Here is a 114,348-nt window from a genome sequence, read left to right as displayed (position 1 = left end):
ATATCGCTCGAGCGCGCGGCGGATCCGCCCCGCCTCGATGCGCACGACCGGGTCATTCTGAGCATCGAAAGAGGCGTCGCGCCCGAAAACCGCCTGCGCAATCGTATAGGCCTTGAGCTGTTCGCCGCGTCCTTCCAGCATCTCTTCGACGATATATTGCAGGAAACGCCTCCCACGCTCGGGAGCATGAAATTCGGGACTGGCGAGGATGCGATCGAGCTGCTCGCGAACGGCTGCGGGATCGTGAGGTGCGGGGCTGGTTCTTCCCTCATCCGATACCATCGAGCCCTCCCGCGACGCTACCTGTTGCCTTATACACCCGCTGATGGCTCTGGACTTCCGTAGCAATACGTAACTGAGCGGCACTCCCGGGCGCGTCTTGCGCACTGATTGAGAACTAAGTCCGGCCGCCGGCGACGCCGTTGCAATAGCGTAGCAGAGCAGGAATCAAGGCTCCTGGTCGTCCGCATTCAGCGCTTTCACCGTAACGGCCGCGACGACGCCGGTCAGCACGATGCCCGCAAAGCCGATCACCAGCGCCAATATCCGCGACGTGACATGTTTGGGGGTAAAATCGCCGTAGCCGATCGTCAGGCCGGTGACGAAAGTGAAATACATGGCTTCGTCAATGCGCCAGTTTTCGATACGCCAGATTGCAAGCCCGGATCCGACCATCAGGGAGACGATCCCTGACACGATTGGCCAGATCACACGAAGCTGCGTTGCGAGCGCGATGAAAAACAGGCGCCGCATTCGTCTATGGCTCGACTTTCGGCCAGCTCTTACCGACACCTTCCGGCCTTCCTGCAGTTGGATCAGGGCATTCGTCAGACTTACGCAGCATTATCGCCGGCAACCGAGCCTCACGTCGATCTCGCAGTTTGTTTGCCAAGCCATTATGCGGCCTCAAGACCCCCGATCGGGCAAAACATACAAAGTCGTGGCGAAGATCATGTAAACCATCAGCACCAATATGCCGACGAACCACGCTGAACGCCCGCTGTTGGTGACGAACATCGCCGTCATGGTCGCCAGCAAAACCATGACGACCACGCCCGGAGAAAACTGCAGATCCATCGGCGTCGGCCCGATGACGTAGCTCAACAGCACCAGCACGGGCGCCACGAAGAGGGCTATCTGCGAGGCGCTTCCAAGCGCTATGCCCACGCTCAGGTCGAGGCGGTTCTTGCGTGCACCGGAAAATGCCGAAGCCATTTCGGCTGCGCCGCCCACCAGTGCTACGACGATGAAACCGACAAAGGCGGGCGTCATTCCAAAAACCTTGGCAGCCTCCTGCACCGACTCGACGAAGACTTCGCTGACCAGCGCGACCAGTATCGTCACACCGGCGAGTGTGGTCAGCGCCACCCCGATCGGCCACGGGGTTTCGTCGCTCTCGGCGTGCTCGGCGGCAGCAAAAAACTCCCGATGCGTCTTGAGGGTGAACAGCAGTCCCAGCGCGTATCCGACGATAAGCAGGATGGCCAAGCCTAAGCTGAGCTTGTTGATCACTTCCATAGCCGAGGTCGAATCCATTGACGCAACCGCCGAAGGCATCAGCAGGCCGATGGTGGCGAGGAAGAGCAGGCCGGCCTGAAGCCGCGCATTGGCGCGGTTGAATTCCTGACTGTGATGTTTGAGACCGCCGAGCAAAAACGATGCCCCCAGCATGAACAAGGTGTTGGTGACGATCGCACCGGCAACCGATGATTTTACCAGCGTATATTGTCCTGCACTTAAGGCCGTCAGCGCGATGACGAGCTCCGTCAGATTGCCAAGCGTGGCATTGAGCAGTCCGCCAGCGGCGTCGCCGGTTTTCGCCGCAACGGACTCAGTCGCATGACTGAGGAGCCCGGCTAGGGGTATCACGGCAAGCACCGACAGGATGAAGAGCAGCGTATGGGCCTCGGGGGCAACGCTCGCAGCGACGAAGACCACCGGCACCGCAGCGAGCAGCCACAGCATGGGGTTGTGACGGATTTCTTTCCAGAGAAGACTCACCCCATCGCTCCCGTTCAGTTGCTTCAGCCGTTCAGCGGGTTTGCAGATCAATATGTCCAGCTCCGGAGCACGCCACGTGTTTGGCGGCTCGATCCGTTGCAGTGCTATTCCGGCAGCGCTGTTTGCCGGAAGAATGTCACGGTCGCTTCGTCCGGCGGCCCGAACCAGGTTGTGAAGAATGTCCGGAAATCCGGCCCGGCATAGGCCTGGCTGAGCGCGCGATCGACGGCAAGGCGGAAGTCCTCATCGCCGCGCGCGAGCTCAAGGCCGAGCGGTTCGTAGGTGAAATGGCGCTGCAGGACGATCAGATTGCCGGAATTGTCACTGCGGGCGGCTGCATCCATCAGGATCGGCATGTCGCCGAAGAGCACCGCCGAACTGCCATCTACGACGCGCTCGATCCCCTGCTGGTAATTGTCGACCGGCGCAGCCGTCGCAGCGAGCTGAAAAGTCTTGATCCTGTCGCTTAGCCAGCCTTCGCTCGTCGTGCCGGCAATCGAGGAGAAGGTCTTGTGCTCGAGGATCGTGCGCGCCGGTGAACCGCGCCAGACGGGACGGGTCGAAGGTTCACCATATTGCAGCACTTCCCGCAAAGCCAGCGGCGAGCTGGCGCTCAGGAGCGCGCCGGTGCCGCTCGGGAAGATCGGGATGGAAAACGAGACCTGCTGCCGGCGCGTCAATGTCACCGGCTCCGCACCGCAGACAATATCAGCCGTACCGCTCTCTATCGCTCGTGTCTTGACGTCGCCTGAAAGCGAAACCCATTCGACATCGAGCTTCGGCAGGTTCAGCTGTGCCCTCAGGCTATCGGCAATCTTGTTGCAGAGGGCGACGGCATAGCCATCCGGCCGTCCCTGTTCGCCATTGAAGGAAAAGGGCCTCGCATCCGGATCGTAGCCGAGCTTCAGCGCGCTGCTTGTTCTGACGCGATCGAGCGTCTGAGCCTGCGTGGGCGTGCTGAGGGCAAACAAAGCCGTTGCGGCGAGGACAGAGGCGGTGATACCCGCCCACCGAGCATTTTTTCGTGACATGTCTGATCCTCCTCTGTTACTCGGCCGGAAGCCGGTTCGTGCCGCTGGCGAAACGCGGGGCGATCAAGCCGTAGATGATGAAGCCGATGCCTGTGACGATCATGCCGCCGAGCACCGCATCCTTTCCGGAGGCATAGATGGCGAAGACGCTGTAGGCCATCCCGACCAGGGCGATGGTCGCATTCAGCCGGTATTTCGGCTGTGGCACGCGGGCAGCCTTCATCATGACGAACAGCGACGAAAGCGCGATGATATAGGGCAGCACGTTGGTGACGACGGCCAAATTGACCAGTGCTGAGAACTGTTCGCTCAAGGTCGGCGATATGGTCATCAAGGCAAGACATGTCTGCACGATGCCGAGAATGATCATGCCGGCCATGGGTGCCCCCATATCGTTCACCCGCGAGAATATCGATGGGAACATTCGCTCGTCGGCGGCGGTTTTCGCCGTCTGCGCGATCGTAAACTGCCATCCGAGTAGCGAGCCAAGGCAGGCCAGCACGGCAAGCGCCATGACGATGGAACCAATGGTGGAATTGAACATGGTGGCATAGGCGAGTGCGAAGGGTCCCGTGGAGGTAGCGAGATCCGCATTAGGCACGATGCCTTGAATGACCGTCGTCGACAGGATGTAGATGACGGCGGCGCCCAGCGTGCCGAACATGCAGGCGAGCGGTACGTCACGCTTGGGATTTTCGACGGCATCGGAATTCTGCGCCGCAGACTCCATGCCGAGAAAGGCCCAGAGCGTAAGCGAGATACTCGATCCCATGCCTTGCGCAAGCGTCAGGCCTTGCGGATTCCAGGCGGCAGCGAAGGTGCTGGAGCTGAACCACAGCCAGCCGAGGATCGACAGCAGGCCGACGGGAAGGATGACGCCCCAAACAGTGACCGAGCCAATTCGGCCGGTAATGCGCGGCCCGCCGAAATTGGCGGCCGTGGTCAGCCATAAAAGCACGATCAGCGCCAGGCAGGTCATGATCGGGGTCGAGGTTAGCACCGGAAAGAAGCCAGCAAGGTAGCCGACGGCCGAGATGCCGATCGCCACGTTGCCGACAGCAAGCGACAGGAAATACAGGAAGAACACCATGAAATAGCCGTCCTTCCCATAGGCATCCTCCGCATAGGCGGACATGCCTCCAGGCCGCTGGTTGAACAGTCCGGCCTGGGCGAAGCCATAGGCGATCGCCATCGAGCCGATCGCGGTCACGAGCCAGGAAAGCAGCGAGATCGCGCCGACCTGCGCCATATTGGCAGGCAGCATGATGATCCCCGACCCCATCATGTTGACGGCGACGATAAAGGTGAGCTGCACCAGGTTCATCTTTTTCTTGGTCGTGGCCTCGGCCGCAAGATGCATCGTGTTGTCGGTCATGACGTAATCCTCCCTAAAGCGCGTCGCGATCCTGCAGCTTCGCTTGGCTCACACTTTAACTCTCTGTTTTCACACATGTCGTCATCGCGAAACCGCTTTGCAGCCCTACTCGCGCACGACATATGTGTGGAACTTGATCCGCCCATCGATCCGCTCCTGGAACACGCCTTGGACCTCGTAATTGAAGCCGGGGAAGCGGTTGAAGGATTCTTCGAAGGCGAGGAAATAGTCCCGCATCGGCCGCGCCCTCTCGTCCCAGCGTTCTCCAGGCACGATCACGCCGATACCGGGCGGATAGATCAGCGCCAAGGTTGCCGAGATGCGGCCCGCGGCTTCCGTCAGCGGCACATAGTCGACATTGTTGGCGACGAGTGCCTCATAGGCCTGTTTGGGTGCGATTGCCGGTTCCGGGAAGCTTTCGGAGCGGAAGCACAGGCGCTGCAGCTCCTTGACACCCGCCTCGCGATAGAAGGAATGCATCTCCCGGCAGACCTGGCGGACGCTGTAGCCGGCGTAACGCTCGCGATTGGCCGCAAAGACGGTCGGCAGCACTTCTGGCAAGGGTGCGTCGCGATCCCACAGATTTTTGAACTTGACGAGCTTGGCGACCAGCGTGTTCAGCTTGCTCTCGTCTTCAGCCGGCGTCAGCAAAAAGAGCAGGCTGTTCAAGTCGCATTTTTCCGCCACGACCCGCTGCTCGCGCAGATAGTTGGCGACAACGGTCGCCGGAATGCCGAAGTCGCGATATTCGCCGGTCTTACGGTCGATGCCGGGTGTCAGTATCGCAAGCTTGTTGGGATCGACCATGGTGTAGCCTGGCGCGTAACCTGAATAACCGTGCCAGCTGGCCTCCGGATCGAAACGCCAGCATTGCTGCTCGCGTTTCAGCACCTCCGTCGGGACGTCTTCCCACTTGGCGGCGGCAAGGTCGCTGGTGTGCTTCGAGCGCGAAACCGTCACCCTGTCCGGCACGAAAGGATCGAAGAACCACTGCTCTTCCGGGGGCGCAGCCTTGGTTTCGTAGTGCTCCACGAAACCGCGCAGCTTCTTGCGAACCTCGATTCCGAGCTCGATGCAGCGGTCCCAGAGCATCTCGCCGGCCTTGCCCTCATGCACCTTGGCATTGACATCGAGCGAGGCGAACAACGGATAGAAGGGAGACGTCGACACATGCATCAGCAGCGATTCATTAAACCGCTTATGTTCGACAAAGCGGCGCTGGCCGCTGATATGTTCGTCGCGCTTGTGGATTTGCGATGCCTGCGAGAAGCCGGCGCCCTGCTTATGCACCGATTGCGTGGAGAACAGCCCGGGCATATCAGCCCTGAGGTCCTTAAGACGCATCGGGCTGTGACCCTCAAAGAGGGGGTGGAAGGCATTGTAGCCGATCCAGGCCTCGTCCCACAGCACGTAGTCGCAGAGATGGCCGAGCTTCTCCATCACCTGGGCGACATTGTAGATCGTGCCGTCATAGGTCGCGAGCTGGATGCAGGCCAGACGGAAAGGCCTCTCCGCCTGCGCACGGCTCTTGTCGGTGACGAGTGGATGTTCCTCTATTTTTTGCCGCAGCCAGGCCTCGTCCCAGGCCGCCCAGTCGACAGCGCCGATCATGCCGAAGGAATTGCGGGCGGTCGGCAGAAAGATCGGGATTGCGCCGGACTGTACGAGGGCACCCTGGTGCAGCGACTTGTGATTGTTGCGATCGAAGAGCACGAGATCGCCGCTACGCAACACTGCGTTCGCCACCACCTTGTTGGAGGTGCTCGTACCGTTCAGGATGAAATAGGTCCGGTCGGCGCCGAAGATGCGCGCCGCCGCTTTCTGAGCTTCGACGGCAGGCCCTTCATGGATGAGCAGATCGCCGAGATCGACATCTGCATTGCAGAGGTCGTTGCGGAAAATGCTTTCGCCGAAATATTTGAAGAAGAGCTGGCCAGCCGGCGACTTTCGATAGAACTGGCCGCCCTGGTGCCCTGGGCAATCAAAGGCGATATTGGCTTCGCCATCATAGGCCATCATGCCGCCGAAGAATGGCGGGAGCAGCGATTTGCCGTAGTTGACGGCGCTGGACACGATCTGCTTGGCATAGAAGACTGGTGTCTGCTGACCGAGGTAGACGAACCCGTCCACTTCGCCAGCCATTTCCACGACATCCATGTCCCCGATCGTCAGTGTATCGGCCATCGCCCAGATGGGCGTGCGAAAGCCGATATCCCTGACGGACCGCAGGAAACTGCGTGCCGGAAGCAGCAGGCCGCCTTCGACCGAGCCGATATAGGCACCGACGTCAGCATCCTCGGACACATCGGCTGAATAGTCGCCCCGCACTTCCACCTCGAAGCCCTGAGCGGTGATCTGCGCCACCAGCTCCTGTGCCTGGGGATTGTCGCGGTCGATGACGGCGACAATTTTCAGCAGCTTGTGGAACGGTATGGCGACCGTTGGAGACTTCACATCGCGCGGGATCATTCTGGCGCCTCCTCTGCAATGCAATCGACGAGATAGCGGCGTCCGCCGTCGCCGGGAGCGAAGCGAAGACCATGGATATCGGTTTCGAAACCGGGGAACTTGCGATCGAAATCGCGGGCGTAGAGCAGGTAATCCTGAATCGATTTCGTCGATTGGGTGATCCTCTCGCCGGGCATGATCAGCGGAATTCCCGGCGGATAGGGAACGATCATCACGGCGAGGATGCGGTTCATGAGATTGTTAATCTCGACGCTCTCGATCCTGCCTTTGACCAGCCGGTCATAGGCGTCCGCCGGACGCAATGCCATTTCGGGCAGGACAGTGTACATCTCGCGCTGCGCCTTCGGGACGTCATCTTTGCGGTAGATCGCATGGATCTGCGCGCAGAGATCTTTCAACCCCATGCCGGCATAGGCTTCCTGATGCGCGGCGGCGAGCGCGGGCAGCGCTCGCGTCAACGGCGCGTTGGCATCATAGAGATCCTTGAAATTGAGGAGCTCAGTGATCAGCGTGCTCCATTTGCCGCGGGTAATACCCATCGAGAAAAGCACGAGGAAGGAATAGAGACCGGTTTTTTCGATCTCAATGCGCCGAGACGACAGGAACTTGGTGATAACGGCAGCCGGTATGCCGTGCTCATCCATCACTCCGCTCGCCGAGAGACCCGGCGACAGGATGGTGACCTTGATCGGGTCGACCATGACATGGTTTTCGGCAAGGCCGGCAAAACCATGCCAGGCATCATCCGGCTTCAGGACCCAATCGGCACGGGTATCGCTCGGCGTCTGCCCGGCAGCCGTCGGCTCCCAGACGTCAAACCACCAGGTGCCTTCCGTCTGTTTCCTCACCGCGTTCATCGCCCGGCGGAAGCTGATCGCCTCATCAATCGTCTCCTGCACCAGGGCGCGGCCGGCTGGCTGTTCCATCATGGCGGCCGCGACATCGCAGGAGGCGATGATGCCATATTGCGGCGAGGTCGAGGTATGCATCATGAAGGCTTCGTTGAAGCGGGTGATGTCGAGACGCTTGGTCTCGGCATGCTGGATATGGATCATCGATGCCTGGGAAAGGGCGGCCAGCAGCTTGTGCGTCGAGTGCGTGGCAAACGTAATGGCGTTTTGCGATCGGGTAGGCCGGTTCGACGAGATCCCGTGAAAGCCATCGTAGAATTCGTGGAAATTGGCATAGGCGTACCAGGCTTCGTCGAAATGCAGCACCTCCACCGCGTCGCCGAGCGACGCCTTGATCGCATCGACATTGTAGCAGAGGCCATCATAGGTCGAGTTGGTGATGACCATCAGCCGGACTTTGCCGCTGGTCTGTCCGGCAAAGGGGCTGGCGGCGATCTTGCTGGCGATCGCTTCAGGCGTGAACTGATCCTTCGAGATCGGACCGATGATGCCGAGTCCATTGCGCGACGGCGTCAGATAGATTGGGGTGGCGCCCGTCATGATGAGGGAATGCAGGATTGATTTGTGGCAGTTGCGGTCGCACAGCACGAGATCGCCGCGCCCGACCATGCCGTGCCATATGATCTTGTTGGCAGTCGACGTGCCGCCGACGACGAAGAGAGTTTCGTCGGTACCGAAGATGCGCGCGGCATTGCGCTCGCCCTCGGCGATCGGCCCGACGTGATCGAGAAGCGAACCGATGCTGCCGACCGATACGGAAATATCGGATCGCAGCGTATTTTCGCCGAAGAACGTGTAGAAGAGCTGGCCCACCGGGCTCTTGCGAAAGGCGACGCCACCGCCATGGCCGGGCGTATGCCATGAATAAGCGCCTTCCAGCGTATAATCCATCAGCGCCTTGAACATCGGCGGTGGCAGCCGCTCGAGATAGTTGCGGGCGGCCTGCGCGATGGAGCGCGCCATGAATTCCGCCGAATCCTCGAACAGCCGGAAGAAGGCATTGGCATGGCGCAACACCGGCGCCGGCACGTCTTCCGCCGTCGTGTCGTCGCCGAAGAGGAAGATCGGCAGGCGGTCGTTCCTCTGCCGCTTCGCAGCGAGCACCTCTACCAGCACCTGCCAGCGCGTTGTCTTGTCTTCGGTGCCGTCGACGGAGACCAGCCAGCAGGACTCTGTGTTGAAGACATGGACGAGACGGCGGGCATCCTCATAGGAAACGCCGGAAACGATCCGGAACCCTTCCCTTTCGATGGCGGCAGCGAGATCCCGCATACCCCGTCCGGCAGCGCTCTTGCCGTCAAAATCCTCGTCGATAACGGCTATCGGAAATGCCATCTGGAATTCCATGCGTTCCTCCAGAACCGGACGTCAAAGGCTGCGGCCGCCATGCAGCCCGCGTGCATCTCAGGTTGGAGGATCGTACATTACGGGTCGTGCAGCGTCCTTGATTGCAATCAAGGTGACCCGAAGCATTTCGACGTCGCCGGGGGAACTTGGATTTTGAATAGGCTATTCGGCCCACTCCGCATCGGCGGTGAAGGCGATCGTCAGCCAGCGATTGGCGCTTTCGTCGCCGATCGCGTCCCCTATCTCGTCGCGGAGCGCGTCCCACTCCTCCACGGTCTTTGCAGGAAGCCCTTGAGGGACGATGAAATACAGTTCGATCTGCATCGCGCGGCCGACCCGGGCAACATAGGAGCGGTGGTAGAGGAAGCCGAGGCGGCGGACCGTTTCCGAGGCGACACGATCGACGTGCTCCTGGAGGTCGACAGGGGCGATCAGCAGGATCTCCGTCAACGACCTCCAAACGACGCCAATCGGAAGCGGAATAATGATGAGGCAGACCAGCGCCAGAACCGCCGGGTCCATATAGCTAGCAAGCCAGGCAGCCGGGGTCGCCTGCACGGCCATGCCAATTAGGAATGCAATGAGCAGGGCAAGCGCAATGCCGCCCGACATGATCCAGGCCTTGATGTCGAGCGAGATGAAATCGGATTTGGTGTGGGCGTTCACTCTGACGCCGAGGAAGGCCATGGCGGCGCAAACGAGCAGGGTCGCCGCAGAATAGGCGATCGCCACGCCGAAGCGCAGTTCGTGACCGCCGTTTAAGATGCTGATGATCGCGCTGATCAGCGCATAGATGCCAACCGTCATCAACAGGCAGCCGTTGAGCATCAGCACGATGGGCTCGAGATGCCAGAATCCCATGGTGAAGCGGTTCCGGATTCTGCCGGATCGAGCGTCGCTCTGCGTCGACTTCAGGATCAGGCTGGAAACCCAGAGCGCCAGTCCGGTCATCGCCGCATCAGCCAGCGAATAAACGCCGTCGAAGGCGATCGAGAAGGAGCCGGAAAAAATGCCGAAGACGACGCCAAGCGTAGCGACCACGACGGTCGCTGCAATCGATGTCCGGAGAAACCCTTGCTCGCTCAGCATCGTCGACTTCACCTCCGCTCCGCCCCTCATCCGACGTGCTTTAGCAGCTTTATCTCGATGACGAAGGCTACACCAGCCCGCCAGACTACGCATTGATCCGGATTGCGGCAGCCGGTTTTTGCTACGACAATTACGGCTTGAAGGCGGTCCGCAGAGACATCGGCTCCGGGCAGCCGGCTCGCGGGGGGAAGCTCATGACAACGTCGCAAAATGGCAAGAGCCTCGGACTTGCTGCCTGCACCGCCATCGTGGTCGGCAATATGGTGGGCTCGGGCTTTTATCTTTCACCGGCCGCTGTCGCGCCCTACGGCAACCTTGCGATTATCGTCTGGATCATCATGGGCGCCGGCGCGATTTGCCTGGGCCTGACCTTCGCGCGCCTGGCGAGCCTCGTGCCCGCTGTCGGTGGCCCCTACGCTTATACACGGCTCGCCTATGGCGATTTCGCCGGCTTTCTGATCGCCTGGGGCTATTGGATCTCGATATGGACATCGCTGCCCGTTATCGCTATTGCCTTCGCCGGCGTGATGGTGGATCTCTTCCCTACCCTTGCCAATCGCTTCGCCGCGACCGTCCTGACGCTCGGCGTAATCTGGGCGATCGTGCTCGTCAATCTTCGCGGCGTTCACGCGGCCGGTGTCTTCGCGCAGGTCACGACTTACGCTAAACTGCTGCCCTTCGGCGCCGTTGCTATCATCGGCCTTCTCTACATCGATACCTCGCATTTCGCCGAATTCAATCCGAGCGGTCAGCCGTTGCTGCAGTCCTTTGCGACACTGGCGCCTCTCACCATGTTTGCCTATCTGGGGCTGGAATCAGCGACCGTTCCAGCCGGCGACGTGGAGAATGCGGAGCGGACAATCCCGCGATCGACCGTCCTCGGCATTTCCATCGCCGCTGCCCTTTATGTGCTTGGCACAATCGTGGTGATGGGCCTCGTGCCCCGTGAACAGCTTGTTCAGTCGGTTGCGCCATTTTCCCAGGCGGCTGGGATCATGTGGGGACGGCCCGGCGAACTGGCGATCTCGCTTGCGGTTCTGGTCTCCTCGATCGGCGCGCTCAACGGCTGGACCTTGCTGATGGGGCAGGTTCCGATGGCTGCTGCCCGAGACGGGCTGTTTCCGCCGCTGTTTGCCCGGCTCTCCCCACGAGGCGTGCCGGCGTGGGGCATGATCATCTCGGCCTCGTTCGCAACGCTCCTCGTGCTCGTCCAGGCGCTCGGTTCCGAAGGCTTTGCCGCCGTCTATCGGCTGATGGTCGGGCTGAGCACCATGGCCGCCGTCGTTCCCTATGCTTTCTGCGCGCTTGCCGGAAGCCTTGTCGCGGGCATGACTGATGGGCGAATGCCGCGAGTGAGCGTGATCGAACTCATCGCGTTCCTCTTTGCGATCTTTACCCTTTACGGCTCCGGCGCCGAACCGGTGCTCTACGGCCTCGTGCTGCTGATGCTCGGCATCCCCGTCTATGTCTGGCAAAGACGCAATGCGGCTGGCGCGACAGACAAGGAGACGGCAGCGAGCGCCGTAACGCAACCGCTGCCGTCTCAGGATAAGTTTGCCTGATCGACCAGGCCCTCAGGCATGCCAGCTCAGGGTGTCGAAACGCTCGTTGATGATCGTCCCGCGGTCGCCGCGCACCATCCCGGCGATTTCGGCAAGAGAGCCGATTGCGGCCGTCTTGCCGTTTGCCCGGGCAAAATGGCAGGCAGCATCGACCTTCGGGCCCATAGAGCCGGCCGGGAAGGAGAACTGGGCGAGATCGTCAGGACGAGCGCGGTGGATCGCCTTCTGGGACGGCTTGCCCCAATCGATGCACACTGCCTCGGCATCCGTCGCCATGATCAAAAGATCGGCCTGGAGTTCTCGCGCCAGCAGTTCCGAGCACAGATCCTTGTCGATCACGGCCTCGACGCCGATCAGTTTTCGATCAGCGCCCTTTTCGTACATCGTTGGAATTCCGCCGCCGCCTGCACAGATGACGATGGTGCGCTGCTCCAGAAGCCAGCGCACGGGCCGGGTCTCGAAGATGCGCTTCGGCGCCGGCGAGGCGACAACGCGACGCCATTTTTCGCCGTCCTGCTTGAACACCCAACCCTTCTCCGTGCGGATCCGATCCGCCTCGCCCTTGTCGTAGACCGGTCCGACGAACTTGGTAGGGTTCCGGAAACCGGGATCATCGGCGTCGACTTCCACCATTGTAAGAAGCGTTGCCAGAGGTTGCTCGAACGGCAGGAGATTGCCGAGTTCCTGTTCCAGCATATAGCCGATCATGCCCTCGGTCTCGGCGCCGAGAACATCGAGCGGATAGGCCTCCTCTGGTTTGTAGGCCGCCCCCTGGAGCGCAAGCAGCCCGACCTGAGGGCCATTGCCGTGGGTTACGACGATCTCGTGTTCGGCCGCCAAGGGCGCAATCGCCTCGGCGGCGATGCGCGCGTTCCGCCTCTGTGTATCGGCGGTCATCGCTTCCCCGCGCCGGAGAAGCGCATTGCCGCCAAGCGCAATGACCACACGCATGCTAGTCTCCCAGGGTTGCTACGAGCAGGGCCTTGATCGTGTGCAGGCGGTTTTCCGCCTGTTCGAAGGCGACATTGGCTTCGGATTCGAAGACGTCGTTGGTCACTTCAAGCCCGTTGTCCATGCCGTAATCTTCGGCGATCTGCTTGCCGAGCGTCGTCTCGGTGTCATGAAATGCCGGCAGGCAATGCATGAACTTGGTCTGCGGATTGCCGGTCGCCTTCATCAGGTCCTGATTGACCTGGTAGGGGGTGAGCAGCTTGATGCGTTCGCGCCAGACGTCCTTCGGCTCGCCCATCGAAACCCAGACATCCGTATGGATGAAATCCACGTCCTTGACGGCCTCTCGCGGATCTTCGGTGACCAGCAGCCGGGCACCCGAAGCCTGCTGCAAATCCCTGGCGATCTTCATGTATTCTTCCGAGGGCCACAGTGATCTCGGCCCGCAGATACGCACATCCATGCCGAGAAGGCAGCCGACGATCAGCAGCGAATGCCCCATATTCGAGCGCGTGTCGCCGACATATGCATATTTAATTTGCGCGATCGGCTTGTCGCTATGTTCGCGCATGGTCATGACGTCGGCGATCATCTGCGTCGGATGATATTCATCGGTCAGACCGTTATAGACGGGCACGCCGGCGTATTTTGCCAGCGTCTCCACGCCCTTCTGTGCGGAGCCACGATATTCGATCGCGTCATACATGCGCCCCAGCACCCGCGCCGTGTCCTTGAAGGATTCCTTGTGCCCGATCTGCGATCCCGATGGATCGAGATAGGTTACATTGGCGCCTTGGTCAGAGCAGGCGACTTCGAAGGCGCACCTCGTTCTTGTCGAGGTTTTTTCGAAGATCAGGCAGATTTCCTTGCCCTTCAGATGCTCCTGCTCGGTGCGGGCATATTTGGCCCGTTTCAGGTCGCGGGCGAGATCGAGGAGATAGCGGAATTCTCGCGGCGTATAGTCCTGCACGGTCAGAAGCGATCGATTGCGCAGATTGAAACTCATGGTCTTGCTCCGTCGGTCTGGTTCGTGGATGGAAACGGTCAGTAAGCGGGATCGCGCCAGATCGGGCACGTCATGCAGTGCCCGCCACCGCGACCGCGTCCGAGTTCGGAGCCGCGGATGGTGATGACCTCGACGCCCGCCTTGCGCAGCAGCGTATTCGTATAGGTGTTTCGGTCGTAGGCAACGACGACGCCGGGCTCGAGCGCCACGACATTGTTGCCGTCGTCCCATTGTTCGCGTTCGGCCTGGTAGGAGTTGCCTCCGGTCTCGACGGTGCGCAGCTTCGGCAGATCAAGCGCTTCGGCGACGACATCGAGCATCGGCGCATTTTCTGGATGGATCTCGAATGTGCCGTCGTCGTCCTTGGGATGCATGCTGTAGCAACGGATCTGATCGACGACCTCGGCAAACAGTGTGACGACGTCGCGGTCGCAGAAGCTGAAAACCGTGTCGAGATGCATTGCCGCGCGGCTCTTCGGCATCAGGCAGCCGATCACTCGCTTCGCCGCGTTGCTTCTGAAAAGGGCCTGAGCCACCTGGCCGACCGCCTGATAGGTGGTGCGCTCGCCCATGCCGATCAACACCGTGCCGTTCCCGATCGGCATGACGTCGCCGCCTTCCATCGAGGCATTGGCGAATTGATGATCGGCGTCACCCCACCAGATCTGGAAATCGCCGCCCTGGAAGATCGGATGAAACTTGTAGATGGCACGCTGAATCAGTGTCTCGGCGCGTCGCGCCGGCCAGAACATCGGGTTGCAGGTCACGCCGTTATAGATCCAGCAGGAGGGATCGCGCTGGAATAGTGTGTTGGGAATGGGCGGGATGACGAAATCGCTTTCCGGCAGGGCGCTGAGCATCAACGCCTTGGCCTTGACGTCAGGTAGGTCGGAGATCGCGATGCCACCGATCATGAAAGCGGCAAGTTGCGTAGCCGGCATTTCATCGAGCCACGGACGCATTGCTTCGGCAACCTGCGAGCCAAGCACATTCGGGGTGATGCGCCGGTCCAGGATGAAATCGCGCGCCTGCTTGTTGGCGAGGGCCTGACCGAGCAGATCGTGGAGTTCGAGGACCTCCACTCCTCTTTCCTGCATCTTCAGGACGAAATCATAATGGTCCTTCTGGGCCTCATGGACCCAGAGGACATCGTCAAAAAGCAGATCATGGCAGTTTGCAGGCGTCAGGCGCTGATGAGCCAAAGATGGTCGGCAGACCATGACGGTTCTCAGTTTTCCGACCTCAGAATGAACACCGAAACCACGCATGTGGTCCTCCTTCCAGCAACGGGGATAGCGGCCGCGCCGCCGGCTCTTTGAACAGCGTTAGATTATTTTGGCCGGTCCACTCATGTCATTGATTGCAGACAAGGTGCGGTGCAGCATTCGTGACTCCGGCCCTCAGCACCCGGAATATGCCGTCGCTCAGTGAAGATCGGACCCATCGTCTGGCCGTATCTGCCATGCGCGCCAATGGGTGGGATGAACGTCCAGGATCTCGCCCGTCAAGGCATTGGCCCATCCGCGCGCCAGGCGCTGGCATGGAAAAACCAGGGCGTGGATACCATCGCCGTCGATGACTGCGAGTTCGATATCCTCTTCGAATGGAGCTTCGACGACCAACCGCCACTTCACCGAACCCTCCCCGATGGTGCACGAGCGTCGACCGGATACGGGGCTGTTCTTAGGCAGGCCGGTCGCACGTCCAGCATTGGTTCCCCAGCCGGCGCTTTGCAGGCGGCGGCGCAACGACATCATTGTTCCGCCCTTCCGTTAGACGATGAGGCCCTGTGGCTTCGGCAACATTCACTCAATATAGAAGGTCAGGTTACCGTTACGGGCGCGCGTCACCCATTCTATTTGGTTGGGCGTCAGCTTCTTGGCCTTCAATTGCTGGACGAGCCAAGGGTTGGAACGGATAGCCGCCCGGATTTCCTTCACATGTTCTTCGCTGCCAGGCGAAGGCATGGCGCCCACTTCAACCGCCGTTCGAAAGCTGACGATTGAAAACCGCTTGTCATGATAGGTTTTGATGTGCCCCGGCAGGTTCTCGGCCCAGTTCATGCGCCGGTATTCCTTGCGGGTCTGCTGGGCGTCGACAGGCGCCGCAACCAGCGCGGCGGTCGAAATGGCAATAGCAAGGGCAATCTTCTTCATCTTCCTGCTCCTCAAGTGGCCGTGAGCCCATTTGCTGCCAGAGTAGCGGAAGAATAGACCCGCGGCATTGAGCCGGATCAATGGAGGGAGCGGAGGCAAAACACAAGGAAGACTAGGGTTTTCGACCAGCAATCGGCACGGGACACCCATAGAGGCTACGCGATACTACACCGTCCCATTTCCCAAAGGTGTTAATGTCTCAAGTCATTGTGAGAGGCTAAGCCCATCAAGGGCCGACTGGTCCTCAAAGGGCGGAGGGAACCATCATGTCTATCAAGATGGAGGCGCCGCATGTCGACGAATGCGATCGCGTTGACCCGGACGTCGCGGGACGAACCTCATTCATGGAAGCTCGGATGACAGGCCGCGACCGGCCGGGAAATTTGCGTGAGGACGACAGCGGACCGTCGGTGGACTGGATCCGGCAATTCTATGAACACCTCCCGGACGCTGTGTTCTTCATTACCGACCACCACCGGATTTCGGCCTGCAACAGGGCTGCCGTGGCGTTGTTCGGTTATGAGGAAGACGAATTGCTCGGTCAGGACATCGACTTCGTCTGGTATCCGACACCGGATGTTTCGTTGAAGGGACGCTGGGCGGACCGGGGCGTGGTGCGGTCCGGCGTGGCGATCACCAGGAGCGGCGCTCAATTTCCGACGGCCCTGACGATCATCAGGGAGCAGGACAGCAAAGGACACTTCTCTGCGGTGATCTTCGAGGACTTCCGCACCGAACGCGAGACTTTGCAGCGTGTCCAGGAGCTTCAGCGGGAGCTTGCCCGCATCGCCAGAATAGTTGCGCTCGGGGAAATGACATCGACCCTGGCTCATGAACTTGCCCAGCCGCTGGCGTCGATCGCCGCATACGCGCAAGGTTGCGGGCGGCTTCTGACCAAGGATCGTCGCGGCCATGGCGAAGACCTCCGTGAAGCCCTGTCCGAGATTACGCAGCACGCCCTGTGGGCGGGAAAGATCGTGCAGAACATCAGGGAATTCGCCAAGCGTGGCGCCGACGAGAGAAAGATCGAGGCGATGCACGCGCTTATTCATGAGGCGACGGCATTCGCGCTTGCCGGATCGCAGCGAAAAGGCCTTTGCGCCGAGTTTCAGCTCGAAGCGGAGCGGGACGCTGTGCTTGCCAACCGCGTCCAGATCGCGCAGGTGCTGACCAACCTTGTTCGCAATGCCGTGGAGGCTACCGACGCTATCGCGCAGCCGCATATTGCCATCCGAACCAGAACCGACGATTTATCCCGTCTCATTGTCGACGTAACCGACAATGGCTGCGGAATTGCGATCGACATCGAAGAGGCGCTGTTTCGTCCCTTCGTGACTAGCAAACCGCGTGGCCTCGGCATGGGCCTGGCATTGTCCAAGCGCATCATCGAGGCGCATGGCGGTCGCATAAGCGCGCGCAATCGAATGGATGGCGGTTCAATCCTTTCGTTTTCCCTTCCGCTGGTGGAGACAACAACCAATGGCAAACGACCTCACGATCCATCTCGTCGATGACGAGGAGTCGCTCAGGCGATCTTTGACGTTTCTGTTGGCCTCGGCAGGTTTCGCGGTTCGCACGCATAGCTCTGCCCAAGCCTTTCTGGAACTATTGCCGCTTTCGGGACGAAGCTGCCTCGTGACGGACCTGCGCATGCCCGATGTCGATGGCATCGAACTGCTCCAGCGTCTGCGCCGTTTCAGGCTGAACGTTCCGGTCATTGTCATTACCGGTCAGGGCGACATCGCCGCCGCCGTCCGGGCGATGAAGGCGGGCGCATCCGAATTCCTTGAAAAACCCGTCGGAGACGAGGCGCTTATAGCGGCGATCAACGCGGCGGTGGGACAGAGGCGCCCGGGCGGAGCCATCGCTGATTCCGAGAGCGTTGCAGCGCGTCTTCGCCAGCTCACGGAGCGCGAACACCAGGTTCTGACCGGTGTGCTTGATGGCCTGCAGAACAAGATGATCGCCTATCATCTTGGTATCAGCGCACGTACGGTCGAAGTCCACCGCGCCAACGTGATGGCCAAAATGGGCGCACGTAATCTGGCGGAACTCATGCGGATGGCCATCACACTGGACACGGCAGCACAGCCGGTCGAAACTGCCAAGGCCCTGTCCGATCATGGAGCTTGGACGCATGCCCGTTAGGCCCGTCACCGCCTCACACAACTCTCGGGGTCTGGCTTCAGTAGCGATACTTAAGGGGTGTCTCGAATATCGGGGCAAACGGCGATTGGTTATGTTGCCAGACGATTGGGGGGCGATGCATATGCTTCAACACCACGCGGCCATGAGGCAACCGGCAGTTCCTGGCCGTCACCCTGGAACTTCTGTCGCAACAACCAAGGATCAGTCGATCAGGCTGAAGGCCAACGAGACAATCTACAGCGAAGGCGAATATGCACTCGCAATCTATCAGGTCGAAACCGGCGCGGTGCGGATTTACCGCCTGACGTCCAGCGGACAGCGATATATCCTGTCATTCTGCGGCGAGGGCGAATGGTTCGGCCTTGAAAGCGGGAAAGTTCGCACCGACTTCGCGGAAGCCGTCTGCGATGCCTCCATCAGACCTTTTCGAACCAACCAGAACGCGGTCGTCCCTGTCGACCTTCTTCACATCGCCCTGACGAACCTCGCAAAGGCGCAGCACAAGCAGCTCGTCATCACTGAGCAAAGTGCGCTGAAGCGGGTCGCGGCTTTCGTTTGTGAAATGGCCGACCGTCATCCGAAAGATCTGGAATTCGACATGATGATGTCGCGCAGCGATGTCGCCGACTATCTCGGGCTGACAGTCGAGACGGTTGCCCGCTGCTTCACGAAACTCCGCGAAAAAGGCGTCCTTTGCCTGAAAGGCAAGCTGCAGCGTGTCGTTCGCCTTCTGGATCGTGATGCGCTCATCGCGCTCACCACCTGACGCATTTCGCCCGGACGTCGGGGGCGCTTCGGGAATAAGGTTATGCAGAAGCACGGAAGCAAAAGCCGCGATGGATTGAAGCTCGATCGTTCAAAGAGGGGTTGAACAATGAGATACTTATTCGGCCGGAGATCGAATGCCGCGGTCACTACATGCGTTGCGGGTCTGCTGTGGCTGGTGACCTTTCTACTCGTCGTACAGGCGCAGGACGATCTGGTTGAGCAATTTCCTTTGGTCATCCAGTGCAAGTACAATGAAACCTACCACACCTTCTACTTGTCACGCATCTCGCAGGATGGCGTTGCAACCTATCAGGCGTCCGAACGCATCGCCGGCACGATCACGCTTGACGGCAAGGCCAAGGCGATCGGCGGCGAAGGTGGAGGCACCTGCGTCGGCAAAACCTTGGCGGAGCTTCGCGCATCCCATCAAACATATGATCTGAAACGCTAGGCTATGGAGACATCCTTGATGGGCTTCGTCAGACTCCAGGAAAGGCCGATCCCTCGATAACCACGCTTCCCTGCAGATTGAACTGTGGAATGATTGGTTGGGCACCCGGCGCCGATCGGGTCCGAGCACGACAAGATTTTCCGCTTTCATCAGCTTCGTCAGCAGCTGGTCTGCTAAGCCTTTCGCAAAATTTAAGCCTTCGTGCACCGGAAAATGCCGAAGCCATTTCGGCTGCGCCGCCCACCAGTGCGACGACGATGAAACCGACGAAGGCAGGTGTCATTCCAAAAACCTTGGCAGCCTCCTGCACCGACTCGACGAAGATCTCGCTGACCAGCGCGACCAGTATCGTTACGCCGGCCAGCGTGGACAGCGCCAGCCCAATCGGCCACGGGGTTTCGTCGGTCGCGGCATGCTCGGCGGCAGCAAAAGACTCCCGATGCGTCTTGAGAGTCAACGGCAGCCCCAGCGCGTATCCGACGATAAGCAGGATCGCCAGGCCTAAGCTGAGCTTGTTAATCACTTCCGTAGCCGAGGTCGAATCCATTGACGCAACTGAAAAGCAGCCCATATAGCTGTCGCAAATCGACGGCTCCTCAAAGCCCGGAAAATTTGCCTGCATGGGAGACAGTTTTCAGCTACGCGGCAGGCGGCGCAGCGCCTCGTCGATCAGCAGATTGGCGACCATCATGCGCCTGTTGGCATTGTCGCGGAAAGGTGCCGCGACACCATCAGGATGATTGGCCTTGGCAAAGGCGCGCCGCTTCTCGTTCAGCGTCTGTTGGGTATCGGCGGCAGCGATCGCCAGTTCGATGGCGATCTCTTCGGGGGCAATGCGGGCGAGATGGTTCGGCATGACGGGCTCCGGCTGCGGTGGGGGAGCCTCCTCGGCCGCAGGCCCGCCGCCCAGATTATCGAAATAGGCTTCGCCAATCCGCTGCGAGGCGACCGAGATGCCTTGCATGACATCGAATGCGAGGCCGGTGGCAAGCCCGGATACGCGGTGGGCAGCCGGCGCTTGCGTCTCTTCGGGCGGTTCTTCTTCCGCCCTCAGCCGCTCGAGCACTGATTGAAATACCGATTGTCCGAACAGCATGCGCCTTCCTCTCGAAGACATTAGATCCTGGCAAGATGGCGCAGGGCTTGCCGGGTTTAAATCGGTGGAGCATCTGTCGTCCGAGAACTGCGGCCCGGCGCCGGGATCTAACCGCCCTGCTTGCGGCTCTCCTCGATGATGATGTTATAGAGCAGCTTGGCGCTCGGCGGCAGGGCCCGTTCTCTCGCGGTGATCAGGCTGTAGGGCTTGACGTTGATGTCGAAATCGATCGGCAGCATGCGCACATCGGACGCCCTCGCGCCTTGGCTTGCGAGGAAATGGGCGACGTCGACGGCGACGGGGGCGATCGCATCGGTTTCGCAGACGATGGCGCAGGTGAGCAACAGCGACGAGGTGTTGACGATGTTCTCCGGCAGCGCCACATCGTGTGACAGGAAGATGTCCTCGATCGTGCGGCGCAGCAGAGTGCCCGGCGGCTGGAACACCCAGTCGTAATCCCGGACATCGATAAGGCTGCTCGTCTTCTTCCTTTTCAAGAGCGGATGGCGGTTGCGCACGATCAGGCAGGCCCGTTCGATGCCGATCTCTTTCACCTCGAACAGGCGCGGGTTGAGGTCGTCGGGAATGCGGCCGATGATGAAGTCGTGGCGGGCGGCAAGCAACTCGCGGGCGAGCACGTTGCTCGTCTCCACCTGGATGTTGATCTCGATTCCAGGATAGGCCTTGCGCACCCTGTCGATCGCCGGCACGACGAGGCTCATGGCCGGCGCCGTCACCGCGCCGATGAAGACCGAGCCGCCCTTGCCGCTCTTCAATTCGCCGATCTCGCGGCTCGCCTCGCGCAACTCCAGAAGGATCTTGCGGGCGCGTCTGGCAAGCGCCGCGCCGAAGGTCGTCAGCACCACGCCGCGGGCTACGCGCTCATAGAGCGATGTCTTGGTAATCGCCTCCATTTCCGACAGCATGCGCGATGCGGCGGGCTGTGAGATGTTGAGAACTTCTGCGGCTGCGGAAATCTGTCCACTATCTTCGATTGCGACGATAACGCGCAGGTGATTCAGCTTAAGTCCCGAACGGAGAAAGCTGTCGTCGCCAAAATTGTCGCTGTGGATATCGACGTGATCCATCAAAACGGGCTCTGAAACGATCGTCATGGTTGCAGCCTCCCCACTGCGCTCCATCAAAAGTAATACTTTTTAACGATATACCAAAATTGTTATGCACATTACCACTTATTCTATTTGACAGTTATAGGAATCCATACCAGTTTGCCGCCGTGTGCTGGTTGGCACTCAACACGTGTGAGATCGTGGAGGAGACCTACTTCGTTTCTCACCATCTGAAGTAACTATCCAATACGGAACCTGCCACAGTTTCGGGGCGGGCGATTTTTCGTCCGCTGCTCTATTAACAAGGGAGAGAGAAATGAAATCCATTATCTCATTGATGGCTGCGGCTGCCTTCGGCGTCGCTTCATTCGTTGCACCGGCGATGGCCGCGGACAAGGGCACCGTCGGCATTGCAATGCCGACCAAGGCTTCGGCTCGCTGGATCGACGACGGCAACAACATTGTCAAGCAGCTGCAGGCCGCCGGTTACGGCACCGACCTGCAGTATGGCGACGATGACATTCCGAACCAGTTGTCGCAGATCGAAAACATGGTGACCAAGGGCGTCAAGGTTCTCGTTATCGCTTCGATCGACGGCACGACGCTGTCCGACGTTCTCCAGAAGGCCCATGATGCCGGCATCAAGGTCATTGCTTATGACCGCCTGATCCGCGATTCGGCAAACGTCGACTACTACGCCACCTTCGACAACTTCCAGGTCGGCGTTCTTCAGGCCAACTCCATCGTTGACGGTCTCGGCCTCAAGGACGGCAAGGGCCCGTTCAACATCGAACTCTTCGGCGGTTCGCCGGATGATAACAACGCCTTCTTCTTCTATGATGGCGCCATGTCCGTCCTGCAGCCCTACATCGACTCGGGCAAGCTCGTCGTGAAGTCCGGCCAGACCGGCATGGACAAGGTCGGCACGCTGCGTTGGGATCCGGCAACGGCCCAGGCCCGCATGGACAACCTGCTCTCGGCCAACTACACCGACGCCAAGGTCGACGCCGTCCTGTCTCCCTATGACGGCCTCTCGATTGGCATCATCTCCTCGCTGAAGGGCGTTGGTTACGGCACTGCCAGCCAGCCGCTGCCGATCGTCACCGGCCAGGACGCTGAAATCCCGTCGGTCAAGTCGATCATCGCTGGCGAACAGTACTCGACGATCTTCAAGGACACTCGCGAACTCGCCAAGGTCACGGTTTCCATGGTCGATGCCGTCATGTCCGGCAAGGAGCCCGAGGTCAACGACACCAAGACCTACGACAACGGCGTCAAGGTCGTACCGTCCTATCTGCTGAAGCCGGTTGCCGTCGACAAGACCAACTACAAGCAGGTCCTGATCGACAGCGGTTACTACACCGAAGACAAGCTGAAGTAAGTTAAGCTGGAGGCCGGAGCCTGCGCTTGCGGGTTCCGGCCTTCGATTTTATGATTACCCACCCATTGACGGGCTGGGGACGCTGGAAATTTGACTATGGACAATACCATCCTCGAAATGCGGAGCATCACCAAGACGTTCCCGGGCGTCAAGGCGCTGGAGAACGTGAACCTCAAGGTTCGCAAGGGTGAAATTCACGCATTGGTAGGCGAAAACGGGGCCGGCAAATCGACCCTGATGAAAGTGCTATCGGGTGTTTATCCCACCGGAAGTTATGACGGCGATATCGTCTATGAAGGCGAGACGCGCCACTTCAAGGCGCTGAGGGACTCCGAAGAAATCGGCATCGTCATCATCCACCAGGAACTGGCGCTCGTGCCGTTGCTGTCGATCGGCGAAAACATCTTCCTGGGCAACGAGAATGCCAAGAATGGCGTCATCAGCTGGGATGAGACCTTCAACCGTACCAAGCAGTTGCTCAAGAAGGTCGGCCTGTCCGAATCTCCGAACACGCTGGTGACCGACATCGGTGTCGGCAAGCAGCAGCTCGTCGAGATCGCCAAGGCGCTGTCGAAGAGCGTCAAGCTGCTCATCCTCGACGAGCCGACGGCCTCGCTCAACGAAAGCGATTCCGATGCGCTGCTCATGCTGCTGATGGAGTTCCGCAAGCAGGGCATCACCTCGATCATCATTTCCCACAAGCTGAACGAAATCCGCAAGGTTGCCGACCAGATCACCGTCCTGCGCGACGGCATGACCGTCAAGACGCTCGACTGTCACGCCGACGAGATCAGCGAAGACATTATCATCCGCAACATGGTCGGCCGCGATCTCGAAGACCGCTATCCCCCCCGTTCGGTGCCGATCGGCGAAACCATTCTCGAAGTGAAGAACTGGAACGCCTATCACCAGCAGCACCGCGACCGTCAGGTCCTGCACAATATCAACATTACCGTCCGCAAGGGCGAGGTCGTCGGTATCGCCGGGCTGATGGGGGCAGGGCGCACCGAATTCGCCATGAGCCTGTTCGGCAAGTCCTATGGCCACAAGATCTCGGGCGAAGCATTGATGCACGGCAAGCCGGTCGATGTCAGCACCGTGCGCAAGGCGATCGACGCCGGTCTCGCCTATGTCACCGAAGACCGCAAGCAACTCGGCCTGGTGCTCAACGACACGATCCTGCACAATACGACCCTCGTCAATCTGAAGGCTGTGTCCAATGCCTCGGTCATCGACAGCGTCAAGGAATCGCGCGTTGCGGCCGACTATCGGTCGAAGCTGCGCATACGCTCCTCCAGCATATTCCAGGAGACGGTCAATCTTTCCGGCGGCAACCAGCAGAAGGTGGTGCTGTCGAAGTGGCTGTTCTCCGGCCCCGATGTCCTGATCCTGGACGAGCCGACGCGCGGCATCGATGTCGGCGCGAAATACGAAATCTATACTATCATCAACCAGCTTGCCGCCGATGGGAAAGGCGTTCTGATGATCTCGTCGGAAATGCCCGAACTGCTTGGCACTTGTGACCGCATCTACGTGATGAACGAAGGACGCATCGTCGCTGAACTGCCGAAGGGAGAAGCAAGCCAGGAAACCATCATGCGCGCTATCATGCGCTCAGGGGAGAAGAAACAATGACGCCGATCAATCAACCCATCGCTGAGCAGGGGCGTGTCGTCTCGATCGGGGACTACATTCGCGGCAACATCCGCGAATACGGCATGTTCATCGCACTCATCGCGATCATGGTGTTCTTCCAGTTCTCGACCGGCGGCGTTCTCTTCAGGCCGCTCAACCTGACCAACATCATCCTGCAGAACTCGTTCATCGTCATCATGGCGCTCGGCATGCTGCTCGTCATCGTCGCCGGCCATATCGATCTGTCGGTCGGCTCCGTCGTCGGCTTCATCGGCGCCATCGCCGGCGTGATGACGGTGCAGTGGCACATGAATTATGTCCTGGCAGGCGTCGTCTGCCTGGCGCTCGGCGCGCTGGTCGGCGGTCTGCAGGGCTATTTCGTCGCCTATCACAAGATCCCGTCCTTCATCGTCACACTCGCCGGCATGCTGGTTTTCCGCGGTCTGACGCTGTTCGTGATGACGGCATCGGGCACCGGCACCAGCATCGGTCCGTTCCCGCCGGAGTTCCAGCTGATCAGCATCGGCTTCCTGCCCAACCTCTTCGATATGGGCGGCATCAACTCGACCTCGATCATCCTGACCGTCGTCGGCGCCGTCACCCTGTTCTACTTGGCCTGGCGCAAGCGCCTGTCGAACGAGAAGCACGGCAATGACGTCGAGCCGATGGGCTTCTTCCTCGCCCAGAACATTATTGTCTCGCTCGCTATCCTGGGGCTCGGCTACCAACTGTCGATCTATCGCGGCTTCCCGAACGTGCTGGTCGTCATGCTCGTTCTCGTCGCCGCCTATGCCTTCATTACCCGCCGTACGACGATCGGCCGCCGCATCTACGCCATGGGCGGCAACGAGAAGGCGACGAAGCTTTCCGGTATCAATACCGAGCGGCTGACCTTCCTGACCTTCGCCAATATGGGCCTGCTTGCCGGTCTTGCCGGCCTCATCGTAGCGCTGCGCCTCAACTCGGCGACGGCCAAGGGCGGTTTCGGTCTCGAACTCGACGTCATCGCCGCCTGCTTCATCGGCGGCGCATCGGCCCAGGGCGGCGTCGGCAAGGTGACGGGTGCGGTGATCGGCGCGCTTATCATGGGTATCATGAACAACGGCATGTCGATCCACGGTCTCGGCACCGACTCGCAGCAGATGGTCAAGGGTGCGGTGCTTCTCGCCGCCGTGTTCTTCGACGTCTACAACAAGAACAAGGGCTGAGCGCCTAAGCGCAGCCCAGGCATTCGCAGTCATATGAATGATGGATTCCGGCTCCTGTGGGAGCCGGACAGGCGGAGCTTTTTCTGAGACTCGCCGAAACGAGAAGGATTGAAGTCGTGCTTATTTCCCAGATCAAGGGTGCCAACGGAGAGATCGTCGTCGCCGTGCGCGAGCAGGGCGGCGCGGCAAGGTCGGTCAAGAATGCCGGCAGTGTCTATGCGCTGGCGATGGAAGCTGCCGACGGCGGCAAGTCGCTTGCCACGATTATCGAGGCCCACGGTTACGGCGATGCCGTCGATCTCGAAAAGGCCTATGCGGAAGGCCGCTTCCTGCCGCCGATCACCCATCCCGACGCCGCCCACCTGCATCTGACCGGCACTGGCCTGACCCATCTCGGCTCCGCCGCTACCCGCGATTCGATGCACAAAAAGACCAGCGAGGCGGCCGAGGAAACGCTGACCGACTCGATGAAGATGTTCAAGATGGGCCTAGAGAACGGCAAGCCGAAATCCGGTGAAAAAGGCGTGCAGCCCGAATGGTTCTACAAGGGCAACGGCTATGGCACGGCTGCCCCCGGCGCTCCACTCGTCTCGCCCTCCTTCGCGCTCGATGGCGGCGAAGAGCCTGAAATGGCCGGCATTTACGTCATCGCCAAGGACGGCTCGCCGTTCCGCATCGGCTTTGCCCTGTCGAACGAGTTTTCGGACCACGTCACCGAACGGATGAACTATCTCTATCTGGCCCACTCCAAACTGCGCCCGGCAGCCTATGGTCCGGAAATCCGCATCGGCGCCGCACCCGACGATATCCGCGGCACTTCGCGCATCAAGCGCGGCGACAAGGTGATCTTCGAAAAGCCCTTCCTGTCGGGCGAGGCGAACATGTCGCACACCTTCGCGAACCTCGAATATCACCATTTCAAATATGGCCTCTTCCGTGTTCCCGGCGATGTCCATGTCCATATGTTCGGCACGGCGACCCTGTCCTTTGCCGACGGCATCAAGACGGAAGAGGGCGACGTCTTCGAGATCGAAGTCGCCGAATTCGGCCTGCCGCTCAGGAATCCGCTGAAGGTGGCGGCCGAAGAAGAGATCGCCGTCAAGCAGCTCTGATTTTTGAGATCCGGCTGCCTGGTGGCCGGATCGTGATGTAAACGGTAAAGGAGGCTTGTTCAGCCCATGACCATTTATCAAAACCTGATCGCCGGCGAATGGGTCGGCACGAACGCCACGAAGAACATCAATCCGTCGGATACGAACGAGGTCGTCGGCCTCTATGCCGACGGCAGCGCGGAAGATACGAGAAACGCCATCGCCGCCGCCAAGGCCGCCTTTCCGGCCTGGTCGCGCTCGGGCATCTGGGAACGCCACGTCATCCTGAAGAAGACCGGCGACGAGATCATGGCGCGCAAGGACGAGCTCGGCGCGCTGCTTGCCCGCGAAGAGGGCAAGACCTTGCCGGAAGCGACCGGCGAAGTCATCCGCGCCTCGCAGATTTTCGAATTCTTCGCTGGCGAGGCCCTTCGGCTCGCCGGCGAGGTCATCCCGTCGGTTCGCCCGAATATCGGCGTCGAGATCACCCGGGAGGCGCTCGGCGTCATCGGCATCATCACGCCGTGGAACTTCCCGATCGCCATTCCCGCCTGGAAGATCGCTCCTGCGCTTTGCTACGGCAATACCGTCGTCTTCAAGCCGGCCGAGCTGGTGCCGGCCTGCTCCTGGGCGATCGTCGATATCCTCAACAGGGCAGGGCTGCCGAAGGGCGTCCTGAACCTCGTCATGGGCAAGGGCTCGGTCGTCGGCCAGGCCATGCTCGAAAGTCCCGACGTTCACGGCATCACCTTCACCGGTTCCACCGGCACCGGCCGGCGCGTCGCCGCCGCCTCCATCGAGCATAACCGCAAGTTCCAGCTTGAGATGGGCGGCAAGAACCCGATGGTCGTGCTCGACGATGCCGACCTCAACGTCGCCGTCGAGGCAGCCGCCAATTCGGGCTTCTTCTCGACCGGCCAGCGCTGCACGGCGTCCTCGCGCCTGATCGTCACCGAAGGCATCCACGACAAGTTTGTCGCGGCGCTCACCGACAAGCTGAAGACGCTCGTCGTCGACAATGCGCTCAAGGCCGGTACCCATATCGGTCCCGTCGTCGACGAACGGCAGCTGAAGACCGATACCGACTATATCGAGATCGGCAAGAAGGAAGGCGCCAAGCTCGCCTTCGGCGGCGAGGTCATCTCGCGCGAAACACCCGGCTTCTACCTTCAGCCGACGCTGTTTACCGAAGCGACCAACCAGATGCGCATTTCGCGCGAGGAAATCTTCGGGCCTGTGGTCTCGGTGATCCGGGCGAAGGATTACGACGAGGCGCTTGCCATCGCCAATGACACGCCGTTCGGCCTTTCGGCCGGCATCGCCACGACCAGCCTGAAACATGCGACGCACTTCAAGCGCAATTCGGAAGCCGGCATGGTGATGGTCAACCTGCCGACGGCAGGCGTCGATTTTCACGTTCCGTTCGGCGGTCGCAAGGGCTCGTCCTATGGCCCGCGTGAGCAGGGCAAGTATGCGAGCGAATTCTTTACTGTGGTCAAGACGGCCTACACGCTGGCTTGAGACATATCCGATGACCCGGGCCGTACGAGGCGGCCCGGCAATCACCTGAAGGACAGAGATTATGAAGAAGAAAGCGGAATGGCCGCGCAGGCTGAGGTCGCAGGAATGGTACGGCGGCACGAGCCGCGACGTGATTTATCATCGCGGCTGGCTTAAAAACCAGGGTTATCCGCACGACCTGTTCGACGGACGGCCGGTCATCGGCATCCTCAACACCTGGTCGGATATGACCCCTTGCAACGGTCATCTGAGAGAACTCGCCGAGAAGGTGAAGGCGGGTGTCTGGGAGGCCGGTGGCTTCCCGCTCGAGGTGCCGGTGTTCTCCGCGTCCGAAAACACCTTCCGCCCGACCGCGATGATGTACCGCAACCTTGCTGCGCTGGCGGTAGAAGAGGCGATCCGCGGCCAGCCGATGGATGGCTGCGTGCTGCTCGTCGGCTGCGACAAGACCACGCCGTCGCTGCTGATGGGTGCTGCCTCCTGCGACCTGCCGTCGATCGTCGTCACCGGCGGTCCGATGCTCAACGGCTATTTCCGCGGTGAACGCGTCGGCTCCGGCACGCATCTCTGGAAGTTCTCCGAGATGGTGAAGGCCGGCGAGATGACGCAGGCCGAATTCCTCGAAGCGGAAGCGTCGATGAGCCGTTCGTCGGGCACTTGCAATACGATGGGCACGGCCTCGACGATGGCGTCGATGGCCGAGGCGCTCGGCATGGCGCTGTCAGGCAATGCCGCGATCCCCGGCGTTGATTCCCGCCGCAAGGTCATGGCGCAACTGACCGGCCGCCGTATCGTGCAGATGGTCAAGGACGACCTGAAGCCCTCCGACATCATGACCAAACAGGCCTTTGAAAACGCCATCCGCACCAATGCAGCGATCGGCGGATCGACCAATGCCGTCATCCATCTGCTCGCCATTGCAGGCCGCGTCGGCATCGATCTGACGCTCGACGACTGGGACCGCTGTGGCCGCGACGTCCCGACGATCGTTAACCTGATGCCGTCGGGCAAATACCTGATGGAAGAGTTCTTCTATGCCGGCGGCCTGCCTGTCGTGCTGAAGCGCCTCGGCGAAGCCGGCCTTCTGCACAAGGACGCGCTGACGGTCTCCGGCGAAACCGTCTGGGACGAAGTCAAGGATGTCGTCAACTGGAATGAGGAGGTCATCCTGCCCGCCGAGAAGGCGCTGACGTCCTCCGGCGGCATCGTCGTGCTGCGCGGCAACCTCGCGCCCAAGGGCGCAGTGCTGAAGCCCTCGGCGGCTTCGCCGCATCTTCTGGTGCACCGGGGCAGGGCGGTCGTGTTTGAGGACATCGACGACTACAAGGCCAAGATCAACGACGACAATCTCGACATCGACGAGAATTGCGTCATGGTGATGAAGAATTGCGGGCCCAAGGGTTATCCCGGTATGGCCGAGGTCGGCAATATGGGGCTGCCGCCGAAGGTGCTGAAGAAGGGTATTCTCGACATGGTGCGTATATCGGACGCCCGCATGTCCGGAACGGCCTATGGAACCGTCGTGCTGCACACCTCGCCGGAAGCGGCAGTCGGCGGCCCGCTGGCGGTCGTCAAGACCGGTGACATGATCGAGCTCGACGTCCCGAACCGCCGCCTGCATCTCGACATATCGGACGAGGAATTGGCGCGCCGTCTCGCCGAATGGCAGCCGAATCATGATCTGCCCAAATCCGGCTATGCCTTCCTGCACCAGCAGCATGTCGAAGGCGCCGATACCGGCGCCGATCTCGACTTCCTCAAGGGATGTCGCGGAAATGCGGTCGGCAAGGACAGCCACTGAGCGAAACGCATTCAGAGATTGGAGTCTTTGAAAAGGCGGGGGTGAGAGCCCCGCCTTTTTGTTGCTGACAAGTCGCGAACGCCTCTTTCGTCATGCTCGGGCCTATCCCGAGCATCTGCCTCCGTTCGATAGGACAGCAGATCCTCGGCACAAGGCCGAGGATGACGTCGAGTGAAGAGCTGAAGGCGGGTGAGAGCCGCCTTCCCCGTCGCACTTGTTCGATAAGGATATGGTGGCGACGATGTCAGGCGATGGATCGACAGAGCGCTGTCGTTGCCTGGCTTCAGCTCGCGCCCATCGAGCCTTCCATCGCGATAGACAGCGGCCGGCTAACCTGGCGAGTTTCATACCCACCCCGCCGACCGCATCATTGCCGCTACGGCCCGGTTTCATCGCGTACCGTTGCTGATCGCCGCTTCTAGCCAAGTTTCCGGAATGGCTGGCTATGGGCTGTGAGATGCCGCTCAGCTTTGGCTCTGGCTCTGCATCTGTCCGCCGTCCTCGACCTTCACGGTGACCGACAGCGTTTCGCCCGGTGTACCGATGCGCATGCCTGAAATCGGGGCAGCGTCGCGGTAGCAGAGGCCCGAGGCGATGCGGACATATCGTTCATCCGGGCAGATCTCGTTGGCCGGATCGAAGCCGACCCAGCCGAGGCCGGGAATATGGGCTTCGGCCCAGGCATGGGTCGCCGCCTGTTCGACCTTTTCTTCCATCATCAGATAGCCGGAGACATACCGCGCCGGCACCTGCAGGGCGCGGGCGGCGGCAACGAAGATATGCGCGTGATCCTGACAGACACCGCTCTTCTTCTCCAGCGCCTGTTCGGCCGTCGTCGCAGCGTCGCTGGTTCCTGGCCTGTAGATGACGGTCTCGTGAATGGCTGCCATCAGCGCATGCATGCGGGCGAGTTCGTTATCGCCGTTGACGGTTCTGATCAGTTCCTTCACCAGCTTGCCGCTCCTGGTGAGCGGCGTTTCGCGCAGGAAGAGCCAGAGTGGACAGAAACCGGTATGCGGCCCGGTGACGCCGTTCTGATCCATGGTTTCGACCTCGCCTTCGGCGAGAATGCGCGTCACCTGCTGCTCGCCTTCCAGCGAGACCAGGTTGACGTGGTTGCCGAACTGGTCGTCATATTCGACTTCGGGCGTCGCACCCTCGACCTTCAGCGACCAGCCGAGCACAGTCTGGCCATTGTTTGTCGGCGGTGTCAGTCTCAGCCGTTGCAGGGAGAATTTCGCCGGATCGTCGTAGCGGTATTCGGTGAGGTGGCTGATCTTCAGTCTCATATTCTGATCCGCTTAAACGTAGAACCGGTAGCCGTCGGAAATTTCCATGCCGAGCTGGTTGTTGCGCGCGACGAAATCCTCGAGGAACTCATGCAGGCCTTGATCCATGATGTCGCGGATCGCCCGGGTCTGCAGGGTGGTACGGATTGCGTCCGCCGTATCGTGGGCGGGAAGCCGTTCCCCGTAATCCTGGGCGAGATAGCCGAGATTGCTGACGATCTTCTCGTAGCAATAGGCCAGCGAGCGGGGCATCTGCACATTCAGGGTGAGGAAGTCGGCGATGTTCATTGCCCGGTACTCGCCGTCATAGGCCCAGCTATAGGCGCGGTGCGCGGAGACCGAGCGCAGGATCGATTCCCACTGCACGTTGTCGAGTGATGAGCCGACGGCCGAAACCGAGGGCAGCAGCACGTAATATTTGACGTCGAGGATGCGGCTCGTATTGTCCGCCCGCTCGATGAAAGTGCCGATGCGGGCAAAGTTATAGAGTTCGTTGCGTAGCGTCGAGCCGTGGAAGGCGCCGCGGATGAGGCCAGCGCGGCGCTTGATGACGTCGATCACCTCCGGCATGTCGGCTGCTTTCACGCGCTTTTCGAGCAAAGATTTCAGATCGATCCAGCATTCGTTGGTTGCTTCCCAGGTCTCCCGCGTCAGCGCGGTGCGCACCATGCGGGCATTGTTGCGGCCGGAGTCGATGCAAGACATGACGCTTGACGGGTTTGAGCGATCGCGCAGGAGATAATCGATCGCATCGGCATTGGTCAGCTTGGCGTGGCCCTCGTCATAGGCCTCGCGCACGCCGGCACTTTGCAGCACGCCATCCCAGTTGTCGTCGCCGGCGCTGCTGCGAGTCAACGACATGCGCAGCCCGGCGTCGATCAGGCGGGCGATATTTTCGGCGCGCTCGATGTAACGGAACATCCAGTAGAGGCCGTTTGCAGTTCTTCCGAGCATCAGTCCTCCAGTACCCAGGTGTCTTTGGTGCCGCCGCCCTGACTGGAGTTGACCACCAGCGAGCCCTGCTTCAACGCCACGCGGGTGAGACCGCCCGGAATGATCTGGACCTTGTCGGAAACGAGTACATAGGGACGAAGGTCGACATGGCGCGGCGCGATCCCTTTGTTGACGAGGATCGGCACGGTGGAGAGCGACAGGGTCGGCTGGGCGATGTAATTGTTCGGTTTGGCCTTCAGCTTTTCGGCGAAATCTGCGCGTTCCTTCTTCGATGCCGTCGGTCCCACAAGCATACCGTAGCCGCCGGAGCCGTGCACTTCCTTGACGACGAGCTCCTCCAAGTGCTCCAGCACGTATTTCAGGCTTGATGCTTCCGAGCAGCGCCAGGTCGGGACGTTTTCCAGAAGCGCCTTGCGGCCGGTATAGAATTCGACGATCTCCGGCATGTAGGAATAGATGGCCTTGTCGTCCGATATGCCGGTGCCCGGCGCATTGGCGATAGTGATATTGCCGGAGCGGTAGACATCCATGATGCCAGGAATGCCGAGGGCGGAGTCGGCCCGGAATGTAAGCGGATCGAGGAAATCGTCGTCGACACGGCGGTAGAGCACGTCGATCGCCTCGTACCCGCGCGTCGTTCTCATCTTTACCTTGCCGTCTATGACGCGCAGATCCGAGCCCTCGACGAGCTCGACGCCCATCATGTCGGCGAGGAAGGAGTGCTCGTAATAGGCCGAGTTGTAGATGCCGGGCGTCAGCACCGCAACACGCGGCTTGCCAGTGCAGCCAGGAGGCGCCAGCGAGGCGAGGCTCTGGCGCAGCAGGTAAGGATAGTCCTCGACGCGCTGCACCTTGTTCTCGTGGAAGAGTTCCGGAAACATCTGCATCATGGTTTCCCGGTTTTCCAGCATGTAGCTGACACCGGAAGGCGTGCGGGCATTGTCCTCCAGCACGTAAAACTGGTCTTCGCCTGTTCGTACGATGTCGGTGCCGACGATATGGGTGTAGACGCCGCCAGGCGGCCGGAAGCCGATCATCTCGGAAAGGAAGGCGACGTTGTTTTCGATCAGTTCACGCGGGATGCGGCCGGCGCGGATGATCTCCTGCTTGTGATAGATATCATCCAGAAAGGCGTTGAGCGCGATCACCCGCTGCTCGATGCCCTGGGCCAGCTTGCGCCATTCGCGGGCGGAGATGATGCGGGGGATGATATCGAAGGGGATGAGCTTTTCGGAACTGTCGGCATGGCCGTAAACGGCGAAGGTGATGCCGGTCTTCCGGAAGATGTTTTCCGCGTCGCGGGACTTGGCAATCAGATGCGACCGGTCTTGGCTGTTGTACCACTCGAAATATTTTTCATAAGGCGGGCGGGGGCTTTCGTCCCCGGTAATCATTTCATCAAATGCCAAAGGTGCGGCTCCCCTTTTTTGTTCATTTGAATACAACGCAAATTGCAATGCAAGAACCATGCGCAGTTCGGGGAAAAGTTTTTGCGGTGCGGGAAAGGGGTGAAAATCCGGGCATTCGGAGTGAGGTGTCGCGGCGGAGAGGGTGTTCCGTCTGCCGGGGCTGCGCAAAATGTGGGCAGGTGATGGTTTTTCGGTCAAGCGGTTTAAAGGGTGCATGCGCTTCCTCCCTCATTTCTGTGCCTGTCACAGGAATCCAGCCACCGCGCGTTTGCGCGGTGAATGACTCTGTGACGATGATGAGAGTCTCCCGCGCCCAAGGACTTGGGCGCACTGGATTCCTGTGACAGGCACAGGAATGAGGGAGATTGGGAAAGCGCCTGCGATTCTTCGCCGTGGTGGCATGGCCCCGCCTGTCGCCCGCAACATCAGCGAAATTTCACGTAAGCATCAACGCTTCGCCTTTGACTGCGGTGCCCGGGTGCCGTTATCAGCACGGCGAATCTTTCTTGCGAGCCCCCATGTCCCTCGATCGCCTTGCCCCCGCTCTCTTCGTTCTGCTCTGGTCCACGGGATGGGTGGTGGCGAAATATGCGGCGCTGCATTCCGAGCCCTTCACCTTTCTTTCGATACGCTACGCGCTGTCGGCCCTGGCATTCCTGGTGCTCTGCCTGTTGATGCGGGCGCAATGGCCGACAAGCCGGGCGACGTGGCTGCGCGCCATCTATTCCGGCTTCTTCCTGCATGGTTTCTATCTCGCCGGCCTCTGGTGGGCGATTGCCAATGGCGTGCCGGCCGGCATATCGGGGATCATCGCGGCGCTGCAGCCGCTGCTGACCGCAATGGCGGCGCCCTTTCTCGTCGGCGAGCGGTTGCAACAGACACAGAAGCTCGGCCTCGGGCTCGGTTTCATCGGTATCGCCATCGCGATTTCGCCGAAGCTCTTCGATCCGGCGACGGCCGATCTCAGCCATGCGGCGCTGCCGCTGGCGATCAACCTCATCGCCATGGGCTCCGTCACTTACGGCACGCTTTACCAAAAGAAACACTTGCAGTCGGGGGATCTCAGAAGCATCGCGACGCTGCAGTATGTCGGTGCGCTAATCCTCACCCTGCCGTTGTCGCTGATCTTCGAAAACCAGCATTTCGATGGCACCGCGCAGGCCTGTGGCGCGCTTCTCTGGTCGGTCTTCGGCCTCTCGATGGGCGGTGTCGGGCTGCTGCTTTACCTCATCCGCCGCGGACAGGTCTCGCGCGCCGCCTCGCTCATCTACCTGATGCCGCCGGCGGTGGCGTTGGAGGCCTTCGTTGCCTTCGGGGAACCGCTGACGCTGCCGTTGATCATCGGCACCGCGATCGTAGTGACGGGCGTATATATGACAAACCGTAGGGTCGTTCAGCAAGCGCAGGCGAGCGCATAGGCTGATGGCTGGGCCAAGGTCGAACAACCGGATGGCTTGAACCTCAACTGAGCGAGGTCGCCGGCGATTGCCGACGACCTCATATCTAGAGCGTCGTAGAGCGCTACTCGGCCCATCAAGCAGCAAGCGACGATCAGCTACGGGGCTGCAGCAGCGCCAAGGCAACCGTCGACGCCGCCAGGAGAGCGGTGAGCGTCAATGGTCCCGCAGCGCCGTAGTGGTCGACGATATAGCCGCCAAAAATCGCGCCGCTACTGATGGCCACTTGAAAGGAGACGACCATCAGGCTGCCCGCCGCCTCCAGAGCGTCGGCGGCCGCGCGGGAAAGATTGGTCGGCAGCACTACCGGCGCCATGCCGAAGGCAAAGCCCCAAAGCGCAACGAGCGCAAACGCGACGGCGGTATGAGCGCCCCAAAGCAACAGAGCGAGTGCGGCAAAAGCCATCAACACCGCCGTGACTGCGAGTGCTATGCGGATGCTCGCGTCGGCCATCCGGCCACCGGCAAGATTGCCGATCACCGAGGCGATGCCAAACCCGAGCAGTGCCAGGGCGATCGATCTGGCTTCAAGGAGCGTCACTTGTTCAAGGAAGGGACGCACATAAACCGATCCGGCAAAATGTCCGGTCATCAGCAAAAGGATAGCAAGCATTCCCAGTTGAACACCGCGCCGTCGTGTCAGCCGGAAAACATCAGCGAGACTGTTGCTTGTGCTTGCCGGGAGCGTCGGCAAGCTGAGCACCTGCAGCAGCATGGCAAGCGCGGCAAGCCCGGCTGTCATCGCCATGGCGCTGCGCCATCCCAGCCAATCGCTGATCAAAGCACCCATTGATGGTGCAGCTATCGTGGCGAGCGAAACGCCGAGGGTGACGATAGCCATGCCCCGACCTGTCGCGTTGGCGCCGACCAGCCTCGCCACGACCGCCACGGAAAGCGCCCAAAAGCCGCTCAACGCGATGCCCAGCCCAGCCCGGCCCAACAACAACAGCCAAAAATCGGTCGCTAAAGATGCGAGTATATTGGAGCCGACTGCCAACGCACTGAGACCGACCAGCACCACCTTGCGGTTCAGTCTGCCGATAAGAACATTGCTCAAAAGGGCCGTCACAGCTCCGACGGAAGCGGTGGCGGTGACGACCTGTCCGGCCGTTCCCTCGGAAATGCCGAGATCGCGCGCCATTGGCGTCAACAGTCCCGCCGGCAGGAACTCAGCAGATACCAGTGCAAAGCTGGTGGCCGCCATCGAAACAACCGCAAACCAAGTCGCCGCGCTCCACGCGGATGGTTCAGCCGTCTCCAGGCCAATTGCAGCCTCGTCGAATTGTGATGTTGTGTCCGTCATAGATGGATCTCCTGTGTTGGGAGATTTCATAGACGAAGTTTTCAGGATGATATGTGTCTTAAAATCCGAAATCCATGTCCGTTCGTCCGGAATTTGTGCGACGCACAATCCCCGGTGAAAGGTTGGTGACCCGCTTGAATGCACGCGCGAAAGACGCCTCGGACTCATAGCCCAATCGTGAGGCTACCTCGGCGACCGACATGCCGTTCTGCGCCAACAAATCGCGGGCAAGCTGCATACGCAGACGGGCGAGATAATGTGCCGCGCCTTCTCCCAAGATAGCGCTGAAGCGCTCGGCGAAGATCGAGCGCGACTGGCCTGCCACACCAGCGAGGCTTTCAAGGGTCCAGTTATGGCCGGGATCTCGGTGCATGGCAGCCAGCACACGACCGATCTGGGGATCGCGGATGGCAGCGAGCCAGCCGGTGGTCGAGGCTCCGCTGCAGTTGACCCAGCAACGGATAAGCCGCGCAGCGAGCAAGTCCGCCATACGCGACAAGACCGTCGCACTTCCCATCTGGGGTTGTGTCGCCTCGGCCGACATAGCGGCCAGCAGGGGGCCTACGATCGGGTCATTACCGGCTACATCGCAACCCCTGATGATTGGCGGCATCAGGGCGATTAAGGGGTTAAGCGCATGAGCGCCCAAAGTCATGGAGCCGCAGAAAAGGGTGCTGGTGGCGCCCGTTCCTTCTCGCAAGACGTCGCAGACGTTGCTGCCCAATCTTGTAATCTGACAACTCTTAAGCGAGTCGCCCTCAACATCAGGCGCGCTCGCCAACCGGTGTGCATTACCTTGCGGCAGCAGCACCAGATCGCCATCGTTCAACGCCTGCCATCCGTGGGTTTCGGTATGTATCCAGCATGGACCCTGGCTGACGAAGTGAAAACGAAGCAGCTGTTGTTGCGGAAAGGCGATGCTCCATGGATGCCTGAGCTCGCAGCGGCCATAGTTGACTCCACTCAAGCGAAAGTCTTGCAGGACTTCGCTCAGGGCATCCATTGGGATAGTGGACGGCGACAACGGCCGGGACGGATGGTCAAGCATGGAGCCAATTTAGGTCTCAAGCGTCCGGGACGCAAGCGGTCCGGCTTCGCGCGCGGTTCTTTACGGCGTCACGCTGCCCGTCGACGGCGGGTTCACAGCGCATTGATACCGCAAGGCTTCCGCCGGCGCTGCGAAGGGCTTCGATCTCGTCAAATGGGTGCGTTCAGAAACCGGAAAACGTGACCGAGTACTGCCGTCGCGGTGTTGTCGTCACTACAATGAGTAAGGCCGGGCATCCCACCAGATGCTCCGGCCTCCCAATATTCAAGGCCGAAGGTCCGGCCTTTTCTCCCTTGAATCAGTCGGCGCTCAGGCGCGTTCGCGGCGCTGGCCGCCGCCATTGCGAGAGCCCGAGCCACCGCGGCGGTTGCCGCTGTTGCCGTCGCGGCGCTGTTCGCCGCCCTGAGCCTGATGTGGCCCGCGGTCGTCTCCGTGCTTGCGGGCCGGGCGGCCGTGAGCGTGGCGGCCGTTGCCGCGGTGATGGCCGCTCGGTTCGCCATTGGCATGATGGCCATTGGGGCCGTTATGCGCAGGGCGCTGCGGCTTTGCCGGGCGGAAATCGGAGGTCGAGGCCAGATCGTTGTCGGGGCCGAAATCCGGGGCTGCTTCGCCGCGGCGCTGACCGCGGAAGTCCTCGTTACGGCCTGAGCGTTCGGGACGAGGACGGCGCTCGCGGCGCTCCTCGCCGCCGGCGCGGATTTCGCTGCCTTCGCCTTCGCGGCGCGGGCGGCGTTCCTGGCGGCTGCCGCGATGCTCCGAGCGGTTGGCATCGCCGCGGCCTTCGCCGCGACCCTGGCTGCCGCCCCGATTGCGGTTGTTGCCATTGCCGTTGCCTCGGCTCGGGCCGCCGGCGCTGATATGTGCCGGCGGTTCACCGCTGGCAACTGATATGTCGATGCCCATCAGGCGCTCGATATCTCGCAGCAGCTTGGCTTCGTCAGGGGCGCAGAAGGCGATGGCAATGCCGTCGCGGCCGGCGCGCGCCGTGCGGCCGATGCGATGGACATAGGCGTCGGGCACTTCGGGCAGGTCGTAGTTGTAGACGTGGCTGACGGCCGGGATATCGATGCCGCGGGCGGCGACGTCTGTCGCGATCAGCGTCTTGATGCTGCCCTCGCGGAAGGCCTTCAGCGCCCGCTCGCGCTGACCCTGGCTCTTGTTGCCGTGGATCGAGGCGACGGAATAGCCGATATTGTCGAGGTGCTTCATCAGCTTCTCCGCACCGTGCTTGGTGCGCAGGAAGACGATGGCGCGGCCGTCGGGATTTTCGGTCAGCGACTTGCGCAGCAGTTCGGTCTTGTCGTTCTTGCCGCCGACGAAATGGACATACTGCTCGACCTTGTCGGCAGCCTTGCCGGGAGGCGTGACTTCGACCTTGACGGGATCGACGAGATAGTCGCCGGCGAGATCGGCGATCGCCTTCGGCATGGTGGCCGAAAACAGCATGGTCTGACGCTTCTTCGGCACCAGCTTGGCGATCTTGCGCAGGTCGTGCACGAAGCCGAGGTCGAGCATCTGGTCGGCCTCGTCGAGCACGAGATAGCGCACCGTCGTCAGCGTGATGGCACGGCGATTGACGAGATCGAGCAGGCGGCCCGGGGTCGCGACCAGGATGTCGGTTCCCTTTTCGAGCTGCAGCTGCTGCTTGTTGATCGACACACCGCCGACGACGACGTTGATGCGCAGCGGCGACTTGCGGATGAACTTCTTCAGGTTCTCGGCGATCTGGTTCACCAGCTCGCGGGTCGGCGCCAGGATCAACGTCCGCGTCGTGCGGTTGTCGGGGCGGCGCTCGTCAGCGAGCAGCTTTTCGATGAGCGGCAGGCCGAAGGCGGCGGTTTTGCCGGTGCCGGTCTGGGCAAGGCCGATCAGATCGCGGCCTGAAATGAGGAGGGGAATGGCCTGTTCCTGGATCGGCGTCGGCGTTTCGATGCCGAGCTGGAACAAGGTGGCGACGATCGGCTTGGAGACACCAAGCGATTCAAAATTAGTCAAGGCATAACCTTTCGGGGCGCCACAACGACTAGCGCCGGAACGCACCATGCGATCCGGTTCATTCTGGCGTCAAGAACCCCGCGTGAAGTGGGAACTTGCAAGTTGGAAAAAGCTTTCCAGCGCTTCTGGCCGCTCTTGGGAGTGCAGCGCTCTGTCGAAATGCGCTTTTGTCCCTTCTTCCTGCGTTTCGTATTTTCGAGCAGGGGCACGCTCACGCGGCGGCCGGAAGGGTGAAAGCTGAGCCGCATTTGGGCTAGTTCACGGGAAAAGTCAAGTGCAGCGCACAAAAAGGCATTAGCCCGGGTCAGGCGACGGCATTCTGAGGACGAAACTTTCCGATGCGCTTTCGGCGCCATTGACGAGCACGGCGATGCGGTGCTCGCCGGGATAATAGCGCCGCGTCGTGATCGGCCGCATGGCATGGCGGCGCTCGATTGCGTGGCTCTGCCCCGGCGCGAGCGTGACCGTCTTGCATTTGAATACTTTGGGCGAGAGCGAGCCGTCGGCCTTCATGTGGTGAATGGCGTAGTCGATCATTAGTGAGTGCGCGGTTTCGCCTGAATTGGTCAGGCGGATTTCAAAATCCAGCCCTTCGCCGAACACCACTTCGCCGTTCTGAAGGCGCAGCTCGCATGTCAGCGCGGTTGCCGCGTCGAAACCGAAATTGGCAAGCGCCTGCGCATGGCCTTTCTTGAGCATCGTGCGAGAGGCGTGTTTCAGCAGCCGGCGGCGCTCGGCGGACGCGCCGTCGATATGGCCGGCGATAAAGGCGGCGACCAGATCTGGATGATCCTTGGCGATGTCGTTCAAGCTGTTGGCGACGGAGCGGCGCACATAATCCTCCGGATCATCCATCAGCGCGGTCAGGATCGGCAGGATCGGTGCGGGGTCTTTCACGAGTTGCGGCAGGCGCATGGCCCAAGGCAGGCGCGGCCGCGTGCCCTCGCTCGCCAGCCGGCGCACATGCTGGTCGGGATCGCCGACCCAGGTGGAAATGGTGGCGAGCGCACGTTGCTGGTCGCGATGGATGAATTGCCGGATGCCGAATTCGCCGGTGAAATGCGGCGTCAGCGCCTTGAGGAGGTCGAGGCCGAGATCGAAATGATCGGTGCCGCGGGCGGCGATGAACTGATTGACCGGCAGCAGCATCCAGCCGGAGAGTCCCGGCCCGTCGGCGGCCGGCAGGCTTGCCTTGAGGATAGAGGCTGCTTCAGGAAAATCTCCGGGAAGCGTGGCAAGCAGCGCGTCACGGATTAATGCGGAGCGCTCCATCAGTTCCAGGGCTGCGAGGCCATCGGTCGCCAGAGTTACGAAACGTTCCCGGTCGAAGGCGGGCGCATGGGCCGCAATGTGATCGGCCATATCACCGACGAGCTCTTCATGCAGCAGTTTCTTGAGCGGTTCCGGCATGCTGATCCTCCTGCGGGAGGATTGGACCAGCGCCGCCGGGAGGTCAAGCGGCGCCGGATGCGGTCTTGCTATTCCGGGCAGACTTTCACGCGGTAGGGCTCGCCCCAGCGGTCGTAACGCCATTCGAGGTGGCAATAGTGCGGCCGGTAATAGGTCCGATAGACGGGGTACGGACGGTAGACAGGGTAAGCCGGATAGACGGGGTAGGCGGGGCGGGCGGCCTCCGACAGAAGGGCGCCGCCGACGACGCCGGCCGCAAGGCCGCCAAAGAAGGCATCGCGCGGACGGGCATCGGCGGTGGTGGCAGTGGCGAGCGAGGCGCCGGCAAAGGTCAGCGCGATCAGGCCCGTCGCCATGGTCTTATGAAGAACGGACATGGTAACTTCCTTATCTAGACTGGCTTCTATAAAGCCATGGCCAGACTCCGCCCGGATCGCGGCGGAGCGATGGCCGCACAAGGGCGGCCCGCATTAAATTTTAGTCATGATTTCAACGGCCAGCCATGAGTAAAGAGCGGATTGCGGCCGGCCGCAGTTGCTGCAGTCATCCCTTCGGTTTCGTGCAGCATACGGCGCCACTCCGGTCCGTACGCCGATTGTAAAATTCCGCCTTCGAAATTTATGGTTAAAACCTTGTTAAAAGCCTTGGCGTTATAGTCTTTGTCGTTGATATTCCATTCATTGCGGGAGCGACGATTTCTTGAAATCAGCCGGGGACATTCTGGAATTGGCTTGCCGCCGGATCGCCGATCTGGACACCCCGGCCTATGTCAAGAACAGCGAGCTGCGTTATGTCGCCGTCAACGAGGCCTATGCCGATTTCCTGGGCCGAGAGATTTCCGATTTCATCGGCAGGCGCAGCCGCGAACTCTTCAACCGCCCCGAGGAAGAGGACCGCGAGGACAAGGAGCGCCGCGCGCTGGTGTTCGGCACCGAGGAAAATGCCATCTGTTTCGATGCCGCTGGCCTCGATCACGAGCGCATTCAGATCGAAAGCTTCTCGCCGTCGCCGGAGCGGATTTATGTGCTCGGCATCTTCGAAGCGCGCGAACGCAGTGCCGTTGCTCTTGGGAGGATTGCCGGCAAGCCCGGGATTGCCGGTAGCTCTAAGACTGTAAACGATTTCGGAAGTGCCGCCGATCTCGCCCAAGTGCGCGAGGCACTAGAGAACCTCGATCACCCGATCGGCATCTTTGCAGCCGACGGACGCCCGCTGGTCGTCAACGCAGCCTATCGCAACGGCGCGACGCCTGTGGCCGCCGAGGAATCGGCCTGGGGAGAGAGTGTCAATGAACTCGACGTTCTCCGCACCGTCCTCGAGGATCTGCCTGTGGCGGTCTTCGTCCGCGACGACAAGCACCGCCTGGTCTATGCCAACAAATATTATGAAACCTTCAGCGGCCGCGCCCGCTCCGAATATCTGGGAATGACCGAACACGAAATGTTCGGGCCGGAAGGTGCTGAGGCGATCTACCAGGAAAACCTGCTGGCGCTCAGGGACGGCATTTCGGTTGAGCTCGAAAGCGAGATGCCGAGCAATAGCGGCCATGTCTATCCCGTCATCTCGCGCGTCAACCGTGTCATAACGGCGGATGGGCGAACCTATGTCGTCGGCTCCTTTTCCGACATCTCGCCGCTCAAGGAACGCGAGAAGGCACTGATTGAATCGCGCAAACAGCAAGAAATACTGCATCGGGACATCGAGAGCATTCTGCGTTCGCTGCCGATCGGCGTGCTGATCCTCGATAACGACCACCGGATTCTCTACGTCAACGACGAATTTTACAGCATCTGGGAACTGCCGCTCGACGATCGCTTCGACGGCCGCCCGTTCATCGACGTCATCCGCCGCAATTACGAGCTCGGCCGCTACGACGGGACACAGACGCCGGAAGAGATCTACGCCTTCCGCAAACATCTGTTCGAAGCCGAGGAGCCCGAGCCGATCGAGCTTGGCTGGGCGGGCGGCAAATCCGTGATCTTCGACAGCCGCCGCATCTCCAACGAGCGCATTCTGCTCACCTATGCCGATATTTCTGCGGTGCGCGAACGGGAAAAGGAAATCCACGAGACGCGCGCAGCCCTCGAGCGGCTCGGCGAAATGATGCGGGATGCGACGCATGCCATGTCGCAGGGCCTTGCCATCGTCCAGGACGGCATTATCAAAATGTCCAACGAGGCGATGGCCGAGATCCTGCAGATCCCGCCGCACTATATCGAGGCCGGCCAGGGCTGGCTCGGCATGTTCGAATTCTGCGCGGCACGCGGCGATTTCCACGATGCGGCGGATGAGATCCTGCAGGAATGGCGGGCGAATATCGCAGCCAGGCAGCCAATTTCCACCGTCTTCCATGTCGGCGGCGAGCGCTGGGTGAACATGGATGCGACGGTCAGCCGGGGAGAGCATTGGGTGGCGCTGTTCACCGACGTCACCGAGCTCAAGAGCCGCGAGGAGGAACTGCGCCAGCTCCTGTCGCGCGCCGAAGCCGCCGACCGCGCCAAATCCGAATTCCTAGCCAATATGAGCCACGAGATCCGCACGCCGATGAACGGTGTGCTCGGCATGGCGGAACTGCTGGCCAAGACCAATCTCGACACGCGCCAGAAAACCTTCATCGACATCATCGTCAAGTCGGGAAATGCGCTGCTGACTATTATCAACGACATCCTCGACTTTTCGAAGATCGATGCCGGACAGATGAAACTGCGCAAAGCCGCCTTCGATATCACCGAAGCGGTGGAGGACGTGGCGACACTCCTCTCCTCGCATGCCGCCGAGAAGAACATCGAACTGCTGGTGCGGGCTGCACCGGATCTGCCGGCCGCGGTGATTGGTGACGCCGGGCGTTTCCGCCAGATCGTCACCAATCTCGTCGGCAACGCCGTCAAGTTCACCGAGCGCGGCCATGTCTTCGTCGATGTCGGCTTCGAGACGATCGCCGGCGGGGAGATCATGGCGATCATCCGCATCGAGGATACCGGTATTGGCATTCCCCGAGAAAAGCTCGAATCGGTCTTCGACAAGTTTTCGCAGGTCGACACCTCGTCGACCCGCCGGCATGAGGGAACGGGGCTCGGCCTCGCGATCACCGCCGGCCTCGTCGATCTCTTCGGCGGCTATATCAATGTCGAGAGCGAATGGGGTAAGGGCTCGGTCTTCACCGTCAACCTGCCTTTTGCGGTGGCGGCCGCCCGCCTCGAACCGAAGCCGCTGCCGATCAATGTGCAGGGCGCGCGCATCCTCGTCGTCGACGACAATGAAGTGAACCGGCGCATCCTGACCGAGCAGCTCTCGCTCTGGGGCTTTGACGGAGTGGCTGCCGAAGGTGGCGGCACCGGTCTGGCGATCCTCGAGGCAGCGGCCGATCTCGGGGTCACCGTCGACGCCGTCGTGCTCGACTATCACATGCCCGACATGAACGGCGCCGACGTCGCGCGCCGGCTGCGCGCCGATCCCCGCTTCGTCGAGCTGCCGATCATCTTCCTCACGTCGATGGATATTTCGGGCACGGAAAAGGAATTCGCCGCGCTGAACGGCCATGCGCATCTGATGAAACCGGCACGCGCCAACGTGCTGCGCAATACTGTCGTCGAGGTCGTCCGCGCCCGCCGTGTCAAACAGGCGTCGGAAGCCGATATCGCCCGGCTGCGGGCGGAAGCGGCCGTGCCGGCGCCTGCACTTGCAACTGCGCCCGAGCCGCAAAAGCGGGCGGCCGAATTCGTCGACGTGCTGGTTGCCGAAGACAATGAGGTCAACCAGATCGTCTTCACCCAGATACTGCAGTCGACGGGCCTCTCCTTCCTGGTCGTCAACAACGGGCAGGAGGCCGTCGCCGCCTGGGAAAGCCACACGCCACGCATCATCATGATGGACGTCTCGATGCCCGTCATGAACGGCCATGAAGCGACCCAGACGATCCGCGAAAGGGAAAAGGGGCAGGGCCACCGGGTGCCGATCATCGGCGTCACCGCCCATGCCCTCGAAAGCGACCGCGAAGCCTGCCTCGACGCCGGCATGGACGATTACATGTCGAAGCCGATCAGCCCGGAACTTCTGGAGGAGAAGATCCGGCAATGGCTCGGCAGGGATGAGCTGCAGCCGGAGCGCACGAGTTACTGATCTCCATCGAATGGAAGTCGTAGGGCTTACCGAGCGGTTGCCTTAATGCCGCAGAGCATTTCGCGCTTGCCGGCGAAGCCCTGGCGGCGTTCGACGGCAAAGCCGGCGGCGATGAGGTTGCGGCGCACGAAGCCGGCTGCGGCGTAAGTTGCGAAGGTGCCGCCGGCCACAGTCTTTTCGGCGACCTCACGCATCAGCTCTTCCGACCACATGTCGCCGTTGCGCGAGGGCGCGAAACCGTCGAGATACCAGGCGTCGAAGCCGGGTTTTGCCGCGGCGACGCCGTCAAGTGCCGCGCCGCAGACAACGCTGAGCCGCGTCTGGCCATCGAGATCGAGCGAGACGGTACCAGCAGGTGTTTGAGGCCAGGCTGCGGTCAGCGCCTCGCGTTCCGCATCAATCTCCGGCCAATGCGAGAGCGCCCGGCCGATCTCTTCACCGCGCATCGGATGGAGTTCGAAGGAAGTGAAATGCAGGTGCCGGCCGTCTGCGCGATGGAGCTTCCACTGCCGCCAGGTCTCGGCGAAGTTCAGGCCGGTGCCGAAGCCAAGTTCGCCGATGACAAAATCCCGCTGGCCGTGCCAACGCTCCGGCAGGCCGTTGCCGGCGAGAAAGACATGGCCGCATTCCAGACGGCCATCGGTCCGGCAATAAAAATGATCGCCAAAGGCGGTGGAATAGGGCATATCGCCGTCGCGCCATTCGAGCGGCTGCGGCGCGCCCGCGCCAATCTCATCGGGGTTCACGTCTCTCATGGAAAAAGCCGATAGTCCTCAGCCGACGTCCGGTCAATCTTCTTGCGACTTGCTGATCGTCGGCGGCGGCATCATGGGTCTCTGGGCGGCCATTCATGCCGAACGCCGCGGTATCAGCACCGTCCTCGCCGACGCCGGCAGATTGGGCGGAGGCGCGAGCGGCGGACTGCTCGGCGCGCTGATGCCGCATATGCCGGACCGGTGGTCGGAGAAAAAGCAATTCCAGTTCGATGCGCTGGTCTCGATCGAAACCGAAATTGCGGCGCTTGAAGCAGAAACCGGGCTGTCGGCCGGCTATAACAGGTCGGGGCGGCTGATCCCGTTGCCGAAACCGCATCTCAAGCGCATCGCCCGCGGCCATTCCGAAGATTCCGAGCGCCATTGGCGGACCGGCGAACGCCGCTTCCACTGGCATGTCATCGACAGGCCGCCGGTCGATGGTTGGCCTGACGCATCTGCCGGCGAAAGTGGCTTCGTGCACGATACGCTCGCCGCCCGTGTTGCGCCCCGCTCCTTGATCTCAGCGCTCATCGCATTGCTGCGGCGGGCAAAACATGTGCGCATCATGGAAAATGCTGTTGTCGCCGATCTCAATCCCGATCGCGGGACGGCCGAGATCGGCGGCGAAATCATCACGTTCGGCCGCTGCATCCTGGCCGCCGGCCATCAGTCCTTTCCCGTGCTGCAGCGGCTGACGCCGGGCTTGAAGCAGCCGCTCGGCCAGCCGGTGAAAGGGCAGGCGGCGCTGTTGAAAGCAGATGTCGACCCGGCGTTGCCGACGATCTTCCTCGATGGACTCTATGTCGTCGCGCATGAGGGGGGGCATGCGGCGGTCGGCAGCACCAGCGAGAACCGTTTCGACGCCCCCCTCTCGACCGATGCACAGCTCGACGCGTTAATCGAGGCGGCGCGGGCGATCGTGCCGGCGCTCCGCAGCGCCCCTGTCATCGAACGTTGGGCGGGGCTTCGCCCGAAAGCCATCGACCGCGATCCAATGATCGGCCGCCATCCAATCCATCCCCGACTGATCGCACTGACCGGCGGTTTCAAGGTCAGCTTCGGGCTGGCCCATCGGCTGGCGGAGGCTGCGGTTTGTATGGCAGGCGACACAGATTGCGAATTTTCGCTGCCGGAAAGCTTCGCGATATCAAGCCATATCGCTGTCGCTTCACGTTAAACGTGAATTAGATACAGCTGCGTTTCGTTATTCTGTCATGCAAATCACCTATCTGCTTGCGCATCGGCAGCGCCGGATTTTCCCGGCGCTCACTTCCTTCATGGAGGAAATTGCATGCGCTATGCCATTTGCTTCACGCCTCCGGCGAGCGACCCCTTGTCGCTCGTGGCCGCTAATTGGCTTGGCCGAAACGTGTTTTCAGGCGATATGGTGGAGCCTCCGGCCGTCCGCGGCCTCGGCATTCATGAGATCGCCTTTTATACTGCGGTGCCGCGGCGCTATGGTTTTCACGGCGTTCTGAAAGCGCCTTTTCAACTCTCCGCCGAGACGTCCGAATCGCAACTCCTGCGCGACCTCATGCGTTTTGCCGGAACATATGCTCCCTTCCAGATCCCAGGTCTCGAAATCGCCCGGCTCGGCAATTTCTACAGCCTAGTGCCGAGCGCCCCCTGTGAGCGGATCCAGTATCTGGCTTCGGCGATCGTTCAGGAGTTCGATCGTTTCCGGGCGCCGCTGAGTGAAGCCGATATCGAACGCAGCGATCCCGACGGGTTGTCGGCGGCGCAATTCGCCAATCTGCATCGTTGGGGCAATCCCTATGTGATGGAGGAGTTCCGCTTCCATATGCCGGTGACAGGCCCCATCAACACGATCGACATGCCCCGCATCGAGCCAGTGCTGGGAACGATCTTCGAGTCCGTCTTGAGGGAGCCGGTAATCGTTTCGAATGTGGCTTTGATGATCGAGGAGGGCACTGGCGGTCCCTTCCGCGTTCACTCGCTCCACCCGATGGGCAAGGTCAGCGCGCGCAGGATCGCCTGAGCAGATGTCGATCTAAGTCGTTGTGTTGAAAAGAGAAATTCTCCTATGCAGTTTCCGTCTCGACATTCCGGCTGCGGATGATACCGTTCCTTCGTCTTTTCAGAAGGTGATTTGATGGTATCCGAGACCTACCCGCGCAATCTCGTCGGCTACGGGCGTCAGACGCCCGATCCGAAGTGGCCGGGCGACGCCCGCGTCGCCGTGCAGTTCGTCATCAATTACGAGGAGGGCGGCGAAAGCTGCATCCTCGAAGGCGATCCGGCTTCCGAAAACCTGCTGTCGGAGATTGTCGGTGCGGCGGCCTGGCCGGGGCAGCGCAATCTCAACATGGAATCGATCTACGAGTATGGTTCGCGCGCCGGGTTCTGGCGGCTCTGGCGGATGTTCACGGGTCTCAAGGTGCAGGCGACCGTCTATGGCGTGACGCTGGCGATGGCGCGCAACCCCGAAGCGGTCGCGGCCATGAAGGAGGCCGGTTGGGAGATCGCCAGCCACGGTTATCGCTGGCTGGAATACAAGGATTTCCCCGAGGATCTCGAGCGCAAGCACATCCTCGAAGCCGTGCGCCTGCACACCGAACTCACCGGCGAGCGGCCTTTCGGGATGTATCAGGGAAAGCCTTCCGACAACACGCTGCGACTGGTGCAGGAAGAGGGCGGTTTCCTCTATTCCTCCGATTCCTATGCCGACGACCTGCCTTACTGGGTGAAGGGCGTCGACGGGAAACCCTTCCTGATCATCCCCTATACGCTCGAAACCAATGACATGCGTTTTGCCACACCGCAGGGTTTCAATGCCGGCGACCAGTTCTTCACCTATCTCAAGGACGCTTTCGACACGCTTTACGAGGAAGGCAAGGACGGCAGCCCGAAGATGATGTCGGTCGGCCTGCATTGCCGCCTCGTCGGGCGTCCGGGCCGGGCAGCCTCTCTGAAGCGCTTCATCGAATATGTGTTGAAGCATGACAAGGTCTGGATTCCGCGCCGCATCGAGATCGCCGAGCACTGGCACAAGAATCATCAGCCGGATGCGCTCTGATGTTGTCGCGCGAGGATTTCGTTTCCCGCTTCGGCGGCGTCTTCGAGCATTCGCCTTTCATCGCCGAACGCGCCTATGACGCCGGGGGTCTGAGGGAGCCTTTGACGGCATCAGGCGTGCATGCGGCTCTTGCCGCCGTCTTCCGTGCAGCAAGCCGGGAGGAGCGTCTCGGCGTGCTGCGTGCCCATCCCGATCTTGCCGGGCGTCTGGCGATAGCGGGCGAACTCACGGAGGACAGCCGCAAGGAGCAGGCCGGCGCCGGTCTCGATCGGTTGAGCCCGGCCGAACATGCCCGCTTCACCGAACTTAATGCAGCCTATATCGAAAAATTCGGCTTTCCCTTCATCATCGCCGTCAGAGGGCTCGACAAGGACGATATCCTTTCGGACTTCGAAAGGCGGATCGGCAATGACCTGGATGAAGAATTCGCGACCGCCACGACACAGGTCGAACGGATCGCGCTGCTGCGCCTGACATCGATGTTGCCGGAGGGCAAATGAACGAGCCTCGTGCTATCGACTATCTTAATGAAATGCAGAAGGCGGCAGCCGAAGCACTATACTTCGTGGGCGGAATGGATGAGGCGGCCTTCGCCGAGGATAATCTCACCTTCAAGGCGGTCGCCTTCTGCCACTTCACAATCGGCGCGGCTGCTTCCCGACTGCTCGTAGCCCATCCGGAATTCGCAACCGAGCATCCCACTCTGCCGTGGACGAAAATCTGCGGAACGGGCAACCGTATCCTGGAAGACGTCTTCGCCCTCGATCCCTCGGACATCTGGGATGCAACCTATCGCACGCTGCCGGAACTTCTCGTCGAGATCGACGCTATTCGTCACTGGCACGCCGAAGGTGAGTGAACTCATTGGCTGATTTTCTCGATATCCGCCCGCTTACCAGATCGGCCTTTGCTCCTTTCGGCGAAGTGATCGAAGCCGATCCAGCCTCGATGCGGCTCATCAACGGCGGCACGACCGAACGCTTCCATGCGCTGGCCACGGCGGAGGCGGCGGGCGAGGGCGCGCGCGTCATCATCAATCTCTTTCGCGGCCAGCCGCGCAGCTTCCCTTATGACGTCGACATGATGGAACGCCATCCCTTCGGCAGTCAGAGTTTCTCGCCGATCTCCGGCCGCCCATTCCTCGTCGTCGTCTCCGAGGACGATGGCGGACGTCCGGGCAGGCCGCAGGTGTTTTTCGCGCGCGGAGACCAGGGTGTAAACTACCGCCGCAATGTCTGGCATCATCCGCTGATGGCGCTCGGCCAAACCTCCGATTTCCTGGTCGTCGACCGCGACGGCCCTGGCAATAATCTGGAGGAATTCTTCTTCGACCCCCCCTATGTCATCAAAGAGCCAGCCCCATGACCGGACTGACGACACATGTGCTCGACACCGCCCTTGGCAAGCCCGCCAATGGGCTCAGGATCGATCTTTTCCAGCTCGACGGCGAGATCCGCAGACATCTGAAAACGGTGGAGACCAATGCGGACGGCCGAGTCGACGGCGGCCCGATCCTTGCGGGCGAAAATTTTCACGTAGGCATCTACGAGCTGGTCTTCCACGCCGGCGAGTATCTCAGGGCCTGCGGCACGCCGCTGCCGCATCCGGCCTTCCTGGATCTCGTGCCGATCCGCTTCGGCATCGCCGATGTCACGGCGCATTACCATGTGCCGCTCCTGCTTTCGCCTTACGGCTATTCAACCTATCGCGGCAGCTAAATGAGGTTTGCTGCGATCGCCGATATTCACGGCAACCATCTTGCACTCGAGGCGGTGCTTGCAGATATCCGAGCTCAGGGCATCGAGGACGTCGTCAATCTCGGCGATTTCTTCAGCGGGCCGCTGGAGGCAGGCCGAACGGCTGACCTGCTGACGCCTCTCGGGCTGACCTCGGTTCGGGGCAATCACGACCGCTATCTGATCGAGCAGGATCCCGCCTCTATGCATGCCTCGGATGCTGCCGCCTACCGGCAGCTGACGCCGTCCCACCTCGAGTGGCTGCGGGGTCTACCGTTCGATGCCGTATATCGCGGCGAGGCCTATCTCTGCCATGCGACGCCGAAAGACGACAATCTCTACTGGCTGGAGTCCGTTTCGCCGCAGGGGCAAGTCTTCTTGAAGCCGTTCGAAGCGATCGAGGCGGTCGCCGAAGGCATCGACCTGCCGCTGATCCTCTGCGGCCACAGCCACATTCCCCGTGCCGTCCGACTCTCGGACGGCCGGCTGATCGTCAATCCCGGCAGTGTGGGCTGCCCCGCCTATGACGATGTGCTGCCCTATTATCACAAGGTCGAAGCCGGCCATCCGCTGGCGAGCTATGCTATCCTGGAAAAGACGGCGGCCGGATGGATGTGGCAGTTCCGAACTGTCGCCTACGACCACATGGCCCAGTCGGCACTGGCCGCCGAAAGGGGCCGTGCCGACTGGGCCAGTGCGCTTGCAACGGGCTGGGTGAGATAGCCCGGACTTGCCTCCGCTGCGGTCAATCCTTTTCAGGTGCCTGAGGGGCGATCGTCTTTGCAGGAGCCGCGGCCGGTGCCGCCGGTTTTGCCGGAGTGGCAGGCGGGGTTGCCTGCTTTGCCGGCGCCGCTGCTGAAATTACCGGTTTTTGCCATCAAGATTTCGAAGGAGGGATGAGATGGCGTTGTCGTCGTCAAAGCCGGCCTCCTTCAACAATTTCGCGCTGCTGGACGGCACGGGCGGCATCGATGTTTGCGCTTTCGCGGGCCTGCTTGGCGGCTGCCTCGCGCTCGGCGATCGCCTGTTCGGAGGCGATGCGGGCTTCCTCCTCGGCGCGTTTGGCCGCCTGTTTCGCGGCGGATTTGTTGGCGATGTCGCGTTCCTGGTTGAGTTCGGCTTCGCGCTTGGTCCGCTCGATGGCTTAGCGACTGTTGGCGGGCTTCCAGACCCTTTTGGGCGATGGCGACTTCGGTATCGCGGACGATTTCGTTTCGCTCCTTCTTGCGGCCTTCGGTGATGCGGCTCAGCGCCACCAGACCCTGCGCGTCGAAGAAATTGTAGGCGTTGAAATGCTTGATGTCGGTCTGGTCGAGGCGTGTCAGCGACACGGATTCAAGCTCAAGTCCGTTCGGAGGTCGGCGCCGACGGCTTCCTGCACAGCCTTGACGAAACCCATGCGCTGTTCCTGCAGCTTCCCGTCACGCACAAGTGAGAGAACCGGCAGTGGATCATATCCGCGTCTATCGGGCGGCCGTTTGCGCCTCGCGAATACCGGCGCTGATACGGTTGATGGTGGTCCATACGAGAAGCAGGGCCACCACGGCCCAAAGCCATGAGGTCCATGCGGCAAACGTGCCGCCAACGGCGACAAAGATGCCGAGCGCGCCGAAAAGCACCGCACGGTCGCTCTTGCCCAGCGGCCCGTCATAACGCCGGCTTGCCCCAACCGTTTGACCCAGGACGCCGGCAAATTCCGTCAGTGCCGAGAGGAATATGACAGCCATGACCGGCATCAGATCGTTCGGATCGATGAGCGCAAACGGGAAGTAAAGGGCGGCATCCGACACGACGTCACCGATCTCGTTCAGATAGGCGCCCAAAATGCTCTTTTGCCCATGTTCGCGCGCGAGCATGCCGTCAATGGCATTGAGGCCCATGCGCAGTAGAAACCATACAGGCACCAGCAGGAACCAATGCGGGAGGGGCGCGACGCTCAGGAAAAGCCCAAGTGCAACCGAGACGGCGGCAGCAACTGAAGTCACCTGATTGGCGGTAACACCTCGTGCCGCAAGCGAGCGCACCAGGGGGCGAAGAATATTCTGAAACCGGGACTTCAATTGATAAACAGACATGGTACCTCAGTGGAATTTCGCGGCAATTGAACAGTCTATCCCGGCTGGGTCCGTGCGGATCATCGTAGCTGTGGGAAAGCCCGCACTTCAAATCGGCTCACCCAAAGGACTTATCATTTGCAGCTAGACTTTTGCAATGAAAGCAACTCACTGTTGCCGGCAATAGATGCAACCTATCCACTGATCAGAATTGGAGACGACCGTGCTGCAGACTACCGACAGCGAGCAACCGTCCTCGACGACCAGACCCATGCATGAATCCGAATTCGCATCGCATGACGGGACTCGACTGTTTTATCGGACGTGGCCTGCGACCGGTGCTTCACCGAAGGGCGCCATCATTCTTCTCCATCGCGGCCACGAGCATAGCGGCCGCGTCGCCCATCTCGCCACCGAGCTCGGCCTCGATGATTTTGCCTTCTACGCCTGGGACGCGCGCGGTCACGGACGTTCGCCGGGAGAGCGCGGTTATTCGCCATGCTTCGCTGCCTCGGCGCGTGATCTCGATTGCTTCGTCCGCCATGTCAGCGAGACCAGCGGTACTGCGGTCGAAGACATCGCCGTCATTGCGCAGAGCGTCGGCGCCGTCCTTGCCGCCACCTGGGTGCACGACTATGCGCCGCCGATCCGCGCGCTGGTGCTGGCCTCACCGGCCTTCAGCGTCAAGCTCTATGTGCCTTTCGCCAAGGAAGGCATTGCGCTCTGGGAAAAGTTCAAGGGGACATTCTTCGTCAATTCTTACGTCAAGGCGAAGTTTCTGACGCATGATCCCGAGCGCATTGCCTCTTTTGAATCCGATCCCTTGATCACGCGGCCGATTGCCTCCAACATTCTGCTGCAGCTCTACGAGGCGGCGGCCCGCGTCGTCGACGACGCCCGCGCCATCACCGTGCCGACCCAGCTGCTGATCTCCGGCAGCGACTGGGTGGTACGGCACGCGCCGCAGCATCGGTTTTACGAAAACCTCGGCAGCCGCATCAAGGAACGGCACGTGTTTGCCGGCTTCTACCACGACACGCTCGGCGAAAAGGACCGCGCGATTGCGCTCGCCGAAATCCGCCGCTTTATCGATGCGCGTTTCGCTGAGCCGCGGGCGCCTGCCGACCTGCGCATCGCCCATGTCCAGGGCTATACCAAGGACGAAGCCGACCGGCTCGCGAGCCCGTTGGATGCGACATCCGCACGCGGCATCTACTGGGCGCTCAGCCGCCTCAACATCCGGATCGGGGCGCTGGTGTCCGAAGGCATAAGGACCGGGGCGAAGACCGGTTTCGATTCCGGCTCGACGCTCGATTACGTCTACGAAAACAAGCCCCGCGGGCTCGGTCCCGGCGGGCGGTTGATCGACCGGGTGTTCCTCGATGCGGTCGGCTGGCGCGGCATCAGGCAACGCAAGCTGCACTTGCAAGAACTGATCGAGGACGGGCTGCAGCGTCTGAAAGCAGCCGGCCGCAGCACCCATATGCTCGACATAGCGGCGGGGCACGGGCGTTATGTCCTTGATGCGATCGAGACCGCTGCGGTGCGTCCCGATAGCGTGCGGCTGCAGGATTATTCCCTCATCAACGTCGAGGCCGGCCGCAACAGCATCGCCGCGCGCGGATTGAGTGATTTCGTGAGCTTCCGCCAGCAGGATGCCTTTGACGGCAAGGGCCTGGCTTCAATCACGCCGGCTCCGGATCTCGCCATCGTCTCCGGCCTGTATGAGCTGTTTTCCGACAATCAGATGATCGCCGCTTCGCTCGAGGGGATCGCCCGCGCGATGCGGCCCGGCGGTCTGCTCGTCTACACCAACCAGCCATGGCATCCACAGCTGGAGATGATTGCCCGCGCGCTCACCTCTCATCGCGGCGGTCAGGCATGGGTGATGCGGCGGCGCACGCAAGAGGAAATGGACCAGCTGGTCGCCGCAGCCGGTTTCCGCAAGATCGAACAGCGCATTGACCAGTGGGGCATTTTCACCGTCTCGCTGGCGGAGAGAGTTTGAGGGCAACGCCGTTGGGGCAGGCACATTCTCCTCTTTCCCGAACAGCGCCGGTCATGAAGCGGGCGGCGTTCTGGCTCGCCTTCCTGGCGCCGTTCTTCTATCTGACCTATGGCTGCGCCAACTGGCTGGCGTCGCAACGCGCTGATGTGCCGAACATTGCCTTCGCATGGGAAAGCGCCATTCCGTTCTTGGGATGGACGATCATTCCATATTGGTCGATCAATCTGTTCTACGGGCTCTGCCTGTTCATCAACACGACGCCGCGCGATGTGGATATGCTGGCGAGGCGTTATCTGGCGATCCAGTTAATCGCAGTCGCCTGTTTTATCGCGTTTCCGCTCGAAGCAATCTTCGTGCGGCCGGCCACGAGCGGCCTGCCCGGTTTCATGTTTGCTGTCCTCGGTGGCTTCGACAAGCCGTTCAACCAGGCGCCGTCGCTGCATATCGCGCTGCTGGTGGTGATCTGGGACCATCTGCGCGGAAGGCTGCCGCGCAGGGCCCGGCTTGTCTGGCACTGCTGGTGCTTCCTCATCGGCGCCTCCGTGCTGACGACGTGGCAGCATCACGTCATGGACATACCGACCGGCGTGCTGCTCGGTCTGTTTGCCGCCTGGCTTTTCCCACGCGATGCCGGTTCGCCTCTTGCCAATTTTGCGTTGAGCGACGATCCGAAGTCGCGCCGTCTCGGCATCTATTATCTGTGCGGTGCTCTCGCATTTCTCGGCCTTGCAGCGCTCTTTACTCCTCTGTCGGCCGCAGCGCTTCTGTTGCTCTGGCCGGCGGTTGCGCTGGCGATCGTCGCAGCCGGATATCTCGGCGCCGGTCCGCAGATATTCCTGAAACGCGCCGATGGCCGGGCCGCGCTTGCCAGCCGCTGGCTACTGGCGCCCTACCGGCTCGGCGCTGTCATCAACGTTTGGCTCTGGACACGCAAAATGCCGGCATCCGTGATGATCATTGACGGTGTCCATCTCGGCCGTTTTCCGCGCCGCCACGAGGCCGACCATTTCGCCACGGTGATCGACATCACCGGCGAGTTTCAGCGCCCAAGCGGGACATCAAGGCGCTGGTGCAGTTTTCCCACCCTCGATCTGACAGGCCTCGACGAGATCCAGACGCGAGCCGCGGCGAACCTCATCGAGATTGCGCGCCACCAAGGACCGGTCCTCGTCTGCTGTGCGCTCGGTTTCCAGCGGAGCGCCGGCGTCATCGTGCGTTGGCTGCTCATCAGCCGACGTTGCGAAACTCCAGCAGAAGCGCTGCGGCTGATCGAAAGGGCGGGGCGGCGTGTTCATCTGCCCGAGGAAAGCATCCATGCCATGACGGAGGGCTTGGAATGACGCAATGGAATGCCACGGCCTCGGCTGCTGCGCGAAATCTCGGCCGCAATTCGATCGTCTGCGGGCTGACAGCGCTGTTGCCGCTGATTATCGGCCCGATCACTCAGGGATATCGAGGTTTCGCTCCAGCATTCGGCTGGCTCTTGATGCTCGTTTTCTGCGGGATCGTGCTCGCGCTGGCGATCCATCTCCTTTTCGATGCGCTGTTGTTTCGCCTCGCGTCGAGCCATGAGACAGAGGCCGCCGGTCTTGCCGCCGTCGACGACCTGCTCTCCCGGATGCAGCTTCGCAAGCCTGACGGGACACCGCCCGGCCTCGAGAGGCGGATTGCAGGATCGCGACGCATCGTGTGGCGGCAGCGTTTGGCGCTCGCCATCTGTCTCGTGATTTTTGCGATCCTGCTGTTCACCGCGGGTGACGGCCGGCCGCTGTGCTGAATCGCATGCCGTTGCGCAGGTCGAAGATCTTGCCGACCCATCGCGCGTTCAGCCAGTGCCGACTTCTCTCAGCCGCGCCCCGATATGATCGACGCATCCACGTCGTTGATGTCGCGCTTGCCGCAGAGGGCCATCGTGATGTCCATCTCCTTACGGATGATGTCGAGCGCCAGCGTGACGCCTTCCTTGCCCATGGCGCCAAGCCCGTAGAGGAAGGGGCGGCCGATATAGGTGCCCTTTGCGCCGAGCGCCACGGCCTTCAGCACATCCTGGCCGGAGCGGATGCCGCCGTCGAGGTGGACTTCGATGCGGTCGCCGACGGCGTCGACGATCGAAGGCAGCATGCTGATCGAGGAGGGGGCGCCGTCGAGCTGACGGCCGCCATGATTGGAAACGATGATCGCATCGGCGCCGGTATCGGCGGCGGCCTTCGCGTCTTCGGGATCGAGAATGCCCTTGATGATCAGCGGGCCGCCCCATTGCTCCTTGATCCAGGCGATATCAGCCCAGGACAGCCGTGGATCGAATTGCTCGTGCGCAAACTTGGGCACGGAGGCAACGTTGGCGACGTTCTTGGCATGGCCGACGATATTGCCGAAGTACCGGCGCTTCGTCTGCAGCATATCAAGGCACCAGAGGGGCCGGGTTGCCATCTGCCAGATATGTTTCGCGGTCAATTTCGGTGGGGCCGAGAGACCGTTGCGCAGGTCCTTATGGCGCTGGCCGAGGATCTGCAGGTCGGCGGTCAGCACCAGCGCGGAGCATTTCGCCGCCTTGGCGCGACGGATGAGGTCGAGGACGAAATCCTTGTCCCTCATCACGTAGAGCTGGAACCAGAAGGGACGTGTCGTCACTGAGGCAACATCCTCGATCGAGCAGATGCTCATCGTCGAGAGCGTGAAGGGAACACCGAATTCTTCCGCCGCCCGCGCCGCCAGCATCTCGCCATCGGCATGCTGCATCCCAGTCATGCCGGTCGGTGCGAGCGCTACCGGCATCGATACTTTCTGGCCGATCATCGTCGTGTCGAGGGTGCGGTCGCTCATGTCGACCAGCACGCGCTGGCGCAGCCTGATCTGACCGAAATCGCTTTCATTCGCCCGATAGGTGGATTCCGTCCAGGCGCCTGAATCCGCATAGTCGAAAAACATTTTCGGCACGCGGCGCTGCGCGAGTTTTTTCAGATCGTCGATGGTGAGCGGAGTTGCCATGAATCGAACCTTCTACAGGTTTAAATGCGACCATCGCCCATAACATGAATCCTAAAAGAAGGGTTACGGGAAACATCCGCCTCAGACGGTCTTCACTGTACCTCGTTGGGGGGAACCGATATCGTCAAAGCCCTGCTTTCAAGGCAATGCCGGCAATGTAAGTCTCGGCGATCGCTCTGTCGTCGCCCATCGTCTGAAGCAGGAAGAGTTCCTCGGGCAGGGTCTTTACCGCTTCCATCTTCAACGCCATGGCCGGGGTCGCGGCGGCGTCGAGGACGACGAGGTCGGCTTCGGTGCCGGGGTCCAGCGTGCCGATCCGGTCGGCGAGCGACAGCGCCTCGGCATTGCCGCGCGTCATCAGGTAATAGCTTTCCAGCGGGTTCAGCCGCTCGCCGAGCAGCTGCTGGATCTTGTAGGCCTCGTCCATTGTTTTCAGCATCGAATAGCTGGAGCCGCCGCCGATATCGGTTGCGACACCGATGCGGACCGGGTTTTGGCGCCGCGTCAGCGCCTTCAGCGGAAAGAGACCGGAGCCGAGGAAGAGGTTTGAGGTCGGGCAATGGACGGCGACGGCGCCGGCCTCGCTCATGACATCGGCCTCGCGTTCGGACAGGTGGATGGCGTGGCCGAAGAGGCTCTTCGGCCCGAGCAGACCGTAGCGGGCGTAAATGTCGGTATAGTCGATCGCCTCGGGATAGAGCTCGCAGGTGAATTTAATCTCGTCGTGGTTTTCCGAAAGATGCGTCTGGATGTGAAGATCGGGAAATTCGCGGGCGAGCGCCGACGTAGCCTCCATCTGCGCCGGCGTCGACGTGATGGCGAAGCGCGGGGTGATGGCGACATGGTTGCGGCCCTTGCCGTGCCAGTCCGCTATCACCTGGCGGGTCTCGTCATAACCCATCTCCGGCGTGTCGAGCAGGCCCTGGGGAGCGTTGCGGTCCATCATCACCTTGCCGCCGACCATGCGCATATTGCGCTTCATCGCCTCGGCGAAGAAGGCGTCGGCCGAGGTCTTGTGCACGGAGCAATAGGCGACCGCCGTCGTCGTTCCGTGGCGGATCAGCTCGTCGTAGAAATGTGTGGCGATCCTTTGCGCATGCGCACTTTCGACGAAGCGGCATTCCTCGGGGAAAGTGTAGGTATTCAGCCATTCGAGCAGGTTGGCGGCATAGGAGGCGATCACCTGCATCTGCGGAAAATGCAGATGCATGTCGATGAAGCCGGGCAGGATCAGATGCGGACGATGGTCGATCTCGGGCACATCAGCGGCTGCCTTTGCCTTGATGTCGGTATAGGAGCCGACTGCGGCGATCAGCCCGTCCTCGACCAGCAGGCCACCGTCTTCCTCGTAGAGATAACTCTGGCTGTCGGCGAGACTCAGCGGCGCGCGATGGAAAGAGAGGAGGCGGCCGCGGAGAAGTGTCGTCGTCATTGTTTCTTGCCTTCGACTGCGCTTTCGAACCAGGCGACGAGCAGTCTGCGTTCGTCCGGGGTAATATCGGTCACGTTGCCGGGCGGCATGGCATGGCTGCGGCCTGCCTGTATATAGATTTCTCGGGCATGGGCGGCAATTTCCGCGTCGTTTTCGAGCATCACGCCTTTCGGCGGCCGCACGACGCCTTCATAGGCGGGCTCGGCCGCATGGCACATGGAACAGCGTGTCGAGACCAGTTGCTTGACGGCCGGAAAATGCGGATTTCCGGCGAATTGCTGGAAGGCCGGCGCCACTGCCGTCGCATGCGCATCTGTCTCGCCGGTCAGCAGCTTTGGCGCCGTCGAAAGCCACATGATCAGGATGAAGAGGATGACGGTAACGATCCATGTCCAGGTCGGGCGGCCTTTCCTCGCATGGGTGGTGTTGAACCAGTGGCGGATTGTGACGCCCATCAGGAAGACCAGCGCCGCAATCACCCAGTTGAACGCCGTGCCGAAGGCCAGCGGATAATGGTTCGACAGCATGAAGAAGATGACGGGCAGCGTCAGGTAGTTGTTGTGGAGCGAGCGCTGCTTGGCGATCTGCCCGTATTTCGGATCGGGCGTGCGCCCGGCGATGAGGTCGGCGACGACGATCTTCTGGTTCGGGATGATGATCATGAAGACATTCGCCGACATGATCGTCGCGGTAAAGGCGCCGAGATGCAGGAAGGCGGCGCGCCCCGTGAAGAGCTGCGTATAACCCCAGGCCATGAAGACCAGCACGGCATAGAGCACTGCCATCAGCCCCCAGGTGTTGCGGCCAAGCGGGGATTTGCACAGCAGGTCATAGACGATCCAGCCGAAGGCCAGCGACGCCAGCGAGATCAGGATCGCGACGGGCGGACTGATATCGAGGACGTGGCGATCGATGAGAAACAGGTCGGCGCCGCCATAATAGACGATGCAGAGCATGAGGAAGCCGGAGATCCAGGTGAAATAGCTCTCATATTTGAACCATGTCAGGTGCTCCGGCATCTGAGCGGGCGCCACCAGATATTTCTGGATATGATAGAAGCCGCCGCCATGGACCTGCCATTCCTCGCCATAGGCGCCAGGCGGCAGATGCGGGCGTTTCACCAATCCGAGATCGAGCGCGATGAAATAGAAGGATGATCCGATCCAGGCGATCGCGGTGATGACATGGAACCAGCGTGCCGCGAAGGCCAGCCATTCCCATGCTATGGCATATTCATACATCGAGTTCCCCTATCTTCCTCCGACTCGCGACATTGCGAAAATTTTGGCGGGGAGGAAAGAGGAGAATGATGAACCGCACAGGCCCTTCGCAAGGCGGCGGGCCGGGGCGGGGCGCTGGCAGTCGCCATTGGTTTCGCCTATGTCGGCGACCGCTGACGCATCGCCGATCTGTCGTCCCGTGCCTAAAAGCTGCCGAGAAGGCCATGCATTATGACTGTCTCATACTGGATTGGCAAAGATTTGCCGATCTTGAAACTATGATGAGCAGATACAGTTAGGTTTGCAGGCCGCCGGCATGAAATAAAAAGAAACGTTAGATATCGGCGGCGCACTCATCGACGGAGAGATGCCCATGCGCAGCATTCTGACGTGTGTGATGATGGCATACGCATCGTTGGCGACGGCTCACGACGCACCTTCGGGGTGGAGTTATGACCCCTATTGTTGCAATGGCGACAGTCATAATGGCGATTGCCAGATGATTCCGTCGAAAAGCGTGGCGGTGACACCAAACGGATATCGTGTGACGCTGATGCCGGGCGACCACCGGCTGGTCACGCATGCTCACGTCTTTCTGCTGCCGATGACGAAGGCAATGCAGTCCGGCGATGGTGATTATCACCTCTGTCTGTTTCCCAACGAGAACACGCCGCGCTGCTTCTATGCGCCGGAAATGGGGTTTTGAAGCCGAACCTAGCAAGGCCTATTCAGCTGATTGGACCTGATCTGTTTGCCGGATCAGTTTCCGGCGGCTTTCATCTCTTCCAGGATCCAGTTGCGGAAGGCCTTGATCTTCGGCACGTTGCGGCGATTTTCGGGATAGGCGAGCCAGTAGGCCTTGCCGTCGCTGCGGGTCAGGTCGAAAGGCTGATAGAGCCGGCCGAGCGCGATCTCCGCCTCATAGAAGGCGGGGTGGAGGATGGCGACGCCGTGCCCGGCTATCGCCGCGTCGGCTTCCATCGCCTGAGAGCCCAGCTGGTTGCGCGGGCGGCGGTCGAGATCCGTATCGGTAACGCCGGCAGCTTCGAACCATTGCTTCCACCAGATGTCGCCGGCGTCGAAGAGGTCGAATTTCAGGAGATCGCGCGGCTCCTTAATGCCGCCTGCCGATTCCGCCAGCTTCGGGCTCAGCATCGGCGTGAACTCCAGGCCCATCAACCGGTGCAGCGCGAGCCCCGGCCAGTTGCCGTCGCCCCAGCGAATGCCGACGTCGATCTGTTCGCGGGCGAAGTCGATGATGTCGGAGGTCGCCTGAAACCGCACCGCGATCGCCGGATGCTTCAAATGGAAGGAGCCGAGGCGGGGCGCCAGCCATTTCGAGGCGAAGGTATGGGTCGAGCTGATGGCGAGCGTGCCTTCGACGCTGTCGCGCGCCGTTGCCATCGCATCATGCAGCATGGCAAAGGCCTCGGTCACCTTCGGGGCCAGCCGCTCGCCGGTCTCCGTCAGCGCGATCTGGCGGGGACGGCGCAGGAAGAGCGGCTCGCCGACATTCTCCTCCAGGAGCTTGATCTGATAGCTGACGGCCGTCTGTGTCATGCCGAGCTCATCACCTGCCCTGGTGAAGCTGCCGAGCCGGGCGGCGGCTTCGAAGACGCGCAGCGCATTCAGCGGAAATTGCTTCGACAGTTTCATGGATAAGTTCTCTTGATGCAGGCAGACGATCGTTCGATTGGAATAGCAGCATTTTTAGCGGCAAGCTGCAACTCATACCATCAATCTAATGAGGTGACGTCATGGATTGCCAAGCTATCGAAGAGAGCCGGCCGCAACGGAATAGCAGTGTTTTCCTGCGTTTTGCCAGTTGGCTGGCGGGAAGCGCCAATCGTTTCTGCCGTTTGCCGCGGCTCGACCTTTCCGCCACGCCGGACCGCGTCAAGCGCGACCTCGGTTTCCTCGACGGCCGTGATCCTTATTATGAAGACGAGCGCATGCGGTAGGCTGCAAGTGCCGTCAGGATTTCGGCAGCCGTCATCGCGGCGATCACTTCCGGGCGCTTATCCCTGACGGCCGAACCGCCGATCGGCAGCGTCAGCCGCTCTATCCAGGCGCGGTCGCCGCCGGCCTCACGGGAAAGCCAGCTTGCGAAGGTGGCGCGTTTGGTCGCCGAGCCGATCATGCCGGTATAGGCGAGGTCGGTTCTCGCAAGCGCCTCGCGGGCGATGAGGAAATCCAGCGCGTGGTCGTGGGTGAGGATGACGACCGCGCCGCCGGCGGAAATATCCTTCACCAACGCTTCCGGCATTGGCACGAGCCGGGTGTTGATTTCATCCGGAAGGTTAGCAAGCTCTTCCTGCCTCGTTTCGACGACCGTCACGCACAGCGGCAGCGGCGCAAGGGCCGACGCCAGCGCCCGGCCGACATGGCCGGCGCCGAAGAGAAAGACCTCCGGCAGCCTGTCGATCTCGCCGGCAAGCCTTGCCTCGAGCTCATCCTTCAGAGCCTGCGTCAAGCGCCGAAACCGCAGTTGCGTGCGCCCGCCGCAACATTGGCCGATTTCGGGGCCGAGCGGGATGTCCATGGTAATCGCTCCGCCGGTTCCAGCCAGAATCTCACGCGCATTTGCAATTGCCATGAACTCGAACTGCCCGCCGCCGATCGTGCCCCAGAGGGCGTTCGCCGAAACGAGCATGAAAGCGCCGGCCTCGCGCGGGGTGGAGCCTTGCGTGCCGGTGATGTCGACGAGGATTGCGCCGGGGTGGGCGGTGAGGAAGGCGGGGAGGGTGGTCATTAGAGGTCGACCGATCGGTATGTGGGCGTGGCACCCCCCTCTGTCCTGCCGGACATCTCCCCCACAAGGGGGGAGATCGGCAAGAGGTGAGACCATCGTTCCCCCGCTGCCGCGTCGCAGTCATAGTACCTTCGTTGTTTGGGGAAACCATTCCCCCCATCCGATCTCCCCCCTTGTGGGGGAGATGTCCGGCAGGACAGAGGGGGGTGCCACCCACTCTGTCGATTCTGCCCAAACACCATATCAGCCGGGCACATCTCTACAACCGCTTCATCCGCTCCACCGCCATCAGCACCCGTTCCGGCGTCGCCGGCGCATCGAGTCTCGGGCAGACCTTATAATCGGCGACGCTAGCGGCCGCCATCGACAGGGCTTCCAGCACCGAGATCGCCAGCATGAAGGGCGGTTCGCCGACGGCCTTGGAGCGGCCGATCGTCGCTTCGGCATTCTCCGACCATTCGGCAAGCCGCACGTTGAAGATCTTCGGGCGGTCGGAGGCGAGCGGGATCTTATAGGTCGACGGGGCATGGGTGCGCAGCCGGCCCTTATCGTCCCACCAAAGTTCTTCTGTCGTCAGCCAGCCCAGGCCCTGCACGAATCCGCCCTCGACTTGGCCCATGTCGATCGCCGGGTTCAGCGAACGGCCGACATCGTGGAGAATGTCGGTGCGGTCGATCAAATATTCGCCGGTCAGCGTATCGATCGAGACCTCGGTGCAGGCGGCGCCATAGGCGAAATAGTAGAAGGGGGTGCCGCGGCCGGCCTTGCGGTCCCAGTGGATCTTCGGCGTCTTGTAGAAGCCGGCGGCGGAAAGCTGGACACGGGCGAAATAGGCCTTCTTGATGAAATCTGGGAAGGGGATCTCGCTCTCGCCGACGCGCACGCGGTTCGGCAGGAAGACGATCTCGGAAGGCGCCACTTCCCATTTCTCGGCAGCGAAGGCTACCAGACGTTCCTTGATCTGGCGGGCGGCATCGAAGGCGGCCATGCCGTTCAGATCCGAGCCGGAAGAGGCGGCGGTGGCCGAGGTGTTCGGCACTTTCGCCGTTGTCGTCGCTGTGATCTTCACGCGGTCGATGTCGACCTGGAAACTGTCGGCCAGCACCTGCGCCACCTTGGTATAGAGGCCCTGGCCCATTTCGGTGCCGCCGTGGTTCAGGTGGATCGAGCCGTCCTGATAGATGTGGACGAGGGCGCCGGCCTGGTTGAAGGCGGTCATCGTAAAGGAGATGCCGAATTTGACCGGCGTCAGCGCGATGCCTTTTCTGATGTAGCGGCTGTCGCGGTTGAAGGCGATGATGGCGTTGCGCCGCGCCCGGTAGTCGGCCGTTTCCTCCAGCTCCTCGACGACGCGGGCGATGATGTTGTCCTCGACCTCTTGGTGGTAAGGCGTCAGCGTGCGCCCGGAGCCCGGCTGGCCGTAGAAATTTAGCTTGCGGATATCGAGCGGATCCTTGCCGAGGGCATAGGCGATCTCCTCGATAAAACGTTCGGCGCCGAGCATGCCCTGTGGCCCGCCGAACCCGCGGAAGGCGGTGTTGGAGACGGTGTGCGTCTTCAAGGGTTTCGACTGCAGATGCACATGCGGATAGAAATAGCTGGAATCGGCGTGGAATAGCGCTCTGTCGGTCACCGGGCCCGAAAGGTCGGAGGAAAAGCCGCAGCGGGCCGCATAAGTCGCATCGACGGCGTGGATACGACCTTCGGTGTCGAAGCCCACCTCGTAATCAACGAGGAAATCGTGGCGCTTGCCGGTGGCGCTCATATCTTCGTCACGATCCGGACGGAATTTGACGGCGCGGCCGAGCTTCTTGGCGGCGATCGCCGCGAGTGCGGCGAACTGGTTGCCTTGGGTTTCCTTGCCGCCGAAGCCGCCGCCCATGCGGCGCACGTTGACGGTAACGGCGTTAGACGGGATATCCAGCACATGGCCGACGATGTGCTGGATCTCGCTCGGATGCTGTGTCGAGGACCAGACGGTGACCTCGTCATCTTCGCCGGGGATCGCCACGGCGATATGGCCTTCGAGATAAAAATGCTCCTGGCCGCCGATGCGCATCTGGCCCTTTAGCCGCATCGCGGCGTTCGACATTTCCGTTTCCGGGTCGCCGCGCTGCAGCGTCATCGGCGTTGTGACCAGCGGGCTGCCATTGGCAAGCGCGCCGTCGATATCGTGCCAGTGCGGCAGGTCACGATAGTCGATCTTGGCGAGCCGCGCGGCGCGGCGGGCGGCCTCGCGCGTCTCGGCGATGACGGCAAAGATCGGCTGGCCGTGGAACTGAACCAAAGTTTCGGCCAGCAGCGGTTCATCATGGCTGCCGTTGGAACTGGTGTCGTTGACGCCGGGCACTTCCTTGCCGGTGAAGACCCAGACGACGCCGGGATAGGCGGCGACTGCGGAAAGATCGATGCTGAGGATTTCGGCATGTGCCCGGTCGGAGAGGCCGAGCGCGCCGTGCAGCAGGCCGGCGGGTTCGGGAATATCGTCGATGTAGTCGGCGGTTCCGGTGACGTGTTTGTGCGCGGAATCATGGCGCAGCGAGCCGTGCATGGGGCCGGAGATGACGACTTTAGGGTCCTCGAAGGTGGACTTGTCCATTAGATCAGTCCTCCGTGACCAGCCCTGTTCGCGCGGTGGCCCCTCATCCGGCTGCCGCCACCTTCTCCCCGTTCTGACGGAGAGAAGGGATATGCCGCACCGCCTCTTGCTCTCGCAAACATTGCGCGAGGCACGTCCCCTCTCCCCGCAAGCGGGGAGAGGGTTAGGGCGAGGGGCCAATTTGCGAAACAACCCATCACGCCACCTCCTCGAACCGCTTCAGTTCGGCCGGCGCCCCTACCGTTTCCAGATAGAACCGCGTCAACAAATTCTTCGCCGTCAGCTGGCGATATTCCGCCGTGGCGCGCCAGTCGGTGAGTGGCTGGAAATCGGCGTCGAAGGCGGGGCGGGTCGCCTCGATCGCTGCTTCCGTCCAAGGTTTGCCGATCAGTTCTCCCTCCACCGTGCGAGCGCGTTTCGGCGTTGCAGCCATGCCACCGAAGGCGACACGGATGTCGGTGACCGTCTCGGCATCGTCAAGGGTCAGCAGGAAGGCGCCGAGCACGGCGGTGATGTCCTCGTCGCGGCGCTTGGTGATCTTGTAAGCCGCAAAGCGGCTGGCCTTGGGATAGGGCACGAAGACGCTTTCGACGAACTCGCCTGGCCTGCGGTCTTGTTTGCCATAGGCGATAAAGAAATCCTCGAGCGGCATTTTGCGCTGGCCTTCCAGGGAGCGCAGCGTCAGCGTCGCACCGAGCGCGATCAGCGGCGGCGGGCTGTCGCCTATCGGCGAGCCGTTGGCGATGTTGCCGCCGATCGTGCCCATGTTGCGCACCTGCTCGCCACCGATGCGGTCGATCAGCCGTCCGAGCGCCGGGATCTTTTTCGCGATCGCCGCAAAGGCGCCGGTATAGCTGACGCCGGCGCCGATGGTGACACCGTCCTCGTTTTCCGTGACCGACTGCAATTCGCTCAAGTGATTGATGAAAACGACGGGGCTCAGCCGGCGCATCTGCTTGGTCACCCAGAGGCCGACATCGGTCGAGCCGGCGACCACGATCGCATCCGGTTCCTGCGAGAGAACTTCAGACAGCGCCTGGACGGAAGCAGGTACGATCAACCGGTCTTCGCTCTTGGCAATGCGGATGGTGTCGCTCGCCTGCATGGCCCAGAGCCGCGCGATGATTTCCGAACGCGCGCGCTCCAGCGGATCGAACAGCGCGCTCGGCCGCATCAGGCTCACCTGCTCGGCGGCCTTGACGATCGGCTCGTAGCCGGTGCAGCGACAGAGATTGCCTTGCAATGCCTTTTCGATCTCGCGGCGGCTTGGTTTTTCCTTCGTCAGCCATAACCCGTAGAGCGACATGACGAAGCCCGGGGTGCAGAAGCCGCATTGCGAGCCGTGGCAATCGACCAGCGCCTGCTGCACCGGATGCAGCGCGCCGTCCCGACCGGCCAGATGCTCGACCGTCACCACGTGCGTGGCGTGCAGCGAGCCGGTGAAACGGATGCAGGCATTGACGGATTCATAGGCAAGCTTGCCGTCGACGAGCCGGCCGACGAGCACGGTGCAGGCGCCGCAGTCGCCTTCCGCGCATCCCTCCTTGGTGCCGGTGAGGCGCCGCTTCAACCGCAGAAAATCGAGAAGCGTCTCGGTCGGCCCGACATCGGTGAGTTCGATGTCCTCGCCATTCAGGATGAAGCGAATGCTGTCGTTCATGGTATTCCCGGTTGTCTTTTCCAAATGGTTAGGCCGCCGTCCAGCCACCGTCAATCGAGATGTGGGTTCCCGTCACCTGGCGGGCGGCGTCACTGGCGAGGTAGAGCGACAGCGCGCCGATCTCCTCGGCCTTGACGAATTCACGCGTCGGCTGCGCCTTGAGGATGACTTCGCTTTTCACCTGCTCCTCGGTTATGCCGCGGGCCTTGGCGGTATCGGGTATCTGCTTTTCGACGAGCGGCGTCAGCACATAGCCCGGGCAGATGGCGTTGACTGTCACGCCGAATTCGGCAAGTTCCAGCGCCGCCGTCTTCGTCAGTCCCAATATACCATGTTTTGCCGCCACATAGGCGGATTTGAAGGGGGAGGCGACGAGGCCGTGAGCCGAGGCGATGTTGATGATGCGGCCATGCTTCTTTGCCTTCATCAGTGGAATGGCGGCGCGTATGGTGTGAAAGGAGCTCGACAGGTTGATGGCGATGATCTGGTCCCATTTTTCGATCGGGAAATCCTCGATCTTCTCGACATGCTGAATGCCGGCATTATTGACGAGGACATCGACGGTGCCGAAGGTCTTCGCGGCGGTTTCGATCAGGTCGGCGATCTCGGCGGGCTTGGTCATGTCGGCCGGATGGTAGATAGCCCGGCCTTTCGACACTGATTCAAGCCGCGCGACGATCGCGTTGATTTCGTCGGCATTTCCGAAGCCGTTGATGACGACGTTGTCGCCAGCTTCGGCGAAGGCGGTGGCGATCGCAAGGCCGATGCCGCTGGTGGAACCGGTGACGACGACTGATCTGCTCATGCTGTTTCTCCTGACATCGCGATGTTGGCAGCGAGGTTATGCCCAAAGCCGGCAGGCTGGCAATTGCGCTTTATTCGCTTTTCTCTCCTGCATCCCTGTCCTATTGATTTGTTACGATAATCATATGCTTGAGGAGGATTTCATGGGTGAATATGTTCTGGCGATCGATCAGGGGACGACTTCGACGCGGGCAATCGTCTTCGATGGTGACATGCGTGTCGCCGGCAAGGGCCAGAAGGAATTCACGCAGATCTATCCGCGCTCCGGCTGGGTCGAGCACGATCCCGAAGAGATTTGGGATTCAGTCGTTTCCACCGTCCACATGGCGCTGCGCGACGCCGGAATCATGGCCAAGGATGTCGCCGCGCTCGGCATCACCAACCAGCGTGAGACGGTCGTCGTCTGGGAGCGTGAGACCGGCCGGCCGATCCAGAATGCGATCGTCTGGCAGGACCGGCGCACGGCGAGCTACTGCGACAACCTGAAACGGCAGGATCTCGAGCGCGTTTTCACCAAGAAGACCGGCCTGATTCTCGATCCTTATTTTTCCGGCACGAAGCTCTCCTGGATGCTCGCCAACGTGAAGGGTGCAAGGGCGCGCGCCGCCAGGGGCGATCTCTGCTTCGGTACGATCGACACCTTCCTCATCTGGCGGCTGACGGGCGGCAAGAGCTTCGTGACCGATGCAACCAACGCCTCACGCACGTTGATGTACAACATTGCCGAAAATGGATGGGACGAGGATCTGCTCGACATTCTGAGAGTGCCGGCCGCCATGCTGCCGGAGGTCAAGGATTGCGCCGCCGATTTCGGCACAGTCGATTCCGGGATCTTCGGCGCTGCGATCCCGATCCTCGGCGTCGCCGGCGATCAGCAGGCGGCGACCATCGGCCAGGCCTGTTTTGCGCCGGGCATGCTGAAGTCGACTTACGGCACGGGCTGCTTTGCGCTGCTCAACACCGGCATAGACATGGTGCGTTCGAAAAACCGGCTGCTGACAACAATCGCCTATCGCCTCAACGGCGAGACGACCTATGCGCTCGAGGGCTCGATCTTCATCGCCGGTGCTGCCGTGCAATGGCTGCGGGACGGGCTTCGCATCATCGATAGTGCTGCCGAGACCAATGCGCTTGCCGACAAGGCCGATCCCACGCAGGAGGTCTATCTCGTCCCGGCCTTCACCGGGCTTGGCGCGCCATATTGGGATGCCCAGGCGCGCGGCGCGATTTTCGGGCTGACGCGCAACAGCGGCCCTGCGGAGCTATCCCGGGCGGCGCTCGAAGCCGTCTGTTACCAGACCCGGGACCTGCTCGATGCCATGCAGAAGGACTGGAAGAATGATGCTGAGGATACGGTGCTCCGCGTCGACGGCGGCATGGTCGCCTCCGACTGGACGATGCAGCGCCTCGCCGACCTGCTCGACGCTCCTGTCGACCGCCCGGTGATACTGGAGACCACCGCCTTGGGTGCGGCCTGGCTCGCCGGCAGCCGGGCGGGGGTGTGGCCGGATAGGGATGGGTTTTCGGCGACGTGGAAACGCGACCGGCGCTTCGAGCCCGACATGGACGAGAAAGTGCGGACGGCAAAGATCAAGGGCTGGAAGAATGCAGTCAGGCGGACATTGAGCGAAGGCTAGCCTTCGGTAAGAGCCGTGGTTCCTGCAATCGCCGCTGAGCTGGATAATTTTTTGGTGCGGCCTGTCGGCTAAGCGGTTACTCCTTCGTCATTCGAAAAGAGGAGTGACCGATGCTTTATGCAATCCTTTGTTACGCCCATGAGGAAACCGTCTTCGCCTGGAGCAAGGAGGAAGAGGCTGCCGTCATGGAGAAGCTTTACGCTGTGCAGGAGCCGCTTGCCAAAGCCGGCAAGCTGGGCCCCGTCGGCCGGCTCATGCCGACGACGGCGGCGACGACCGTTCGCAAGGGCAAGGACGAGGCTCTGGTGATTGACGGGCCCTTCGCGGAAACGAAAGAGGCGCTTCTCGGCTTTTACGTGGTTGACTTCGAGACGCTCGACGAGGCGGTCGCCTTCTCGAAACAGCTATCCGCGGTCAATCCCGGCTCCACCTCTTACGAAATTCGGCCTTTCTACGTGTTCCGGCCGGGAGATGCTGCATCATGACCGACATTGCCTGGATCGACCTCGCGCTTGCCTCTGCCCGCCCGAAGGCGCTCGGCGCGCTGCTACGCTATTTCCGCGATCTCGACACTGCGGAAGAGGCGTTCCAGGAGGCGTGCCTGAGGGCGATCCGGACCTGGCCGGAGAAAGGGCCGCCGCGCGATCCGACGGCCTGGCTCATCTTCGTCGGGCGCAACAGCGGTATCGATGCGGTGCGCAAACGCTCGAAGCTGCAGGCGCTGCCGGACGAGGACGTCATTTCCGATACCGAGGATGCCGAAAGCGACATTGTCGAGCGGCTGGATGATTCCAATTATCGTGACGATATCCTGCGGCTTCTCTTCATCTGCTGCCATCCCGATCTGCCGGCGACCCAGCAGATCGCGCTGGCGCTGCGCATCGTCTCCGGCCTTTCGGTGACACAGATCGCGCGCGCATTCCTTGTCTCCGAAAGCGCCATGGAGCAGCGCATCACCCGGGCCAAGGCGCGTGTCGCCAAGGCCGGCGTGCCTTTCGAAACGCCGAGCCCTGAGGAGAGGGCCGAGCGTCTTTCGATCGTCAGCACGATGATCTATCTCATCTTCAACGAGGGCTACAGTCAGGCGGATCCCGAACATGAGGCGGCCGCCTTCAGCGACGAGGCGATCCGGCTGGGACGGCTGATGCTGCGCATCTTTCCGTCCGAACCGGAGTTGATGGGTTTGCTTGCGCTCATGCTTCTGCAGATATCGCGCCGCCCGGCGCGCTTCAGTCCCGAAGGCGAGATCGTGCTGCTCGAGGATCAAGACCGCTCTCTCTGGAACCAGCTTTTCATCAGTGAGGCCCTGGCGCTCCTCGACAAGGCGCTGCGCCACCGCCAACCTGGCCCCTACCAGCTTCAGGCTGCCATCGCCGCCATCCATTCCCGCGCGAAACGGGCCGAAGACACCGACTGGACGGAAATCGATCTGCTTTACCGCGCGCTGGAGCGTGTTCAGCCGTCGCCTGTCGTAACGCTTAATCGCGCGGTCGTCATTTCCAAGCTGCACGGGCCGCAGGCGGCGCTGGATCTCATCGACCCGCTCGGCGAGAAGCTCGGGGGCTATTTCTATTATCACGGTCTGCGGGGCGGACTGCTGAAGCAGCTTGGCTTGACCAGCCAAGCGCGCGAAGCCTTCGACCATGCCATCGCGCTTGCCCATTCGGCGGCGGAAGCCGCCCATATCCGCCGGCAGATCGACAAGATGCAGGAAGAGGCGGCGCAGCCGATTGCAAATTAATTTCGGCGTGCTGTCGGAACGGCGAAGTTTGACACGTCCTTGTAACAACCTGATACGAAACGGGTCTTACTCAAACGGAGAGATGTTGAAATGACCGCCAGCACGCAACATGAACTCGTCCTTGTTCGCGAATTCAACGCTTCGCGCGAGAAGATTTACAAAGCCTGGACCGATCCGGACCTGCTGAAGCAATGGTTCGTGCCGCGCCCCTGGGGTGTGGCGGAAGCAACGCTCGACGTGCGCCCCGGCGGCTCCAGCGTCGTCGTCATGCAGGATCCCGAGGGCAATCAGTATCCGAACCGCGGCGTCTATCTGGAGGTGGTAGAGAACGAGAAGATCGTCTTCACCGACGCCTATAGCAGCGCCTGGGTGCCGGCTGAAAAGCCTTTCTTCACGGGCGTCATCCTGCTGGAGGACCTCGGCAACGGTAGGACGAAATACACGGCCAGGGCGCTGCACTGGCGCGCCGAGGACAAGGAGGCGCACGAGAAGATGGGCTTCCATGAAGGATGGGGCAAAGCCGCGGACCAATTGGCCGAGCTGCTGGCGAAGATGTGAGCGGCGCGGCGTGGCGCTTCAGGTGAGGTCTGAGGCGGCTTGGAAGATGATTCCGCTGGGGCTTCGAAGTGATTGAATTCGGATTCGAATTGGTGACTGAGGTTTGTGCTTCGGTTGCGGCTCTGGCGTGCCGTGTGGCACCCCCTCTGGCCTGCCGGCCATCTCCCCCACAAGGGTGGAGATCGGCAAGCGGTTGGATCATCCGTCCCTCTCTGCTGTATCGAAATAGCGCATGCGGTCGTTGTTTGGGGAAGCCATGACGCCCAGTCGATCTCCCCCCTTGTGGGGGAGATGCCCGGCAGGGCAGAGGGGGGTGGCCACGGCATGCCTGTCCGCCTGGATTCCTGTGCTCGTCACAAGAATCCAGCAGCACCGTGCCTACGGCGCAAAGACTCCTTGTCGTTTCGCCGATAAAGCTCGGTCGACAATAACACGTTCGCGAAAATCACCGCGCCGCCTATCAAGATTCTCGAACGATCCGTTCCACAATTTGTGTTTGCGCTGCATCACCTCCATCCCTATCTCCGGATCGAGTTCAACAGGATGCCGATGATGGAACTGGGGCTTTACACATTCGCCGATGTCAATCCTAATCCCTCCCGTAGCAAGGGAGCTGAGGGGGCCGAGCGGCTGAAGCATCTGATCGAGGAGATCGAGCTTGCCGATCAAGTGGGGCTCGACGTCTTCGGACTCGGCGAACATCATCGGCCGGATTATGCGGTATCGGCCCCCGCCGTGGCGTTGGCGGCTGCGGCCGTCAAAACCAAAAACATCCGGCTGACCAGCGCCGTGACGGTGCTCTCCTCCGACGATCCGGTGCGGGTGTTCCAGCAGTTTTCGACACTTGATCTCATTTCCAACGGCCGCGCCGAGATCATGGCAGGGCGTGGCTCTTTCATCGAGTCCTTCCCGCTGTTCGGCTACAATCTCGAGGATTACGACCAGCTGTTCGAGGAGAAGCTCGATCTGCTGCTGGCGCTGCGCGACGACGAGACTGTCGCGTGGAAGGGTGAGCTTCGCGCGGCGATCAACGGACGCGGTGTCTATCCGAGGCCGCTGCAGGATCCGCTGCCGCTGTGGATCGCGGTTGGCGGCACACCGCAGTCGGTGGCGCGCGCCGGCGCGCTCGGACTGCCGGTCGCGCTCGCGATCATCGGCGGCGAGCCGCGCCGGTTTGCGCCGCTGTTCGATCTCTACCGCGAGGCGGCGCGCCGGGCGGGGCAGGATCAGGCGAAACTGAAGACCAGCATCAATGTCCATGGCTTCATCGCCGACACGACCGAGAGAGCGGCTGACCAGTTCTACGGCCCACAGGCCGAGGTAATGAACCGTATCGGCCGCGAGCGCGGCTGGGGACCGACCAACCGGGCGCATTTCGATCTGTCGCGCGGACCGAACGGCGCGCTCTTCGTCGGCGATCCCGAGGTGGTCGCCGAGAAGATCATCGCCCATCACGCGCTTTTCAAGAATGACCGCTTCCTGCTGCAGATGGCGATCGGCCTGATGCCGCATGAGCAGATCATGCGCGGCATCGAACTCTATGGGACGAAAGTTGCGCCGATGGTCAGAAAGGCATTGACTGAAAGGGGCGAAGGGGCGAAAGCCACGGCTTAACGAGCGCAACCCCTCAGCGCGTCCTCGCGCTCTAAGGCGGCTGCGGCCGTCCCGCGCAAGGCCGGAAGAGACGAATGGTAATCGCAAACGACGATGAACTGACAAAGCTCAAGGAGATCGGCCGGATCTGCGCCAACGCCATCCAGGTGATGGCGGCAGCGATGGAGCCGGGCATGACGACGCTGGAACTCGACCAGATCGGCCGCAAGGTGCTCGAGGATTCCGGCGCCCGCTCGGCGCCGGAGTTCTGCTACCAGTTTCCCGGCGCCACCTGCATCAGCGTAAATGAAGAAATCGCCCACGGCATTCCAGGGGCGCGGGTCATCCAGGCCGGCGACCTGATCAATATCGACGTCTCGGCGGAAAAAGACGGCTTCTTCGCCGATACCGGCGCCTCCTTCGCGATGCCGCCGGTCAAGCCGAGGATCGAACGGCTCTGCCGTGACGGCAGGCGGGCGCTCTGGGTCGGGCTCAACCAGGTGAAAGCAGGCGAGCCGCTGGCAAAGATCGGCACTGCCGTCGGCGCATTTGCGCAGAAGAACCGCTACACGCTGGTCGCCAATCTGGCGAGCCACGGCGTCGGCCGCTCGCTGCACGAGGAACCGGCCGAGCTTTCGACCTGGCCGGATCCTTCGGAAAAACGCGTCATGACGGATGGCCTCGTCTTCACCGTCGAGCCGTTCCTTTCGCTCGGCGCGACATGGGCCGAGGGCGGCGACGATGCGTGGACGCTTTATGCCGATCCCAAGGCCCCGACTGTCCAATATGAGCACACGGTGGTTGCGACGCGGAATGGACCGGTGATTTTGACCTTGCCGGACGGGCGGGTGTAGGGCCGGGACCTGGAATTTAGAGTGGAGCGCCCGCATCACCCTTCGAGGTTGGTATCTCCATGACGCTTTGTAAGCGCGCACCACCTTGTCCTCCCTCATTCCTGTGACGAGCACAGGAATGAGGGAGGAGGGGTTAGCGCACCATCAACTTGCTGGGCCTGTCGGCCGCTCTTCCTCCTCACCCCCGCGCGTCCGGCCTGCCGCCCTGCAGGATTTCGGTGGCGGCGCGTTCCAATATGCCGGCGATGCGGGCTGCTTCGGACTTCGACCAGGGATAGCGCATCCGGAGAGCAGAGCGCAGCAGCATGCGGGCAGCGCGGATATCGCCGCCGTCCTGCATGAAGTCGCCGTCATCGCTGTCGACGCCGTGACGGTCGGTTTCGAAGACACGCTTCACATAGGCCATCTTCTCGCCGATGCGTTCAAGCTTGGCGAGCGTGTGCAGGATCATATCGCGGTTTTCCTCGACACGCTGGCGACCGGCTTCGGTGATGCGATAGAGCTTCTTGGTCCCTTCGTTCTCCACTTCGGCAAGACCGGTTTCCTCGAGATAGGTGAGCGCGGGGTAGATGACGCCGGGGCTCGGCACATAGAAGCCGCCGGAACGCTCCTCCAGCAACTTTATCAATTCGTAACCGTGGCGCGGCTGCTCGGCGAGCAGCGCAAGGATAACGAGCTGCAGATCGCCTGCTGCGAATTTGCGGCCCATGCGGAAAGCTTCGCCGAACATGCCACCTTTAAAACCTCTCATGGTCTTTCCTTTCATCGTCAGATGTATCGTTGGCTATGTCGTAAAACATATATCGTAAGATAGTTGTCTTCAAGGCAGGTCGAGAATTTTTCGACCTTTCCGGAAATTGATCGATCGATCAGAAATAGTCGTTTGCGATGCCGGTGCTGCGGCGCGATAAGCGCTGCATGCTTTCCCGCCCGCCGCACTCCCCGCCAGATCTTGTCTCCACCGCTGCTGCCGGCGCCGTTGCCATGGCGGCGGCCATGGGTTTCGGGCGCTTCTCCTACACGCCGATCCTGCCCGGCATGATGAGCGGCGTGCCTCTTTCGGCAGCCGATGCCGGTTTGATCGCGTCGGCAAATTTCGTCGGTTATCTCGTCGGCGCCGTGCTTGCAGCCTATGGCTGGGCGGCAGGGCGCGAACGGCTGGTGGCGTTGCTGGCGCTGCTTGCCACCGCAATTCTGCTCGCCGCGATGGCGGCCACAGATTCCGTCGCGATCTTTGCCGTCATCCGCTTCCTGGCCGGTCTTGCCAGCGCCTTTGCGATGGTCTTCACCTCATCGATCGTGCTCAGCCACGGGGCTGCTGCCGGCAACGATCATGTGCAGGCGGCGCATTTCGGCGGGCCTGGAGCGGGCATTGCGCTTTCGTCGGTCATGGTGCTCCTGATTGGTCTTGGCTTTCACGATGAGCCGGGTGGCTGGCGCGCCGATTGGATCGGCGGAGCGCTCTATTGCGCGGCAAGTCTCGCCGTCGTCTGGTCGCTCTTGCCCACGGCGCCGGCACAAACAGCGCGAACGGGCAAGGAACCGGCGCTCAACTGGAGCCGGCCGATGGTGCTTGTCACGCTCTCCTACGGCCTGTTCGGCTTCGGCTACGTCATCACGGCAACGTTTCTCGTCACCATCGCGCGGCTATCTGCGGCGGGAGCTTTCATCGAGTTTCTCTGCTGGTTTATCGCCGGGGTGACGTCGGCGATTGCCCTCTTCGCCTGGAAGCCGCTGGTGAGGCCGCTTGGGCTCGGCGGCGTCTACGTTGCGGCCCTTGTGGTCGAGGCTGTCGGCGTACTTGCGACCGTGGCGTTGCCGCCCTCGGTCGCGCCGCTGATCGGCGGGGCTCTGTTTGGAGCAACGTTCCTCGCGATCACCGCTTACGGGCTGCAGATCGGCCGCCAGCTTGCCCCCGAGAGTCCGCGGCGGATATTGGCAATGATGACGGCCGCCTTCGGAGTGGGCCAGATTGTTGGGCCGGTCGTCGCCGGCCGGCTAGCCGAACGCTCAGGCAGCTTTACCGTGCCGACGATAATCGCCGCCGCAGCACTTCTTGTCTGCGCGGCGCTCGTGATGCCGGTCATCAGGAAAATCGTCTAACCGGTTACATCTGCGTAACAATCGGTCAAACCCATTGCTGCTTCCTTCGAACTGCCGTAGTTTCCGGCACAAAGTGTTCCGACACTCCCGAGACTCACAGTTCAGGAAAGCAAAGCCCCCCGTGTTTCATTCCTTCTTTCCCCAGCCGAAACCTTTCTTCATTTCGCTTGTCGTCTGGACGCTGATTTCAATATTGGGCTGGTATTTCTTCGCGGCCGGTCTCGGCGCGTCGCTTGGCTTTGCGCCGGTTCCCGAAGAGCAGCAGCCGATCGATCTTTCCTTCTTCTTGCTGCCCGAAAATGTCTGGTTCTACAGCTATTTCTTTCTCTCAGCGCTGATCTTCTGCGGCGCCTGGCATCTGATAGCGCGCAATCATCCCTGGAAGCTGTGGTCGATCTGGGGTTCGGCGCTCATCATTTTCGTGACCTATTTCGGCGTGCAGATCACGGTCGTGATCAACAATTGGCGCCGGCCGTTCGGCGATCTTCTGCAGAACGCCTTGTCGAAGCAGCCGGGCATTTCAGTGGATAATTTCTACAGCCTGATGTGGGTCTTCTGTCAGATCGCGTTCCTGAGCATGTTCGTGTCGATCATGACCGACTTCTTCACGAGCCACTACATCTTCCGCTGGCGCGCCGCGATGAACGATTTCTATATGTCGAAGTGGGAAAAGCTGCGTCACATCGAAGGCGCTTCACAGCGCGTGCAGGAAGACACTATGCGTTTTTCGAGTACGCTCGAAGGTCTCGGCATCAGCCTCATCAATTCGGTGATGACGCTTGTGGTCTTCCTTCCGATCCTTCTGGCGCTGTCGCATTATGTGACCGAACTACCGGTCATCGGACCGCTGGCGAATTCGCTCTTCTGGTTGGCGCTCTTCTGGTCGGCATTCGGCACGTTGCTTCTGGCGGTCGCCGGTATCAAGCTGCCGGGCCTGAACTTCCGCAATCAGCGCGTCGAAGCCGCCTATCGCAAGGAACTCGTCTACGGCGAGGATCATGCGGACCGGGCGCAGCCGCTGACGGTGAGGGAGCTTTTCAACAACGTACGGCGCAACTATTTCCGCATGTATTTCCACTACATGTATTTCAATGTCGCCCGCTATTTCTACATTCAGGCGGACGCGCTCTTCGTGATCTTCATGCTGGTGCCGACGATCGTGGCCGGGACGATCACTTACGGTATCTTCCAGCAGATCTCGACGGCCTTCGGCCAAGTCAGCAACTCGTTCCAGTATCTGGTCAATTCTTGGACGACGATCATCGAGCTGCTCTCCATTCACAAGCGCCTCAAGGCATTCGAGGCGGCCATCGACGACGAGCCGTTGCCGGCCATCGATCGGCACTATCTGGAACGCGAGGCGGGTGTCGTGCATGCGGATGGTTGATGGGTAGAGCCTGCCCCTGATCGAAACGTCGGCGTGTGCGGCCCCCTCATCCGCCTGCCGGCACCTTCTCCCCGGCGGGGAGAAGGGACTCGAGGCAGCCCCTCGTGATTATCCATTGCTTGAAAACATATCCGGCGACATCTCGATACCCCCTTCTCCCCAGCGGCGAGAAGGTGCCCGTTAGGGCGGATGAGGGGGCTACACGGCAGCCCCGGTCGTTCTCAAAAGGCGCCCGTCACAGCCCCGACGTCCGCTCCAGCTTCCCGCGCGCCTCGATCATCGGAATCGCTTCGGAATAACTGACGCAAGCCACATCCGCCCGATGGCAGACGTCGCTGACCAGGCGGTCAAGCGCGCGCCAGTAGGCGCCGCCGTTCATTTCGACGAAATGGAAGCCGAGCTGGAGGGGGATGCGGTCGCCGTTATACTGGCGGTCGAAAACCTGGGAGAAGGCGGCGTAGGCGCGGTCCTCGAATGCCTTCGTATCCGCGCTGTCCTCCTGACCCTTGGAATGGCGAACGAAGAGGTTGTAGTCCATGCCGATGACCGGCTTTTCGCTGGGGCCTTCGGGAATCAGGGGGAGGCCGAAGCGGAGGATGCCGTCTTCCTCGACAGGCATCGCCGGGCCTTTGGTCACGAGGCTTGCGTCATAGGTGAAGCCCGCCTTCTTTTCGGCGGCGATCATGTCGGCGCCCGCCGTCGCCGAGAGATAGGGGGCGCGAAAGCCTTTGATGCCATGGTCGACCAGATCCTGCCAGCCGGCGGGTTCTTCGAGGCCGACGCTCTTCCAGGCATTTTTCAACGTAGCATGGAAGGTCGCGTATTCGGCTGACCAGTCGGCTGCACTCCAGAGGCGGCCGTCAAAATGGCCGCAGGCATGGCTTGCTATGTCGTGCCCTTCAAGATGTGCATGCCAGATATTGCCGAGGCGCTCGCGGATCTCGTCGTCACTCTGGGCAAAACCGACATTGGATTTTCCGCGTTTCTGGTGCGGCGCCTGGTAGGCCCTTTTCGCCGCGTCGTTCATCAGGAAGGTGCAGGAAAGGAAATAGGTGAAGTGGGCGCCGTTCTTCGCCGCCATCTCGCGGCTCTTCAGCCAGAGCGCGTTGTCGTGGGCGCCGTCGAAGGAGATGATGACGAGCTGCTTCGGCCGGTCGGCCGCCTTTGCCGCCGCGGGAAGAACGAGAGAGGCGACCAGACAGGTGGCGAGGAGAGGACGAGACATGGGCACCGCGACAATTTGTTCGCGGGTTCCCTCCGATAGAATTGTGGCGAAGCTGCGGTCACAACTGGCATTTTTTCCCGCCAGCCGCTAAGCAATGTCAAACTGCACGGAAGGGACCGCAATGGTACTGCTTATCATCGGCATCATACTTTTTCTCGGTGTGCATCTGGTGCGGGTGGTGGCTCCTGGCCTGCGCCGCTCGATGATCGCAAGCCTCGGCGAGAAGGGTTGGCGGGCCGGGTATTCGATCGCGAGCATTCTCACGCTGATCCTCCTGATCTACGGTTTCGGCCAGGCGCGGCAGGTGACCGGCATGCTTTACAATCCGCCAGTGTGGACGGCGCATATCGCCATCACGCTGATGCTGATCGCGATGATCTGTCTCGTCGCCTCGCTGCTGCCGGCGGGGCATATAGCTACCAAGACCAAACATCCGATGGTGCTGTCGGTGAAGATCTGGGCGCTGGCGCATCTGCTCGCCAATGGCGAGACGTCGTCGGTCCTGCTGTTTGGGGCGTTTCTTGCCTGGGGCGTGATCGTGCGCATTTCGCTCAAGCGCCGCGAGCGGGCGGGCGAAATCACGCTTCGGCCCTTCGTCTCGGCCAAGTACGACCTCTATGCTGCCGTCATCGGTATCCTCGTCTGGGCGCTGATCATCTGGAAGCTGCACGAATGGCTGATCGGCGTTTCACCGCTCGCTACGTGACGAATCTTTCACATCCCCCTTACAACGGCGGCAAAATGGAGTAGAAGGCCGGCAATGCGCATTTTGCGCAAAGTTATGGGTATTTCCGCGGCCGGAGACGAGAATGGCATTTAACGACGACAGCTTCATCCGTGAGGTCAATGAGGAATTGCGGTCCGACCAGATGAAGGGCGCCTGGCGCCGGTTCGGCCGCTATATTATTGTCGTCGCCTTCCTGATCGTCGCCGGCACCGCCGGCAAGGTTCTCTACGAATATTGGGATGATACCCGCTCCTCCGGCGCCGGCGACCAGTTTTTGGCGGCGATGAAGCTTGCCGACGAGAACAAGAACGACGAGGCGCTGGCCGCGCTTGAAAAGCTGGAAAAGGAAGGCCATGGCGCCTATCCGGTGCTGGCGCGTATGCGGGCCGCGACCGTCCAGGCGCAGAAGGGCGATGCTGCTGCTGCAATCGCCGCCTTCAACGAGATCGGCAAAGACAACGGAGTGCCGGCTGCCGTGCGCGATGTCGCCAAAATGCGTGCGGGCTGGCTGCTGATCGAGAACGGTTCCTATGAGCAGGTTTCGGCCGCGATCGAAGAAATGGCCGTGCCGAGTAACGCTTTCCGCCATTCGGCGCGCGAAGCACTCGGTCTAGCCGCCTACAAGGCCGGCAACATGGCGCAAGCGCGGCAATGGTTCCAGTCGATTATCGACGATACCGGCAGCCCGCGCCCTGTTGCCAATCGCGCTCAGATGATGCTTGATCTCATTACCGCGTCCGGCAAGGCGCCCGCCGCGCAGGGCTAAGTTTTAAGGAAAAAGAATGAGTTTCACGGTCGCCATCGTCGGTCGTCCGAATGTCGGCAAGTCGACGCTTTTCAACCGTCTGGTGGGCAAGAAGCTTGCGCTCGTCGATGATACACCCGGCGTGACGCGCGACCGCCGGCCGGGTGATGCGCGGCTGATGGGGCTTACCTTTACGATTATTGACACGGCCGGTCTGGAAGAAGCCGACGAGGAGAGCCTGCAGGGCCGCATGCGCGCTCAGACCGAAGCGGCGATCGACGAGGCCGATCTATCGCTTTTCGTCGTCGACGCCAAGAACGGGCTGACGCCTGTGGATACCGCGCTTGCCGAAATGCTGCGCCGGCGCGGCAAGCCGGTCGTGCTCGTCGCCAACAAATCCGAAGCGCGCGGCTCCGATAGCGGCTTCTATGACGCCTATACGCTGGGGCTGGGCGAGCCGACGCCGATTTCGGCCGAGCACGGGCAAGGCATGCTGGATCTGCGCGACGCGATCGTCGAGGCGATTGGCAAGGACAGGGCCTATGCCAAGGAGGATGTTGCCGTCACGGACGTCGATATTCCCCACTCGGCTGATGAGGGTGAGGACGAGGACGAAGAGCCAGCTTATGACGAGACCAAGCCGCTGCGAGTGGCAATCGTCGGCCGGCCAAATGCGGGCAAATCGACGCTGATCAATCGCTTTCTCGGCGAGGATCGGCTTTTGACCGGCCCGGAAGCAGGCATCACCCGCGATTCCATCTCGGTCGAATGGGACTGGCGCGGCCGCACCATCAAGATGTTCGACACCGCAGGCATGCGCCGCAAGGCGCGGGTGACGGAGAAGCTGGAAAAACTTTCTGTCGCCGATGCGCTGCGCGCCATCCGTTTTGCCGAAACCGTCGTCATCGTTTTCGATGCGACAATCCCGTTCGAGAAGCAGGACCTGCAGATTGTCGACCTGGTGCTGCGTGAGGGCCGCGCGGCCGTGCTTGCCTTCAACAAATGGGACATGATCGAGGACCGCCAGGCGGTGCTTGCGGATCTCCGCGAAAAGACCGACCGGTTGCTGCCGCAGGCGCGCGGCATTCGCGCCGTGCCGATCTCCGGCCAGACCGGCTGGGGACTCGACAAGCTGATGCAGTCGATCATTGATACGGACAGGGTCTGGAACAAGCGTATTTCGACGGCGCGGCTCAATCGCTGGCTGGAGACGCAGCAGATCCAGCATCCGCCACCGGCTGTTTCCGGCCGCCGCATCAAGCTGAAATACATGACACAGGTCAAGGCCCGTCCGCCGGCCTTCATGATTTCCTGCACCCGCTCGGACGCGCTGCCGGAATCCTATACGCGCTACCTGATCAACGGGTTACGCGCCGATTTCGACATGCCGAGCGTGCCGATCCGCATCCATTTCCGTTCGCCTGATAATCCGTACGAGTCGAAGAAGAGACGGACGTAGGGCGCGCTTGCAATGATTGGCGGCCCATTAGGCCTGCGCCATGCGGCAGCCATCTGCAGGTGCTAAGCCACGCTTCTATTCAGCGCTTCGCTCAGCGCTAAGATCTCGGATAGCAGCCCGCTGAAATCGACTGCATCACGGCCGATCTCGGCGGCGATGCAGTCGGTGATGATGGTTTTTTCTTGTAGGTGCTTGCCTTCCCCCGTCGGCCGAAGCACGACCACGCGTTGGTCATCCTCGCGCCTGATGTAGCTGGCGCCTTTCCAGGCGTTCGAGCAATGGGGTCCGGGAGTGTGATTCCAGGAAGAGCTTTTCGCAGAGGCTGCCGACGCTCTGGCCGTTCTCGCCTCACAGCGCGACCCTAACGCCGGCCGTCCGCAGCACGATTGTGGTCGCGAACGATACGCTTCTAGGCCTGCACAAAAGGGAACGATCAATCTCCAGAAGGGAGAGGCCCGGCGTTTTCGCCGGGCTTTCTGCTTCTTGGAAGCGACTTGGCAAATTGCCACGCCTTCTTCCATTTCGGCGTGATCACGCCGTTGGCGGCGCGAATGTTGTTAATGAACTGCTGCGTCGCCGCTTCCCAGGAATATTGCATGGCGAGCGCATGCGCCTTCTCGCGCGAAGCCGAGAGGGCAGCAAGGCAGGCGGCGCGCAGGTCCGTGTCGAGCGCGCCGACTTCGCTGTCTTCACCGATGATGTCGAGAGGGCCGGTCACCGGGTAGGCGGCGACCGGCACGCCCGAGGCCAACGCTTCGAGGATGGTGTTGCCGAAGGTGTCGGTGAGCGAGGGGAAGACGAAGACGTCGGCCTGGGCATAGGCTTGCGCCAGCTCGTCGCCGAACTTCACGCCGGCGAAGAAAACATCGGGATATTGCTTTTCGAGCTCGGCGCGCGCCGGCCCATCGCCGACGACGACCTTCGAGCCCGGCAGATCGAGCTCAAGGAAGGCCGGCAGATTCTTTTCTAATGCCACGCGGCCGACGGTCATGAAGACCGGGCGCGCCAGGCCGAACGGCTTTTCCTCGAGCGCCATAGGGCGGAACTGCGCGGCATCGATGCCGCGGCTCCAGGGCATGAGATTGCGGATGCCTTTTTCCGACAGTTCACGCGCAAGGCTCGGTGTCGCCACCATGCAGCCGGCGCCGCCATTGTGGAACCAGCGGATGAAGGAATAGAGCCAGCTCTTCGGGATCGGCAGGCGGGCCGCGACATATTCCGGGAAGCGGGTGTGGTAGCTCGTCGAAAACGGCATGCGGTTCTTCAGGCACCAGCGGCGGGCAGTGAGCCCGAGCGGCCCTTCGGTGGCGATGTGCACGTAGGAGGGATTGTGTTTTGCGATCTCGCGGGCAATGCGGCGATAACTGGCGATCGACAGACGGATCTCGGGATAGGTGGGGCAGGGGATGCTGTTGAAACGCTCCGGCGTCACCATCCCAACCTCGACGCCCATCTTTGCCAGTTCGCGATTGGTGTTCTCGATCGAGCGCACCACGCCGTTGACCTGCGGATGCCAAGCATCGGTGACGATCACCAGCCGTTCCGGCAGTTTGCCGGCCGAGGTGGCATTGGCCCAGCTCTCGCCGCTGTAAGTGTTTGCCGGATGTTGCAGCATATCGCGATTTCCATCCGCGTTGCAGTGATCTGTCAACGCTCAACCCCAATGCGGGGTTCCGGAACGGCGATTCCCGCTTGCCTATTTTGAGGCATGACCATGATGGAAATATTACAGTCGCTTGCCAGTCTTTTCAGGCGTTTAGCGGTCCAATCGGCGCGAATATGTCAGCGGCCGATCATCATTTCAGGCAGAAAGAATCACGGCGCCGGTCGAGGACCGGCGCCGCTTGGGAGGTTAGGCGGCAGCGGAAGCCGAACCGGCGAGCGGAACTTCCGAAATCGTCTTCAGAACCTGGGAAGCGATCTGGTAGGGGCAGCCCTGCGAGTTCGGGCGGCGATCTTCCAGATAGCCCTTGTAGTCGTTCTTGATGAAGGAGTGCGGCACGCGGATCGAAGCGCCACGATCGGCAACGCCGTAGGAGAACTTGTTCCACGGAGCCGTCTCGTGCTTGCCGGTCAGGCGCTTGTCGTTGTCAGGACCGTAAACGTTGATGTGGTCCATCAGGTTCTTTTCGAACTGCGCCATCAGCGCTTCGAAGTAGGCTTTGCCGCCGACTTCGCGCATGTACTTAGTCGAGAAGTTGCAATGCATGCCCGAGCCATTCCAGTCGGTGTCCCCGAGCGGCTTGCAGTGATACTCGATGTCGATGCCGTATTTTTCGGTCAGACGCTGCAGCAGGTAGCGTGCCATCCAGATCTGGTCGGCAGCCTTCTTCGAGCCCTTGCCGAAAATCTGGAATTCCCACTGGCCCTTGGCCACTTCGGCGTTGATGCCTTCGTGGTTGATGCCCGCAGCGAGGCAGAGATCGAGATGCTCTTCGACGATTTCACGGGCGACGTCGCCGACATTCGAATAGCCGACGCCGGTGTAGTAGGGGCCCTGCGGAGCCGGATAGCCCTGCTCGGGGAAGCCGAGCGGGCGGCCGTTCTGGTAGAAGAAATATTCCTGCTCGAAGCCGAACCAGGCATCTTCGTCGTCGAGGATGGTGGCACGGGCGTTGCTCGGGTGCGGCGTGACGCCATCGGGCATCATGACTTCGCACATGACGAGAACGCCGTTGGTGCGGGCCGGGTCGGGATAGATGGCGACGGGCTTCAGCACGCAATCGGAGCTGCGGCCTTCGGCCTGCATCGTCGACGATCCGTCAAAGCCCCAGAGCGGAAGCTGTTCCAGCGTCGGGAAGGCGTCGAATTCCTTGATCTGCGTCTTGCCACGCAGGTTCGGTACCGGGGTGTACCCATCGAGCCAAATATACTCGAGCTTATATTTTGTCATCGTGACTCTCTCAATACGACGAAGGTGAGCAAACCCGGAGACGATCTGGGCGCGCAAACGCATCCGACCGCCAGGGGATGCACCTATTGAAGCACGTAGCGTGCCAGTTTGATCGCGGGCGAAGGAAAAATTGTAAATCAGCCAGTCAATCCGCGCTTTTCCTTTCTCGAAGGAAGCCCGTTTGGACGATCGAAGATTGATTCATCAGGAGGATAGAGAGGTTTTCTGCCTCGGAACCGGATGAAAAATTGGGCGTTAGTCTGAAACGGTGAAGTGTTGAACAAATAGGCGGAAGCTTCAGCCATAGACAGCATATGGATCAATCATTAGTTAGATCATGCATTTATTTTGTGCAATTTGCATAAAGGATGTGCATCATGCTATGGTCGCGGTCCTGATGTCGATGCGCCGAACGGAATGGAGGCGAGTCTCATGCCCACCGGTTTCCATCGTGAATCCGCGACGATCTACCAGTTTCCCGTCAAGCCGACGCGGGCCGCAAGCCGGTTCGAACGCGCCAGGCTGATGGAGCGCGAGGCGGCTGATGTCTGCGACGCCGCGCTCGATAGCTGCTGGTATCATGACGAGGCGGTTCGCGAGACAGATCGGCCGACGAAGTCCTGATTTTCATCCCTTAAGGGGGAGGCATGCCGACAAGGCGGGGAGCGCCCGCGCATGGCATATGTACGGTCGTCATGCGCGGGCTTCAGGCGCCGCTCAACCCGAGCTTCTCTCTTGCAATCAACGCCCCATGCTCACTGACGACGCGAGCCGCAACGCCTGCGGCGAAGCGCGCAGCGGCCGGCGCGTCTTGACTCTCGAGATATCGTGCGAGAAAGGCACCATTGAAACTGTCGCCGGCGCTGGTGGTGTCGACGACCTTCTCGACCTTTTCGGCCGGCACGAAGGTCTCCTCGCCGCCGAAATTCAAGGTAACGCCGTCTGCGCCATTTTTGACCACGACATCGAGAGCGCCCAGCGCGCGGTAGCGATGGATGGTCGCCTCGATGGAATCGTCGCCGAAATGGGCGGCCTCGTCGTCAAAGCTCGGCATGACGAGCACGGAGGAGCGGGCGCCTTCGCTAATCGTCGCATGCATCACGTCGTAGCTCGACCAGAGGCGTGGACGGATGTTGGGGTCGAAAACCACGAGCTTGCCGGCTGCCTTGGCGCGGCGGATTTCGGCGAGCAGCGTTGCGGCATCCTCCTGCGGCAGGATGGCAAGGGTGATGCCGGAGAAGTAAACGACGTCAGCGCTTTCCACTGCCTCGCGCAGATGATCCGGATCGGCAGCCAGGCTGCGGGCAGCCGAACTGTCGCGCCAATAGCTGAAGGAGCGTTCGCCGTTCTTCAGATTGATCATGTAGAGGCCAGGCGTCTTGCCCTTGATGCGGCGAATGAGGTTCGTGCCGATACCCGCTCCGGCGATAAAGGCAGCCATTTCGTCCGACATGGCGTCGTCTCCGAGCGCGGTGAAATAATCGACCGACCAATCGGGGCCGAGGCAAGCGCGGGCATACCATGCGGTATTGAAGGTATCGCCGGCAAAACCCTTGCGCAGCAGGCCGTCGCCGGCCTGCGAGAGCTCCACCATGCATTCACCGATCGACAGAAACCGTCTTCCGTTCACCTTGTCCTCCCGGCATCGGAGCGCCGCTGATGCAACAGGCCGCTCTATCGCTTCGAATTAACGCTTCATCCGCTGATACGCGGAGCCGGGCGGAGTGACAAGCGTCGATATTGCGCGCGCCATTGCGACAAGGAACCGAAAGCCGCCTTCGCGGGCAAGCGAAGGCGGCGAGCGCGAAAGGTGTTTATTCGTGGATGGTGTAGCTGCCGAGCGCGCAAAGATCCTGCGTGTCTTCGGTGGTGTCGAGGTCCGAGTCTTCGTCGAATTCGAAGCGCATGTCGTATTTGCAGACGGTACGGCCGTCGGCGATGGTGATGTTCACGGTCTCGCCTGGATTGAGGACATCCTCGCCGAACACGTCTTCTTCCCAGCTGTTGACGCCTGTCGGCGAACTGTAGAAGCGTGTCAGGACGGACTTGGTCCCGTTGGTGAGCTGGAATTTCAGATCTTCGGCATGTGACGATACGGCGGAGGTGGCGATGATCGCAGCGGCAAGCGCGATCAATCCTGATAGTTTCGATTTCATATTGCGTTCCCCAAGCCCATGATTGGGCGGAGGCAGGGATAACATGCGCGCATCTAAATCTTTGTTATCGGAGATTATTGATTCCGACGCATGTGTGTTTTGGCCGATTCACCGCAAAGGGGACGTGACAAGTCTTAAGAGCGAAGGCCGCTTCATGCGGCCTCCACCTACGGCCGGTCCATATGATAGCAGGCCGCCTTCTGACCGGGACGAACCTCTTCGGTCGGCGGCATTTCCGTGCGGCAGATGTCGGTCGCCTTCCAGCAGCGGGGAGAGAAGACGCAGCCTTTCGGCGGGTTGAGCGGCGAGGGCGGATCGCCCTGCAGGCGGATGCGGGTGCGCAGGCGCGCAAGCTTCGGATCCGGGATCGGTGCGGCGGAAAACAGCGCTTGTGTATAGGGGTGAGCGGGATGATCGAAGACAGTGGCGCAGTCGCCTGATTCCACCACGCGGCCGAGATAGAGTACCAGCACATCATCGGAGATCAGGCGCACGACCGAGAGGTCGTGGCTGATGAAGATCAGCGTCAGGCCGAACTCCCTACGCAGCCTGCGCAGAAGCGTGATGACCTGGCCCTGGATTGAAACGTCGAGGGCCGAAACGGGCTCGTCACAGACAATGAGCTTCGGTTTGGTGATGATCGCACGCGCAATGCCGATGCGTTGCGCCTGGCCGCCGGAGAATTCGTGCGGATAGCGGTTGATCATCTCCGGCACCAGGCCGACGGCGCCCATGATTTCGCGCACGCGCTGGGTACGCTCGGCCTTCGAAAGCTTCGGTTCGAAGACAGTGAGCGGTTCGGCGATGATGTCTCCAACCGTCATGCGCGGGTCGAGCGAGGCGATCGGATCCTGGAAGATGATCTGCATGTCGCGGCGAGCGGCACGCATTTCCTCCTCCGTGAGGTCGAGAAGATTGCGGCCCTGCCAGAGGATGCGGCCCTTCTGCGATTTCAAGAGCCGCAGAATGGACCGGCCGAGTGTGGATTTGCCGCAGCCGGATTCGCCGACAACACCGAGCGTGCGGCCTTCGGCGAGATCGAAGCTTACATTGTTGACGGCGGTGAGGAAGACCGGCGGCTTGAAGAGGCCTTTCGCCGGCAGTTCGAACTGGGTGGTGAGGTTTTCGACCCTGAGCAGCGATCGATCAGCCATGGTTCAGCAACTCCTCACGGCGCGGAAACGGATGGTAACAGGCCGCACAGTGGCGCGGCGCCAACGGTTCGAGGGAAGGCGGACGGTCGATGCAATCATCCTGGACCTGCGAACAGCGCGGCGAAAAATTGCAGCCCTTCGGCAGGTGCTGCAGATTCGGCGGGCGGCCGGGGATGACGACGAGATCATCGACATCCTGGTCCGGGCGCGGGATCGAGGCATGCAGCGCGGCCGTATAAGGATGGGCGGGACTATCGAAGAGTTCGTCGACCGGCGCCTCCTCGACGATGCGGCCGGCATACATGACGGCGACGCGGTCGGCGAGACCGGCAACGACGCCAAGATCGTGGGTGATCATGATAAGCGCCGTGTTCATCTCCGCCGTCAGATCGTTGAAAAGGTCGAGGATCTGCGCCTGGATGGTCACGTCGAGCGCCGTCGTCGGCTCGTCGGCGATCAGGAGCTTCGGCTTGGTGAGCAGCGCCATGGCGATGACGATGCGCTGACGCATGCCGCCTGACAGTTCGTGCGGATAGAGGTGGAAGCGCCGCGTCGGGTCGGGGATGCCGACGCGTTTCAGCATGTCGAGGGCAGCGTCCGAAGCGGCGCGTGACGTCAGGCCGCGGTGAACCTCCAACTGTTCCGTCAGCTGCCGCGAAATCTTCAGCGACGGGTTCAGCGCGGTCATCGGGTCCTGGAAGACCATGGCCATGTCCTTGCCGCGGATCTGGTCGAGCTCGCGCGGTTTCAGCGACAGCACGTCCTTGCCTTCGAGCAGCGCCTGTCCCGCCGTCTTGCCGTTCTTGGCAAGCAGGCCCATGATGCCGAGGAAGGTCTGGCTCTTGCCGGAGCCGGACTCGCCGACGATGGCGATGCGCTCGCCGCGCCGCACCGTGAGGTTCATGTTGGAGACCGCCTTCACTTCGCCGTCGGGCGTTGCGAAGGTGATCGAGTAATCCTTGAGTTCGAGGAGGATGTCTTTTTCTTGGAGCATTCTATCGATCCTTCGGGTCGAACGCGTCGCGCAGGCCGTCTCCGATGAAGAGCAGGCTGAGCAGCAGGGCGACGAGGAAGCTTGCCGGGAAGATCAGCAGCCAGGGCATGCTTTCCATCGCATCGGTCCCTTCCGCGATCAGCGTGCCGAGCGAGGTCAGCGGTTCCTGCACGCCGAAGCCGAGATAGGAAAGGAAGCTTTCCGTGGCGATGATCTCAGGCACTGTCAGCGCCGCAAAAATAACCACCGGCCCGACGAGGTTCGGGATGATGTGCTTGACGATGATCTTGAACGGCCGCTGCCCGGATGCGCGGGCCGCTTCGATGAATTCGCGATGCTTGATCGACAGCGTCTGGCCGCGCACGATGCGGGCCATTGTCAGCCATTCCAGCGCGCCGATCGCGGCAAAGAGCAGATAGACGTTGCGGCCGAAGATCACCATCAGCAGGATGACGAAGAGGATGTAGGGAAGCGCGTACATTATGTCGACGAAGCGCATCATGATTGCATCTAGCCTCCCGCCGATATAGCCCGATATCGCGCCATAGAGTACGCCGATGACGACCGAGACGACAGTCGCCGTCAGCGCCACGGCCAGCGAGACGCGGGTGCCGTAGAGCACGCGGGCGAGAAGGTCGCGGCCGTTCGGGTCGGTGCCGAAATAATGGCCGGTCTCGATCGAGGGCGGGATGCGGAACGCGGCCCAATCCGGGTCCTCGTAGTTGAACGGAATGAACCAGGGACCGAGGAAGGCGGCGAGGATCAGGAGCCCGAGGACGGCGATCGACAGAACGGCCGCCTTGTTGCGCCCGAGGCGGCGAAGCGCATCCCTGGTGAGCGAACGGCCTTCGGGCGCCAGGCCTTCGGCCTGCAGAAGCTCCTCTGCGAGCAGCTCGCGTTTTGCGGGATTGAGGATCATCGGTTTCTCACTTTCGGATCGAGCCACGCATAGGCGATATCGACGAGAAGGTTCAGGAACACGATCAGCACCATGTAGAAGATGACCGTCCCGAGAACCATGCCGTAGTCGCGGTTCAACGCCGCATTGACGAAGTAGCGGCCGATGCCGGGCAATCCGAAGATGCTCTCGACAACCAGCGAGCCGGTGAGAAGGTAGCTTGCCGCCGGTCCGAGATAGGAGACGACCGGCATCATGGCGGGCTTCAGCGCGTGGCGCATCACTGTCAGCCGCGGGCCGATGCCCTTGGCCTTGGCGGTGCGGATGAAGTTCTGGTTCATCACTTCGATCATCGAGCCGCGGGTTATGCGCGAGATGCGCCCGGCATGGGGCAGGGCCAGAACGACGATCGGCAGGACAAGGAATTTGAGCGAGCCGTCACCCCAGCCGCCGACCGGAAACCAGGCAAGATGGATGCCGAAGATCAATTGCAGAATCGGCGCGATCAGGAAGTTCGGCAGCACGACGCCGATCAGGATCAGGCTACCGAGAATGTAGTCCGGCGTCTTGTTCTGATAAAGCGCCCCGAGACAGCCGACGGTCACGCCGACGAGGATGGCGAGCAGGAAAGCAGCCGTGCCGATCGTGAAGGTATAGGGCAGACCGATCATGATCTGCTGAGCGACGCTGAAATCCTCACTGGAGAACGAGGGGCCGAGATCGCCCTTGAGCAGATCTCCGACGTAGAGCAGGTATTGCTGGATCAGCGGCTTGTCGAGATTGTAGTGGGCCGCAAGATTCTTGAGGATGACCGGCGGCAATGGCCTTTCGCCATCGAAGGGGCCGCCGGGAGCAAGGCGCAGGACGAAAAACGAGGCTGTCACGGCGATCCACATGACGGGGATCGTCGACAGCAGGCGACGGAGAGCGTATTTGATCATGGTCGTGGGCCGGTCCTTCCCGCAGTGTGCGGGAAGGACCGTTTTCCCTTACTCTTTCATCGACAGCCAGCGCGTGCGGTGGATGTCCTGGATGTTGTCGACGAAGCCTTCGATCTTTGGCGAAACGACATTCTTCGAGACGTAATAGTAGATCGGTAGGGCGGCGGATTCATCAAGCGCCAGTTGCTCGGCCTTCTTGAAGATTTCGGCGCGCTTGGTGAGGTCCGTCTGAGCATTGCCGTCCTTGATCAGCTTGTCATATTCAGGATTGGACCAGCGGCCGTAATTCATCTGCACGCCCGTCACCAGGAGGTTCAGGAAATTGTCCGGGTCGTTGTAATCGGCAAGCCAGCCCGCACGGCCGATTTCCACCTGGCCGCGCTGCATCTGGTCGTAATGCACCTTGGTTTCGGCGTTGACGAGCTCGACATCGACGCCCAGCGGCTTCCACATCGAAGCGATCGCGACGGCGATGCGCTTGTGGTTGTCATTGGTATTGTAGCTGAGGACCGCGTGGAGCGGCTTATCTGGGCCAAATCCGGCGTCGGCAAGCAGCTTCTTGGCCTCGGCGACCTTGTCCTTGTAAGGCAGGTCCTTCCAGCTGACATAGGCCGGCTCGCCGTAATTGGCAGTGCCTGGCGGAACCCAGGAATAGGCCGGAAGCTCGCCCGTGCCGAGGATCTGCGGGCCGATCACTTCGCGGTTGATCGCCATGGAGAGAGCCTGGCGGACGCGCTTGTCGCTGAAAGGAGGCTTCTGCGAGTTGACGACGTAATAATAGAGGCCGGAGAAGGGGGCGACATGCGCCTGGCCCGGCAGGTTCTTCTTCATCCATTCGTACTGGTCTGTGGGAAAATCGGTGAGGATGTCGAATTCGCCGGCGCGGTAGCGTTTCAGCGCCGCTTCCTGGTCTTCAAGCACGAAGAACTTGGCGCCGTCTATCTTCAGGTCCTTGGTGCCGTACCACTGGTCGTTCTTGACTGTTGTGACGTGCGAGCCGGGAACCCATTCGACCGGCTTATATGGGCCGTTGGTGACGATGTTGCCGATCTTAACCCAATCCTGGCCCTTCGCCTCGACGACATGCTTCGGCAGCGGATAGGCCGTGTAGTGCATCAGCGCATTGAGGAAATAGGGAGTCGGATTTTCCAGGGTGATTTCGAGCGTCTTGTCGTCGATCGCCTTGACGCCAAGCTGGCTGAGATCGGTGATCTCGCCCTTATTGATCTTTTCGGCGTTCTTGATGGTGAACTGCAAATAGGCGTAGTCGGCGGCGTTCTTCGGATCGACTAGGCGCTGGAAGGCGAAGACGAAGTCTCCTGCCGTTACCGGCTGGCCATCGGACCACTTGATGCCGTCGCGGAGCTTGAAGGTGTAGACCTTGCCGTCAGGCGAAATGGTCCAGCTTTCGGCCTGGCCAGGGACCGGATTGTCCTTGGCGTCTTCGGTGACGAGGCCTTCGAAAATGTCGCCGGCAATACGATTCTCCCAGTCGCCGGAAAGTTTCTGCGGATCGAGCGACTGCGGATCGCCACCATTGTGGATGTTGAGCGTCGCCGCGTGCGCCGAAAACGCCAGCAATGTGCCAAGCATTGCGGAGGCGAGAAATTTTTTCGTGAACTTGTTCATCGTGGGTCCACCTTTCTAGGCTTTGCGCCTTTATTAGACATCTGTTCCCGGTTTTCGACCTCTTACGTGCAGGTCAGTGCGCACCTTATCGCAAAGGCTTTGCGTTGCAACCCCAAATCCGGAGGCTGGTTTGCGGTTGTGGACAAGCCTATATACGTCTCCCTCTTGCGGGATCGCGACGAAGCGTCGCGGCGATTTCGGCTCCATTCATAACGGCTTCACATGGTTGTCTTTTGTTTCGTCCGCTTTAGTGTGGCGAGCGCGAACAAGGCGGGAGACGTAGCCGATGGCATTGCAGGCAGGCGGGAATGCGGACTGGTGGCGCGGAGCGGTGATCTATCAGGTCTACCCGCGCTCGTTTCAGGACACCAACAGCGATGGGCTCGGCGATCTCAAGGGGATCACCCGCCGGCTGCCGCATATCGCCAGCCTCGGTGTCGATGCGATCTGGCTTTCGCCCTTCTTCAAGTCTCCGATGGCCGACATGGGTTACGACGTTTCCGATTATTGCGACGTCGACCCGATCTTCGGCACGCTCGCCGATTTCGACGAGATGATGGCCGAGGCGCACAGGCTCGGCATCAAAGTGATCATCGACCAGGTGATCTCGCACACCTCCGACCGACATCCCTGGTTCGTCGAGAGCCGGGCGAGCCGGAGCAATCCGAAGGCGGACTGGTATGTCTGGGCCGATCCGAAGCCCGATGGGACGGCGCCGAACAACTGGCTGTCGATCTTCGGCGGCCCGGGCTGGGAATGGGACGGCGTGCGCCGGCAATATTACCAACACAATTTCCTGACTTCGCAGCCTGACCTCAATTTCCACAGCGAAGAAGTGCAGGAGGCGGTGCTACAGACGGTGAAGTTCTGGCTCGACCGCGGCGTCGACGGCTTCCGGCTGGACACGGTCAACTATTATTTCTGCGATAAGCAGCTCCGAAGCAATCCGCCGCATGAGCCCGATACCAGTGACGGGGGCCTCGATGCGCCCGACACCAACCCTTACGGCATGCAGAACCACCTCTACGACAAGACGCAGCCGGAAAATATCAGCTTTCTCAAACGCTTTCGGGCGCTGCTCGACCGCTATGAAGATCGCACGACCGTCGGCGAAGTCGGCGACGGCGCTCGCTCGCTGAAGACGGTGGCCGCCTATACGAGTGGCGACGACAAGCTGCACATGTGCTACACCTTCGATCTGCTGGGGCCTGATTTCACCGCCGCGCATATCCGCGGCTGCGTCGAAGCCTTCCAGAAATCGGTGACCGACGGTTGGGTCTGCTGGGCTTTCTCCAATCATGACGTCATGCGCCATGTCAGCCGGTTCGCGCTGACGGAGGAGGAGCGGCCTGTTATCGCCAAGCTCGCGATCTCCGTACTTGCGGCGCTGCGCGGTTCGATTTGCCTTTATCAAGGCGAGGAGCTCGGATTGCCGGAGGCGGAGCTTGCCTTCGAGGATCTGCGCGATCCCTACGGCATCCGCTTCTGGCCGGCCTTCAAGGGCCGCGACGGATGCCGCACGCCGATGCCCTGGGAAGCCGGAAAGGCGCATGCGGGCTTCACCTTGGCCGAGAAGAGCTGGCTGCCGGTGCCTTACGAGCAGGCGGCGCTTTCCGTGGATACACAGGAGGACAGCGACAACTCGGTGCTGCACCACTACCGCCGGATGCTCGCCTTCCGGAAGAGCCACCCTGCGCTTGTTGACGGCGAGATGACCTTCATCGGCACAAATCAGGACCTGCTCGCCTTCACCCGCGACAAGGACGGAGAGAAACTGCTGTTCGTTTTCAACCTGACGCGCAAACCGGCGGAATTCCGCCTGCCTGACGGCATGGTATTCGGAGAGCCCTTGGCCATGCCGGGCTACGAGGCTGTGGACGGTGCCGGGACGGTGGCGGTTGCGGCGCTGGACGGATTTTGTGCGCGGGTTGGCGGCCTCTCGAAGCTGCTCGGGAAGGTGCCCGTTGCGAAACCTGTTGAGGGTGAATTGCCGGAGGCTTGGCAGTAAGCACTCCCAACCCGGCGCTACTCACCCGATCAGCGCGAACTTGTCCACGTCGACCATGCCACGGTCGGAAATCTTCAGATGCGGGATGACGGGCAGCGGCAGGAAGGCCAGTTGGAGGAAGGGCTCTTCCAGCGTGGCGCCGAGTGCCAAGGCGGCCTGGCGCAGATGGTGCAGCGTGTCGCGCACTGTCTCGTAAGGCTCGATGCTCATCAGGCCGGCGACGGGTAGCGCGATTTCGCCGGTGATCTTGCCATCCTCAACAACGACGAAGCCGCCCTTGATCTCTCCGAGGCGATTTGCGGCGAGCGCCATGTCGTCCTCATCGACCCCGACGACGCAGATATTGTGGCTGTCATGGCCGACGGTGGAGGCGATCGCACCCTTCTTCAGGCCGAAGCCCTGGACGAAGCCATTGGCATGATTGCCGTTCTTGCCGTGGCGCTCGATGACGGCGACCTTGATGATGTCGTTGGTTAGATCGACCGTCGCCTCGTTGCCCTTGGCCGGCAGGCGGTAGCGGCGATGCTCGGTGATGATCTTGCCCGGCATGACGCCGATGACCGATGTTTCGCCCTCGGTGACCGGTACTCCAAAATGGGCGGCATTGACCCGCCGGGCCTTGACGCTGTCGAGGCCGATCGGGGCGACCGGTTTGCGCGTGGCAAAAAGCTCGTCGGTGACGCGGCGGCCGGCGCAAAAAACCATCTCTGCACGGCAGCTTTGCAGGCTGTCGAGAACCACGAGATCGGCGCGCCAGCCCGGGGCCACCAGGCCGCGGTCTCTAAGGCCGAAGGCCTGTGCGGCAGAGATCGAGGCGGCGCGGTAGATCGCGAGCGGCTCGACGCCGCTCGCGATCGCCGTGCGGATCATATGATCGAGATGGCCCTGTTCGGCAATATCGAGCGGATTGCGGTCGTCGGTGCAGAGCGCGAGGTAGGGTGAAAGCCGCTCGGTGATGATGGGGATCAGCGCGGCGAGGTCTTTGGAGACCGAGCCCTCGCGCACCAGGATGTGCATGCCCTTGCGAATCTTTTCCAGCGCCTCGGCGGCGCTCGTGCACTCATGCTCGGTGCGGATGCCGGCCGCGAGATAGCCGTTGAGGTCGTTGCCGGAGAGAAGCGGCGCGTGGCCATCGATATGGCCGCCCTGGAAGGCGTCGAGCTTAGCCATGCAGACGGGATCCTTGTGGATCACGCCGGGGAAATTCATGAATTCGGCAAGGCCGATCACCTTGGGATGGTCGCGGAAGGGCAGCAGGCTTCCGATCGGCAGGTCAGCGCCCGCAGTTTCGAGATGCGTGGCCGGCACGCAGGAGGAGAGCTGGACGCGAATGTCCATGATCGTCTCCAGCGCGGATTTAAGGAAGAATTCGATGCCCTCGGCGCCGAGCACATTAGCGATCTCATGCGGATCGCAGATAGCGGTCGTGACGCCATAGGGCAGGACGCAGCGGTCGAATTCATGCGGCGTCACCAGCGAGGATTCGATGTGCAGATGCGTGTCGATAAAGCCGGGAACGACTATTCTGCCAGATATATCGACCTCGGTCTCGCCCGCATAATCGCCCGCAGTGCCAACAATGCGGTCAGCGCCGATGGCGATGTCGGAGCGGACGATTTCGCCGGTGACGAGATCGAAGAAGCTGCCGCCCTTCAGCACGATGTCGGCGGGGATACGGCCCACACCCTGGTCGATGAGACGTTCGAGTCTGTTGGTCATGGCACCGCTCACATTGCAAACCGATTCCGGAACTTATAACCGATCTGCCGCGACATGCGATGCCACAAACGAAACCGGGCGCTTATAGCGCCCGGTCGCAATCTGCAAATCTGGGATTATTCCGCAGCGACGATCTTCCCGCCTTCCCACTTATAGAGCGAGAAGCTCTGCGAGGTCAGGTCGCCGGTCTCGCCGTAGGTGAGCTTGCCGATGGCGGTCGGAACCTCCATGCCGCCCTTCAGTGCAGCCGCGACGGCTTCCGCATCCTCAGCGCTGCCGGCCTTTTCGATACCGGCTTTCAGGACTTCGACCGCGGCGTAGGCATTGAGCGTAAACGCCTCGGCCGGAATGTTCTTAGCGGTAAGCGCTTCGGCGGCAGCCTTTGAGTCCGGGTTCTTGGTGGCGTCGGAAGCGTTGGTGAACAGCGTGCCTCCCGCCGCATCGGTTCCGATCGCCCAGAATTCCGTATTGGAGAGGCCGTCGCCGCCGATGATCATCGCGTTGGCGGAGAGATCGTGCAGCTGGCGGGCGAGCAGGCCGCCTTCCGGGTGGTAGCCGCCAAAATAGACGATGTCGACCTTTTCGGCCTTGATGCGGGTGGTGAGGGCGCTGAAATCCTTGTCGCCTGGTGTGATTGCGTCATTGACGACTTCGGTGACGCCGCCGGCATTCAGCGTCGCCTTGAAGGCGTCGGCAAGACCCTTGCCGTAGGCGCCCTTGTCGTTGACGATGGCAATGCGTTTGTCCTTGAAATTCTTCAGCACGTATTTGGCGGCGACTTCGGCCTGCTGATCGTCGCGACCGCAGGTGCGCAGCACGTTGGCGAGGCCGCGCTTTGTGAGGTCGGGAGCTGTCGCGGTCGGGGTGACCATCAGCACGCCGTTTTCAGCCAAAACGTCCGACACGGGGATCGCTACGCCCGATGTCACCGGGCCGACGACGAAGCGGATGCCGTCGCCGACAAGCTTGTTGGCCGCGGAAACGCCCTGCTTCGGTTCGCCGGCATCATCGGCCAGCTCCAACACGACTTTCTCACCGAGAATGCCGCCCTTCTTGTTGATTTCATCGACAGCAGTCTGAGCGCCGTTCTTCACCTGATCGCCATAGGCGGCGACAGGACCGGTCAATGGCGCGATCAGACCGATGGTGATATCGGCATGCGCAAGCGGCGCAAAGGCGAGTGACGCGACGAGGGTCGCCGTCAATGTCTTGAGGGTCATTGTCTGTCTCCTTGGATGGGGTCGTCGACCCGCGATGATGTGCCGCGCCGGCTTTCCCGATCATTCAACAGCCTTCAGAGGCTGTGCCAAGGACGACCGGTAACGGTGCGATCAGCGAACCCGCCGGCCATGTTTGACTCGGTGAGGGCTCATGGCGAGATTTCTAGAAATTTTGATGAGATTGCGCAAGTTCATTACAAAATGGAAGGAAATTTCGGCCGATCCGGCCGAGAATTCAGTCGGAACCGATCATTTCCTTCGATTTTCAGAGGCGAGGCGGCGAATGGTCACGACCTGCCTCCGGACAAAATCACCTCCATAAGGTTGTCTTTAGCTTTCCTATTAACCGTTAGTTTGGCCAAGGGCAGTAGTATCTAGGAGACCCCGAATACCGCCGCATTGAAAAAGAGAACTATACAAAGAATTAGATAGACCTATCGGGAAACAGAGATCTGATGCTCAAGCGTATCGACGCCGGTCAGGTATGTATCGGAATGTTTGTGGAGGTTGTCGAGGGCCTGTGGCAGGATCCGTTTTTGTCCAAGCGCAGATTTTCCCTGCGACGCGAAGTTGATGCTGCAAAAATTCGTAAATGCGGCACTGCCGGCGTCGTCATCAATACCAGCAAGGGGCTCGATACCAACGGCCTGCCGGGCCGTGACGTCGAGATCGACATTCAGGCCGCGCGCGACACCGTCCAGAGATCCATGCCGTTGTTGGAACAGGCTTTCGCAAAGCTGCGGAACGGCGATGGAGTCAGCATAGATCACGTGGCGCCGGTGATCTCGTCCGTCTCCAAGTCGATGGATGAGAACCCTGCGGTGTTCCTGAGCGTCACGCGCCTGAAATCAAAGGACGAGGTAACCTTCCTGCATTCCATTTCGGTGAGCGCGCTGATGATCCTTTTCGGCCGCCATCTCGCACTCGACGAGCATACGATTCAGATGCTCGGCACTGCGGGTTTGCTGCACGATGTCGGTAAGCTTGAAGTTCCAATTGAGGTGCTGAACAAGGCAGGGCCTCTGGAAAAGGATGAGATCGGCTTGCTTCGGGGCCATCCGGAGAAGGGGCACGCGATCCTGTCGCGGCAGGAGGGCATGTCGGACATCGTTCTCGACGTTTGCCTCAATCATCACGAACGCATCGACGGCAAGGGCTATCCGCGCAGCTTGCCCGCCAGCCAGGTGAGCCTCCACGCGCGGATGGCCACGATCTGCGATGTTTATGACGCCATTACCTCTGTGCGGCCATACAAGGCGCCGTGGAGTGCCAGCCAGGCACTGAAATGGATGTTCGGTGCCGAGGGGCATTTCGATCGCCAGCTCCTGAAAAAGTTCGCCCTCTGCCTCTCCGTCGCCTCTGTGAGCTGAGGTCTGCATTTTCACACGAAAAGACCCGCGAGAACATTGTCCATCGCGGGTCTTTGGCACCGAGTTTCGTGAGTGTCTTCAGATATTGTTCTGAAGGATGGTCCTCAGCTTGCCGAAGAGATCGTCGATATGCTGCTTCTCGATGATCAGCGGTGGTGAGAGCGCGATGATGTCACCGGTGGTGCGGATCAGAAGCCCGCTCTCATAGGCCTTCAGGAAGGCGGTGAAGGCGCGCTTCGTCGGCTCGCCGGCGATCGGGTCAAGTTCGATTGCGCCGATCAGACCGGTGTTCCTGATGTCGATGACGTTGGGGCAGTCCCTGAGCGAATGCAGTGCATCGGCCCAATAATCGGAAAGCTCAGCGGCGCGGGTGAGCAGACCTTCTTCCTTGTAGGTGTCGAGCGTGGCGAGGGCTGCGGCGGAAGCGATCGGGTTCCCGGAATAGGTATAGCCGTGGAAGAACTCAATCATGTGCTCCGGGCCGTTCATGAAGGCGTCATGGATCTCGGAGGTGACGAAGACGGCGCCCATCGGAATGACGCCGTTGGTCAGCCCCTTGGCGGTGGTGATCATGTCGGGCTTGACGTCGTAATATTGCGCGGCGAAGGGGGCGCCGAGACGGCCGAAGCCGGTGATGACTTCGTCGAAGATCAGAAGGATGCCGTGTTTGGTGCAGATTTCGCGCAGCTTCTGCAGGTAGCCCTTCGGCGGAATCAGGACGCCCGTGGAGCCGGCCACCGGCTCGACAATGACGGCGGCGATGGTGGAGGCATCATGCAGCGTGACGATGCGCTCGAGTTCGGTGGCGATGTCGCCGCCATGCTCAGGTTCGCCGCGGGTGAAGTTGTTCTTGCCGGGCTGGTGGGTGTGCGGCATGTGATCGACACCGGTCAGGAGCGTGCCGAACATCTTTCGGTTGGCGACGATGCCGCCGACGGAGATGCCGCCGAAATTGACGCCGTGATAGCCGCGCTCGCGGCCGATCAGGCGGAAACGCGAACCGTTACCCTTCACGCGGTGATAGGCAAGCGCGACTTTGAGGGCAGTCTCGACGGATTCGGAACCGGAATTGGTGTAGAGGACGTGGTTCATGCCTTCCGGAGCGATATCGACCAGGCGGTTCGCCAGTTCGAACGCCTTGGGATGGCCGAGCTGGAAAGCCGGCGCGTAATCGAGTTCGCCCGCCTGCTGGCGGATCGCTTCGGTGATCTTCGGGCGGCAGTGGCCGGCGTTGACGCACCAGAGGCCAGCCGTGCCGTCCAACACCTGACGACCGTCATGGGTAGTATAATACATGTCCTTGGCGCCGACGAATAACCGCGGCTCCTTCTTGAACTGGCGATTGGCCGTAAAGGGCATCCAGAAGGCACGAAGATCATTCGGTGCATTGAGGCGGTTGGACATGCTGTTCTCCTGGCCGTTGGCGGCCCGTTCCCGAGGGGTTTGTCGTCCGAATTTTTACTGCCCGGTCAAATTATCAGCGCTTCCCAACGCGTCAACGAGAAAAGTCCCAACGCTTCCCTTCTGTTCAGCATCCGATGTTGCGTCGCCGGCAAGAAGTCGCGGGTTGGGCTGATGTCAGGCATCAGACGAAGGTCACGCAGAATCCGAAAAAACGACCGGCAAATCGCGTGATTTGCCGGTCGTGTCTTTAAGGTTTAGGTGCTGAAATACGTTGCCGATGCTCCCAGGGGTATTTCCATGCGGCGCGGCACCGGCGGACTGTTATGTCAGCGCTATCATCAGGCTGCGGATCTATTTCGGCTCGGAACGAGGTAGATGTCTTCGAGCGTCGCCAAGATCTTCATGACAGGCTCGGATGTGCTCGAATAGTAGATGGTCTGGGCGTCGCGGCGGGTCTTGACAAGCTTCTGCGCGCGCAGTTTCGAAAGGTGCTGTGAAAGCGCCGACTGACTGAGGCCGACTTGTGTGGCAAGTACGCCGACGGCGACTTCGCCCTTCACCAGGCTGCACAGGATCAGCAATCTTTTGGGGTTGGCCATGGCTGACAATAGTGCTGCCGCCACATTCGTGTGGTCAGCCAAATCAGGGGTTTCCATATTCTTATCTTCCTAATGCGAAACGTACATCATCTATCTGGTAAGGGCTGTCTGCCGGAGCCCGCGGCAAAATTAGCAACTGGGCTCGAAGATTGTATATACCTAAAATTAAGGTATCGAGTATGCTATTTTAGATATGTTTGAACAAATGTGATCGGAATCCACAGCGGGCGTTTCGAATTCGTATCGCAGCAAAAAGTCGCCGGAAATGATTTCAAAGCCCGCCGGATCGATGCCGCAGATGCGCCAAGAAGCCGATTTCGGGGCTTTTAAGCGCGCTGCAAGGGTTTCCGCCACATCGGGATGGCGCTCTACTAAATCTCGCACTGTTTCGGCCGCTTTGGCGGCAATCTCTTCGATTGCCGGCGATTGGATGATGAGATCCCCGCCGTCGAGATGGTAGGCGCGGCCGAAGCCGGCGTTGAGGCTCGCCTGCTCCGGTTTGAGACGGAAGAAGAGAAAATCGGGGAAATCGATATAGAGATTTGCCTTGGGATGGCGATCGAGAAAACGCGTGCGAATGCGCTCGTGGAACCGATGACCATGCTCAATCGGCTCCGCCGTGCATTGGGTCGTCAGCCGGCTATGGGCAAGCGGATCGCCTTTGCCCGGCTCACCGGTCAGCAACGAGGCGCGCGGGTCTCGTACTAGCGCTTTCGTGTGAGCTGAAAGCTTCGAAACGAGGATAACGGGCACGCCGTCGACATCGGTAGCGAGAAGGACACGGCTGGCAAAGGGAAAACCAGTGTCGGGATCGAGAACGGCAATTGCCGCGTACCGTGCGGAGCGCAGCAGCACGCGGGCGAGCCTACGGGCCTCGTCGTCGGTTTCGCGTAAGGGCGAGGGCTGATCTTTCATGTCCGCTTTGTGGCAAAGCGGATCGAAAACATCAAGCGTCCTCCTTGCGGCGATGGCGCGTGAGGCCGGCGACGATATCCTGGGCGGTGATGGTGCCGATGACGGTGCCGTTTTCCACGATGCCGATGCTGCCCGGCTGACGGGCGAGTACGTCGAGGACATCGACGAGCGGGGTCGCGGCGCGGGCCGTGGCGCTGACGCTCATACCGGCAGCGGTCTGGCCGAGGCCGGGCTGCATAACGTCGGCGGCCGTCAGCATGTTGATCGGGTTGAGGTTCTGCACGAAGTCGGCGACATACTGGTCCGCGGGGTTCTTGACGATGTCGTGCGGCGTTCCGCACTGAATGATCCGACCGCCCTCCATGATGGCGATGCGGTTGCCGATGCGGAAGGCCTCGTCGAGATCGTGGCTGACGAAGAGAATGGTCTTCTTCAGCCGCCGCTGGAACTCCAGGAGTTCGTCCTGGAGGCGGGTGCGGATCAGCGGGTCGAGGGCAGAGAAGGGCTCATCCATGAGCAGGATCGGGGCGCCGGTGGCAAAGGCTCGGGCAAGGCCGACACGCTGCTGCATGCCGCCTGACAGCTCGTTGACCTTACGGTTCGCCCATTTCGTCAGGTTGACGAGTTCGAGCTGCTCGCCGACGCGGGCCTTGCGTTCGGCCTCCGGCATGCCGGCGAGTTCGAGACCGAAGCCGACATTTTCGGCGACGGTGCGCCAGGGCAGGAGGGCGAACTGCTGGAACACCATGGAGACGGTGTGGGTGCGCAGTTCGCGCAGCGCCTTGGCATTGCATTTGTAAGGGTTGACGAGGCCGGTGGTCGTGGAGACCGCGACGTCGCCGCGCACCACGGGAGCGAGCCCGTTGACAGCGCGCAGCAAAGTCGACTTGCCCGAACCGGAAAGGCCCATCAGCACGAGGATTTCGCCTTCCTCGATCGTCAGCGAGGCGTTGGCGACGCCCAGCACCAGGCCGGTCGCGGCGCCGATCTCGTCGCGCGTTTTGCCCTGGTCGGCCATGGCAAGGGCGGCTTCCGGCCGATCGCCGAAGATAATGCTGACATCCTTGAAGCTTACCGCGGTCATGCGCCGTCTCCTTCACCCGCTGTGCGGAACATGCGGTCGAGAATGATCGCCAGGATGACGATACAGAGACCGGCTTCGAAGCCTTTTGCGACATTGACAGTGTTCAGCGCACGCACGACGGGGACGCCGAGACCATCGGCGCCGACGAGTGCGGCGATGACCACCATCGACAGCGACAGCATGATGGTCTGGGTGAGACCCGCCATAATCTGCGGCGCGGCGAAGGGAAGCTCGACCTTGCGCAGCACCTGCATCGGCCGCGCGCCGAAGGCGACCGCGGCTTCGACGAGGGAGGGTGGCGTCGAGATGATACCGAGACGCGTCAATCGGATGGGAGCGGGGATCGCGAAGATGACAGTCGCGATCAAGCCCGGAACCATTCCGAGGCCGAACAGGATCAGCGCCGGGATCAGGTAGACGAATGTCGGAATGGTCTGCATCAAATCGAGTACCGGGCGCATGGCTGCATAGACCCAGGCGCGGCGGGCGGCCGCGATACCCAGTGGAATACCGATCACCATGCTGACGAAGGTGGAGGCGAGCACAAGCGCGAGCGTCTCCGTAGTCTCCTTCCAGTATCCTTGATTCATGATGAGCAGCAGCCCAACACAGGTGAAGAGCGTAATCGCGATCGACCGCCGCAGCCAAAAAGCGAGGGCGGAAATGACCGCAATGACGATCAGCGGATGAGGCTTTTGCAACACGAAGAGCAGGCCGTCGATGACGTGCGACAGCAGAAAGGCAAGCTGGTTGAAGAACCATTCGCCATTCGAGGTCAGCCAGTCCACGAAGGATTTGGCCAATGGGCCGATGGGAATCTTAGAGTCGGTGATCCAATTCAAGAGCGCGCCTATCCCGAAAAAATTAACAATCGGACAAAAATGAAACGGGGCGGCGAGCCGCCCCGTTCGTGTGATCAAAGGCCCAGGCTGGTCTTGGCGGCCGCCAACGCGTCGCCATTGCCGTCGCGGGTCTTGACGCCGGCAAGCCAGGGCTCGAGCGCCGACGGGTTGGCCTTCAGCCATTCGGTAGCCGCAGCTTCCGGCTCCTTGCCGTCGTCGAGGATCTTACCCATGATCTGGTTCTCCATGTCGAGGGAGAACGTCAGGTTCTTCAGCATGGAGCCGACATTCGGGCATTCGCCGAGGTAACCGGCGCGGACATTTGTGTAGACCTTGGCACCGCCGAAGTCGGGACCGAAGACGTCATCGCCGCCTGTGAGGTAGGTCAGCTTGAAGTTGGTGTTCATCGGATGGGGTTCCCAGCCGAGGAAGACGACGGGCTTGCCTGCTTTCTCGGCCCGAGCGACCTGGGCGAGCATCCCCTGTTCGGAGGATTCGACGACTTCCATATCCTTCATTCCGAAGGTGTTCTTTTCGATCAGATCCATGACGAGGCGGTTGCCGTCATTGCCGGGCTCGATGCCGTAGATCTTGCCGTCGAGATCCTCCTTGTGGGCGGCGATATCCTTGAAATCCTTGATACCGAGCTCGGCACCCTTGGCGTTGGTGGCGAGCGTGTACTTGGCGCCGACGAGGTTCGGGCCGAAGGATTCGACCGACTTGTCATCGATGTAGGGGCGAACGTCCTTTTCCTGCGTCGGCATCCAGTTGCCGAGGAAGATGTCGATGTCCTTGTTCTTCAGCGAGGTATAGGTGACCGGCACCGAGAGGACCTTGATGTCGGTCTGGTAGCCGATGCTTTTCAGGACGACGGAGGCGGTCGCCGTCGTTGCGGTAATATCAGTCCAGCCGACGTCGGAGAAGCGGACGGTGGAGCAGCTGTCGGGATCGGCGGCGAAGGCGGCGGTCGCAACGGAGAGGGCGGCGACGGCAGTTGCAGTGACGAGTTTGAATGTGCTTGTTGTTTTCATTTTAGACTCCCAGTCTTTAGGTCCCCAAGCCAATCACCAATAACCCAGTTTGACAAGCGACCTCAGTGCGTTTGCGTCGTATCGGAGGGTGCGATTGCGACGTTTGCGGTTTTTCCGATGTGCCCAGTTTTCGAGGCTTTCGACGGAGTCCAGACGGCGATTCCTGTGATTATTGCCCTTGCGGGTCTTTTCTTTGCCACTCCGAGCTTTCAATAACCGATCAAGGAGACTCTGATGGCAAAGCTCTATTTCAACTATTCGACGATGAATGCCGGCAAATCGACGATGCTGCTGCAGGCCTCCTACAATTACCAGGAGCGCGGCATGCGCACGGTGCAGCTGATCGCCGCCTTCGACGAGCGCGCCGGCCGGGGCGTGATCGGCTCGCGGATCGGGCTGGAGGCGAGCGCCATTCCCTTCGAACCGGACGAGGATCTGTTCCGACTGGTCATGACGCTGAGCGGTGAAGGGGCGCCGATCTCCTGCGTCTTCGTCGACGAGGCGCATTTCATGACGCCTCTCCATGTCTGGCAGCTTGCCCGCATCGTCGACCGGCTCGGCATCCCCGTCATGGTCTACGGGCTGAGGACGGATTTTCAGGGCAAGCTGTTTCCAGCCTCACAGGAGCTTTTGGCGATTGCCGACGAAATGCGCGAGGTGCGGACGATCTGCCATTGCGGGCGTAAGGCGACGATGGTGGTGCGGCTGGACGCGCAGGGAAAGGTGCTGCACGAAGGCGCGCAGATCGATGTCGGCGGCAATGAGAAATATGTCTCGCTCTGCCGCAGGCACTGGGACGACGAAATGAATGGGGCCTGGATCGCCGAGCCGGTCTGAGACCGTCCGTTTTATTTGGCCGCTTTAGCAAAAGCCGATCACGTGACTTCAATGAAAGGGTGGAGATGTCATCCCGCTACGTTATCGGTGATCACCACGAAATGTTCGTGCGCACTTGTCGAGAGTGGACGCTACCAGAGTGCCAGTAATGCGCGATGGTCTGCGCCTTCTGGAGCAGCGCGAGCAAGAGAGCGCCCTGGAGCTCGAAATTCGTCAGACGGTGAAAGCCGAGCGGCGCTCCGAGCGCGTCTAGTTAGAAGCTCCCTCGATGCTAACCGCTCACACTTTTCGGCGTTATGCTCTAGCTTGAGGCAGAAGATTCCCTGGAGAGATTAGGTGCGCAGAGCCCCGCCATTCGATAGCCTGTACGAAGCCGCAGGCGGCCTTGCCGAAAAGATTGAGGCCGAGGGAGCCTATTGCGAAGCCTGCATCCGCGGCTTTGACAGCGACGAAACGCGGTCGGCCGACGAGGTTTTTCTCGAACAGAACGCGCGCTTCCAGGCCCATATTGCCGATGGCACGGCGCTCGATGCGTTGCTCGCCGAACTGGTCTTCACATTGGACCGAATGACGGCGGAGGTTTCGGCCGATCTCGATAGTTTCCGCGGATTGACGCTGCGCGAGAAAATGGCCGGCTGGACGTCGCGCCAGAGAATGTGGCGCATGTATACCGAACGCGTGCGCGAGGCGCCAGTCATCGAGCGGCTGCTCGACCTCCTGACGAAATCGGACGCGCTCGCCAGGCTGATCATGAGCCAGCGCACCTCGATCATCGAACGCCACAAGATAGCCGAACACGGACTCGTGGGCATTGTCGAGCAACGGCGCCGGCTGGTCGATTCCATCGATATCGCCCGCCTGAAGATGAAGGAGCTCAACGCCAAAGCACTGACGACGCAGGGCCGTATCGGCGTCTATGGCAACAGGGCGCACTGGGAGCAGATGGAGGCACAGCGGCGGGCGTTGAAGGCAGAGGCCGAACGAATTTCGGCCGAGGAGCACGAGATGCGGGACGACAGCCAGCGGCGCGAGCGCTTCATCGGCCTGTTCCAGGCTTTCGTCGATTCGCTGAATGGCCGGATCGGTGCCTGCAACGTCTTACTGCGCAAGCTGATGATCGATGTCGAGGAGCGGCTGATCATCTATCAGGCGCAGGTCGATACCGACCGGCCGGGCATGAAGGTCAGGATCAAGCCGGAACTGTTCCCCGATATTGCAGCCCCGATCAGGCTGTTCGAGAAGGATATGCTGGTCGCCCAGGATCTGGAGCGGCGCAAGAGCCGGGCCGACCTCGACGTCGCCGGAAAATTTCCGGCTCACGCCGAGCTGGCACCGGAAACGTCGGGAGCGCCGCTCATCGATACGGCGCGCAGATCCTTCCGCTTCAGGTTGCCGTTCCTGCGTTCCTGAGCCGTGACGCGCGCGGTTCGCGCTGCTTTCATTCGTAAAAATCGAGGGCTCTTGTTGTGCTCGGGCTGGCGAGCGCATATGTGGATGCAGCGGGGCGGCGATGTCGTCCTGCATAATTCCTTAGATTGGAACCATTTAAGGAATTATGCAGTGACTCAAAGTGCTACAGCGTCCTTAGCGCGTCTAAAACGCGCGGCGCGGTGGTGTTCGCCTCGCCTGACAGGAGACGACGATGCTTGACCGGATTGCCGGTTTTTTCAGGCGGATCGGCCAGACGATCGGCCGCTGGGCCCGCCTGTTTTCCGCCCGGGCCTTTTGGCCCTTTCTTGCCGCGCATGGCTGGTACCAGCGCCGGAGCTGGTTGATCCGGCTGCCGATCATCGCATTCGTGGCGCTCTTCGCCGTACTTTACGGCTATTTCTTCTGGCAGACGCAGGTCTGGTCGAACTTCAACACTGCCTTCGTCGACCAATACCGCTTTTCGGAACGCAAGATTGCCGCCGGGCAGGAACTGCCGTCCGCCGAGGGCGCGAGCGGCGCGGCCACCAAGACCTGTCAGCGCTCAGCCATTGTCGATGTCACGGCTGACCTTACCGATTTCAACGTCAACCAGAACGCATGGATTTCTTCCATGCTGCTCTACAAAATGGGCTTCTTCGGGATCGACTGGGATCACACGCCCTTCCTCGACAACAAGGCCTCGTTCCAGCGTGGCATCAACCAGGCAGTCCGGCGTACCTCGGCGGAGCTTGTCGATACACTCGGGCGCGTGCGCGGCACGTCTGGCATCAACAACGATCTGCAGAGCGCGCGCGGCAATCTGCAGTTCGACGAATATAGCTGGTATTTCGGGCTCAATCCGTTCGGGCCTAAAACGCCAACGCCTTCCTACTACCGCTCGGCGATCGGCAGCCTGCGCAAGTTCAATACTGATCTGTCCGCCTGCAACGTTATTTTCGACGGCCGCGCCGACAATCTGATGCAGTTCATCGACCGCATCGCCAACGATCTCGGCGCCACTTCCGACATGCTTGCCGAGCGCTCGGAACACCATAATCGCGGCTGGTTCGACACGCGTGCCGACGACCGGTTCTGGTTCGCCTACGGCCAGCTTTATGCCTATTACGCCATCCTGACGGCTGCACAGGCGGATTTCTCGCAGGTGGTGCAGGAACGCAATCTCGGCGCGATTTGGAGCGGCACCACGCGGCAGTTCCAGGCGGCACTGCGCATCCAGCCCTCGATCATCTCGAACGGCCGCGAAGATGGCTGGATCATGCCGAGCCACCTCGCAACCATGGGCTTCTATATTCTGAGGGTGCGCTCAAACCTCGTCGAGATCCGGTCGGTGCTCGATCGTTAGAGCGTTGCGCGTCAGCGGCGCCCCGTATGATCCTCGAAGCCAACGACGCGCAGCCTCTCGATGAATTCATAGGTGACGCCGACGATGCGGCCGCCGCTGGCATCGTCACGGAAGCGGCCGATGCTGCGCACCAACTTGTAACCGCCGAGCCGGTTGTCGACGCGATAGACGAAATGGAAGCCGACGCCGTGACGGCTTGCCTCCTCGAAGGTCTGGGCGATCAGGCTGCGGTCTTCGGCGTGAATTCGAGACATCAGTTCGGCCAGATTGACCGGTCCGTCGCTATAGGGAAGATCGAAGATCGTGTGCACATCCTCGCTTGCAAAGAAATGTCCGGGTTCGATGTCGATGCGCCAGAAGCCGATAGGCCGCAACCATCTGGACGATTTCCGCATCGGTGATGCCATATGGACGCGGGACTGTGCCATCTTGTCGACGACAGGCTGTTCGAAACGAAGAGACACGATTCCCCCAATCACGGGACGACGTGCTGACTCTCTTCTGATTTTTCAGCTGATCAGCTTCAATCGAATTGCTTTTGCTACCAACTGGGTGCGATTGACGCAATCGAGTTTCTTGATCGCGTTGGTCATGTAGGCGTTTACCGTGTGATCGGAGAGCGCCAGGATCTGGCCGATTTCGATCGAAGTCTTGCCCTGTGCCGTCCAGCGCACGACTTCAAGTTCACGCGCCGACAGCGCATTGTGCGCGTTTTCCTCGTTGCGCCTGACGGCATTGTATGCGTCGAGGGCATGCAGGATGATGATCGCCAGCTCGTTGACCTCGCTCTGGCCGAGCGCCGCACGCTCGCCGCAGAACCAGAAGACCAGGCGCTGCCCATCGAGTGCAATCGTCGGCATGGCAACACCCGCAGGTATCGCATGGCGCAGCATCAAGGCGCGCAGTTCGGCTGGAAAGGCCTGTCCATTGACGGTATCGTCGAGGTGCCAGGCCTGCGGCACGGCCGACTCCCTCAGCCGTACGCCGAAAGGGCAACCGCGCATCATGTTGGCGCGATCGAAGTCTCTGATATAGGCCGCGGGAAGCGAGCTTTCGATCAGTAGCGGTTTCAGGAGGAGGTCTTCTGGCGAGGGAGCGTGCATCAGCGTCGCATAGGACAGTCCGAAAGCCGCAGAGACCCTGCCGAGCCCTTGTGCAAACAGGCCGCGCGTTCCTGCAACAGCAAGTTCCGCCGCAAGCAACGACTGTCTTTCAGAGGTGGTCATATAAGACATTTGTACGCCTCCGGCAGCCCCAATGTTAACGCTATCAAATACACAAACACTGCTGGATGCTAGTCCCAATTGCCTTATCTCAAGCCGATTAGTACGAAACGCGCAGAAATAGTCACGACTGCGCGCGCCTCGGTTGAGTTGGGGCTTGTGCAAATAGCGTTGTGGTATCTTTGACTTCTTCCGCGGCGGGATAGCTGCGGATCTCACCTGCTCCGGGAGCGAAGAGAATCACGCCGGAAGAGCTTGGGCAGCGAGAGGCGTCGAAATCTGGCTTGCTGCGGCACGATGCAATTGATAGGCGTATTATCATGTACAACTGAGGCGGTTTAATCGTGCGCTTTGCACCTGCTCTGCATTTTAAGCATCTGTTTTCTCTGGCAGTACTTGTTTTTCTTTTGTTGAACTTGTCGATCGGTGCCGCGCCTTCGCAGGCGGCTGGGCAGAAGAAGCCGGCAGGGCAGCCCCCGATGCGTTTCATCATCGTACACAGCCTCCTCTGTATAGAAGACTGTCCTGAATGGATATCGGCGGAGGGCCGCATAACCGCCGATACTCCCGCCCAGCTTAGAAGAGTTCTGAAGAAAATCGGGGACCGGAAACTGCCCGTCGTCTTCCAGTCGGAAGGCGGTGAGGTGGATGCCGCCTATGCGATGGGCCGGATGATCCGCAAGGCAGGCCTGGAAACAGCCATAGGCGGCACGCGATTGAAGGATTGCCCGGAGGATGATGCGCGTTGCGCCGCAGCTATCGCCAAGGATGGCAGCTCGGTCGGCGTCACCTATTCGGATGGTGCATACTGCTTTTCCGCATGTCCGCTGGCCTTTGCCGGCGGCATCTCACGCGTCTCGTCGCAATGGGCCTTCATTGGCGTCCACCAGATCACGACCGTCTACAACAGGGTGCGTATCTCCTATCGCATCGAATATAAGATCGTGAACGGCAAGAAGACGGAAATTTCCCGCAAAGAGGTTGGACGCAAGGCGGTGGGACAGAGCAGCTCCACCAAGCTCGGCAAGAAGGCGACTGCTGCCCTGACGACCTATTTGAAGGAGATGGGCGTTAGCGGCGATCTGATCGCCTTGATGATGAGTACGGCTCCTGATCGTATCACGATCATACCGCCCGCAGATGCACTTCGCATGGGGCTGAACACCGACATGCTGTCTTACAATGAGTGGCCGGGCATGCCGCTCTGCGTGCCGGATGCCGCCACTGATGCCGTCTGCCACGGCCATTCTGCAGTCGCAGACACAAGCGAGAAACTGCCGACAACCCAGCCGATGGACTTTCTGCTGATGCATCATGGCAATTGTCAGGAGGAGTGCACGCAGTGGATTTCTGCGGAAGGAGACATCACGCCGGATACCCCGGTTCGGCTGAAGGCGATCTTGGAGACGCTCGGCGAAAGAAAGCTGCCGGTCGTGCTTCAGTCCAATGGCGGGGACATGGATGCGCCTTTCGCGATGGGACGTATAATCCGTGCTGCAGGCCTGGAGACCTCGGTTGGCAGAACGCGGTTGCCGAGCTGCCCGACGCTAAATCCGCGTTGCGAGGCGAGCATGGCCAAAAGCGGCCCAACTGAGGGGGAGGTCTCCGCCGGCGGGGCATACTGCCTTTCGACCTGTGCTCTCGTCTTGATGAGCGGAACGCCGCGAATTGTCGGATACTCCGATATCGGCCTCGTGAGACCCACCACGGCTGAATCTGCAAAATTCTTCGCCTATTTCGACGAGATGGGTGTCAATTCCGAGTCTTTTGAGGCGATGATGATCGCGACCTCGATTGAGCGAAAAGAAATTCCTCGTGCTCAGGCGCTCGAGCTTGGGATCGTCAATGGCATCATCCCTTATGGCGATGAGCCCGGCGACCGCCTGTGTGGACCCGATGCCAAGGAAAGTCTTCGATGCCCCCAAAAAAGCTGAGGCAGAGATCATTCCTGCTGCTGGGGCCTCGAACTGACGCGGAAAGGAAGGCCTTGACTGCCGGCTTGCCCGCGCATCGACCTGACAAGCGGTTCGTCGTCCCTCTATCCCTCGTCCTTCAAATCGTTCTTCGACGTCACACTCATGAGCTTCTCCAGGAAGCCGAGCATGACGGCGGAGGCGACGAAGGTGAGGTGCATGAGCGTCAGCCACATGATCTTGCCGTCTTCGTATTGGTCGGCATTGAGGAAGACCTGCAGCAGATGAATAGAGGAGATGGCGACGATCGAGGAGGCGACCTTGATCTTCAGGCTGCCTGAATCGAGCTTGCCGAGGAAAGAGACCTCGTTGTCGGCGCCGTCGGCTTCATCGAAGCGGCTGACAAAATTCTCGTAGCCTGAAATCATCACCATGACGATCAGGCTTGCGACGAGGGCCGCATCGATCAGGCTGAGCATGGCAAGGATCATGCCCGCTTCGTCGAGAATGAAGACGTTGGCGGTGATCTTCAAGAGCTTATAGCCGAAGGAAACGGCATAGGCGGCGAGCGCCAACACCAAGCCCATGTAGAAGGCGACGAGGAGCCAGCGGCTCGACAGGATGATACGCTCGACGAGGAGTTCCAATGCTTTCATGTCTTCACCTTCAAAAGCCGCGACGGTTGAGCGCCCCATAACCGTCCAGCGTGGCGGCTGCAAGGCGAGCGCTATTCACAGCTTAGCGATATTTCGATATCCCACTGACGAGGGAAACGCCTTCGCGCCCGCGCAGGCCGCAATGGGGAGCATCCATGCCAGCAATCAAATTGGATATCGAGATTGCGCGTGCCGCGGCCAAGAGGCCGATCTTTGAGATAGGGGCAAAGCTCGGCATCGGGGCCGAGCAGCTCGTCCCCTATGGTCACGACAAGGCAAAGGTCAGCGCCGAGTTCATCGCGGCGCAGGCGGGCAAGAAGGACGGCAAGCTGATCCTTGTCACGGCGATCAATCCAACCCCGGCCGGCGAAGGCAAGACGACGACGACTGTCGGCCTCGGCGACGGTCTGAATCGGATCGGCAAGAAGGCGATCGTCTGCATACGCGAGGCTTCTCTCGGCCCCTGCTTCGGCGTCAAGGGCGGTGCGGCCGGCGGCGGTTATGCGCAGGTCGTGCCGATGGAAGATATCAATCTGCATTTCACCGGCGATTTCCATGCGATCACCTCGGCGCACAATCTGCTGGCGGCGATGATCGACAACCACATCTACTGGGGCAACGAAGAGAATATCGACATTCGCCGCATCACCTGGCGGCGGGTCATGGACATGAACGACCGGGCGCTCAGAAGCATGGTCTCCTCCCTCGGCGGCGTTGCCAACGGTTTTCCGCGCCAGGGCGGCTTCGACATCACCGTCGCCTCGGAAGTGATGGCGATCCTCTGCCTTGCTACCGACCTCAAGGATCTGGAGCGGCGGCTCGGCGACATCATCATCGGCTACCGCTTTGATAGGACGCCGGTGCGTGCGCGCGACCTGAAAGCCGATGGCGCGATGGCGGTGCTGCTCAAGGATGCGATGCAGCCGAACCTCGTACAGACGCTGGAGAACAATCCGGCCTTCGTGCATGGCGGCCCGTTCGCCAATATCGCCCATGGCTGCAATTCGGTGACGGCGACGAAGACGGCGCTGAAGCTCGGCGACTATGTGGTGACGGAAGCGGGATTCGGGGCCGATCTCGGGGCTGAAAAATTCTTCGACATCAAATGCCGCAAGGCCGGGCTGAAACCGGACGCGGCAGTTATCGTCGCGACCATCCGGGCGCTGAAGATGAATGGCGGCGTGAAGAAGGAGAATCTCGGCACGGAGGACGTCGCGGCGCTGAAGAAGGGCTGCGCCAATCTCGGCCGGCACGTTGCCAATGTGCGCCGCTTCGGCGTGCCCGTCGTCGTCGCGATCAATCATTTCGTCATGGATACCGATGCGGAGATCGCGGCGGTGAAGGAATTCGTCTCGCGGCTCGGCGCCGAAGCGATCCTCTGCCAGCACTGGGCCAAAGGTTCGGCCGGCATCGAGGAACTGGCGCATAAGGTGGTGGAGCTGGCCGAATCGGGCCAGGCGAAATTCCAGCCGCTCTACGGCGACGACATTTCGCTGTTCGAGAAGATCGAGATCGTCGCCTCGAAGATCTACCATGCCGGCGAGGTGACCGCGGACAAGGCGGTGCGCGATCAGCTGCAGACATGGGAGGAGCAGGGCTACGGCAAGCTGCCGGTCTGCATGGCGAAGACGCAGTATTCCTTCTCCACCGATCCGAACCTGCGCGGCGCGCCGGAAGGCCATATCGTCTCGGTGCGGGAGGTGCGGCTTTCAGCCGGAGCCGGCTTCGTCGTCGCCATCACCGGTGAGATCATGACGATGCCCGGCCTGCCGAAATCGCCATCGGCGGAGCGGATTTTTTTGAATGAGCAGGGTTATATTGAAGGGTTGTTCTGATCAGAGGCGGACTTCCCGAAACGCTCGACCAGACGGTGCTTCCGACGCTTTTCAAAGTCTGGATCGATAAACAACCGGATAAGGCTTTGCATCGTGCCGAGGAACAACGGTCCGATGGCGAAGGCCCA

Annotated in this window: 101 protein-coding genes and 4 pseudogenes (1 of these 105 only partly in view); 45 read left to right on the top strand and 60 right to left on the bottom strand. The window is 61.0% G+C overall.

Features of this window, described 5'->3' with window-relative positions; translation table 11 throughout:
- From ACQ7C1_RS20205 to ACQ7C1_RS20170, 8 genes are all read right to left on the bottom strand, one after another.
- Positions 1-282, bottom strand: the beginning of a protein-coding gene (locus ACQ7C1_RS20205; RefSeq protein WP_430959570.1) for a hypothetical protein. It extends 678 nt beyond the left edge of the window; only the first 282 of its 960 coding nucleotides appear in the window; the start codon lies at positions 280-282; its stop codon lies beyond the left edge, outside the window.
- A gap of 165 nt (positions 283-447) precedes the next feature.
- Positions 448-753, bottom strand: a complete 306-nt coding sequence (locus ACQ7C1_RS20200; protein ID WP_097597051.1) for a potassium channel family protein — start codon at positions 751-753, stop codon at positions 448-450.
- 153 nt (positions 754-906) lie between these two features.
- The gene (gene cax / locus ACQ7C1_RS20195; protein WP_430959587.1) at positions 907-2,001 is read right to left on the bottom strand and encodes a calcium/proton exchanger; all 1,095 of its coding nucleotides are present in this window, start codon (positions 1,999-2,001) and stop codon (positions 907-909) included.
- 104 nt (positions 2,002-2,105) lie between these two features.
- Positions 2,106-3,032 carry an amino acid ABC transporter substrate-binding protein gene (locus tag ACQ7C1_RS20190; RefSeq protein ID WP_183699301.1) on the bottom strand — a complete coding sequence of 309 codons (927 nt, stop codon included), beginning with the start codon at positions 3,030-3,032 and terminating at the stop codon, positions 2,106-2,108.
- Positions 3,033-3,048: 16 nt separating this feature from the next.
- A complete protein-coding gene (gene potE, locus ACQ7C1_RS20185; protein WP_430959569.1) occupies positions 3,049-4,407 on the bottom strand; it encodes a putrescine-ornithine antiporter in 1,359 nt (452 codons plus the stop codon).
- A 105-nt stretch (positions 4,408-4,512) separates the two neighbouring features.
- Positions 4,513-6,876, bottom strand: coding sequence for an ornithine decarboxylase (speC, locus tag ACQ7C1_RS20180; protein ID WP_430959568.1), 2,364 nt, complete (start codon positions 6,874-6,876; stop codon positions 4,513-4,515).
- Positions 6,873-9,134 (bottom strand): Orn/Lys/Arg decarboxylase N-terminal domain-containing protein, encoded by a 2,262-nt coding sequence (locus ACQ7C1_RS20175; protein WP_430959567.1) that lies wholly within the window; start codon positions 9,132-9,134, stop codon positions 6,873-6,875. The genes speC and ACQ7C1_RS20175 overlap by 4 nt, the downstream gene beginning before the upstream one ends.
- Positions 9,135-9,296: 162 nt before the next feature.
- A complete protein-coding gene (locus ACQ7C1_RS20170; protein ID WP_430959586.1) occupies positions 9,297-10,223 on the bottom strand; it encodes a cation diffusion facilitator family transporter in 927 nt (308 codons plus the stop codon).
- Between the two features lie 194 nt (positions 10,224-10,417).
- Between ACQ7C1_RS20170 and ACQ7C1_RS20165 the strand changes: the two genes are divergently transcribed.
- Complete coding sequence (locus tag ACQ7C1_RS20165) at positions 10,418-11,785, top strand: amino acid permease (RefSeq protein WP_221113380.1); 1,368 nt, start codon at positions 10,418-10,420, stop codon at positions 11,783-11,785.
- A gap of 12 nt (positions 11,786-11,797) precedes the next feature.
- Here ACQ7C1_RS20165 and arcC read toward each other — a convergent pair whose 3' ends face one another.
- From arcC to ACQ7C1_RS20140, 5 genes are all read right to left on the bottom strand, one after another.
- Positions 11,798-12,736: a carbamate kinase gene (gene arcC / locus ACQ7C1_RS20160; protein WP_430959566.1), complete on the bottom strand. Its 939-nt coding sequence runs from the start codon at positions 12,734-12,736 to the stop codon at positions 11,798-11,800.
- A gap of 1 nt (position 12,737) precedes the next feature.
- A complete protein-coding gene (locus ACQ7C1_RS20155) occupies positions 12,738-13,742 on the bottom strand; it encodes an ornithine carbamoyltransferase (protein WP_221113379.1) in 1,005 nt (334 codons plus the stop codon).
- 38 nt (positions 13,743-13,780) lie between these two features.
- Complete coding sequence (arcA, locus tag ACQ7C1_RS20150; protein WP_221113378.1) at positions 13,781-15,010, bottom strand: arginine deiminase; 1,230 nt, start codon at positions 15,008-15,010, stop codon at positions 13,781-13,783.
- A 156-nt stretch (positions 15,011-15,166) separates the two neighbouring features.
- Positions 15,167-15,376 carry a hypothetical protein gene (locus ACQ7C1_RS20145; protein ID WP_097597041.1) on the bottom strand — a complete coding sequence of 70 codons (210 nt, stop codon included), beginning with the start codon at positions 15,374-15,376 and terminating at the stop codon, positions 15,167-15,169.
- 171 nt (positions 15,377-15,547) lie between these two features.
- Entirely contained in the window at positions 15,548-15,898 is a 351-nt protein-coding gene (locus ACQ7C1_RS20140; protein ID WP_097597040.1) for a hypothetical protein, read from the bottom strand.
- 266 nt (positions 15,899-16,164) lie between these two features.
- Between ACQ7C1_RS20140 and ACQ7C1_RS20135 the strand changes: the two genes are divergently transcribed.
- The 4 genes from ACQ7C1_RS20135 (at position 16,165) to ACQ7C1_RS20120 (ending at position 19,265) form a co-directional block, all read left to right on the top strand.
- Complete coding sequence (locus ACQ7C1_RS20135) at positions 16,165-17,412, top strand: sensor histidine kinase (protein ID WP_221113377.1); 1,248 nt, start codon at positions 16,165-16,167, stop codon at positions 17,410-17,412.
- Positions 17,378-18,046, top strand: coding sequence for a response regulator FixJ (gene fixJ, locus ACQ7C1_RS20130; RefSeq protein ID WP_430959565.1), 669 nt, complete (start codon positions 17,378-17,380; stop codon positions 18,044-18,046). The genes ACQ7C1_RS20135 and fixJ overlap by 35 nt, the downstream gene beginning before the upstream one ends.
- A gap of 121 nt (positions 18,047-18,167) precedes the next feature.
- Entirely contained in the window at positions 18,168-18,812 is a 645-nt protein-coding gene (locus tag ACQ7C1_RS20125) for a helix-turn-helix domain-containing protein (RefSeq protein WP_430959564.1), read from the top strand.
- 108 nt (positions 18,813-18,920) lie between these two features.
- Positions 18,921-19,265, top strand: a complete 345-nt coding sequence (locus ACQ7C1_RS20120) for a hypothetical protein (RefSeq protein ID WP_430959563.1) — start codon at positions 18,921-18,923, stop codon at positions 19,263-19,265.
- A gap of 196 nt (positions 19,266-19,461) precedes the next feature.
- On the opposite strand, the pseudogene ACQ7C1_RS20115 reads toward ACQ7C1_RS20120, so the two are convergent.
- The 3 genes and pseudogenes from ACQ7C1_RS20115 to ACQ7C1_RS20105 all read right to left on the bottom strand — a co-directional run.
- Positions 19,462-19,788, bottom strand: a pseudogene (locus ACQ7C1_RS20115) (calcium/proton exchanger); the annotation flags it as partial.
- A gap of 111 nt (positions 19,789-19,899) precedes the next feature.
- Positions 19,900-20,361: a hypothetical protein gene (locus ACQ7C1_RS20110; RefSeq protein ID WP_430959562.1), complete on the bottom strand. Its 462-nt coding sequence runs from the start codon at positions 20,359-20,361 to the stop codon at positions 19,900-19,902.
- Between the two features lie 107 nt (positions 20,362-20,468).
- Complete coding sequence (locus ACQ7C1_RS20105) at positions 20,469-21,476, bottom strand: LysR family transcriptional regulator (RefSeq protein ID WP_183699326.1); 1,008 nt, start codon at positions 21,474-21,476, stop codon at positions 20,469-20,471.
- A gap of 271 nt (positions 21,477-21,747) precedes the next feature.
- On the opposite strand from ACQ7C1_RS20105, the gene chvE reads away from it, so the two are divergent.
- From chvE to araD, 6 genes are all read left to right on the top strand, one after another.
- A complete protein-coding gene (gene chvE, locus ACQ7C1_RS20100; RefSeq protein ID WP_085779018.1) occupies positions 21,748-22,812 on the top strand; it encodes a multiple monosaccharide ABC transporter substrate-binding protein in 1,065 nt (354 codons plus the stop codon).
- A 96-nt stretch (positions 22,813-22,908) separates the two neighbouring features.
- Complete coding sequence (gene mmsA, locus ACQ7C1_RS20095; RefSeq protein WP_085779017.1) at positions 22,909-24,447, top strand: multiple monosaccharide ABC transporter ATP-binding protein; 1,539 nt, start codon at positions 22,909-22,911, stop codon at positions 24,445-24,447.
- On the top strand, positions 24,444-25,655 hold the full coding sequence (gene mmsB / locus ACQ7C1_RS20090; protein WP_085779016.1) for a multiple monosaccharide ABC transporter permease: 1,212 nt from the start codon (positions 24,444-24,446) through the stop codon (positions 25,653-25,655). Before mmsA ends, mmsB begins: the two co-directional genes overlap by 4 nt.
- A 116-nt stretch (positions 25,656-25,771) precedes the next feature.
- Complete coding sequence (gene araD1 / locus ACQ7C1_RS20085; protein WP_430959561.1) at positions 25,772-26,767, top strand: AraD1 family protein; 996 nt, start codon at positions 25,772-25,774, stop codon at positions 26,765-26,767.
- 66 nt (positions 26,768-26,833) lie between these two features.
- The gene (locus ACQ7C1_RS20080) at positions 26,834-28,267 is read left to right on the top strand and encodes an aldehyde dehydrogenase family protein (protein ID WP_183699329.1); all 1,434 of its coding nucleotides are present in this window, start codon (positions 26,834-26,836) and stop codon (positions 28,265-28,267) included.
- A 61-nt stretch (positions 28,268-28,328) separates the two neighbouring features.
- Positions 28,329-30,068 carry an L-arabinonate dehydratase gene (gene araD, locus ACQ7C1_RS20075; RefSeq protein ID WP_430959560.1) on the top strand — a complete coding sequence of 580 codons (1,740 nt, stop codon included), beginning with the start codon at positions 28,329-28,331 and terminating at the stop codon, positions 30,066-30,068.
- A gap of 464 nt (positions 30,069-30,532) precedes the next feature.
- Here the strand turns inward: araD and ACQ7C1_RS20070 are convergent, their stop codons facing one another.
- The 3 genes from ACQ7C1_RS20070 to ACQ7C1_RS20060 are packed head-to-tail and all read right to left on the bottom strand — an operon-like array spanning position 30,533 to position 33,720.
- Positions 30,533-31,357 carry a transglutaminase family protein gene (locus ACQ7C1_RS20070; protein WP_085779011.1) on the bottom strand — a complete coding sequence of 275 codons (825 nt, stop codon included), beginning with the start codon at positions 31,355-31,357 and terminating at the stop codon, positions 30,533-30,535.
- A gap of 12 nt (positions 31,358-31,369) precedes the next feature.
- The gene (locus ACQ7C1_RS20065; protein ID WP_430959559.1) at positions 31,370-32,311 is read right to left on the bottom strand and encodes an alpha-E domain-containing protein; all 942 of its coding nucleotides are present in this window, start codon (positions 32,309-32,311) and stop codon (positions 31,370-31,372) included.
- Positions 32,311-33,720 carry a circularly permuted type 2 ATP-grasp protein gene (locus ACQ7C1_RS20060; protein WP_041678724.1) on the bottom strand — a complete coding sequence of 470 codons (1,410 nt, stop codon included), beginning with the start codon at positions 33,718-33,720 and terminating at the stop codon, positions 32,311-32,313. Before ACQ7C1_RS20060 ends, ACQ7C1_RS20065 begins: the two co-directional genes overlap by 1 nt.
- Positions 33,721-34,238: 518 nt before the next feature.
- On the opposite strand from ACQ7C1_RS20060, the gene ACQ7C1_RS20055 reads away from it, so the two are divergent.
- Complete coding sequence (locus tag ACQ7C1_RS20055) at positions 34,239-35,138, top strand: DMT family transporter (protein WP_430959558.1); 900 nt, start codon at positions 34,239-34,241, stop codon at positions 35,136-35,138.
- A gap of 133 nt (positions 35,139-35,271) precedes the next feature.
- On the opposite strand, the gene ACQ7C1_RS20050 is transcribed toward ACQ7C1_RS20055, so the two are convergent.
- The 5 genes from ACQ7C1_RS20050 to ACQ7C1_RS20030 all read right to left on the bottom strand — a co-directional run bounded on the left by ACQ7C1_RS20050 (position 35,272) and on the right by ACQ7C1_RS20030 (position 41,310).
- Positions 35,272-36,480 (bottom strand): MFS transporter, encoded by a 1,209-nt coding sequence (locus ACQ7C1_RS20050; protein ID WP_430959585.1) that lies wholly within the window; start codon positions 36,478-36,480, stop codon positions 35,272-35,274.
- Positions 36,481-36,538: 58 nt separating this feature from the next.
- Entirely contained in the window at positions 36,539-37,528 is a 990-nt protein-coding gene (locus ACQ7C1_RS20045; protein WP_430959557.1) for an AraC family transcriptional regulator, read from the bottom strand.
- Positions 37,529-37,837: 309 nt separating this feature from the next.
- Complete coding sequence (locus ACQ7C1_RS20040) at positions 37,838-39,571, bottom strand: DEAD/DEAH box helicase (protein WP_430959556.1); 1,734 nt, start codon at positions 39,569-39,571, stop codon at positions 37,838-37,840.
- A 246-nt stretch (positions 39,572-39,817) separates the two neighbouring features.
- Positions 39,818-40,933: a DNA alkylation repair protein gene (locus ACQ7C1_RS20035; protein ID WP_430959555.1), complete on the bottom strand. Its 1,116-nt coding sequence runs from the start codon at positions 40,931-40,933 to the stop codon at positions 39,818-39,820.
- A 68-nt stretch (positions 40,934-41,001) separates the two neighbouring features.
- Positions 41,002-41,310, bottom strand: coding sequence for a hypothetical protein (locus ACQ7C1_RS20030; protein WP_097597029.1), 309 nt, complete (start codon positions 41,308-41,310; stop codon positions 41,002-41,004).
- A 322-nt stretch (positions 41,311-41,632) separates the two neighbouring features.
- On the opposite strand from ACQ7C1_RS20030, the gene ACQ7C1_RS20025 reads away from it, so the two are divergent.
- A complete protein-coding gene (locus tag ACQ7C1_RS20025; protein WP_430959554.1) occupies positions 41,633-45,052 on the top strand; it encodes a response regulator in 3,420 nt (1,139 codons plus the stop codon).
- A gap of 26 nt (positions 45,053-45,078) precedes the next feature.
- On the opposite strand, the gene mnmD is transcribed toward ACQ7C1_RS20025, so the two are convergent.
- The gene (gene mnmD, locus ACQ7C1_RS20020) at positions 45,079-45,807 is read right to left on the bottom strand and encodes a tRNA (5-methylaminomethyl-2-thiouridine)(34)-methyltransferase MnmD (RefSeq protein WP_430959553.1); all 729 of its coding nucleotides are present in this window, start codon (positions 45,805-45,807) and stop codon (positions 45,079-45,081) included.
- On the opposite strand from mnmD, the gene ACQ7C1_RS20015 reads away from it, so the two are divergent.
- The 8 genes from ACQ7C1_RS20015 (at position 45,806) to ACQ7C1_RS19980 (ending at position 51,303) form a co-directional block, all read left to right on the top strand.
- Entirely contained in the window at positions 45,806-46,984 is a 1,179-nt protein-coding gene (locus ACQ7C1_RS20015) for an NAD(P)/FAD-dependent oxidoreductase (RefSeq protein WP_430959552.1), read from the top strand. The genes mnmD and ACQ7C1_RS20015 overlap by 2 nt on opposite strands.
- 114 nt (positions 46,985-47,098) lie before the next feature.
- On the top strand, positions 47,099-47,806 hold the full coding sequence (locus ACQ7C1_RS20010) for a DUF1045 domain-containing protein (protein WP_430959551.1): 708 nt from the start codon (positions 47,099-47,101) through the stop codon (positions 47,804-47,806).
- 114 nt (positions 47,807-47,920) lie between these two features.
- Complete coding sequence (gene puuE, locus ACQ7C1_RS20005) at positions 47,921-48,844, top strand: allantoinase PuuE (RefSeq protein ID WP_085779000.1); 924 nt, start codon at positions 47,921-47,923, stop codon at positions 48,842-48,844.
- Positions 48,844-49,344 carry a 2-oxo-4-hydroxy-4-carboxy-5-ureidoimidazoline decarboxylase gene (gene uraD / locus ACQ7C1_RS20000; RefSeq protein ID WP_430959550.1) on the top strand — a complete coding sequence of 167 codons (501 nt, stop codon included), beginning with the start codon at positions 48,844-48,846 and terminating at the stop codon, positions 49,342-49,344. The genes puuE and uraD overlap by 1 nt, the downstream gene beginning before the upstream one ends.
- Positions 49,341-49,703: a HepT-like ribonuclease domain-containing protein gene (locus tag ACQ7C1_RS19995; protein WP_097597023.1), complete on the top strand. Its 363-nt coding sequence runs from the start codon at positions 49,341-49,343 to the stop codon at positions 49,701-49,703. Before uraD ends, ACQ7C1_RS19995 begins: the two co-directional genes overlap by 4 nt.
- A 5-nt stretch (positions 49,704-49,708) precedes the next feature.
- Positions 49,709-50,209 (top strand): ureidoglycolate lyase, encoded by a 501-nt coding sequence (locus ACQ7C1_RS19990; protein ID WP_183699353.1) that lies wholly within the window; start codon positions 49,709-49,711, stop codon positions 50,207-50,209.
- Positions 50,206-50,562, top strand: a complete 357-nt coding sequence (gene uraH / locus ACQ7C1_RS19985; protein ID WP_085778997.1) for a hydroxyisourate hydrolase — start codon at positions 50,206-50,208, stop codon at positions 50,560-50,562. Before ACQ7C1_RS19990 ends, uraH begins: the two co-directional genes overlap by 4 nt.
- Positions 50,563-51,303 (top strand): metallophosphoesterase family protein, encoded by a 741-nt coding sequence (locus tag ACQ7C1_RS19980; RefSeq protein ID WP_430959549.1) that lies wholly within the window; start codon positions 50,563-50,565, stop codon positions 51,301-51,303. It abuts the gene before it with no gap.
- A 32-nt stretch (positions 51,304-51,335) separates the two neighbouring features.
- Here ACQ7C1_RS19980 and ACQ7C1_RS19975 read toward each other — a convergent pair whose 3' ends face one another.
- From ACQ7C1_RS19975 to ACQ7C1_RS19965, 3 genes and pseudogenes are all read right to left on the bottom strand, one after another.
- A complete protein-coding gene (locus ACQ7C1_RS19975) occupies positions 51,336-51,500 on the bottom strand; it encodes a hypothetical protein (protein WP_430959548.1) in 165 nt (54 codons plus the stop codon).
- Positions 51,501-51,520: 20 nt separating this feature from the next.
- Positions 51,521-51,994: pseudogene (locus tag ACQ7C1_RS19970) on the bottom strand (flotillin family protein); the annotation flags it as partial.
- Positions 51,995-52,043: 49 nt separating this feature from the next.
- Positions 52,044-52,655, bottom strand: coding sequence for a CDP-alcohol phosphatidyltransferase family protein (locus tag ACQ7C1_RS19965; protein WP_430959547.1), 612 nt, complete (start codon positions 52,653-52,655; stop codon positions 52,044-52,046).
- A gap of 202 nt (positions 52,656-52,857) precedes the next feature.
- On the opposite strand from ACQ7C1_RS19965, the gene ACQ7C1_RS19960 reads away from it, so the two are divergent.
- The 3 genes from ACQ7C1_RS19960 to ACQ7C1_RS19950 are packed head-to-tail and all read left to right on the top strand — an operon-like array spanning position 52,858 to position 56,419.
- Positions 52,858-54,642 (top strand): bifunctional alpha/beta hydrolase/class I SAM-dependent methyltransferase, encoded by a 1,785-nt coding sequence (locus tag ACQ7C1_RS19960; protein WP_430959546.1) that lies wholly within the window; start codon positions 52,858-52,860, stop codon positions 54,640-54,642.
- A gap of 53 nt (positions 54,643-54,695) precedes the next feature.
- On the top strand, positions 54,696-55,982 hold the full coding sequence (locus ACQ7C1_RS19955; RefSeq protein ID WP_430959545.1) for a phosphatase PAP2/dual specificity phosphatase family protein: 1,287 nt from the start codon (positions 54,696-54,698) through the stop codon (positions 55,980-55,982).
- A complete protein-coding gene (locus ACQ7C1_RS19950; RefSeq protein WP_430959544.1) occupies positions 55,979-56,419 on the top strand; it encodes a hypothetical protein in 441 nt (146 codons plus the stop codon). Before ACQ7C1_RS19955 ends, ACQ7C1_RS19950 begins: the two co-directional genes overlap by 4 nt.
- A 68-nt stretch (positions 56,420-56,487) precedes the next feature.
- On the opposite strand, the gene ACQ7C1_RS19945 is transcribed toward ACQ7C1_RS19950, so the two are convergent.
- The 3 genes from ACQ7C1_RS19945 to ACQ7C1_RS19935 form a co-directional block, all read right to left on the bottom strand.
- A complete protein-coding gene (locus ACQ7C1_RS19945) occupies positions 56,488-57,630 on the bottom strand; it encodes an alpha-hydroxy acid oxidase (protein ID WP_430959543.1) in 1,143 nt (380 codons plus the stop codon).
- Positions 57,631-57,754: 124 nt separating this feature from the next.
- Positions 57,755-59,062 (bottom strand): guanine deaminase, encoded by a 1,308-nt coding sequence (gene guaD, locus ACQ7C1_RS19940; RefSeq protein WP_430959542.1) that lies wholly within the window; start codon positions 59,060-59,062, stop codon positions 57,755-57,757.
- Positions 59,059-60,303: a urate hydroxylase PuuD gene (locus ACQ7C1_RS19935; protein ID WP_430959541.1), complete on the bottom strand. Its 1,245-nt coding sequence runs from the start codon at positions 60,301-60,303 to the stop codon at positions 59,059-59,061. Before ACQ7C1_RS19935 ends, guaD begins: the two co-directional genes overlap by 4 nt.
- 352 nt (positions 60,304-60,655) lie before the next feature.
- On the opposite strand from ACQ7C1_RS19935, the gene ACQ7C1_RS19930 reads away from it, so the two are divergent.
- On the top strand, positions 60,656-60,988 hold the full coding sequence (locus ACQ7C1_RS19930) for a hypothetical protein (RefSeq protein ID WP_085778989.1): 333 nt from the start codon (positions 60,656-60,658) through the stop codon (positions 60,986-60,988).
- Positions 60,989-61,041: 53 nt separating this feature from the next.
- On the opposite strand, the gene gcvA is transcribed toward ACQ7C1_RS19930, so the two are convergent.
- Positions 61,042-61,938 (bottom strand): transcriptional regulator GcvA, encoded by an 897-nt coding sequence (gene gcvA / locus ACQ7C1_RS19925; protein ID WP_085778988.1) that lies wholly within the window; start codon positions 61,936-61,938, stop codon positions 61,042-61,044.
- Between the two features lie 101 nt (positions 61,939-62,039).
- Here gcvA and ACQ7C1_RS19920 point away from each other — a divergent pair, with 101 nt between their 5' ends.
- Positions 62,040-62,243 (top strand): hypothetical protein, encoded by a 204-nt coding sequence (locus ACQ7C1_RS19920; RefSeq protein WP_430959540.1) that lies wholly within the window; start codon positions 62,040-62,042, stop codon positions 62,241-62,243.
- Here ACQ7C1_RS19920 and xdhC read toward each other — a convergent pair.
- The 4 genes from xdhC to ACQ7C1_RS19900 all read right to left on the bottom strand — a co-directional run bounded on the left by xdhC (position 62,219) and on the right by ACQ7C1_RS19900 (position 68,098).
- A complete protein-coding gene (gene xdhC, locus ACQ7C1_RS19915) occupies positions 62,219-63,034 on the bottom strand; it encodes a xanthine dehydrogenase accessory protein XdhC (RefSeq protein ID WP_430959539.1) in 816 nt (271 codons plus the stop codon). The two genes, ACQ7C1_RS19920 and xdhC, sit on opposite strands and share 25 nt — an antisense overlap.
- A gap of 259 nt (positions 63,035-63,293) precedes the next feature.
- Positions 63,294-65,633, bottom strand: a complete 2,340-nt coding sequence (gene xdhB, locus ACQ7C1_RS19910; protein WP_430959538.1) for a xanthine dehydrogenase molybdopterin binding subunit — start codon at positions 65,631-65,633, stop codon at positions 63,294-63,296.
- Between the two features lie 196 nt (positions 65,634-65,829).
- Positions 65,830-67,293 (bottom strand): xanthine dehydrogenase small subunit, encoded by a 1,464-nt coding sequence (gene xdhA, locus ACQ7C1_RS19905; protein ID WP_430959537.1) that lies wholly within the window; start codon positions 67,291-67,293, stop codon positions 65,830-65,832.
- A gap of 28 nt (positions 67,294-67,321) precedes the next feature.
- Positions 67,322-68,098 carry a 3-hydroxybutyrate dehydrogenase gene (locus ACQ7C1_RS19900; protein WP_430959536.1) on the bottom strand — a complete coding sequence of 259 codons (777 nt, stop codon included), beginning with the start codon at positions 68,096-68,098 and terminating at the stop codon, positions 67,322-67,324.
- A 142-nt stretch (positions 68,099-68,240) separates the two neighbouring features.
- On the opposite strand from ACQ7C1_RS19900, the gene glpK reads away from it, so the two are divergent.
- The 6 genes from glpK (at position 68,241) to map (ending at position 74,480) form a co-directional block, all read left to right on the top strand.
- Entirely contained in the window at positions 68,241-69,734 is a 1,494-nt protein-coding gene (gene glpK / locus ACQ7C1_RS19895; protein WP_430959535.1) for a glycerol kinase GlpK, read from the top strand.
- Positions 69,735-69,844: 110 nt separating this feature from the next.
- Positions 69,845-70,219: a YciI family protein gene (locus tag ACQ7C1_RS19890; protein ID WP_430959534.1), complete on the top strand. Its 375-nt coding sequence runs from the start codon at positions 69,845-69,847 to the stop codon at positions 70,217-70,219.
- A complete protein-coding gene (locus ACQ7C1_RS19885) occupies positions 70,216-71,475 on the top strand; it encodes an RNA polymerase sigma factor (protein ID WP_430959533.1) in 1,260 nt (419 codons plus the stop codon). Before ACQ7C1_RS19890 ends, ACQ7C1_RS19885 begins: the two co-directional genes overlap by 4 nt.
- 90 nt (positions 71,476-71,565) lie before the next feature.
- Positions 71,566-72,033 carry an SRPBCC family protein gene (locus ACQ7C1_RS19880; RefSeq protein ID WP_430959532.1) on the top strand — a complete coding sequence of 156 codons (468 nt, stop codon included), beginning with the start codon at positions 71,566-71,568 and terminating at the stop codon, positions 72,031-72,033.
- 552 nt (positions 72,034-72,585) lie between these two features.
- The gene (locus ACQ7C1_RS19875; protein ID WP_430959584.1) at positions 72,586-73,647 is read left to right on the top strand and encodes an LLM class flavin-dependent oxidoreductase; all 1,062 of its coding nucleotides are present in this window, start codon (positions 72,586-72,588) and stop codon (positions 73,645-73,647) included.
- Positions 73,648-73,721: 74 nt separating this feature from the next.
- Positions 73,722-74,480, top strand: coding sequence for a type I methionyl aminopeptidase (map, locus tag ACQ7C1_RS19870; RefSeq protein WP_430959531.1), 759 nt, complete (start codon positions 73,722-73,724; stop codon positions 74,478-74,480).
- A gap of 178 nt (positions 74,481-74,658) precedes the next feature.
- Here the strand turns inward: map and ACQ7C1_RS19865 are convergent, their stop codons facing one another.
- Positions 74,659-75,231, bottom strand: coding sequence for a PadR family transcriptional regulator (locus tag ACQ7C1_RS19865; RefSeq protein WP_430959530.1), 573 nt, complete (start codon positions 75,229-75,231; stop codon positions 74,659-74,661).
- A gap of 137 nt (positions 75,232-75,368) precedes the next feature.
- Here ACQ7C1_RS19865 and ACQ7C1_RS19860 point away from each other — a divergent pair, with 137 nt between their 5' ends.
- Positions 75,369-76,583 carry a YbfB/YjiJ family MFS transporter gene (locus ACQ7C1_RS19860; protein WP_430959529.1) on the top strand — a complete coding sequence of 405 codons (1,215 nt, stop codon included), beginning with the start codon at positions 75,369-75,371 and terminating at the stop codon, positions 76,581-76,583.
- A 121-nt stretch (positions 76,584-76,704) separates the two neighbouring features.
- On the top strand, positions 76,705-77,970 hold the full coding sequence (gene sbmA, locus ACQ7C1_RS19855; protein ID WP_085778978.1) for a peptide antibiotic transporter SbmA: 1,266 nt from the start codon (positions 76,705-76,707) through the stop codon (positions 77,968-77,970).
- A gap of 235 nt (positions 77,971-78,205) precedes the next feature.
- On the opposite strand, the gene ACQ7C1_RS19850 is transcribed toward sbmA, so the two are convergent.
- Positions 78,206-79,195 (bottom strand): polysaccharide deacetylase, encoded by a 990-nt coding sequence (locus tag ACQ7C1_RS19850; protein WP_430959528.1) that lies wholly within the window; start codon positions 79,193-79,195, stop codon positions 78,206-78,208.
- Between the two features lie 121 nt (positions 79,196-79,316).
- Here ACQ7C1_RS19850 and ACQ7C1_RS19845 point away from each other — a divergent pair, with 121 nt between their 5' ends.
- The 3 genes from ACQ7C1_RS19845 (at position 79,317) to der (ending at position 82,126) form a co-directional block, all read left to right on the top strand.
- The gene (locus ACQ7C1_RS19845; protein ID WP_430959527.1) at positions 79,317-79,901 is read left to right on the top strand and encodes an NnrU family protein; all 585 of its coding nucleotides are present in this window, start codon (positions 79,317-79,319) and stop codon (positions 79,899-79,901) included.
- A gap of 103 nt (positions 79,902-80,004) precedes the next feature.
- Positions 80,005-80,688, top strand: coding sequence for a tetratricopeptide repeat protein (locus ACQ7C1_RS19840; RefSeq protein WP_430959526.1), 684 nt, complete (start codon positions 80,005-80,007; stop codon positions 80,686-80,688).
- 16 nt (positions 80,689-80,704) lie between these two features.
- Positions 80,705-82,126, top strand: coding sequence for a ribosome biogenesis GTPase Der (gene der, locus ACQ7C1_RS19835; protein WP_064804199.1), 1,422 nt, complete (start codon positions 80,705-80,707; stop codon positions 82,124-82,126).
- A 62-nt stretch (positions 82,127-82,188) separates the two neighbouring features.
- Here the strand turns inward: der and ACQ7C1_RS19830 are convergent, their stop codons facing one another.
- From ACQ7C1_RS19830 to ACQ7C1_RS19820, 3 genes are all read right to left on the bottom strand, one after another.
- Entirely contained in the window at positions 82,189-82,350 is a 162-nt protein-coding gene (locus ACQ7C1_RS19830; RefSeq protein WP_183704651.1) for a hypothetical protein, read from the bottom strand.
- A gap of 209 nt (positions 82,351-82,559) precedes the next feature.
- Entirely contained in the window at positions 82,560-83,741 is a 1,182-nt protein-coding gene (locus tag ACQ7C1_RS19825; protein WP_430959525.1) for a glycosyltransferase family 4 protein, read from the bottom strand.
- Positions 83,742-83,978: 237 nt separating this feature from the next.
- A complete protein-coding gene (locus tag ACQ7C1_RS19820) occupies positions 83,979-85,019 on the bottom strand; it encodes a glutamine synthetase beta-grasp domain-containing protein (protein WP_011426340.1) in 1,041 nt (346 codons plus the stop codon).
- Between the two features lie 432 nt (positions 85,020-85,451).
- Between ACQ7C1_RS19820 and gstI the strand changes: the two genes are divergently transcribed.
- Positions 85,452-85,643, top strand: a complete 192-nt coding sequence (gene gstI / locus ACQ7C1_RS19815) for a glutamine synthetase translation inhibitor GstI (RefSeq protein WP_097597128.1) — start codon at positions 85,452-85,454, stop codon at positions 85,641-85,643.
- Positions 85,644-85,725: 82 nt separating this feature from the next.
- Here the strand turns inward: gstI and ACQ7C1_RS19810 are convergent, their stop codons facing one another.
- The 7 genes from ACQ7C1_RS19810 to ACQ7C1_RS19780 form a co-directional block, all read right to left on the bottom strand.
- A complete protein-coding gene (locus ACQ7C1_RS19810; protein WP_430959524.1) occupies positions 85,726-86,649 on the bottom strand; it encodes a sugar kinase in 924 nt (307 codons plus the stop codon).
- 184 nt (positions 86,650-86,833) lie between these two features.
- Positions 86,834-87,175: a hypothetical protein gene (locus ACQ7C1_RS19805; protein ID WP_011426337.1), complete on the bottom strand. Its 342-nt coding sequence runs from the start codon at positions 87,173-87,175 to the stop codon at positions 86,834-86,836.
- A gap of 167 nt (positions 87,176-87,342) precedes the next feature.
- On the bottom strand, positions 87,343-88,329 hold the full coding sequence (locus ACQ7C1_RS19800) for an ABC transporter ATP-binding protein (RefSeq protein WP_183704657.1): 987 nt from the start codon (positions 88,327-88,329) through the stop codon (positions 87,343-87,345).
- Positions 88,322-89,323, bottom strand: a complete 1,002-nt coding sequence (locus tag ACQ7C1_RS19795; RefSeq protein WP_430959523.1) for an ABC transporter ATP-binding protein — start codon at positions 89,321-89,323, stop codon at positions 88,322-88,324. Before ACQ7C1_RS19795 ends, ACQ7C1_RS19800 begins: the two co-directional genes overlap by 8 nt.
- Position 89,324: 1 nt before the next feature.
- On the bottom strand, positions 89,325-90,242 hold the full coding sequence (locus ACQ7C1_RS19790) for an ABC transporter permease (protein ID WP_085778968.1): 918 nt from the start codon (positions 90,240-90,242) through the stop codon (positions 89,325-89,327).
- Positions 90,239-91,162, bottom strand: coding sequence for an ABC transporter permease subunit (locus tag ACQ7C1_RS19785; RefSeq protein ID WP_183704661.1), 924 nt, complete (start codon positions 91,160-91,162; stop codon positions 90,239-90,241). The genes ACQ7C1_RS19790 and ACQ7C1_RS19785 overlap by 4 nt, the downstream gene beginning before the upstream one ends.
- A gap of 48 nt (positions 91,163-91,210) precedes the next feature.
- Positions 91,211-92,791: a peptide ABC transporter substrate-binding protein gene (locus tag ACQ7C1_RS19780; RefSeq protein ID WP_430959522.1), complete on the bottom strand. Its 1,581-nt coding sequence runs from the start codon at positions 92,789-92,791 to the stop codon at positions 91,211-91,213.
- Between the two features lie 286 nt (positions 92,792-93,077).
- Between ACQ7C1_RS19780 and ACQ7C1_RS19775 the strand changes: the two genes are divergently transcribed.
- Positions 93,078-94,799: an alpha-glucosidase gene (locus ACQ7C1_RS19775; RefSeq protein ID WP_430959521.1), complete on the top strand. Its 1,722-nt coding sequence runs from the start codon at positions 93,078-93,080 to the stop codon at positions 94,797-94,799.
- A gap of 21 nt (positions 94,800-94,820) precedes the next feature.
- On the opposite strand, the gene ade is transcribed toward ACQ7C1_RS19775, so the two are convergent.
- Together ade and ACQ7C1_RS19765 are read right to left on the bottom strand one after the other, a co-directional pair.
- Positions 94,821-96,518 carry an adenine deaminase gene (ade, locus tag ACQ7C1_RS19770; protein ID WP_430959520.1) on the bottom strand — a complete coding sequence of 566 codons (1,698 nt, stop codon included), beginning with the start codon at positions 96,516-96,518 and terminating at the stop codon, positions 94,821-94,823.
- A 116-nt stretch (positions 96,519-96,634) separates the two neighbouring features.
- A complete protein-coding gene (locus ACQ7C1_RS19765) occupies positions 96,635-97,738 on the bottom strand; it encodes a branched-chain amino acid ABC transporter substrate-binding protein (protein WP_085778963.1) in 1,104 nt (367 codons plus the stop codon).
- A 455-nt stretch (positions 97,739-98,193) separates the two neighbouring features.
- Here ACQ7C1_RS19765 and ACQ7C1_RS19760 point away from each other — a divergent pair, with 455 nt between their 5' ends.
- Complete coding sequence (locus ACQ7C1_RS19760; RefSeq protein WP_430959519.1) at positions 98,194-99,108, top strand: HD-GYP domain-containing protein; 915 nt, start codon at positions 98,194-98,196, stop codon at positions 99,106-99,108.
- A gap of 78 nt (positions 99,109-99,186) precedes the next feature.
- Here ACQ7C1_RS19760 and ACQ7C1_RS19755 read toward each other — a convergent pair whose 3' ends face one another.
- The 6 genes from ACQ7C1_RS19755 to ACQ7C1_RS19730 form a co-directional block, all read right to left on the bottom strand.
- Positions 99,187-100,512 carry an aspartate aminotransferase family protein gene (locus ACQ7C1_RS19755; RefSeq protein WP_430959518.1) on the bottom strand — a complete coding sequence of 442 codons (1,326 nt, stop codon included), beginning with the start codon at positions 100,510-100,512 and terminating at the stop codon, positions 99,187-99,189.
- Between the two features lie 338 nt (positions 100,513-100,850).
- On the bottom strand, positions 100,851-101,168 hold the full coding sequence (locus ACQ7C1_RS19750) for an ArsR/SmtB family transcription factor (protein WP_085778959.1): 318 nt from the start codon (positions 101,166-101,168) through the stop codon (positions 100,851-100,853).
- 108 nt (positions 101,169-101,276) lie between these two features.
- On the bottom strand, positions 101,277-102,026 hold the full coding sequence (locus ACQ7C1_RS19745; RefSeq protein WP_430959517.1) for a HugZ family protein: 750 nt from the start codon (positions 102,024-102,026) through the stop codon (positions 101,277-101,279).
- 31 nt (positions 102,027-102,057) lie between these two features.
- Positions 102,058-103,110 (bottom strand): choline ABC transporter ATP-binding protein, encoded by a 1,053-nt coding sequence (gene choV / locus ACQ7C1_RS19740; protein ID WP_064804161.1) that lies wholly within the window; start codon positions 103,108-103,110, stop codon positions 102,058-102,060.
- Positions 103,107-103,952 carry a choline ABC transporter permease subunit gene (gene choW, locus ACQ7C1_RS19735; protein ID WP_097596985.1) on the bottom strand — a complete coding sequence of 282 codons (846 nt, stop codon included), beginning with the start codon at positions 103,950-103,952 and terminating at the stop codon, positions 103,107-103,109. The genes choV and choW overlap by 4 nt, the downstream gene beginning before the upstream one ends.
- Before the next feature lie 74 nt (positions 103,953-104,026).
- Positions 104,027-104,983: a choline ABC transporter substrate-binding protein gene (locus tag ACQ7C1_RS19730; protein ID WP_430959516.1), complete on the bottom strand. Its 957-nt coding sequence runs from the start codon at positions 104,981-104,983 to the stop codon at positions 104,027-104,029.
- Between the two features lie 234 nt (positions 104,984-105,217).
- On the opposite strand from ACQ7C1_RS19730, the gene ACQ7C1_RS19725 reads away from it, so the two are divergent.
- The 3 genes from ACQ7C1_RS19725 to ACQ7C1_RS19715 all read left to right on the top strand — a co-directional run bounded on the left by ACQ7C1_RS19725 (position 105,218) and on the right by ACQ7C1_RS19715 (position 108,593).
- On the top strand, positions 105,218-105,820 hold the full coding sequence (locus ACQ7C1_RS19725) for a thymidine kinase (RefSeq protein WP_011426320.1): 603 nt from the start codon (positions 105,218-105,220) through the stop codon (positions 105,818-105,820).
- 336 nt (positions 105,821-106,156) lie between these two features.
- A complete protein-coding gene (locus ACQ7C1_RS19720; RefSeq protein ID WP_430959515.1) occupies positions 106,157-107,230 on the top strand; it encodes a hypothetical protein in 1,074 nt (357 codons plus the stop codon).
- A gap of 232 nt (positions 107,231-107,462) precedes the next feature.
- Positions 107,463-108,593, top strand: a complete 1,131-nt coding sequence (locus tag ACQ7C1_RS19715; RefSeq protein WP_430959514.1) for a DUF2333 family protein — start codon at positions 107,463-107,465, stop codon at positions 108,591-108,593.
- 11 nt (positions 108,594-108,604) lie between these two features.
- Here the strand turns inward: ACQ7C1_RS19715 and ACQ7C1_RS19710 are convergent.
- The 3 genes and pseudogenes from ACQ7C1_RS19710 to ACQ7C1_RS19700 form a co-directional block, all read right to left on the bottom strand.
- Positions 108,605-109,057 (bottom strand): annotated as a pseudogene (locus ACQ7C1_RS19710) (PAS domain-containing protein).
- Between the two features lie 45 nt (positions 109,058-109,102).
- The gene (locus ACQ7C1_RS19705) at positions 109,103-109,828 is read right to left on the bottom strand and encodes a helix-turn-helix transcriptional regulator (RefSeq protein ID WP_085778952.1); all 726 of its coding nucleotides are present in this window, start codon (positions 109,826-109,828) and stop codon (positions 109,103-109,105) included.
- 112 nt (positions 109,829-109,940) lie between these two features.
- Positions 109,941-110,309, bottom strand: coding sequence for a hypothetical protein (locus ACQ7C1_RS19700; protein WP_430959589.1), 369 nt, complete (start codon positions 110,307-110,309; stop codon positions 109,941-109,943).
- Between ACQ7C1_RS19700 and ACQ7C1_RS19695 the strand changes: the two are divergent.
- Positions 110,296-111,787 (top strand): annotated as a pseudogene (locus ACQ7C1_RS19695) (hypothetical protein). The gene ACQ7C1_RS19700 and the pseudogene ACQ7C1_RS19695 sit on opposite strands and share 14 nt — an antisense overlap.
- A gap of 67 nt (positions 111,788-111,854) precedes the next feature.
- Here ACQ7C1_RS19695 and ACQ7C1_RS19690 read toward each other — a convergent pair.
- Complete coding sequence (locus ACQ7C1_RS19690; RefSeq protein WP_097596981.1) at positions 111,855-112,385, bottom strand: TIGR00645 family protein; 531 nt, start codon at positions 112,383-112,385, stop codon at positions 111,855-111,857.
- A gap of 155 nt (positions 112,386-112,540) precedes the next feature.
- Between ACQ7C1_RS19690 and ACQ7C1_RS19685 the strand changes: the two genes are divergently transcribed.
- A complete protein-coding gene (locus ACQ7C1_RS19685; RefSeq protein WP_430959513.1) occupies positions 112,541-114,220 on the top strand; it encodes a formate--tetrahydrofolate ligase in 1,680 nt (559 codons plus the stop codon).
- Positions 114,221-114,348 lie beyond the last annotated feature (128 nt).

The sequence above is a fragment of the Rhizobium sp. Nf11,1 genome, assembly GCF_050587665.1.
Taxonomy (GTDB): Bacteria; Pseudomonadota; Alphaproteobacteria; order Rhizobiales; family Rhizobiaceae; genus Rhizobium.
This window is presented reverse-complemented; position numbering and strand designations above follow the sequence as displayed.

Bases quoted from the DNA above. Each gene is read 5' to 3' on its own strand.
- ACQ7C1_RS20200 (WP_097597051.1), bottom strand. From the start codon at position 753: ATGCGGCGCCTGTTTTTCATCGCGCTCGCAACGCAGCTTCGTGTGATC.
- ACQ7C1_RS20190 (WP_183699301.1), bottom strand. From the start codon at position 3,032: ATGTCACGAAAAAATGCTCGGTGGGCGGGTATCACCGCCTCTGTCCTC.
- potE (WP_430959569.1), bottom strand. From the start codon at position 4,407: ATGACCGACAACACGATGCATCTTGCGGCCGAGGCCACGACCAAGAAA.
- speC (WP_430959568.1), bottom strand. From the start codon at position 6,876: ATGATCCCGCGCGATGTGAAGTCTCCAACGGTCGCCATACCGTTCCAC.
- ACQ7C1_RS20175 (WP_430959567.1), bottom strand. From the start codon at position 9,134: ATGGAATTCCAGATGGCATTTCCGATAGCCGTTATCGACGAGGATTTT.
- ACQ7C1_RS20170 (WP_430959586.1), bottom strand. From the start codon at position 10,223: ATGCTGAGCGAGCAAGGGTTTCTCCGGACATCGATTGCAGCGACCGTC.
- ACQ7C1_RS20165 (WP_221113380.1), top strand. From the start codon at position 10,418: ATGACAACGTCGCAAAATGGCAAGAGCCTCGGACTTGCTGCCTGCACC.
- arcC (WP_430959566.1), bottom strand. From the start codon at position 12,736: ATGCGTGTGGTCATTGCGCTTGGCGGCAATGCGCTTCTCCGGCGCGGG.
- ACQ7C1_RS20155 (WP_221113379.1), bottom strand. From the start codon at position 13,742: ATGAGTTTCAATCTGCGCAATCGATCGCTTCTGACCGTGCAGGACTAT.
- arcA (WP_221113378.1), bottom strand. From the start codon at position 15,010: ATGCGTGGTTTCGGTGTTCATTCTGAGGTCGGAAAACTGAGAACCGTC.
- ACQ7C1_RS20140 (WP_097597040.1), bottom strand. From the start codon at position 15,898: ATGAAGAAGATTGCCCTTGCTATTGCCATTTCGACCGCCGCGCTGGTT.
- ACQ7C1_RS20135 (WP_221113377.1), top strand. From the start codon at position 16,165: ATGTCTATCAAGATGGAGGCGCCGCATGTCGACGAATGCGATCGCGTT.
- fixJ (WP_430959565.1), top strand. From the start codon at position 17,378: ATGGCAAACGACCTCACGATCCATCTCGTCGATGACGAGGAGTCGCTC.
- ACQ7C1_RS20125 (WP_430959564.1), top strand. From the start codon at position 18,168: ATGCTTCAACACCACGCGGCCATGAGGCAACCGGCAGTTCCTGGCCGT.
- ACQ7C1_RS20120 (WP_430959563.1), top strand. From the start codon at position 18,921: ATGAGATACTTATTCGGCCGGAGATCGAATGCCGCGGTCACTACATGC.
- ACQ7C1_RS20110 (WP_430959562.1), bottom strand. From the start codon at position 20,361: ATGCTGTTCGGACAATCGGTATTTCAATCAGTGCTCGAGCGGCTGAGG.
- ACQ7C1_RS20105 (WP_183699326.1), bottom strand. From the start codon at position 21,476: ATGACGATCGTTTCAGAGCCCGTTTTGATGGATCACGTCGATATCCAC.
- chvE (WP_085779018.1), top strand. From the start codon at position 21,748: ATGAAATCCATTATCTCATTGATGGCTGCGGCTGCCTTCGGCGTCGCT.
- mmsA (WP_085779017.1), top strand. From the start codon at position 22,909: ATGGACAATACCATCCTCGAAATGCGGAGCATCACCAAGACGTTCCCG.
- mmsB (WP_085779016.1), top strand. From the start codon at position 24,444: ATGACGCCGATCAATCAACCCATCGCTGAGCAGGGGCGTGTCGTCTCG.
- ACQ7C1_RS20080 (WP_183699329.1), top strand. From the start codon at position 26,834: ATGACCATTTATCAAAACCTGATCGCCGGCGAATGGGTCGGCACGAAC.
- araD (WP_430959560.1), top strand. From the start codon at position 28,329: ATGAAGAAGAAAGCGGAATGGCCGCGCAGGCTGAGGTCGCAGGAATGG.
- ACQ7C1_RS20070 (WP_085779011.1), bottom strand. From the start codon at position 31,357: ATGAGACTGAAGATCAGCCACCTCACCGAATACCGCTACGACGATCCG.
- ACQ7C1_RS20065 (WP_430959559.1), bottom strand. From the start codon at position 32,311: ATGCTCGGAAGAACTGCAAACGGCCTCTACTGGATGTTCCGTTACATC.
- ACQ7C1_RS20055 (WP_430959558.1), top strand. From the start codon at position 34,239: ATGTCCCTCGATCGCCTTGCCCCCGCTCTCTTCGTTCTGCTCTGGTCC.
- ACQ7C1_RS20050 (WP_430959585.1), bottom strand. From the start codon at position 36,480: ATGACGGACACAACATCACAATTCGACGAGGCTGCAATTGGCCTGGAG.
- ACQ7C1_RS20045 (WP_430959557.1), bottom strand. From the start codon at position 37,528: ATGCTTGACCATCCGTCCCGGCCGTTGTCGCCGTCCACTATCCCAATG.
- ACQ7C1_RS20040 (WP_430959556.1), bottom strand. From the start codon at position 39,571: ATGGTGCGTTCCGGCGCTAGTCGTTGTGGCGCCCCGAAAGGTTATGCC.
- ACQ7C1_RS20035 (WP_430959555.1), bottom strand. From the start codon at position 40,933: ATGCCGGAACCGCTCAAGAAACTGCTGCATGAAGAGCTCGTCGGTGAT.
- ACQ7C1_RS20030 (WP_097597029.1), bottom strand. From the start codon at position 41,310: ATGTCCGTTCTTCATAAGACCATGGCGACGGGCCTGATCGCGCTGACC.
- ACQ7C1_RS20015 (WP_430959552.1), top strand. From the start codon at position 45,806: ATGGAAAAAGCCGATAGTCCTCAGCCGACGTCCGGTCAATCTTCTTGC.
- mnmD (WP_430959553.1), bottom strand. From the start codon at position 45,807: ATGAGAGACGTGAACCCCGATGAGATTGGCGCGGGCGCGCCGCAGCCG.
- ACQ7C1_RS20010 (WP_430959551.1), top strand. From the start codon at position 47,099: ATGCGCTATGCCATTTGCTTCACGCCTCCGGCGAGCGACCCCTTGTCG.
- puuE (WP_085779000.1), top strand. From the start codon at position 47,921: ATGGTATCCGAGACCTACCCGCGCAATCTCGTCGGCTACGGGCGTCAG.
- uraD (WP_430959550.1), top strand. From the start codon at position 48,844: ATGTTGTCGCGCGAGGATTTCGTTTCCCGCTTCGGCGGCGTCTTCGAG.
- ACQ7C1_RS19995 (WP_097597023.1), top strand. From the start codon at position 49,341: ATGAACGAGCCTCGTGCTATCGACTATCTTAATGAAATGCAGAAGGCG.
- uraH (WP_085778997.1), top strand. From the start codon at position 50,206: ATGACCGGACTGACGACACATGTGCTCGACACCGCCCTTGGCAAGCCC.
- ACQ7C1_RS19980 (WP_430959549.1), top strand. From the start codon at position 50,563: ATGAGGTTTGCTGCGATCGCCGATATTCACGGCAACCATCTTGCACTC.
- ACQ7C1_RS19965 (WP_430959547.1), bottom strand. From the start codon at position 52,655: ATGTCTGTTTATCAATTGAAGTCCCGGTTTCAGAATATTCTTCGCCCC.
- ACQ7C1_RS19955 (WP_430959545.1), top strand. From the start codon at position 54,696: ATGAAGCGGGCGGCGTTCTGGCTCGCCTTCCTGGCGCCGTTCTTCTAT.
- ACQ7C1_RS19950 (WP_430959544.1), top strand. From the start codon at position 55,979: ATGACGCAATGGAATGCCACGGCCTCGGCTGCTGCGCGAAATCTCGGC.
- ACQ7C1_RS19945 (WP_430959543.1), bottom strand. From the start codon at position 57,630: ATGGCAACTCCGCTCACCATCGACGATCTGAAAAAACTCGCGCAGCGC.
- guaD (WP_430959542.1), bottom strand. From the start codon at position 59,062: ATGACGACGACACTTCTCCGCGGCCGCCTCCTCTCTTTCCATCGCGCG.
- ACQ7C1_RS19935 (WP_430959541.1), bottom strand. From the start codon at position 60,303: ATGTATGAATATGCCATAGCATGGGAATGGCTGGCCTTCGCGGCACGC.
- ACQ7C1_RS19930 (WP_085778989.1), top strand. From the start codon at position 60,656: ATGCGCAGCATTCTGACGTGTGTGATGATGGCATACGCATCGTTGGCG.
- gcvA (WP_085778988.1), bottom strand. From the start codon at position 61,938: ATGAAACTGTCGAAGCAATTTCCGCTGAATGCGCTGCGCGTCTTCGAA.
- ACQ7C1_RS19920 (WP_430959540.1), top strand. From the start codon at position 62,040: ATGGATTGCCAAGCTATCGAAGAGAGCCGGCCGCAACGGAATAGCAGT.
- xdhC (WP_430959539.1), bottom strand. From the start codon at position 63,034: ATGACCACCCTCCCCGCCTTCCTCACCGCCCACCCCGGCGCAATCCTC.
- xdhB (WP_430959538.1), bottom strand. From the start codon at position 65,633: ATGGACAAGTCCACCTTCGAGGACCCTAAAGTCGTCATCTCCGGCCCC.
- xdhA (WP_430959537.1), bottom strand. From the start codon at position 67,293: ATGAACGACAGCATTCGCTTCATCCTGAATGGCGAGGACATCGAACTC.
- ACQ7C1_RS19900 (WP_430959536.1), bottom strand. From the start codon at position 68,098: ATGAGCAGATCAGTCGTCGTCACCGGTTCCACCAGCGGCATCGGCCTT.
- glpK (WP_430959535.1), top strand. From the start codon at position 68,241: ATGGGTGAATATGTTCTGGCGATCGATCAGGGGACGACTTCGACGCGG.
- ACQ7C1_RS19890 (WP_430959534.1), top strand. From the start codon at position 69,845: ATGCTTTATGCAATCCTTTGTTACGCCCATGAGGAAACCGTCTTCGCC.
- ACQ7C1_RS19885 (WP_430959533.1), top strand. From the start codon at position 70,216: ATGACCGACATTGCCTGGATCGACCTCGCGCTTGCCTCTGCCCGCCCG.
- ACQ7C1_RS19880 (WP_430959532.1), top strand. From the start codon at position 71,566: ATGACCGCCAGCACGCAACATGAACTCGTCCTTGTTCGCGAATTCAAC.
- ACQ7C1_RS19875 (WP_430959584.1), top strand. From the start codon at position 72,586: ATGGAACTGGGGCTTTACACATTCGCCGATGTCAATCCTAATCCCTCC.
- map (WP_430959531.1), top strand. From the start codon at position 73,722: ATGGTAATCGCAAACGACGATGAACTGACAAAGCTCAAGGAGATCGGC.
- ACQ7C1_RS19865 (WP_430959530.1), bottom strand. From the start codon at position 75,231: ATGAGAGGTTTTAAAGGTGGCATGTTCGGCGAAGCTTTCCGCATGGGC.
- ACQ7C1_RS19860 (WP_430959529.1), top strand. From the start codon at position 75,369: ATGCCGGTGCTGCGGCGCGATAAGCGCTGCATGCTTTCCCGCCCGCCG.
- ACQ7C1_RS19850 (WP_430959528.1), bottom strand. From the start codon at position 79,195: ATGTCTCGTCCTCTCCTCGCCACCTGTCTGGTCGCCTCTCTCGTTCTT.
- ACQ7C1_RS19845 (WP_430959527.1), top strand. From the start codon at position 79,317: ATGGTACTGCTTATCATCGGCATCATACTTTTTCTCGGTGTGCATCTG.
- ACQ7C1_RS19840 (WP_430959526.1), top strand. From the start codon at position 80,005: ATGGCATTTAACGACGACAGCTTCATCCGTGAGGTCAATGAGGAATTG.
- der (WP_064804199.1), top strand. From the start codon at position 80,705: ATGAGTTTCACGGTCGCCATCGTCGGTCGTCCGAATGTCGGCAAGTCG.
- ACQ7C1_RS19825 (WP_430959525.1), bottom strand. From the start codon at position 83,741: ATGCTGCAACATCCGGCAAACACTTACAGCGGCGAGAGCTGGGCCAAT.
- ACQ7C1_RS19820 (WP_011426340.1), bottom strand. From the start codon at position 85,019: ATGACAAAATATAAGCTCGAGTATATTTGGCTCGATGGGTACACCCCG.
- gstI (WP_097597128.1), top strand. From the start codon at position 85,452: ATGCCCACCGGTTTCCATCGTGAATCCGCGACGATCTACCAGTTTCCC.
- ACQ7C1_RS19805 (WP_011426337.1), bottom strand. From the start codon at position 87,175: ATGAAATCGAAACTATCAGGATTGATCGCGCTTGCCGCTGCGATCATC.
- ACQ7C1_RS19800 (WP_183704657.1), bottom strand. From the start codon at position 88,329: ATGGCTGATCGATCGCTGCTCAGGGTCGAAAACCTCACCACCCAGTTC.
- ACQ7C1_RS19795 (WP_430959523.1), bottom strand. From the start codon at position 89,323: ATGCTCCAAGAAAAAGACATCCTCCTCGAACTCAAGGATTACTCGATC.
- ACQ7C1_RS19790 (WP_085778968.1), bottom strand. From the start codon at position 90,242: ATGATCCTCAATCCCGCAAAACGCGAGCTGCTCGCAGAGGAGCTTCTG.
- ACQ7C1_RS19785 (WP_183704661.1), bottom strand. From the start codon at position 91,162: ATGATCAAATACGCTCTCCGTCGCCTGCTGTCGACGATCCCCGTCATG.
- ACQ7C1_RS19780 (WP_430959522.1), bottom strand. From the start codon at position 92,791: ATGAACAAGTTCACGAAAAAATTTCTCGCCTCCGCAATGCTTGGCACA.
- ACQ7C1_RS19775 (WP_430959521.1), top strand. From the start codon at position 93,078: ATGGCATTGCAGGCAGGCGGGAATGCGGACTGGTGGCGCGGAGCGGTG.
- ade (WP_430959520.1), bottom strand. From the start codon at position 96,518: ATGACCAACAGACTCGAACGTCTCATCGACCAGGGTGTGGGCCGTATC.
- ACQ7C1_RS19765 (WP_085778963.1), bottom strand. From the start codon at position 97,738: ATGACCCTCAAGACATTGACGGCGACCCTCGTCGCGTCACTCGCCTTT.
- ACQ7C1_RS19760 (WP_430959519.1), top strand. From the start codon at position 98,194: ATGCTCAAGCGTATCGACGCCGGTCAGGTATGTATCGGAATGTTTGTG.
- ACQ7C1_RS19755 (WP_430959518.1), bottom strand. From the start codon at position 100,512: ATGTCCAACCGCCTCAATGCACCGAATGATCTTCGTGCCTTCTGGATG.
- ACQ7C1_RS19750 (WP_085778959.1), bottom strand. From the start codon at position 101,168: ATGGAAACCCCTGATTTGGCTGACCACACGAATGTGGCGGCAGCACTA.
- ACQ7C1_RS19745 (WP_430959517.1), bottom strand. From the start codon at position 102,026: ATGAAAGATCAGCCCTCGCCCTTACGCGAAACCGACGACGAGGCCCGT.
- choV (WP_064804161.1), bottom strand. From the start codon at position 103,110: ATGACCGCGGTAAGCTTCAAGGATGTCAGCATTATCTTCGGCGATCGG.
- ACQ7C1_RS19730 (WP_430959516.1), bottom strand. From the start codon at position 104,983: ATGAAAACAACAAGCACATTCAAACTCGTCACTGCAACTGCCGTCGCC.
- ACQ7C1_RS19725 (WP_011426320.1), top strand. From the start codon at position 105,218: ATGGCAAAGCTCTATTTCAACTATTCGACGATGAATGCCGGCAAATCG.
- ACQ7C1_RS19715 (WP_430959514.1), top strand. From the start codon at position 107,463: ATGCTTGACCGGATTGCCGGTTTTTTCAGGCGGATCGGCCAGACGATC.
- ACQ7C1_RS19705 (WP_085778952.1), bottom strand. From the start codon at position 109,828: ATGTCTTATATGACCACCTCTGAAAGACAGTCGTTGCTTGCGGCGGAA.
- ACQ7C1_RS19700 (WP_430959589.1), bottom strand. From the start codon at position 110,309: ATGATGAAACGCATCGGGGGCTGCCCTGCCGGCTTCTTCTGCCCAGCC.
- ACQ7C1_RS19690 (WP_097596981.1), bottom strand. From the start codon at position 112,385: ATGAAAGCATTGGAACTCCTCGTCGAGCGTATCATCCTGTCGAGCCGC.
- ACQ7C1_RS19685 (WP_430959513.1), top strand. From the start codon at position 112,541: ATGCCAGCAATCAAATTGGATATCGAGATTGCGCGTGCCGCGGCCAAG.